Raw genomic sequence first — 112,711 nt, forward strand, 5'->3', positions numbered from 1 at the left:
TACGACCGCATCCAGGTGCGCCAGGAGCCGGAAACCTATACCTTCCGCGACACCGACTACCTGAACCTGTACCACCTGCAACCGCGCGATGCGCCGGATTACCGCGAGTCCGGCATCTTCATCGTCCGCTCCAAGCATTTCAATCCGGCCTGGCCGTGGACGCTGACGCTGCTGGTCAACAAGCTGGACGCCAAGGGCGCCAAGACCTTCGCCCACTACGACCAGCCATACTGGCTGCCGGCGCGCTATCTGGAAGGCGGTCATCCAAAGGTGGTGACGGCGCGTCCGGCGTGGCAGAACATCTGGCTGGACCGTATTCCGCAAATCAGCTTCTTCGTGCTGACGCTGCTGTGCACTGCCGTGCTGTATTCGCAGCGCGACCGGCTTGTACGCGCGTCCAACCGCAAGCACAAGCCCCTGATCAGCTGGCCACGGCTGGTGTTGTGGATCATCAGCGCCGGCTTCATTGGCTTCTACCTGAAGGCGCAGCCGAGCATCACACAGATCATGACGTGGCTGCATTCGCTGATCAACCAGTGGCGCTGGGAGCTGTTCCTGTCCGATCCGTTCATCTTCCTGTTCTGGTGGTTCATCATCATTACTGTGCTGATCTGGGGACGCGGCCTGTTCTGCGGCTGGCTGTGCCCGTTCGGTTCGCTGCAACACCTGATGCTGAAAATCGGCTCGGCGATCGGCCTGAAACGCTTCCAGAAGCTGCTGCCGAAGAAGCTGCACGACAAGCTGCGCTGGCTGAAGTACGCCATCTTCTTCGGGCTGATCGGCGTCTCGCTGTTCTCGATGGAGACGGCCGAGCACCTGGCGGAAATCGAACCGTTCAAGACCACCTTCCTGGTCGGCGTGTGGAACCGTACCTGGCCGTTCTGGCTGTTCATTGGCGCCATCCTGGGCCTGTCGATGTTCAGCGAGCGCCCGTACTGCAAATACCTGTGCCCGATGGGCGCCGGCCTGGCGCTGCCCGGCAAGTTCCGCCTGTTCGGCCTGAAGCGCAAGGCCGAATGCACCACCTGCCACGCCTGCGCCGCCGGCTGCGGCTCGCACGCCATCGACAGCGAAGGCAAGATCGACCAGATGGAATGCATGCTGTGCCTGGACTGCATGATCATGTACTACGACGATCACGCCTGCCCGCCGCTGGTCAAGGAACGCAAGCAGCGCGAAACCAAGGGCCAGGCGCTGACACGCATCGGCGCCGACGGCTACTTCCTGTCGCTGGACAGCCTGCGCGCGACGCTGCCATCCAAGGGCAAGGAGGACGCATGACCGGCGCTGCCCAGTATATCCATGCGCCGGCATGGCCTGCCACGCGCCGCGCCGTGCGGCCGGCATTGTCCGGCATGGCGCGCCCCGTGGCAGGCCATGCCGGACAATGCCGGCCGCTGATGCGCGCGCTGATGCAGGCCCTGATGCTGGCGCTGACACTTGCCGGCGCCGGTCCCGGCGTGGCCATGGCGGCCGTGCTGCAAGTGCAGCCCGGCACCTCCATCAACGCCGCCATCGCCCGCGCGCAAGCCGGCGACACCGTGCTGATTACCGCAGGCAGCTACAACGAACGCCTGCTGATCGACAAGCCGCTGACGCTGCAAGGCCAGGGCCATCCGACCATCAACGGACAGCGGCAAGGCGACACCATCCGCATCACCGCTCCCGACGTCAAACTCACCGGCCTGATCATCCGCGACAGCGGCGAAGACCTGACTGCGCAAAATGCCGGCATCACCATCCTGCCCGGCGCGCACCGCGTGGAGATCAGCGAATGCCAACTGGTGGCCAATCTGTTCGGCATCTGGCTGCAAGGTGCGGACGACGCGCGCCTGCTGAACAACATCATCACCGGCCGACGCGACCTGCAATCGGCGCAGCGCGGCAACGGCATCCAGGTGTACGACACGCGCGGCGTGCGCGTCATCGGCAACGAAATCAGCACCACGCGTGACGGCATCTATGTCGACGTCTCGCGCGACGCCGAGTTTCGCCACAACCGCATCCACCACGTGCGCTACGGCACGCACTACATGAATACCAACCACAGCACCTGGGAAGACAACGAGGTCTACCTCAGCCGCGCCGGCCTGGCGCTGATGGAAGTGCGCAGCCTGACCGTGCGCCGCAATATCTCGTGGGGCAATACCGACCACGGCATCATGCTGCGCACCATCCAGGACTCCATCATTGAAGACAATGTGGTCGCCGGCAATGACCGCGGCTTCTTCGTCTACGACGCCGAATACAACACGCTGCGCCACAACCTGGTGATCAACAACCGCACCGGCGTGCACCTGTCGGCCGGCTCGTCCAACAACGAAGTCGATGGCAATGACTTCATCGGCAACCGCGAGCAGGTGCGCTTCGTCGCCGCGCGCGACGTCGAGTGGGGCAAGAAGGAAGGCAACTACTGGAGCAACTACAGCGGCTGGGACCAGAACGCCGACGGCCTGGGCGACGTGTCCTACGAAGCCAACGACCTGGTCGACCGCCTGAACTGGCAATACCCGCTGCTCAAGCTGCTCAGCGCCAGCCCGGCACTGCAAACGCTGCGCTTTGCCGCGCGCCAGTTCCCGCTGCTGCGCGCACCAAGCGTGGTCGACCGCCATCCGCGCATGCGGCCGCTCTCACAGAACTGGAAGAAATGGAATGACATCGTCCCCCGCACCGACACCCACTGACGCCGCTGTCAGCCTGCGCGGCATCCAGCACCGCTATGGCGCTTTTGCCGTCCTCCAGGACGTCAGCTTCGACATCGCGCGCGGCGCCCTGTTCGGCCTGATCGGCCACAACGGCGCCGGCAAGAGCACGCTGTTCAAGCTGATGCTCGGCCTGATCACGCCATCGGCCGGCACGCTGCACGTGCTGGGCCAGAACGCCGCCGAAGCGGCCTTCCGCCAGACGCGCCGCCACATCGGCTACCTGCCGGAAAGCTTCGTCACCTATGACAATCTCAGCGGCCAGGAAGTGCTGCACTTCTTCGCTGACCTGAAGCGCATTCCACGCGCCGCCTGCCCGGCCCTGCTGGAACTGGTGGGCCTGACGCATGCTGCCGGCCGCCAGGTGCAGACTTACTCGAAAGGCATGCGCCAGCGCCTCGGCCTCGCCCAAGCCTTGCTGGGCGAGCCGGACATCATCTTCCTCGACGAGCCGACCAATGGGCTGGACCCGCAAGGCATTGCCGATTTCTACGCCATCCTGCGCGACGTGCAGGAGCGCGGCGCCACCATCGTCATCACCTCGCACATCCTGGCCGAGATCCAGCACCGGGTTGACCAGTTGTTGATCATGCAGGGCGGCCAGGTCGCCGCGCAGGGCACGCTGGCGCAACTGCGCGCCGGCATGGATGCGCCGCTGGCACTCACCATCGCCGCCATCGTCCCGCTGCACTTGCAGGCTGCCGCGCGCGTGGCGCTGGCCGCGCTGCCGCAGCCGCTGGAACTGGAAGCCCAGGGCGAGCAACTGCGCGTGCGCTGCGATAGCGCCGGCAAGATGGCCGTGCTGCGCGAACTGGCCGTCTGCGCCGAGGACATCGCGATGCAGGAATCGACATTGGAACAAGTATTTCTCGGCTACGGAGGCGCCCATGCACGCACGCATTGAATGGCGGCAGGTCGGCGTGCTGGCCGCCAAGGAATGGCGCGATCGCCTGCGCAACCGCTGGGTGCTGGCGGTGGCGCTGGTGTTTGCCGTGTTCGCGCTGGCCATCGCCTACTTCGGCGCGGCGCAGCAGGGACAGGTGGGCTTTCACAGCATCGACGCCACCATCGCCAGCCTGTCCAGCCTGGTCATCTACCTGGTGCCGCTGATCGCGCTGATACTCGGCTACGACGCCATCGTCGGTGAGCGCGAACGCGGTGCGCTGGAGCTGCTGCTGTCGATGCCGGTGACGCGGCTGGAAGTCCTGCTCGGCAAATACCTCGGCCTGGCGGGGGCGCTGACCAGCGCCACCGCCATCGGCTTCGGCGCCGGCCTGCTGCCGCTGTTTTCGCAGCTGACCGTGGCCGAGGGCTGGCGCTACACGCAATTCGTCGCCAGCGCCGTGCTGATGGGACTGGCCTTCCTCAGCATCGCCATGCTGGTCTCGGTCAGCACGCGCGACCGCATCCGCGCCAGCGGCATCGCGCTGACGCTGTGGTTCCTGTTCGTGCTGGTGTTTGACCTGCTGCTGATGGGCATCATGGTGCTTAGCCAGGGCAAGTTGAGCAGCGAGCTGTTCGCCGCCCTGCTGATGCTGAACCCGGCCGACGTGTTCCGCCTGCTGAACGTGTTCAGCTCCGACCAGGCCCAGGCCATGTACGGCCTGGCCACCGTCATGCCCGAAAGCTGGACCCATCCGGCCTTGCTGGCGGGTGTGATGCTGGCCTGGATCGTTTTACCGTTTTCTATCGCCCTCAGGAGATTTTCATGAAACCCACCCGCCTGCGCTGGAGCGGGCTGGCCATCACCCTCGTGCTGGCCGCCTGCACGCACTCGACCACCAGCCTGCCAGCCATCGATCCATCCGACGAAGCCGCCTGCGCGCTGGACGGCATGCTGCTGCGCGACTTCCCCGGCCCCAAGGCGCAGATCCGCTTCGTCGATGGCAAGACCGACTACTTCTGCGATGTGATGGAACTGCTGGGCGAAATGCTGGCGCCGGAACAGCATCGCGCCACCAGCAGCTTCTATGTGCAAGACATGGGCAAGGCCGACTGGCAGAAGCCGAAAGGCCACTGGATACCCGCACGCGACGCCTTGTATGTCATCGGCAGCAAGGCTCAGGGTTCGATGGGAGCGACCATCGCCTCCTTCGGCCAGCAGGCTGACGCCGAAGCGTTCGTGGAGAAGCAAGGCGGCAAGGTGCTGCGCTTCGACCAGATCACGCTGTCGATGTTGAACAGCACCAGCGGCGGCATGCCGGCGCACGGCATGGAGCACTAGACGGTTTGGACGTTGTCCTCGCAGGGAGCAACGATCCTTTTTTATCCCGGCGCTTTTGCCGGTTCACTTTGAAGAAAGATAGACTATGAAGAAGCTACTTGTACTGGCAGCCATGCTGGCCGCCGCCACGTCCGTCAGCGCCGCACCGGACGCCGCCAAGATCGAGAAAACCTACACCACCACCTGCGCGGCCTGCCACGGCGCCGGCATCATGGGCGCACCGAAGGTCGGCGACAAGGCCGCATGGAAACCGCGTATCGCCAAGGGCAAGCCAGCGCTGTACACCAGCGCCATCTCCGGCGTGAAAATGATGCCGCCACGCGGCGGCAATCCGGGCCTGAAGGACGATGAAATGAAGGCATTGGTCGACTATATGATCGCCAAGAGTAACTAAGGTAAATAAGGTAACCAAGACCGCTGGCCGCCGCCCGTGCGCGGTGGCCACATCCGGAGAAACACCATGTTCACCCGCGCCCTGCTGGCCTTCGTGCTATTCCTGACCGCCTGCTCCAGTGACGAGCGTCTCTACAAAACCGAGGGCCATGTGTTTGGCACCACGGTTTCCATCACCATCTACGGCGGATCGCAACAGCGCGCCGACCTGCTTGGAGATGAGGTGCTGCGCGAATTCGACCGCCTGCACCGCAAGTTCCACGCCTGGGAACCCAGCATGCTGACCGCACTCAACGATAGCATCGCCAACGGCCAGCCGTTCCGCGCCGACGCTGAAATGGTCGGCTTGCTCAAATCGGCCGAGAAGCTGTCGGTACGTTCCGGCCTGCTGTTCAATCCCACTATCGGCCACCTGATACGGCTGTGGGGCTTCCAGAAGAATGACATCGGCGCGCAAGGGCCGGACGATGCCGAGATCAAGCGCTGGGTGGATGCGCATCCTTCGCTGTCCGACCTGCGCTACAACGGCAACATCATCACCAGCGTCAACAGCGCTGTCATGATCGACCTGGGCGGCTATGCCAAAGGCTATGCGCTGGATCGCGCCGCCACGCTGCTGCGCGAGGCGCACGTCAAGGCGGCGCTGGTCAATATCGGCGGCAATGTCATCGCCATCGGCGAGCCGGGCGAACGGCCATGGCAAGTCGGTATCCGCGATCCGCGCGGCCAAGGCACGGTGGCGCAGATCGCCTTGCGCGACAACGAAGCCATCGGCACCAGCGGCGATTATGAGCGCTACTTCATGAAGGACGGCAAGCGCCGCCCGCACATCATCGATCCGCGCAGCGGCTATCCGATCGACCTGGTGGCGTCGGTGACCATCATCGCCAGTGGCGGCCGCGATCCCGGCCTGCGCTCGGACGGCCACTCCAAGCCGCTGTTCATCACCGGCCCCGAAGGCTGGCAAGCCATGGCCGACAAGCTCGACCTGAAAGAAGTGCTGATGGTCGACGCCCAACGCCAGGTCCACATGACGCCGGCCATGCGCGCCCGCATCGACGCTGCTAACGCTAAGCCTTGAGCCATTTGCGGATGCGCCCGCGCGCATTCGCATACGGCGAAGCGGTATTCAGCTGGATCATGCGCCCCTTGCTCCACTTGCCGTACCACGGGCAGCCATACAGTTCTGCATCCGTTCGGCTGGCAATGCTGTCGACCAGCCGCCCTTTGACGTCGATCAACGCCTCAAGCAATTGCGAATAACTTAGCTCGCGGTAGTCGTCATAGAACTTTTGCGCCAGCCTTCCCAGCGCATTCCACTTGAAGCCGGTCTCGGGGAAATCAACTGGCAACCCGCGATCATCGCGCTCCAGCCATGACAGGACCAGCGTATTCCAGCCCAGCAGATATGCCACCAGGTCGGCGGGGCTCATGCGGCTTGCTGCGGCGTGTCCATCCAGCGTGGCCTCGCGCGCTCGGTTGATCGGAACTTGCGCCAGGTCGGCGATCAGTCGGTTGAAATTGGTGGAGATTGCCTGCAGTAACTCCACCCGGGAAGTGGGAATGGCCATGCAAGCATCTTATCCGACGATAACTGCGCTGTCGCTGGCACGCGGTCAAGTTCTAGTTACTTTGACCTATCGACCGCTGCCGTATTTCATTTTTCATCAGCGGCGCGCGCAGCGAGGTGGGCGAAATCGGCAGGGACCAGGTGTCGTCGCTGGTCAACCGCCAGGAGATGCGCGAGTTCAATCGCGAGAATGTCGGCGATGCGCTGAACCTGCTGTCCGGCATTACGCTGTCGACCAATTCGCGCAATGAGAAAACGATTGCGGTGCGCGGTTTCGATTCACGCCAGGTGCCGCTGTATATCGACGGCATCCCGGTGTATGTGCCGTATGACGGCTATGTCGACTTCAACCGCTTCAGCACCGCCGACCTGGCCGGGATTCAGGTCGCCAAAGGTTTTAGTTCGATGTCGTATGGACCGAACGCGCTGGGCGGCGCCATCAACCTGGTGTCGCGCAAGCCGAAAGCAGCGCTGGAAGCGGACGCCATGCTGGGCTTCAGCAGCGGCAGCGGACGCATCGCCTCCACCAACGTCGGCACCAACCAGGGCCGGTGGTATATGCAGGCCGGTGCATCGTATGACCAGGCCGACACCTTCCCGCTCTCCTCCGACTTCAAGCCTACCGCCACCGAAGACGGCGGCTCGCGCAACAACGCCTATCGCCGCGACAGCAAGGTATCGCTGAAATTCGGCTGGACGCCGACCGGCAGCGACGAGTACGCGCTCAGTTACTACAAGCAGCACGGCGTCAAAGGCCAGCCGCCATCGACCGATCCAGGCACCGCGCGCTACTGGAAATGGCCGTACTGGGACAAGGAAAGCCTGTACTTCATCTCGCGCACTGCCTTGAGCGACAAGGAAACGCTGAAAGTGCGCGCCTACCACGACACTTACGGCAATGAAGTCGACAGCTATACCAATGGCAGCTACACCACCTTGAAAACCTCCGGCTCCGGCAGCGTCGGCACCGGCCGCAGCATCTACAAGGACTGGACCAATGGCGCTTCCATCGAACTGGAATCGCGCCGGCTCGACCAGCATACGCTGCGCCTGATTACCCACTACAAGCTGGACAAGCACGTCGAGACCGATGCCCTGGACGCCGTCATGTCCATCTTCAAGGATGAACTGACGTCGTATGCGCTGGAGGACAACGTGCAGCTGACGCCGGCCACCATGCTATCGCTGGGCGCCGGCATGCATCAGATGAAACCGAAGGACGTCTTCAGCAGCGGCAACGCCTACTCGCTGCCGGACAAGAAAACCGCGCATGACTGGCAGGCCGGCCTGTTCCACGACCTGACCAGCAACGACCGGCTGTACGCCACCATCGCGCAGAAATCGCGCCTGCCGACGCTGAAGGACCGCTACTCGCAGCGCCTCGGCACCTACATCGAAAATCCGGCGTTGCGTCAGGAACGCGCGCGCAACTACGAGATTGGCTATCAGGGCCAGCCATGGCAAGGCGGCCAGTTGCAAGCGGCGCTGTTCTATAGCGATGTGGACGACAAGATCCAGGCGGTCGCCAATGTCTCCGGCAACAAATCGCAGATGCGCAATATCGGCAAGGTGCGCACCTCCGGCTTTGAAGTGGATGCGCGCACGGCGCTGAACAAGTGGGCCGACATCGGCGCCGCCTACACTTACACCGAACTGAAAAACGTCAGCTCGCCGTCCACGCGTCTGACCGACGTGCCGAAGCAGAAGCTGACCGCGCAAGCGCTGCTGCATCCACGCGGCGACCTCGACGTAATCGCCTACGCGGAACACAACAGCAGCCGCTGGGCCTCGAACAGCGTCGAGCTGGCAGGCTTCACCACGCTGAACCTGAAGCTGGCCTATCGTCCGGTGAAGCAGGTGTCGGTGGAAGCTGGCATGACCAATCTGAACGACAAGAACTACGCGCTGGCAGACGGTTTCCCAAGCGCCGGCCGCCAATGGTTCGGCAACATCAACTACCGCTACTAAGGAGCGACCATGAAACTACACAAGATGCTGATGGCTGTCGCGCTATGCGCCAGCACGGCCTGGGCCCACCCGGACTTGAGCAACGCCAGCAAATACGTCACGACGGAACTGACCGTCAGCGGCGCGGTGGAACATCCGCTGAAGCTGGAGGTGAAAGACCTGCGTCAGTTCCCGCTGGAACAGCAGGACAACCGCAACGGTGTGACGCTGCGCGCGCTGCTGGACCGCGCCAAGGTCATCGCGGGCAACCACAACGACGTCAAGAAAATGGCCATCATCGCCACCGCCAGCGATGGCTATGCCGTGGTGTACTCGTGGTCCGAAGTATTCAACTCGCCGATCGGCGAAGGTGTGCTGATCTTCTTTGAAAAAGACGGCAAAGCCCTCGCCGACGACGAAGGCCGCATCGCCATGATCTCCACCAAAGACCTGCGCACCGGCCCGCGCCATGTGCGCTGGCTGAAGAGCATAGAAATCAAAAAGATCGTTGACTAAGCCTTGTCTGCCTCGCACTTTTCAACTGGTGTGAGGCGGGTGATTTATCAACACGAAGCGGGCCTCCAATTTATACAGCAAATCGAAAGTGTTCATCCATTGCACGCCGAAGACATCGCATACATTCGGAATGAGAAATTTCTTTGTCACATCGGCATGATGACGTTCGTGCGTGACGACTGTGCAGCCAGTCGTCATCGCTTTGGCAATAAGCCAGGGATCGGCTCCCGACAGAAAATCTTCGACCGCGCCTGTTTTCATTTTCGCCGAGTGGGTAACAACATATTCAGCGACTATCGCAAAGCACTGTTGTGTGGCTTCGTCATGTACTTCAAGAAACAACTCTGCGTGGTCTTTAGCCCATACCGCGAGTTCATCGTCTCCTTTCTTCAGTTCATCTCCAACCATGGAGATGCTTGCCACCTGATTCAACGTTCTTTGTTGCAAGATCCAACTCCAATAAGCAGGGCAAACCGTCATGTTGTAGTAACGGTTTTTGGCTTCCACAAATGTATTGGCATCAAGGAGATAGTTCACTCATCTATCTTTTCAGCATATGTGCGGACTTTGGCAGGCTGGATGCCTAGCAGCCTCCCCGCCTCTCTTAATAACAGCCTTCCACTCAAAGCTTCAGATAGCACGGCGCGGCTGAAACGCTTGCTGTTCTTGCTATCTGCTGTACGGTAGAAGCTACCGCCGTTACTCTTTTGCGCACGGTAGGCATTGAGCTCGGCCACATAGAATTCAGCGTAATCTTCGCGCGATAAAAGGCCGAGATCGCATGCCCTGCGCGCAACTACCAAGCGGCTGACGTGAAATGCAGCAGCCAGTTCTGGCAACCGCGCGTAACAGTCGTCAGTTTCGCGCCATAGCAATTTGAACTTCGCTGCCGGGACGAGGAACTCTCCAGCGACAGCGTTGCAGTATGCTTCTTCCTGACGATGAGCAACTAGTGCCGCATCGGAAATACCACTACTGCCGATCCAGATATGCGCCAACTCATGCAGCAAGGTAAATAACCGCGCCGCTGGTGCGTCCGCAATGTTGATGAAGACAACAGGAGCAAATTTGTCGCTGATTGCGAAGCCGCGAAACTCCCCGACATCCAGCTTACGATGCGTGTTGGAGCCCACCGTCCCGCTACGCATGACCAGGATTCCCGCAGCATCGGCTCCGGCAATCAGTGCACGCATATATTGATCGCCATTCGCCGGCACATCACGCACGCCGAGCACGGCGCGTATATCCGCCGCTACTTGTACTACTGGCGCGGCGGTAGAGAACTTGCCAACGAAAGACAAAGGCGCACGCTCCTGCTCCGCCAGGTATTCCAGATACCATTCCTGCTTACGCAGAACATCACGCACGGTATCCAGCAAATCCAGACTAGCCGGCTGTGGCTTGGCACTGCCGACAGTACGCAGATCTGGCAGCGGAAGCACTTCATGCGGCGGCTCGTTGAGGAACAGGAAGCCAAATGGAATATGCAAGCGATCTGCCCATTGTTGCGCCTGACGAAACGTCGGCTTGGCTTCACCGGCCTCCCACGCCCTCACCTTGTCTTCTTTGACGGTAATGCTTTCCGCCAGTTCGGCCGCACTCACGCCCGCGCGGCGGCGCGACCAGGTCATCAGTGCCGGATTGATCAGAGCTTGCGTCATGCTGCAAATATACGCCTAAAATTGAAAACGGCGCCAGAGGCGCCGTTTGCTTTTACAGCTGACCCAGCAGGGTTTCAGCGTTGGAGACTTCGAACTTGCCGCCCTGCTCGATGTTGAGCTGGGTGACCACACCGTCGACGGCCAGCAGCGAGTAGCGCTGCGAGCGGGTGCCCATGCCGAACTTGCTGAAGTCGGCATCCAGGCCCAGCGCTTTCGAGTAGGCGGCGTTGCCGTCGGCCATCATGCGGACGGTGCCGGTGGCTTTCTGGTCGCGGCCCCATGCGCCCATGACGAACGCATCGTTGACCGAGACGCACCAGATCTCATCCACGCCCTTGGCTTTCAGCTCGGCTGCCAGCTTGACGTAGCCTGGCACGTGCTGCGCCGAGCAGGTCGGGGTGTAGGCGCCTGGCAGGCCGAAGATGGCGATCTTCTTGCCCTTGACCAGATCCTGCACGTTGAAAGTGTTCGGGCCGAGCGCGCAGCCTTCGGTTTCGGTTTCGATGAATTCGGACAGCGTGCCTTCCGGCAGTTTGTCGCCGATCTTGATGGTCATGGATAACTCCTGTTTATAAATATAAAAAGAGCCGCACCAAGGTGCGGCTCTTTCCTTGGGTAGAACCCGAAGTATGCCTTAATCGGCCTGTTTGCGCAGGAAGGCTGGAATGTCGTAGGTCTCCATGCCGTTCTTCTCCATCGCGCGCACTTGCTCCGATGCCGACTCGCGACGCCATACCGCCGGCGCCTTCATGCCGTCGAACGCTGGTGCCGCGCCGCCGCCCATGCCGCCGGTGGCGCCCATCGACATGCCTTGCGCTGCCGCCGCCCCGCCCATCGCAGCCGATGGCATCATCGGGCTGTTGTGGGTGCCGGTGCGCAGCATTTGCTGCGGTACCAGTTGCACGTGTTTCTTGGCTTTGCCCAGGCCGGTGGCCACCACGGTCACGCGGATGCTGTCGCCCATCTCGTCGTCGTAGGCGATACCTTGTGCGATCGATGCGTCTGGCGCAGCGAAGGCGCGCACGGCAGCCATGACTTCCTTGATTTCTTTACCTTTCAGGCCACGCGATGCGGTGACGTTGACCAGCACGCCGCGTGCACCCGACAGGTCGACACCGTCCAGCAGCGGCGAAGCCACAGCTTGCTCGGCAGCGATGCGTGCACGGTCGACGCCAGCGGCGGTGGCGGTGCCCATCATCGCCTTGCCCTGCTCGCCCATGATGGTTTTCACGTCGTTGAAGTCGACGTTGATGTGGCCTGGCACGTTGATGATCTCGGCGATACCGGCAACGGCGTTGTTCAGCACATCGTCAGCGTGTTGCAGCCATTCGATCAGCGATTCGTCTTCGTAGATCTCTTCCAGCTTTTCGTTGAGGATGACGATCAGCGAGTCGACATTGGCCGACAGCTGCTCCAGGCCTTCGTCAGCGATGTCCATGCACTTCTGGCCTTCGTGCGAGAACGGCTTCGACACCACGGCCACGGTCAGCGCGCCCAGCGATTTCGCCACTTCCGCAACGATCGGCGCAGCGCCGGTGCCGGTGCCGCCGCCCATGCCGGCAGCGATGAAGACCATGTGCGCGCCGCGCAGCGAATCTTCGATGCGCTGGCGCGAATCTTCCGCCAGCTTGCGGCCGACATCCGGCTTCATGCCAGCGCCCAGGCCGGTGTCACCGATCTGGATGATGTTGTCGGCCTTGGAGGTCGACAGCGCCTGCGCGTCGGTATTCGCGGCGATGAATTCCACGCCGGACATGCCTTTGTTGATCATGTGCTGCACCGCATTGCCACCCGCACCGCCGACGCCGACGACCTTGATGACGGTGCCCAAAGCTGCGTTATCGACCATATCGAACTCCATGATGTAACTCCCTATCAGAATGCGGTTTTCAAGCGCCAGTCCTCATAATTGTAGGAGAACTGGAGATTGAAAACTGCGGTTTAATATAAAAAAATTTGCGTTTGTTCGTACTTCGTTGTTACGTACCTGCCTCAGAAATTCCCGAGGAACCATTCCTTCATGCGCTGCCAGACCGCCTTCACCGAACCATCCTGCCGCGTGACGATGTGCCCACGCAGGTACTGCTTTTTCGCTTCCTGTAGCAAGCCAAGCACGGTCGCGTAGCGCGGGCTGCGCACCACGTCGGCCAGCTGGCCACGGTAGTCCGGCGTGCCCAGGCGCGCCGGCTTGAGGAAAATGTCTTCTGCCATCTCGACCATGCCCGGCATGATCGAGGTGCCGCCGGTCAGCACGATGCCCGAGGACAGCACGCCTTCATAACCGGATTCGCGCACCACCTGGTGCACCATCGCGAACAGCTCTTCCACGCGCGGCTCAATCACCGCCGCCAGCGCCTGGCGCGACAGGTTGCGCGGACCGCGATCGCCCAGGCCCGGCACTTCCAGCGACTCGCCCGGATCGGCCAGCACCTGCTTGGCCACGCCGTAGCGGATCTTGATCTCTTCCGCTTCGCCGGTCGGCGTACGCAGCGCCATCGCGATGTCGTTGGTGATCTGGTCGCCGGCGATCGGGATCACCGCCGTGTGGCGGATGGCGCCATCCGAGAACACCGCCACGTCGGTGGTGCCGCCGCCGATGTCGATCAGCACCACGCCCAGTTCCTTCTCGTCGCCGGTCAGCACCGCGTCGGCCGAAGCCATCGGTTGCAGAATCAGGTCCGACACTTCCAGGCCGCAGCGGCGCACGCACTTGACGATGTTCTGCACCGCCGAAACGGCGCCGGTGACGATGTGCACTTTCACTTCCAGGCGGATACCGCTCATGCCGATCGGCTCGCGCACATCTTCCTGGCTGTCGACGATAAACTCCTGCGGTACGGTGTGCAGCAATTGCTGATCGGTCGGAATGTTAACCGCCTTTGCCGTTTCAATGACGCGCGCTACGTCGGTCGCCGTCACTTCCTTGTCCTTGATCGCCACCATGCCGCTCGAATTGAAGCTGCGGATATGGCTGCCGGCGATGCCCGCGTACACATTGCGGATCTTGCAGTCGGCCATCAGCTCCGCTTCTTCCAGCGCACGCTGGATCGATTCAACGGTCGCTTCGATGTTGACCACCACGCCCTTCTTCAGGCCTCGCGATTCGTGCTGGCCCAGGCCGATCACTTCGTGGCGTCCATCGCCCATCACCTCGGCCACCACCGCCACCACCTTGGAGGTGCCGATATCGAGGCCGACGATCAGGTTTTTCGCGTCTTTAGTCATTTCTTTTCTGCCTGCTAGTTATGCTTTGGTGTCGGTTTTTTTGCCAATGGTTTTGGTTTTGGTTTTGCGCCTTCCGCCGGAATCTTCAATCCTTGCGCGCTCAACGCCAAACCGTTCTGATACCGCATGTCTATCGTGTCTATATTCGGCAGATGTTCCACCAGTTGCGGATAAATCCCCACCAGGCGGTCCACCCTTTCCTTCAATGTGGCGCTGGTCTGTTCCCGCCCCAGCGCCACGCTCATTCCGCTATCCAGCGTCACCGTCCACGCATAGCGGCTGGACAGCGACAGCGTCTGCGGTATCAGCTTCAGCGGCGCAAACCAGCTGCGCAACTCGGCGTACCGCGACAGCACTTCCTTCTCACTTCCCTCCGGCCCGTCGAACGCCGGCAACGCATGGTCCTCTTCCGCCTCGGCCAGGTTGGCGGTGAACACATCGCCCTTGATCGACAACAGCCGGCCATCCTCGCCCCACGTACCCAGTGCCTCATGCTCTTCCAGCGCCACGATCAGCTGGTCCGGCCATTCGCGTCGCACCGTGGCGCGACGCACCCACGGCACCGACTCGAACGCCTGGCGCACTGCATCCAGGTTGGTGGTGAAGAAGTTGCCCTTGATGCGATTCAGCGCATTGTTACGCAACGTCAGGTGATTCACATGCCTCAAATCTTCGTTCGCAATATTCTCGATACGAATCGTGCGCAGGTTAAACATCGGTCGCTGCGACACCCACCACACGCCGGATGCTATGCATGCCAGGATCGTCAGCGCGAACAGGCCGCTGGCGGTAGCATTCAAAGCCTTCACGTCATGCCACATCTACTGCTTACCCCTTCATCTTCAGGCGTGCGCTGCGCAGGATTTCCACGCACAGGTCTTCATAGCTGATGCCTTCCGCGCGCGCCGCCATCGGTACCAGCGAGTGCGTGGTCATGCCTGGCGAGGTATTCACCTCCAGCAGGAATGGCTTGTGGTCGCGTTCACGCAACAGCACGTCGACGCGCCCCCAGCCCTCGCAGCCAAGTGTGCGGTAGGCTTCCACCGCGATACGTTGCATCTCCGCCGTCAGCGCGTCTGGCAGCGCGGCCGGGCAGTGGTACTTGGTGTCGTCGGTGAAGTACTTGTTCTGATAGTCGTAATTGCCTTCCGGCGCCACGATTTCCACGATCGGCAGCGCACGCGCGTTGGCGCCGCTGCCCAGGATGGCGACCGTGAACTCGCGACCGGTGACAAATTCTTCCGCCAACACCGAATCGTCCAGAGCTGCGGCGGTGTCGTAGGCAGCCTTGAACGCTGCGGCCTCACTCACCTTGGTGATGCCGATGGTCGAGCCTTCATGCGGCGGTTTGACGATCAGCGGCAGGCCCAGATCGGCAGTGGTGGCAGCCAGGTCGGACTGCGCGTTCAGCACCGCATAGCGCGGCGTCGGCAGGCCGGCGTTCAGCCACACGATCTTGGTGGTGATCTTGTCCATGCCGACCGAACTGGCCATCACGCCACTGCCGGTGTAAGGAATGCCCAGCAGTTCCAGCGCGCCTTGCAGGCTGCCGTCTTCGCCGTAGCGGCCGTGCAGCGCGATGAACACGCGGTCGAATTTTTCCGCCGCCAGTTCGGCCAGCGAGCGTTGGCCCGGATCGAACGGATGCGCGTCGATGCCTTTGCTTTGCAGCGCCGCCAGCACGCCGGCGCCGGACATATTCGACACTTCGCGTTCCGCCGAGCGGCCGCCAAACAGCACACCGACCTTGCCGAATGCTTTAGCGTCTTGGGGATTCAGGGTACTCACGATTCAGACCTTTGGATAATTAGTCAGTTTGGCCGGGACGCCGCTGATCGAGCCTGCGCCCATGGTCATGACGACATCGCCGTCACGCACCACGCCCATGATGGTCTCCGGCATATCGCCGATGGCCTCAACAAAAATTGGTTCCGTCTTGCCGCGTGCGCGCAATGCATGTGCCAGCGCGCGGCCGTCGGCAGCCACCACCGGCGCTTCGCCAGCGGCGTACACTTCGCCCAGCACCAGCACGTCCGGCGCGCCGAGGACTTTGACGAAGTCTTCGAACAGGTCACGCGTGCGGCTGTAACGGTGCGGCTGGAAGGCCAGCACCAGACGGCGGCCCGGATAGGCAGCGCGCGCGGCGGCCATGGTCACTTCCATTTCCAGCGGATGGTGGCCGAAGTCGTCCACCAGCGTGAACTTGCCGCCGGCGGGAATTGCAACATCGCCATACTTGGTGAAACGGCGGCCAACGCCCGCAAAGCCAGCCAGGCCAGCCTGCGTGGCGCTGTCCGGAATATTGATTTCACGCGCGATGGCGATGGCCGAGCAGGCATTCTGCACATTGTGCAGGCCAGGCTGGTTCAGCACCACGTCCAGGTCGGGATAGCCTTCCTGCTTGACGGTGAAGTGCATTTCCACGCCGACGGCGCGGGCGTTAACCGCGCGCACTTCGGCGTCTTCGGCGAAACCATAAGTGGTGACCGGCTTGGTCACGTGCGGCAGGATCGAGCGCACGTGCGGATCGTCGATGCACAGCATGGCGCGGCCGTAGAACGGCAGACGATGCGTGAAGTGGACGAAAGCCTGCTTGAGCTTTTCGAAGTCGTGCTCGTAGGTTTCCATGTGGTCGGCGTCGATGTTCGTAATGACTTCGATCATCGGCGTCAGGTTCAGGAACGAGGCGTCCGACTCATCGGCTTCCGCCACCAGGTATTCGCCGGTGCCCAGCTTGGCGTTGGCGCCAGCGCTGGTCAGGCGGCCGCCGATGACGAAGGTCGGATCAAGCCCACCCTGCGCCAGCACGGACGCCACCAGGCTGGTGGTGGTGGTCTTGCCGTGCGTGCCGGCGATGGCGATGCCGCGCTTCAGGCGCATCAGCTCGCCCAGCATTACTGCGCGCGGGACGATAGGAATCTTACGGCTGCGTGCCGCCACTACTTCAGGATTGTCCTGCTGTACAGCGGTCGAGGTCACGACAGCATCGGCCTTGCCGATGTTTTCCGTCGCGTGGCCCAGATACACGGTCGCGCCCATGTCGGCCAGGCGCTGGGTGACAGCGTTGCTGCCCAGGTCCGAGCCGGACACGTTGTAGCCCAGCGTGAGCAGCACTTCTGCAATGCCGCTCATGCCGCTGCCGCCGATGCCGACGAAGTGTATGTTCTGTACTTTGTGTTTCATGCTAACTGCTCCAATACCTGCGCAATCGAATCATTCGCATCACGCTTGCCGACTTCGCGCGCTGCCGTGGCCATTGCCAGGCAGGACGCGCGGGTCAGCGTTTCCAACAGCGTCGCAACGGATTGCGCGCTCAATTCCGTTTGCGGCATATGAATTGCCGCCTTCTGTTTCGCCATCCACTGCGCGTTGTCGCGCTGGTGGCTGGTGGTCGATGCTACGAAAGGCACCAGCACGCTGGCCACGCCAGCCGCCGTCAGCTCGGACACGGTGATGGCGCCGGCGCGGCAGATCACCAGGTCCGCAGCGCTGTAGGCGGCCGCCATGTCGTCGATGAAGTCGACCACATTGGCCGTCACGCCGGCCTGCTGATACGCCGCACGCAGCGCATCGATATTCTTCTTGCCCGACTGGTGCGTCACCAGCGGACGCTGTGCTTCCGGAATCAGCGCCAGTGCTGCCGGCAGCGCATCGTTCAGCGCTTTCGCACCCAGGCTGCCGCCCACCACCAGGATGCGCAGCTGGCCTTCACGGCCGGCGAAACGCTGTGCCGGCGGCGCCATGTCCAGGATCTCCTTGCGCACAGGATTGCCGGTGACTACCGCCTTGCCCGCCGCATTGCCGAATTCCGCCGGGAAGCCGAAGCACACGCGGCCGGCGAACGGCACCAGCGTTTTGTTCGACAGCAGCAGCGCCGCATCGGCATTCACCAGCACCAGCGGCGCACCGCGCATGCGCGACATCAGGCCGCCAGGCACGGTCACGTAACCGCCCATGCCCAGCACCACGTCCGGCTTGCGGCGGCCGATGAAGCCGAAGCAGTCGGCAAACGCCTTCACCATCCTCAGCGCGCCGCCCAGCGAATGCTTCAGGCCCTTGCCGCGCATGCCGGTGAAGTTGATGCTGTCCATCGCGATGCCATGCTTCGGCACCAGCTCCTGCTCCATGCCGGTGGACGTGCCCAGCCAGCTCACTTCCCAGCCGCGCGCGCGCATGGTTTGCGCGATCGCCAGGCCGGGGAAAATATGACCGCCAGTACCGGCCGCCATAATCATTAATCGTTTCATAGTCTGCCACCACGCATCAGGACCCGGTTCTCGTAGTCGATCCGGAGCAGGATCGCGAGTCCGATACAGTTAATTACAACGCCCGTGCCGCCGTAGCTCATCAGCGGCAGGGTCAAGCCCTTGGTTGGCAGTAAGCCCAGATTCACACCCATATTGATGAACGTCTGGACGCCGATCCAGATGCCGATGCCCTTGGCCGTCAGGCCGGCAAAGGTCTGGTCGATGGCGATGGCCTGGCGGCCGATGTCGAAGGCGCGCTTGATGATCCAGTAGAACAGCGCAATCACCACCAGCACCCCGGCCAGGCCCAGTTCTTCGCCGATCACGGCCAGCAGGAAGTCGGTGTGCGCTTCTGGCAGGTAGTGCAGTTTTTCCACGCTGCCGCCCAGACCAACGCCAAAAATTTCGCCGCGCCCGAAAGCGATCAGCGAGTGTGTCAGCTGGTATGCCTTGTTCAGCGCATTGTCTTCTTCCCACGGATTGAGGTAAGCGAAATAACGCTCGCGGCGGAACTTGGACAGCGCGATGATCGATACAAAGATTGTCACCAGCACGGCGCCGATACCGCCGAACCAGATGGCGTTGATCCCGCCCAGGAACAGGATGCCCATGGCGATGCAGACGATCACGCCAAAGGCGCCCAGGTCGGGCTCCAGCAGCAACAGCAGGCCGACGAAGCCGATCGCCGCCGCCATCGGCATGAAGCCCTTGGTCAGCTTGTGCATGTACTGCTGCTTGCGCACCGTGTAGTCGGCGGCGTACAGCACAGCCACAACTTTCATCAGTTCCGATGGCTGGATATTGAACACCTTCAGCGACAGCCAGCGGCGGCCGCCATTGACTACCACACCGATGCCGGGGATCAGCACCAGCACCAGCAGCACCAGTGTGCCGATGAACAGGTACGGTGCGGCCTTCTGCAGATCAGCGATACGGACACGGAACACGAACAGGCCAGCCATCAGCGAGACGGCGATGAACATGGCCTGGCGTTGCAGGAAGTAGGTGTTCTGCCATCGCACATAGTTGGCGAATTTCGGCGAGTCCGGCAGCGAGATCGAGGCCGAGTAGACCATCACCATCCCGAGCAGCATCAGCAGCAGCGTGACCCAGACCAGTGGCTGGTCGTATTCCATCATCTTGGACTGCCGCGCGCGACTCTCCATCGGCGTTTCAGCCGACTTGGAGCCAAAGCGGAATGGCAGTTGCAAGGGCATCAGATCTCCTGTCCAGCGTCAAGCGCGATGTCGCGCACGGTGTCGATGAACACCTGGGCGCGATGCGCGTAGTTCTTGAACATGTCCATGCTGGCGCACGCCGGCGACAGCAGCACGGCGTCGCCAGCGTGCGCCAGTTCGGCGGCGCGCTTGACTGCTTGCGGCAGGTCGGTGCCGCAGTCTTCCAGCGTGTATGGCAGTTCGGCGCCCTGCTCGCGGGCGGCCCGTTCCAGCGTGGCGCGGATTTGTACGGCGTCGCGGCCGATCAGCATGGCGGCGCGGGCGTACTGCGCCAGTGGCTCGGCCAGTGGCGCGAAGTCCTGTCCTTTGCCATCGCCACCGAGGATGACCAGCAGGCGCTGGCTGTCGCCGGTGAAGGCTTTGCCCAAGCCGTTCAGTGCTGCCACTGTGGCGCCGACGTTGGTGCCTTTGCTGTCGTCGTAGTATTCAACGTCGTTGATGGCGCTGACCAGTTCGACGCGATGCGGCTGGCCGCGATATTCGCGCAGACCATGCAGCAGCGGCGCCAATGGCAGGTCGATGGCGCGGCACAGGGCCAGCGCGGCCAGCGCGTTGGCGGCGTTGTGGACGCCACGGATTTGCAGCGCGTCGGCTGGCATCAGGTTCTTGACGATGCATTCCACCGGTGCTGGCGGTGGATCGTTCTTTTTGCGTTTCTTCGGTTCGCCCTCTTCTTCGGCCGGGATGGCGGTGGCGAGCCACAGCACGCCGCGTTCATTGTTCAGGCCAAGGTCGTCGCGCAGGGTTGGCGCGTCGGTGCCGAAGGTGACGTTGTGGCCGGTGGTGCTGGCCATGCGCATCGTCGTTGCGTCGTCGCGGTTCAGCACGCGCACGGTGTTGGCGGCGAAGATGCGGTGCTTGGCGGCGGCGTACGATGGCATGTCGCCGTGCCAGTCAAGGTGGTCCTGCGTCACGTTCAGCACAGTCGCCGCGTCGGCTTCGAGCGTGAAAGTCGTCTGCAATTGGAAGCTGGACAGCTCCAGCACCCAGATGTCCGGCAGCGACGCGGCGTCGGATGCAGAGGCGGCGGCTGGCGCGGCGTCGAGGACTTCGCGCAGGACGTCCAGCGCGGCGGGGCTGATGTTGCCGGCGACGCGCACCGTCTTGCCGGCACGTTCGCACAGTTGGCCGACCAGCGTGGTCACGGTCGTCTTGCCGTTGGTGCCGGTGATGGCGATGATTTTCGGTGCGTAAGCGCGCTCTGCCTTCAGCGCATCCAGCGCCTGCGCGAACAACTCGATTTCGCCCCACACTTCAATGCCGGCAGCAGCAGCGGCTGGCGCAATCTCTGCCAGCTCACGGTTCGGCGCCAGGCCAGGGCTAACGGTCACAAAGTCCACGCCCTCCAGCAGCGATGCGCCAAACGGACCAGCGACGAATTCGACATCAGGCACGGCCGAACGCAATGCTGGCAAACGCTCAGGTGACTCACGCGTATCGGCCACGCGCAAGCGCGCGCCGCTGCGGGCGAGCCACAGCGCCATCGCCAGGCCGGATTCCCCCAGCCCTAATACCAGTGCGTTTTTGCCTTCGTAAATCATCAGCGCAGTTTCAACGTCGAGAGTCCAACCAGTACCAGTATCATCGTGATAATCCAGAAGCGCACGACAACCTGGGTCTCTTTCCAGCCTTTTTGTTCAAAGTGGTGGTGCAGCGGCGCCATCAAAAACACGCGACGGCCAGTGCCATAGCGTTTCTTGGTGTACTTGAACCACATCACCTGAATCATCACCGACACCGTCTCCGCAACGAAGATACCGCCCATGATGAACAACACGATTTCCTGACGCACGATCACCGCGATGGTGCCCAGCGCGCCGCCCAGCGCCAACGCGCCCACGTCGCCCATGAATACCTGTGCCGGATGCGTGTTAAACCACAGGAAGGCCAGGCCAGCGCCAGCCAGCGCGCCGCAGAAGATAATCAGCTCGCCCGCGCCAGGAATGTGCGGAATGAACAGATACTTCGAATACGTCACGCTGCCGGTCAGGTAAGCAAACAGGCCCAGGGCCGAGCCAACCATAATGGTCGGCATGATCGCCAGGCCATCCAGGCCATCGGTGAAGTTAACGGCGTTGGACGAGCCCACGATGACACAGTAGGTCAGCGCAATGAAACCCCACACGCCCAGCGGATAGCTGATCGTTTTAAAGAACGGCACAATCAAGTCAGCCTTCGGCGGCAGGTCCATCGAGAAGCCCGACTGCACCCACGCAAAGAACAGCTCAAACACCTTGCTGGTGTTCGGCGCCGACACCGAGAACGCCAGGTACAGCGCGGCGGCAATGCCGACCAGCGACTGCCAGAAATACTTCTCGCGCGAGCGCATGCCTTCCGGGTCTTGGTACACCACCTTGCGATAGTCATCCACCCAGCCGACCGCGCCAAAGCCCAGCGTCACAATCAGCACCGGCCAGATCAGACGGTTCGACAGATCGCACCACAGCAGCGTGGAAATCGCGATCGACAACAGAATGAGCACGCCGCCCATGGTCGGCGTACCGTGTTTTTTCAGGTGCGTCTGCGGACCATCGGTACGCACCGCCTGGCCATACTTCATCGCGGTCAGCTTGCGGATTACGAACGGACCAGCGGCCAGGCCGATGAACAGCGCCGTCGCCGTCGCAAACACCGCGCGGAAGGTGATGAAATTGAAGACCCGGAGAAACCCGAGATCATCCTGGAAAAATTGTGCGAGCCAGAGCAGCATGATTAGTGACCTTCCTTGTTAGCTTGTTGCGACCCAATCAAATGCTGCACGACCCGCTCCATCTTCATGAAACGGGAGCCCTTGATTAATACAGTTGCATCAGGCGACACCGCTGCTTCAACAGCAGACAGCAAGTCGCCAAAGTTTTCAAAATGACGAACGTTGGCGCCTTTGATATACGCGGCCAGTTCGCCTGTTACCAGCACCGTCTCGATGCCCTTGTCTCGCGCGTAAGCGCCGATCTCTTCGTGGAATTCACGGCCTTGCGTGCCGACTTCGCCCATATCACCGAGCACCAGCACGCGCGGCGCGGCGGCTTTCGACAGCACATCGATGGCGGCGCGCACCGAATCCGGATTGGCGTTGTAGGTATCGTCGATCACCACCGCGCCATTGACTGCCTGCTTTTTCTGCAAACGGCCGCTGACCGGCGCAAAGGTGTCGAGGCCCCGCTTGATCTCTTCCAGCGACACGCCAGCGGCATAGGTGCACGCCACCGCAGCCAGCGCATTGCGCACATTATGTTCACCAGCCGCCTGCAGGCGCACGAAGAACTGACGCACATCGCCTTCGCTTTCGCTGATGGTGATGAACATCTCGCTCTCAAAATCGCTGGCGCGCCAGGTGCAGCTGACTTCCGCATCCTTGTGCAAACCAAAGCGCAGCATGCGGCGGCCGGCCGACAGTTCTTCCCAGATCGGCGTGAACTCGTCGCCATGTGGGAAGACGGCGACGCCATCCTTGGGCAGCGCCGTCAGCACCGAACCATTCTCACGCGCCACCGCTTCCACGGTGTGCATGAATTCCTGGTGCTCGCGCTGTGCGTTGTTGACCATGGCGATGTTCGCGCCGGCGATCAATGCCAGGCGGCCGATCTCGCCCGGATGGTTCATGCCCATCTCGATCACCGCGGCCTGCTGCTGCGCGTCCATGCGGAACAGCGTCAGCGGCACGCCGATTTCGTTATTCAGGTTGCCGCGCGTGGCCAGGCGGCCTTCTTCGCCATGGGCTGCCGCCAGGATCGCGGAGATCATTTCTTTCACCGTGGTCTTGCCGTTGCTGCCGGTGACGCCGATGACCGGCATGCTGAACTGCTTGCGCCACCAGTTGGCGATCTGCCCCAGCGCCACCAGCGTGTTGGGTACGACGACGGCTGCGATGTTGGTCGATTCGGTCCAGCCTTCCGGCAGTTCTTCCACGACCACTGCGGCGACGCCCTTCTCCACCACTTGCGGCAGGAAGTTGTGGGCGTCAAATACCTCACCGCGCAGGGCGACAAACAGCGCGCCTGCAGAAACGCTACGGCTGTCGGTCGACACGCCGTTGAATACAACATCGCCGGCGTTCACTAAGCGTGCGCCGGTCAGAGAAGGCAGAATTTGTGCGACTGCTGCACGCATTAATTCGTCCTCATCATGGTTAAACGCGCCGACAGCGCCAGTTGCGCATGATCGGCGTCCGAGAATGGCAGCTTCTTGCCCTTGATTTCCTGGTATGGCTCATGGCCTTTACCGGCCAGCAGGATCACGTCCGGCTTGCCGGCATGCTTGATCGCCGACAGGATGGCGGCCGCGCGGTCGTCCAGCGCCTGCACCGTCGATGCCGGATTGTTCTGGTCCATGCCCGCCAAAATCTGTTCGATGATCGAATGCGGTTCTTCGCTGCGAGGATTGTCGCTGGTGACCAGCACATGATCCGCCGCCTGCGCGATCTTGCCCATCTGCGGACGCTTGCCCGGATCGCGATCGCCGCCGCAGCCAAACACACACCACAGCTGGCCGCCACGGTCGTTCGCCACAGGACGCAACGCGGCCAGGGTTTTCTCCAGCGCGTCCGGCGTGTGCGCGTAGTCGATGACGATCAGCGGCGCATCGTGGCCGCCAACCTGCTGCATGCGGCCCGGCGCCGGCGCGAGTGCTTCCGCCGCCTCAATGGCGGCGCGCAGGCCCAGACCCTTGGCCAGCACCGCGCCGATGACGCCCAGTGCGTTGCTGATATTGAAGCCGCCCACCAGCTGCGTGCGCACCTGCGCCACGCCCAGCGGGCAATCCAGATGAAATTCGGTGCCGCCGCTGCGACCAGCGCGCAGCTGGCTGGCGCGCAGTATCATCACGCCTTCTATATCCGGACGCGCAGTGCTGTCGTGCAGCGTGTAGCCGATCAGCGGGATCTCGCCAGCCAGCGCCACTGGCTTCGCTTTCAGGTGATCGATGATGCGCACGCCGGCAGGATCGTCCAGATTGACGACAGCGGTTTTCAAACCCGGCCAGTCGAACAGCTTGACCTTGGCCGCCTCGTAGGCTTCCATCGTACCGTGATAGTCCAGGTGGTCGCGGGTCAGGTTGGTGAACAGCGCCACGTCGAAATGCATGCCCGATACGCGGCCTTGTTCCAGGCCGATCGACGACACTTCAATCGCCAGCGAAGCGGCGCCCTTCTCGCGCAGCTCGGCCAGCGAGCGCGCCAGCAGCACCGCGTCCGGCGTGGTGTAGCCGGTGACATCGTATTCCACTTCGCCGCGTGGCTTGAACACGCCCACGCCCAGCGTGCCGATAACAGCAGCCGGTTCGCCGCCGCGCGACAGCGCCTGGCCCAGCCACACGGCACTGGAAGTTTTGCCATTGGTGCCGGTGACGCCGACGGTGTACATGCCGGCATCCGGCTGATCGTAGAAGGCGTGCGCGATGGCGCCAGCGTTTTTCTTCAGGTTCTCGACCGTCAAATAAGGCACGATCCACTTGTCGTTCCAGGTAAACCCAGCAGGGTCGAGCACCACCAGCGCGGCACCCTGCTCGATGGCGCCGTCGATAAAGCTGCGCCCATCGCCGGCGTCGCCGGGATAAGCAAAAAACACATCGCCCAGCTTGATGCGACGCGAATCCGAAGCCAGGTTCGCCGTTGGCGCCAGCTTGCGGATCGCGGTAGCAACAGCGATAGGGTCGAAAGTAGAAGTCGTCACATGTTCCCCTGTGCTGCAGATTCAGGAATGATGATATGGGTCAGGTCCGAGTCGGGCGCCACGTTCTTGGCGCGCAGCGCTTGCGCCGCCAGCGCGGAAAATACCGGGCCGGCCACGTCGCCGCCATAAGTCACCGGACCGGCAGGCTCGTCGATCATGACCGCAATGATGAAGCGCGGGTCCGACATCGGCGCCATGCCGACGAAGTTACCGATATATTTGGTGTGCGAGTAGCGACCGCCGATGAACTTCTGCGCGGTGCCAGTCTTGCCTCCAACGCGGTAGCCAGGCACTTGCGCCTTGACTGCCGAACCGCCTGGCAGCGTCACCATCTCCAGCATTTCGCGCATCTCGGCGGCGGTTTTCGGGCTGATCACCTGCGTACCGTGTGGCGCCTCATGCACCTTCTGGAACGACAGCGGAATGATGTCGCCGTCACGCGCCAGCACCATGTAAGCGCGCGCCAGCTGGATCAGCGATACCGAGATACCCTGGCCGAAGCTCATATTCGCATGCTCGATCGGTCGCCACGATTTGTAAGGACGCACGCGGCCGGCCACTGCGCCAGGAAAGCCCCACTTCGGCTGCTGGCCGAAGCCCAGCTTGGTGAACATCTCCCACAGGTCCTGCGCCGGCATGCCGAAGGCAATCTTGGTGGTGCCGATGTTGGACGATTTCTGGATAATGGTCTGCACGTCGATCATATAATGGGCGTGCGTGTCATGGATCACGCGGTCGCCAATCACCATCGAGCCGTTACCGGTGTCAAACATGGTGTGCGGCGTGATCTTTTTCGCGTCCAGCGCCATCGCCACCGGGAACGGCTTCATTGACGATCCCGGCTCGAAGGTATCGGTCATCACGCGATTGCGCAGCTGTTCGCCGGTCAGCTTGGAGCGATCGTTCGGGTTATAGCTAGGCCAGTTGGCCAGCGCCAGCACTTCGCCGGTGTGGACGTCCAGCACCAGCGCGGCGCCAGCCTTGGCGCGGAATTTCTCGACTGCGTCCTTGATCTGGGTGAAGGCGATGTACTGGATCTTGCTGTCGATCGACAGCGTCAGGTCCTTGCCGTCGTGCGGCTCGCGGATCGATTCGATATCTTCCACGATGTGGCCCAGGCGGTCCTTGATGACACGGCGGCTGCCCGGCACGCCTTGCAAGGTTTTCTGCTGCGCCAGCTCCATCGATTCCTGGCCCTGGTCTTCCACGTTTGTGAAGCCAACCACGTGGGTGGTCACTTCGCCCTGCGGGTAGAAGCGCTTGTACTCCTTGCGGGTCTGGATGCCTTCGATACCCAGCTTGGTGATCTGGTCAGCCACATCCTGCTCCACCTGGCGTTTCAGGTAGACGAAGCTGCGGTCGGAGTCGAGTTTCTTTTTCAGGTCGGCGTCGCTCATGTCGAGCAGCCTGGCCAGCTGTTTCAGCTTGGCCGGCGGCGCTTCCTGCACATCGTCCGGGATCGCCCAGATGGCTTTGACCGGCACCGACGACGCCAGCACCTGGCCATCGCGGTCGGTGATCTTGCCACGCGTGGCCGGCAATTCCAGCGTGCGCGCGTAACGGATTTCACCCTGCTTTTGCAGGAACTGGGTCGACAGGCCTTGCAGCCACAGCGCGCGCGCGGCCAGCGCGGCGAAGGCGGCAAACAATACGAACAGCACAACGCGCGAGCGCCAGGTCGGCAGACGGACTGCCAATACAGGGCTCTTGGAGAAGGCCACGCCTTTCGAGGCGGCCACGCGCGAGGTGTTCACATTGCTGCCGCGGCTCATTTTGCGTGCTCCGGCGTCAGGTACTGCGTGCGCGCCGCAGTCAGCGGCGTCATGTTCAGATCGCGGCGTGCGATTTCCTCGATGCGGGCGTGCTTGCCCAGCGTCGATTGATCCAGCTGCAATTGCGCCCATTCGATATCCAGCTGGCGTGCCTGCGACTGCGTGCGTTCCAGTTCAATGAACAGATGGCGCGCCTGGTACTGCGCATTGACCAGCGACAGGCCGCAAGCGACCAGCAAGGCCGCCAGCACCAGGTTGATCTTGCCGCTCATGCCGACTCCGCAGGAATAGGCAGGCGGCGCGCCACGCGCATTACCGCCGAGCGGGAACGCGGATTGTCATCGATCTCCTGATCCGATGGCTTCATCTTGAACAGCAGCTTGAGTTCCGGCTGCGGCAGATCGACCGCGCGGATCGGCAGGCGGCGGTCCGGCTGCTCGACATTCGCCTTGGACGCGAAAAAGCGCTTCACCATGCGGTCTTCCAGCGAGTGGAAGCTGATGATGGCAATGATGCCGCCTGGCGCCAGGCTGTCGTAGGCATGGTTCAAACCGACTTCGAGGTCTTCAAGCTCTTTATTGATGAAAATCCGGATAGCCTGAAATGTGCGGGTTGCCGGATCCTTGCCCTTTTCCCGAGTCTTGACCGCGCCTGCCACGATGCCGGCAAGCTGTCGTGTGCTTGAAATTGGTTCGACTGCCCTGCGAGCAACAATCGCCTTTGCAATCTGAAAAGCAAACCGTTCTTCCCCATATTCCTTTATCACCTTTTCCAGTGTCTGTTCGTTTTCAGTGGCGAGCCACTCCGCCGCCGACATGCCGCGCGTGGTATCCATGCGCATGTCGAGCGGGCCATCGTTACGGAAACTGAAGCCGCGCGCGGCGTCATCCACCTGCGGCGACGAGATGCCCAGGTCGAGCAGAATGCCGTCGACCTGTTCCACGCCTTCGGCCGCCAGCGCTTCGCGCATGGTGGCAAAGCTGTCGTGGACGATGGCGAAACGTGGATCGTTGATTTGTTCAGCGGTGGCGATCGCTTGCGGGTCCTTGTCGAACGCGATCAGGCGCGCGCTGGCGCCCAGCTTCGACAGGATCAGACGCGAATGGCCGCCACGGCCGAACGTGCCGTCGACGAACACACCGTTGGCACGCGCGCCATCCAGCGCCAGCGCGTCAACCGCTTCGTCTAGCAGCACCGTGCGATGCTGGAATTCAGGCACCGTTGTCGTGGTCATGAAAGTGGGGCCTTAGAAGGAGAAATTGGCAAGTACATCAGGGGTGCCGGCCTCCAGGGCCTGCTGCTCTTTTTCCGCCATCTTGGCGGCGTCCCAGATCTCGAAGTGCGAGCCCATGCCCATCATCATCACCTCTTTGTCCAGGCCGACAGCGGCGCGGAGTTCGGGCGAGATCAGGATGCGGCCAGCGGTGTCCATTTCCACGTCGGTGGCGTAACCGAGGAAAATGCGTTGCCACGCGCGTGCCTGCAGCGGCCAGGTGGAGATCTGTTGACGGTGTTGTTCCCACACAGGACGGGGGAACAGCATGACGCAGCCGTCCGGATGGCGCGTCAGGGTGAGGCGGCCTTCGCACTGGATCGAGAGCGCGTCACGGTGCTTGGCAGGGATGGACATCCTGCCTTTGGCATCGAGATTGATTGCGGACGCGCCTTGAAACACGTGATTACCTTTTACCTCTGTATGGTTAGCGGAGCATGAAACCAGTTCTATTTGTTTTCATCTCCCCTGTCCGCTAAGTCAGGCAAAATTTCCCACAAAAAGACACTTTTTCACACAGGTGCCCACTTTAGAGGATGGCCGGATAGCGGTCAAGCGCTTTCAGCCAATCGAAACGACGATTTTATTAATAAAATTAAGGACTTAGCGCGATTCCTTGAAGCCAGCTCGAAACAAAATAATTCGATAAATTAAGTACTTAGCCAAGGTTGTGAAGGTGACACCTCATCTATACCCATGTGTTTTGACCGGAAAATGTCGCGTAAAAAAAATTGATTTAAATGCATAAAGTTGCAAACCGCCAACATTGCGGTAGCAAATAGACAACAGCGGCATCGATGGAGGAAATAGGCGGAAAGGCGACGAGAAGCGCATCGGCAGCGCCCTCACGTGGAATGAGGCAAGCTTGACAAAACACACAACACCAACTCAAATTTACCTGATAGCAACAACTCCAGGACAACTTGTCTATACAAATTCTACGCGACATCAAGCGCTATTATACAGCGCCCATTCTTTCGAACGATCGACGGCGCGCGACCATTTGGCCAGCAATTCGGTGCGACGGTCGGCGGACATCGCCGGTTCAAAGCGGCGTTCGCAAGCCCACTGGGCGGCGATTTCTTCCTGCGAATCCCAGAAGCCGACCGCCAGGCCAGCCAGGTAGGCGGCGCCGAGGGCGGTGGTTTCGGTCACCTTGGGACGAACCACCGGCACGCCCAGCAGGTCGGCCTGGAACTGCATCAGCAGGTCGTTGCGGGCGGCGCCGCCATCGGCGCGCACTTCACGCAGCGGTGTCGAAGCATCCTTCTGCATGGCGGCCATCAGCTCGGCGCTCTGGTAGGCGATGGCTTCCACCGCAGCGCGGGCGATGTGGGCACGGGTGCTGCCGCGACTCAGGCCAAACAGCGAACCGCGCGCATACGCATCCCAGTGCGGCGCGCCGAGGCCGACAAACGCCGGCACCATGAATACGCCATCGCTATCCGGCACGCTGGCCGCCAGCTGCTCCACTTCGGCTGAGGACTTGATGATGCCCAGCCCATCGCGCAGCCACTGCACTGTGGCGCCGCCCATGAAGACGCTACCCTCCAGCAGATAATCGGTGACGCCATCCAGCCGCCAGCCCACTGTCGTCAGCAGGCGGTTGTGCGACGCTACCGGATGCTGCCCCAGGTGCATCAACATGAAACATCCGGTGCCGTAGGTATTCTTGACCATGCCCGGCTGATGACAAGCCTGGCCGAAGGTCGCCGCCTGCTGGTCGCCGGCAATGCCGGCCACCGGAATCGCCGCGCCAAACAGGCTGTGATGGGTGTTGCCCACCTCCTCGCTGGACGAGACGATCTGCGGCAGCACTTCTTCGGGAATGCCGAACAGGTGCAGCAGGTCGTAATCCCAGCGCATCAGGTGGATATTGAACAGCATGGTGCGCGCCGCGTTGCTGACGTCGGTGACGTGCTGACCGGTCAGCTTGTACACCAGCCAGCTGTCGACCGTGCCGAACGCCAGTCCGCCCTGCTCCGCCCTGGCGCGCGCGCCAGGCACGTGATCCAGCAGCCATTTCAGCTTGGTGGCGGAGAAATAGGCGTCCAGCTCCAGGCCGGAGATATCGGTAATTTTTTTGGCCTTGCCGTCGGCGCGCAAGGCGTCGCAGATATCGGCCGTGCGGCGATCCTGCCAGACGATGGCCGGCGCGATCGGCTCGCCGGTCTTGCGGTCCCAGACCACGGTGGTTTCGCGCTGATTGGTGACGCCGATCGCCAGCACGTCATGTGCATCGACGTGATTGTCGGCCAAGACCTTGCGGGCGACCGCCAGCTGGCTATGCCAGATATCCATCGGGTCATGCTCGACCCAGCCGGGATGGGGGAAATGCTGAGGGAATTCCTGCGCCGCGCTGCCACAGATCTGGCCCTGGTGGTCAAACAGGATGGCGCGCGAGCTGGTCGTGCCCTGGTCGAGGGCGAGAATGAATTTTTTCATCTCGTATAATTAGTTGAAGCAAGCCGATAGGCCGGATTTTGTTACGGCGCAGGCGAACCTGCGCTATGACAGCCATTCCTCTAGGCGCTGGATTACTCCAGCGCTCAAGCTTCCTACCCGCACGCTCCGCGAGCAACATCATCGCGTGCCTATTTGGAATTGCACCAGGTGGAGGTTACCGCGTTTCACCGTAACTTAATACGCTCGTCTCTGTGGCCCTATTCCTCGCCTTATACCTCGGCTTGCGCTTCGGCTTTCAGCGGACGGCCGTTAACCGTCACCCCGCTCTATGGAGTCCGGACCTTCCTCCCGTCAGGCCTTACGCACTGACCAGCGGCTGTCTGGCTTGCTTCGGGCGCTATTGTACCAGTCCGCACCGGCAAATCTGAAATTTGGTGTCGCCATTCCAAAAGCCGGCCCCGCGCCGTCGCCGTAGAATGCTCTGATAATTCACCCACGAGGCCCACAACAATGACGCAACCATCCCGCTCCGGCGGCCAGATCCTGGTCGACGCCCTGAAGATCCACGGCGTGGACACCGCTTTCGGCGTACCCGGCGAAAGCTACCTGGACGTGCTCGACGCGCTGCACGATTCCGACATCCGCTTCATCATCAACCGCCAGGAAGGCGGCGCCGCGTTCATGGCCGACGCCTACGGCAAGATGACCGGCAAGCCGGGCATCTGCTTCGTCACCCGTGGCCCCGGCGCCACCAATGCCTCGATCGGCGTACACACGGCATTCCAGGACTCGACGCCGATGATTTTGTTCATCGGCCAGGTTGGTAGCGACTTCATCGACCGCGAAGCCTTCCAGGAAATCGACTACCGCCGCATGTACGGCCAGATGGCCAAGTGGGTGACGCAGATCGACCGCGCCGACCGCATGCCGGAATACATCGCGCGCGCCTTCCAGATCGCTACCAGCGGCCGGCCCGGCCCGGTGGTGCTGGCGCTGCCCGAGGACATGCTGACCACCAGGGCTGCCGTCACCGACACCCGCTGCTACCAGCCGGTGCAAGCCTCGCCGTCCGCCGCGCAGATCGACAGCGTGCGCGCCATGCTGGCATCAGCGAAAAAGCCGCTGCTCCTGCTGGGTGGCGGCGGCTGGAATGCGCAAGCCTGCGCCGACATCCAGCGCTTCGCCGAAGCCAACCAGTTGCCGGTATCGTGCGCCTTCCGCTTCCAGGACTTGCTGGACAATGAACACCCGCACTACATCGGCGATGTCGGCATCGGCATCAATCCGAAGCTGGCGGCGCGCGTGCGCGAGGCGGATGTGATCCTGGCGATCGGCCCGCGCCTCGGCGAGATGACCACCAGCGGCTACTCGATCCTGCAATCGCCGGTGCCGGCGCAGCGCCTGATCCACGTGCACGCGGATGCCGAGGAACTGGGCAGCGTCTACCAGGCTGAATTGATGATCAATAGCGGCATGCCGCAAGTGGCGGCGATGCTGGCGGCGATGCAGCCGGTTGATGCCTCCGCATGGAAGCACACCGTGGCCGAAGCGCGTGCGGAGTTGAAAGCGTGGCAGCAGCAGCCGGCGATTTTTCAGGACGGCAAAGCGCCGCTGGACCTGTGGCAAGTGGTGCAGCAGATCGATCAGCTGGCGCCGCACGACGTCATCATCACCAACGGTGCCGGCAACTACGCCACCTGGGCGCACCGTTTCCACAGCTACGGCGGCATGCGCACGCAGCTGGCGCCGACCAGCGGCGCGATGGGCTACAGCGTGCCGGCCGGCGTAGCTGCAAAGATCATTGATCCATCGCGCACGGTGATTACCTTTGCCGGCGACGGCGAGTACATGATGAACGGCCAGGAACTGGCGACAGCGGTGCAGTACCAGGCTGGCGTCATCATCATCGTGTTCAACAACGCGATGTTCGGCACCATCCGCATGCACCAGGAGCGTGAATATCCGGGCCGCGTGTCCGGCACCACGCTGCACAATCCGGACTTCGCCGCACTGGCGGTGGCTTACGGCGGCGCCGGCGAGGTGGTCACCGAAACCGCGCAGTTCGCGCCGGCGCTGCAGCGCGCGCTCAGCTACACGCGTGAGAACAAGCTGCCGGCCGTGATCGAACTGCGCTACGACGGCAACCTGATCACGCCGGGGGCGACGCTGGAAACCATCCGCAAGAATGCCGAGGCGGCGAAATCATAAGCCGGCGGTGGTGGTGGAGCCGCTATCCAGTACCGGCTTCTCCTCCTCGATTTCCTTCTTGATCTTCGGCACCGGGCAGGCGCGGCAGTTGCCGGCCTTGCGGCCGAAGTCCGTCACCAGCGGCAAGCGCATCGGCAGCGCTTCGTCGCCGCAATAGCCGCCATCGAGCACGATGGCCTTGCCGCCGTCCACCACCTTGGCATTGATGGTGCGCTCCGCTTCATCAGGCGGCTGCACCGTGAAATAAAACTGCTGGCCGCGCGGATCGATGGTCACGTCGCTGGCTACGGCCGGCCAGCTCAGGCCGCCTGCCGTGTATTCATATAAAACCGTGTCGACTTCGGCAAAGCGCTGCAGCGTGATGCGCTGGCCGCCGAATTCCCCGCTGTCCGGGTGGATGCATAAATCGGAATACACCAGCATGCCGTAACGCGGCAAGGCGCCGGGCTTCTTGCCGCCGCCCTTGGGCGCGGCCAGCACAGCGCAGGAAACCAGCAGGATGGCGCCGGCAAAAACGGCACGTCGTGTGATCTTCATCGTTACTGCTTTCACAAAAGAACAACGGCTGCACAGGGCAGCCGTTGTAGCATCTAAACCTGACTAGTCAGGAATTAGAACGAGTGTTTCAGGCCAACGTTGAAGGCTTTGTCACCCGAACCAGCTTCGGTGTTGTTACCAACGGTGTAGCCGGCGCCGTTTTTGTTTTTGATCTTAGCGTAAGCAACGTAGGTGCTGGTACGTTTCGACAGAGCGTAGCTGTAACCCAGGGCCCATTGCGAAGCGTCACGGTTAGCAACTTCTTTGTCGTCTTTGTCGATGTACGAAGCCATCAGGGTGCCCGATGCGCCCAGTGGTGCGGTCAGACCGATCAGCGCATCGCGGCTGTCTGCCGACTGTGCGAAGGTGTAGCCGAACGCGTTGGTGGTAGCGGTTGCGCTAGCTGCGCCGTTGATTGGTGCCGAACCCTGGCCCGAATCTTTGCTCCATGCGCCGAACACTTTGACGACTTTGAAGTCGTAGTTGGCAGCTACCAGGGTGTTGTGGCCAACACCAGCGGTTTTGGTGGTCAGGGTGTCGTTGTTTTTCATGTTGTAAGCAACAGCGACATTCAGAGGACCATTGCCGTATGCCAGCGAGCCGCCAACTTGACGGGTTGCGGTCGAATCACCAGCAACTTCGCCCAGGCTGTACGAAACCGAACCGGTGAAGCCGGCCAGGTTAGGGGTCTTGTACACAACAGCGTTCGAGTTGCGGGTCATGTACGAAGCAACTGGGAACAGGTTTTTAGCGGTACCGGCGTAGCCCATTGCGAATGGATCACCAACGTCGCGCAGGGTTTCGTAGTACGGGGTGTACTGACGGCCCAGGGTCACGGTGCCGGCGGTTTTCGACGACACGCCAACGTAGGCTTCACGGTTGAACAGGGTGCTGGTGGTGTTGTCCAGGGTGCCGTCGTCAACTTTCACGCCGGTTTCCAGTTTGAAGATCGCGCTCAGACCGCCACCCAGATCTTCGGTGCCTTTGAAACCGATACGGGAAGCCGAAGCCGCGCCGCTGGTTACTTTGCTGACGTTGCCATCTTTGCCGCCGCGTTCCGAGGTGATGCCTGCATCCACGATACCGTAGATGGTGACGTTCGATTGGGCGAATGCTGCGGAGCTGGTTGCTGCCAGTACGGCGATAGCGATAAGGGATTTTTTCATTACGTGTTTCCTTCAGTTGTGTTGCTGTAAAAATAAGCCAGTAGTACGGCGTGTTCGATGCTGCTCGGCTTGTGCCGTTGTGCGTGAGGGCAAACTCCCCAGCTGCCACTGTGCAGCCCGCAATGGGACTGCGTTCACTCAATGCGGCCGATGAATCTACGCCGGCTTGATCGCAGCGCCCTCATGGAGCGCCGGAGGCGGCAATGTACTGATGCCCGGAAATTCTGACAAGTGTAAAACTATTCATACTGAACAGTCTCGCATCTTGCCGGTTTTTCAAAGCAGCGGCATTTTACCGCATCACAATATTTCCTGCCGATCAAGCGAACTAGCAGTGTTTCCCGCACGATGAACACGGAGATAACCGCTTCTTCGTTGGACCAAGTAAAAATAGCTACATTGCTATTTCTGACGCCATTTTATACTGAACACGCCGCACACTCGCCTCTACCGAATGGTAATAAGCTAACAACTCCAGACTTTCTTCGGCGGTTTTATCCAGCGAAATAGCCCCGAAACCAACTTTGCTCCTAGTAGTACAGCTTTATTTGTGTAGTAAATTTTGTCAAAGCAGCTAGAAGTTGCATTACGTTACCGTTTTGTAAGAAATTGCTACCTGTTGTATGAAGGAGACAAAATAGTGCATTTTCTTGCATTGTTGCACTGCTTTGGTGCATGAAATTGATTCAACTGTGCGCACGGTGGCGTCGAACTGATAGTGCCCTGCAACAACAGCGGGCAATATTTTTTGATCGAAAAGAAAGAATTTTGTCCAAGACAAAAGCTATTTTAAAAAGCGTTTGAAGAAAATAGTTCTACATGCCAACCCTGTGTCTTGGACAAGCTCCTGCCGTGCAAGCGAAGCCGCGCACAACAGGCCTGATCGCCGATACTTTCAGGTCTAAAACAAATGTAGAATGCAGGGCGCTGTTCGTGCACCCAGACCCCGTGCCACCGCCTATTAGCCAATGACAAACACAGTTCCCTCACAAGCAGTGCCCAGCACCATCAGCGACGTCGAACGCGATACCGGCGTGGCCAAGGAGACGCTGCGCGTCTGGGAGCGCCGCTACGATTTTCCTCAGCCACTGCGCGATCCCAACGGCGAGCGCGTCTATCCCATCGAACAGGTCCACAAGCTGCGGCTGGTGAAGCGGCTGATTGACCTCGGCTTCCGTCCCGGCAAGGTGATCCAGTTCAGCGCTGACGAATTGCAGGCGCTGAGCGGCAAGGCGGCCGGCAAGGGCAACAGCCCGTCGGCGCCGGCGCCAGAACTGCAAACCTATCTCGACCTGTGCAAGAGCCACCAGATGGAAGCGCTGCGCCGCAAGCTGTCGCAGGCGCTGCTGATGATGGGGCTGAAGAGTTTCGTCATCGAACTGGTGGCGCCGCTGACCACGCTGGTCGGCGAGGCCTGGGCCAGCGGCCAGCTGGCCACGTTTGAAGAACACTTATATACCGAGTCACTGACGGTGGTGATGCGCAGTGCCATCTTTGCCATGCCGCAGGCAAATGGCAACCACGTCAGCGCGCCACGCGTCCTGCTGACCACACTGCCGCAGGAACGTCATGGCCTCGGGCTGCTGATGGCCGAAGCCATGTGCGTGGCCGAAGGCGCGCATTGCATTTCACTGGGCGTGCAGACGCCGCTGCTGGATATCGTCGAGGCGGCGCGCGCGCAGCGGGTGGACATTATCGCGTTGTCGTTCTCGGTGGCGATGAATCCGCGCCAGGCGCTGGACGGCCTGGCCGAGCTGCACACCCGGCTGGACGGCTGCGCCGAGCTGTGGGCTGGCGGCAGCAATGCCGCGCTGAAGCGCCGCCGCCCGCCATATGTGCGGACATTCGAACTGGCCGACCTGGCCGGCGCGATCAGCGAATGGCGCGCGCGCCACGCCGTCGTATCGGCCGGTTAGCACTCCGCACTTCACTCCCCGGGGGTGCGGGGGAGCGCTCTGGTAAAATAAGCAAACTTCGTGCTGGCCAGCACCCCCACATACATATCCATGTTTAGCTTCTTCAAGAAAAAACCTGTCGCTCCCGAAGCGCCTGCGGCGCCTGTCGTCGCCCCCACTCCCGTCGCCGCTCCCGCGCCTGCCGCCACCGATCTCCCCGACCTGCTGCCGATCGAAGAGCCGGCCGAGAAAAAACAATCGTGGATGGCACGGCTGAAAGCCGGCCTGTCGAAAACCTCGAACAACCTGTCGGTACTGTTCGTTGGCGCCAAGATCGACGACGATCTGTACGACGAACTGGAAGCCGCGCTGCTGATGTCCGACGCTGGCGTCGACGCCACCACCTATCTGCTCGACGAACTCAAACGCAAGGTCAAGGAAGACAAGCTGCTGGATGCCGCCGCCGTCAAGGTCGCGCTGAAACAGCTGCTAACCGATCTGCTGACGCCACTGCAGCAGCCCTTCGAACTGGGCCGTCACACGCCAACCGTGATGATGATCTCCGGCGTCAACGGCGCCGGCAAGACCACCACCATCGGCAAGCTGGCCAAGCACATGCAGACGCATGGGCAGTCGGTGCTGCTGGCCGCCGGCGACACCTTCCGCGCCGCCGCCCGCGAGCAGCTGATGGTCTGGGGCCAGCGCAACAACATCACCGTGATCTCGCAAGCATCCGGCGACCCGGCTGCCGTGTCGTTTGACGCCGTGCAGTCCGGCAAGGCCAAGGGCGTCGACGTCGTCATGATCGACACCGCCGGCCGTCTGCCGACCCAGCTGCACCTGATGGAAGAACTGAAAAAGGTCCAGCGCGTCATCGGCAAGGGCATGGAGGGCGCACCGCACGAAACTCTGCTGGTGATCGACGGCAATACCGGGCAAAATGCGCTGGCGCAAGTCAAAGCCTTCGATGACGCCCTCAAGCTGACCGGCCTGGTGATTACCAAGCTGGACGGCACCGCCAAGGGCGGCATCCTGGCGGCGATCGCGCGCGTGCGTCCGGTGCCGGTGTACTTCATCGGCGTCGGCGAAAAGATCGAAGACCTGCAGCCCTTCGTGGCTGCCGAATTTGTAGAAGCACTGCTTGGATAATATGATCGAATTCCGGAACGTCTCCAAACAATACTCATCCGATGTGACGGCGCTGCGCGACGTCTCCTTCACGATAGAAAAAGGCGAACTGGTTTTCCTCGCCGGCCCTTCCGGCGCCGGCAAATCCACCCTGATGAAAATGATCGCGGCCATGGAGCGCCCCAGCACCGGCCAGGTGATCGTCAACGGCCAGGATATTTCCCGCATCAAGCCGGTGGCCGTGCCTTTCCTGCGCCGCAACCTCGGTTTGATTTTCCAGCAACAGCGGCTGCTGACCGACCGCAGCGTACTGGCCAACGTCATGCTGCCGCTGCTGGTGACCGGCGCCTCCAAGACGCAGGCCGAACAGCGCGCCCGCGCCGCGCTGGACAAAGTCGGCCTCGGCGACCGCGCCAGCGCCCAGCCCTTGGCCCTGTCCGGCGGAGAGCAGCAGCGCGTGTCGATCGCGCGCGCCATCGTCAACCGGCCGCAAGTGATCCTGGCCGACGAGCCGACCGCCAACCTGGACCGCGCCAGCGCCAATAAAGTATTGGACGCCCTGAAAGCCTTCAACTCGGTCGGCGTCACCTGCCTGATTTCCAGTCACGATGAAGTGATGCTGGACGCCGCCGCGCGCGTCATCCATCTCAACCATGGCCAGCTGGAGGTGGCAGCATGACCCACTGGTTCCGTCAACACCGCTACGCGATGGCCGCCGCGCTGGTCCACCTGCGCCGTTCGCCCGGCGGCTTCCTGTTCAATATACTGGTGGTGGCGATTGCGCTGGCTCTGCCCTTCATGGGCGTGACCTTGCTGGACAATGTGCGGCCGATGTCGGAAACGCTGTCGGTCGATCCGGAAATCTCGGTGTTCCTGAAACAGGAGACGCCGCGCGAGCAGGCCGAGGCGCTGGCGGTGCAACTGCGCCAGACCGTGCACGACAAGCAGGCCAAGATCATCTTCACCCCGCGCGAAAAGGCGCTGGACAACCTGAAGGATAAAAACGGCCTGGCCGATGTGCTGGCCACGCTGGGCGACAACCCGCTGCCGGACAGCTATGTGCTGAAGCTGGACGCCTTCCGCAACGCCGAGGCCGGCGGCGACGTCGACCAACTGGCCGAGCAGATCCGCGCGCTGCCGGGCGTCGACACGGTGCAGGTCGATTCGGCCTGGGTCAAGCGGCTGGCGGCGCTGATCAACATCCTGCGCCTGGCGCTGCTGCTGCTGGCGGCGACCCTGGGCACGGTGGTGGTGGCGGTAATTTTCAACACCATCCGCCTGCAGGTGCTGACGCAGCGCGAAGAAATCCTGGTGTCCAAGCTGATCGGCGCCACCGACAGCTTCATCCACCGCCCCTTCTATTACACCGGCGCGCTGCTGGGCGTGTGCGCCGGCGGCCTGGCGCTGGGCGCGGTGACGCTGGCACTGGGTCCGCTGAACACTGCTATTGCTGAATTTGCAAGACTGTACGCCTCCGAATTCCACCTGACCCCGCTACAGCCGCTGATGATGCTGGCACTGCTGGCGCTGTCCGCCACACTTGGCCTGATCGGCGCCCGCCTGTCGGTCCGCCGCCATACCGCTCGCCTGAACTAATCCTGCTCCGTGCGTCCGCGCACGGAGTCGCTTCCCTCCCCGGCTTAGCATGGTTCCCTGCATTAAGCCGGTCCTAAGATCCATCGCGCATCCTAAACACATCGGAAGACCCGATAGTGTTTTTACTATCAGGCCCATAAATTTCGGACGATTGGCACTCAACGACAGAGAGTGCTAATATATGTTTGAAAGAGTACAAAAGTGCTCATAAGCAATCTCAAGCGAAGGAAACGAAAATGACTATGATGTCCGTGGTACCTGCGAATAACAGTGCTCTGGGACTCGGGTTTAGTGGCAACCTGGGTAACCTGGATGCCTACATTTCGGCCGTCAATCGCATGCCGATGCTGACGCACGACGAAGAAATCTCGCTGGCCAAGCGCCTCAAGGAACAAGCCGACCTCGGCGCCGCCGAGCGCCTGGTGACGTCCCACCTGCGCCTGGTGGTGTCGATCGCGCGTGGCTACCTGGGCTATGGCCTGCCGCATGGCGACCTGATCCAGGAAGGCAATATCGGCCTGATGAAGGCTGTCAAACGTTTCGACCCTGACCAGGGCGTGCGCCTGGTGTCCTATGCGATGCACTGGATCAAGGCCGAGATGCACGAATACATCCTGAAGAACTGGCGCCTGGTCAAAGTGGCCACCACCAAGGCCCAGCGCAAGCTGTTCTTCAACCTGCGCAGCCACAAGACCGGCCTGGACGCGATGACGCCTGCCCAGATCGACCAACTGGCGAAGACGCTGAACGTCAAGCGTGAGGAAGTGATCGAAATGGAAACGCGCCTGAGCGGCCGCGACATCGCGCTGGAATCGCCAACCGATGATGAAGATGACAAGTTTGCGCCGATCGCCTACCTGTCGTCGGAAGCGTCAGAGCCGACCCGCGTGCTGGAAGCCGAGCAGGTGACCCGCCTGCAATCGGAAGGCCTGGAAGAAGCGCTGGGCAAGCTGGACGCCCGTTCGCGCCGCATCATCGAATCGCGCTGGCTGGCCAACGATGACGGTTCGGGTGCCACGCTGCACACGCTGGCGGAAGAATTCGGCGTCTCGGCCGAGCGCATCCGCCAGATCGAGGCAGCTGCGCTGAAAAAAATGAAGGGCGCGCTGGCCGCCTACGTGTAAGCCATCACGCCCTTCCCGGAATGCCGCCGGCGCCCGCGCCGGCGGCATTTTTTTTTGCCCCTTCTTTGCGCTAACACTGACCACGCGCCGTTCGTGCGCCACACTCATGGTCTTTTTGTTAAGCTTGCCTTCAACTGAAGCAGAGGTTGAACATGAAAAAAACAATATTGCGGCAGCTCATCGTACTGCCCTTGCTGGTGGCCGTCATGGCCACGCTGTACGCCTGCGGTGCCGCCAAGGGCATCAGCCGCGCCACACCCGCCCCATTCACCAACATCTATGTGTTGACCCAGGGCGCCAGCGCCACCATCGGCGCTGCGGTTGTCACCGGCGTCGCCGCATCGGCGCCGGTGGTGCGACTGGAACGCGTCAACGACAGTCGTTGCCGCACCGGCATGGTGTGCGTCTGGGCCGGCTACATCAGCTTCAGCTTTACGCTGAAACAGCCGGATGGCAGCGTCAGCAACTTCGTGCTGTCGAATGATATGCCGGATGGCACGGCCAAAATCAGCCGCAACGGCCTGACCTTCACGCTGGATGGCTACGCCCCGCTGCCGGCGCCGGCGAAAGATGAAGTGCCGCCAAATTATCAGGTAAGCTTAAAGGTGAGCAACATTAACTCACCTTGAAGCTTGCCCACATGACCACCACCCGCACCGTCCTCGTCTCTTCCATTCTTCTTTCCCTGGCGCTGTCAGCCGCCGCAAAAACCCCGGTTGCCACCGGCACCGGCGGTGCGGTCGCCACCATCAGCGAGCCAGCCTCCAAAGCCGCCATCGCCATCCTCAACCAGGGCGGCAACGCGATTGATGCGGCGGTTGCGGCAGCGGCCACGCTGGGCGTTACCGATCCATTCAGCTGCGGCATCGGCGGCGGCGGCTTCATGGTGATCTACCTGGCCAAGGACAAGCGCGTGATTACCATCGACCACCGCGAAACCGCGCCGGCCAGCTTCACGCCCGGCGTATTCCTCAAGGATGGCAAGGAGCTGGACTTCGAGCAGGTGGTCGCCAGCGGCCGTTCGGTGGGCGTGCCCGGCACGGTGCGCGGCTGGCACGAGGCGCTGGACCGCTACGGTTCGATGTCGTTGCGGCAGGTGCTGGCGCCAGCCATCGGTGTCGCCAGCCAGGGCTTCAAGGTCAACGACAACTTTTCCCATCTGGTGCGCGAGAACGAAAGCAAGTTCGCCCGCTTCCCGGCCACCGCCGCGCTGTACCTGAAGGACGGCAAGGCCATCGCCGCCGGCAGCACCTTGCGCAATCCAGACCTGGCCAAGGCGTACCGCGAACTGGCGGCCGGCGGCGTCAAGATCTTCTACACCGGCAAAATGGCGCGCGCGGTGGTTGATGCGGTCAACCGCAACGGCGGCGCGATCACGCTGGCCGATTTGTCCAACTACGAAGCGCGCCTGCGCCAGCCGGTGCACAGCACCTATCGCGGCTACGATTTATACGGCATGCCGTTGCCGAGCAGCGGCGGCATCGCCGTCGCCCAGGCGCTGAACATCCTCGAAGGCTACGACCTCAAGGCGATGCCGCGCGCCAGGGCCGAACACCTGTACCTGGAAGCCAGCCGCCTGGCTTTCGCCGACCGCAATGCCTATCTGGCCGATCCCGAATACGTCGAAGCGCCGGTGGCTGGCCTGCTCAGCAAGGAATACGCAGCGCGCCGCCGTGAGCTGATCAATCCCGACCAGGCCAGTGTGCACGCACCAGCCGGCGATCCCTATCCGTTCCAGAACGACGTCAGCGTGCCGCTGCGCGCCAACGCCAACAAGCTGATCGCCGAAGGCGCGCACACCACGCACCTGACAGTGTCCGACAAGGACGGCAATATCGTCTCCTACACTTACACCATCGAGTCATGGGGCGGCAGCGGCATCGTGGTGCCGGGCTACGGCTTCCTGCTGAATAACGAGATGACCGACTTCGACTTCTCCGGCCCGGCGCCGAATGTGCCGGAAGCCGGCAAACGGCCGCGCAGCAGCATGTCGCCCACCATCGCCTTCAAGGATGGCAAGCCGGCGTTCTCGATCGGCAGCCCTGGCGGCGCCACCATCATCACCACGGTGCTGCAGACCATCTTCAACCACATCGACCTGGGCATGAGCATGCCGGATGCGCTGAACGCGCCACGCCTGTCGGAACGCAATGGCATGGCCACCGATGTGGAACCTGGTTTCCCCGGCAGCGCGCAAGCCAGGGCGCTGGAGAAAACCGGCCAGCACTGGAGCAAGCAGCCGGAGGAAATCGGCGCCGCCAACGCGCTGGTGTTCAATCCGGACGGCACGGTGACGGCGGTGAGCGAAGGCCAGCGCCATGGCGTCGGCAGCGCGCTGGTGCAAAAGAGCGCGCACTAGCCAGATAGCAGAGCATGGCTAAGCCGTGATTAAGAATCTGATCACAATATTAGCGCTCGCCATCAGGCGCGAAAATCACTCACTCGGGGGAAGACAATGAAGAACTGGCTGCGCGCCAATAAAGGCTTTGTGCTGTTCCTGGCGCTGTTCGGCATCTTCCGCACAGCAGTGGCGGACTGGAATCCTATCCCGTCGGCATCCATGCATCCCAACCTGCTGGAGGGCGATGTGGTGTTCGTCAATCGGCTGGCCTACAACGTCAAGGTGCCGCTGACCGACATCGTCATCAGCCCGACCGGCGAACCGCAGCGCGGCGACATCGTGACTTTCTCTTCGCCAGCAAATGGCACGCGGCTCATCAAGCGCATCATCGCCCTGCCCGGCGACCGCGTCGAGATGCGCAACGAAGAACTGAGCATCAACGGCCACCCGGCCGGCTACACCTCGCTCAGTCGCGGCATCGAAACCATACACGGCGTTGGCGACCTGGCTGCCGTGCGCGTCGATGAAACGCTGGGCGACACCCGCCACGCCGTCCAGTTCCTGCCGCAGTTGCAGGCACGCCGCAATTTCGCGCCGCTGGTTGTGCCGCCCGGCCAGTACATGATGTTGGGCGATAACCGCGACAACAGTGAAGACTCGCGCTACATCGGCCTGGTGCCGCGCGCGCTGCTGATCGGCCGCGCCGAGCGCGTGCTGGCGTCGGCCGACATCACCGGCAACTGGATGCCGCGCACCGAACGCTTCGGCATGAGCCTGCAGCGCAAGGAGTGAGCGTGACAGCGGTGTTATGATGGCATAGTAAATTCATAACGTTTCCGGTGTCCTCATGATCGAGTTTCAAGGCCTGGCCAAGGCGTATGGCAGTTTCAACGCAGTCAAGCCGCTGACACTGACGGTGCAGCACGGCGAGGTGTTCGGCTTCCTCGGTCCCAACGGCGCCGGCAAGACCACCACCATCCGCATGATGATGGGCATCCTGGTGCCCAGCGGTGGCCATGTGTTGATCGACGGCCTGGATTGCCATGCCGAGCCGGCCGAAGTCAAACGCCGCGTCGGCTACCTGCCCGATACGCCGATCTTCTACGACTACCTGCGCGGGCGCGAGATCCTGCAATTCGTCGGCGAGATGCATGGCTACCCGCGCGCCGAAGCCGCCGGGCGCAGCGCGCGGCTGCTGGCGGAATTTGGCTTGCAGGAAGCCGGCGAAGACTACGCGGTCAACTACTCGCTGGGCATGAAGAAGCGCCTCGGCCTGGCCTGTGCGCTGATCCACGATCCATCCGTGCTGATTCTCGACGAACCAATCAACGGCCTTGATCCACGCGCCTCGCGCGATGTCCAGGAACGCCTGCTGGCGGCCGCCGCGCGCGGCGTCACCATCTTTGTTTCGACGCACCTGCTGGACATGGCCGAGAAGCTGTGCGACCGCGTCGGCATCATCCATCGCGGCGAACTGGTGGCCACCGGCACGCTGGACGAAATCCGCGCCAAATCCTCGGCCAGCGGTTCACTGGAAGACGTGTTCCTGAAGATCACCGACGAAGCGGCGGAAGAGACAGCGCAATGACCGCGCTGCAAACCATCTGGCTGATGACGCGCATGCGCCTGACGCGCCAGCGCAATGTGCTGTTCAATAACCTGTTCCGCTTCAGGCAGAAAAAGCCACGTGACACCACCGGCGGCAAGCGCAGCAACCTGTGGATACTGACGCTGGTGATGATGGTGTTCATGTGCTTCTCCTTTGTCAGCATGGCCAACAACGCGGTGTTGAACATGCAGTGCCACCTCGACCCGGCCAGCGAATGCCGCTACACCGACAACCAGGGCGAGCACCACAACGACATGCACACGGCGGAGGAAGAACTGGCAACAGCGCCGTTTGCCGCGCCGCTGCTGCACGGGCTGACGATGGAGGTAAGCATCCTGTTCGTCATCGCCGTGCTGCTGCCGCTGGGCAGCAAGGAGATGGCGCAGCCGGACTGGGATCTGGAATGGCTGGTGACGCTGCCAGTGGAACGCGGCGTGCTGCTATGGGGCCGCGTGCTGGAACGCAGCGCCAGCAATATCGCCGGCTGGTTTGCGCTGGTGCCGGCCTACAGCGTGATCGCCTGGCACTCCGGCTACACGTGGAGCGCCTTGCCGATCGCCCTGCTGTCAGCCGTTGCGCTGTTGCCGCTGGCAGCGCTGCTGTACACGCTGGCCGACACCGGTCTGCGCATGTGGCTTCCCGCTTCGCAGCTGCGCAACCTGCAAGCAGTGACTGGCTTGCTCAACCTGCCGCTGATCTACTTCGTCATGGCCCTGGGCATGCCCGCAGCGAACGGCTTCGCGATGAACTGGGCGCGTGAGTTTCCATCGTGGGCCAGCTGGACGCCGCCCGGCCTGGTGCTGCAGGCGATACAGTCGCGCGACCTGGCGCAACTCGCCTCACTGTCAGCGCTGCTGCTGGCGCAGATCCTCTTGCTGATGTGGACAGGCATGGCGCTGTTGCGTCACCAGTTGCGCCACGGCGTCGTCAACTCCGGCGCCCGCGAGAGCGCGCGCAAGGCCGTGCCGGTCCGCACCAGCAGCGTGGGCGCGACGGCGGACGGCGGCCACGCTGTGGCGCGCGGCCCCTATGCGCTGCTGACCGCCGCAGCCGCCGCCATCCTGACGCCGCTGCAACGCCGCGAACTACGCCTGCTGAGCCGCGACCGCAATTTTCTGTTCCAGACGCTGCTGCTGCCCATCATTATCATCGTCAGCCAGATGGTCTTCAACGGCAAGCTGAATAGCCTGGAGGAGCTGGGCGAGCACCACACGCTGGCCGCCTCGATCGCTTTCGGCCTCGGCGTCTACGTGCTGATGCTGTCCGCCTTCCAGACGCTGAACAACGAAGGCAACGTCCTGTGGCTGCTGTACACCGTGCCGCGTTCCATCGAAAGCGCATTGAAGGAAAAGGCCCGGCTGTGGGGCGTGCTGACCATGGTCTATCCCGCCGTGGTGCTGGGCATCAGCGCGTGGTACACCGAACAGTTCGAATGGAATATGCTGGTGCTGCTTCTGCTGGTCGTCGCCGGCATCCCGATCTACTCGATGATCGCTGTCTCGCTCGGCGTATTCGCCTGCGATCCGCTGGCGGTGGATGCACGCACGCGCGTTCGGCCAAGCTACGTCTACCTGTACATGCTGCTGGCCAGCTTCTACACCTACTGCATCTACACCAGCGTGTGGTCGCAGAAGCTGGTGGTGTTGGTGCTGACCGCGTCGATGGCGCTGGCCCTGTGGCAGAAGGCGCGCGACGCCCTGCCCTACCTGCTCGACCCGGCCGCCGCGCCACCGGCGCGCGTGTCGACGGCGGATGGCCTGATCGCCGCCACCGCCTTCTTCATCGTGCAAGGCATCGTGCTGATTTTCGCCCGCAAGCTGACCATGCAAAGCATTACCATCGCCTTCGGCATCGCCGGCATCACCGTGTACCTGTTGATGCGGCTGACTTACTGGCGCAGCAAGGCCGCTGGCGTGCCGGTGATCCTGCGTGGCGCGGACATCGGACTGTCGCTGCGCACGGCGGCCATCGCTGCCGCCGTAGCCTGCGCCTACGGCGTGGTCTACCTGATCGCCTTGCAGCATTCACCACTGTGGGCAGACCTGCTCAAATCGGCACCTGCATTGCAGGGCGGCCGCATATGGATCTACGCATTGGCGGTGGTGGCGGCGCCACTGTGCGAGGAATTCATCTTCCGTGGCCTGATCTACGGCGGTCTGCGGCGCTCGATGAACGCACCGCAGGCGATGCTGATGAGCGCCGCCATCTTCGCCGTAGTGCACCCGCCGGTATCGATGCTGCCGGTGTTCATCCTCGGCCTGTGCGCTGCGTGGACCTATGAGCGCAGCAAAACCCTGCTGGCGCCAATGCTGGTCCACGCCATCTACAACGCCATGGTGTTGTCGATGCAGTATTTTGCTAGCCAGCTTTGGCAATCACCTTGATTTCGAAGTCAAAACCATACAGCCAGGTGACACCAACGCCGGTCAGCGTCGGATGTGGCGCCTCGCCCCAGAACTCCTGCACAATCGGCCACACCCGCTCGAAAGTGGATGCCGGATCGACCATGAACACGGTCACGTCGATCACATCGTCAAAGGTCAGGCCGGCCTCCGCCAGGATCGCGTTCAGGTTCTTGAACGCCAGCCGCACCTGCGCCTCCAGTTCCGGCTCCGGCGCGCCGTCCGGCCGGCTGCCGACCTGCCCCGAGACGAACAGCAGCCCATTCGAGCGGATCGCCGGCGAATAGCGGTTACGCTCATACAGCGCTTGGCGGCCAGGCGGGAAAACAACGTCGCGTACAGTCATGGTGAACTCCTCGTTAAGTGATGCCGCCACTTTAAAAGGCACGCCCCATCCGATCTACGCGCAAGACGTACAATGACTGTTTGCCATTTCCACACAATCCCATGGACAGATTCGACACCCTGCTGGCCTTTGTGCGCGTGGTGGAAGCCGGCAGCTTCACCAAGGCCGCGCAGACGCTCCACATGAGCAAGACCACCGTATCGCAACTGGTGCAGCAACTGGAAGCGCGGCTGCAAGTGAAGCTGCTCAACCGCACCACCCGGCAGGTCAACGTTACACCGGAGGGCGCGGCCTACTACGAACGCGTGGCGCGGCTGCTGGGCGACCTGCAGGATGCCGACGACGTGCTGGCCGGCGACCTGGCGGCGCCGCGCGGACGCTTGCGCATCGACGTACCCAGTCCGTTCGCGCGGCTGATCCTGATGCCGGCCCTGCCTGATTTCCACCGGCGCTATCCGGAAATCCAGGTCGTCATGGGCGTCAGCGACCGCAATGTGGATGTCATCGGCGAGAACGTCGATTGCGTGATACGTGGCGGCGACATCACCGTGCCGTCGCTGGTGGCACGCCGCGTGGCCGACCTTCAGCTGGGCGTCTATGCCTCGCCGGCGTATCTGAGCGAAACCGGAACGCCGGCGCATCCGGGCGAACTGGATGAAGAACCGCATCGCATGGTCGGCTACCTGCGCTCCAGCAGCGGCACCATCGCGGAGGCGCGCCTGAGGCTGGGCGATGAAGAGGTGGTCGTCAAAGGCCGTTACGTCGTCGCGGCGGACGATGGCAATGCCTACGTGGCTGCCGGCGTGGCCGGCATGGGTGTGCTGTGCGTGCCGCGCTACATGGCGCAGCCGCATGTAAAAAAGGGCGAGCTGACTCCCCTGTTCGAGGAGTGGCAACTCGCCCCCATGCCTTTATATCTCGCCTATCCGCACAACCGTCACGTCAGCGCCAGGCTGCGCGTGTTCATGCAGTGGATAGACGAACTGGCGTCTCAGTCCTTGTAGCGTACCTCGGCCAGCGCAAACGCGCCGCCGTGATAGGTGACGGACGCATTCTGGTCCGGATACTCGCCGCTGTCCGGGAACAGGCCATCGAACTGCGACGAGCTGTCCTTCGGCTTGTAGCCCAGGTGCGAGGCCTTGCTGTTGTCCCACCAGGCCACTTCGTTGTCGGACATGCCGAACAGCACGGTGAAGCCGACGCGCGTGGCAAACAGCGAGCGGCGCAGCGCTTCCACCAGGTCGTCGTAGCTCAGCCACGTCACCATCATGCGGCGGTCCTTCGGCTCAGGGAAGGAGGAGCCGATGCGCAGGCTGACGGTTTCCAGGCCGGTGCGGTCCCAGTAGTAGCTGGCCAGCTGTTCGCCGAAGCACTTGCTGACGCCGTAGAACGAATCCGGACGGGTCGGCGCGGTGGCGTCGATGTAGTCGGTATTGCGGTAGAAGCCCACCGTGTGATTCGAGCTGGCGAAGATGATGCGCTTGACGCCTTGCTTGTGCGCCGCCTCGTAGATGTTGGCGGTGCCCAGGATATTGGCGTGCATGATGTTCTCGAAGGTGTTCTCGGTCGAGATGCCGCCAAAGTGCAGCACCGCGTCCACGCCTTCCATCATCTTCATGACGGCTGCTTTATCGGCCAGGTCGCACTGGACGATTTCCTCGCCCTCGCGCGCTTCGCCCATGTCGGCGATATCCGACAGCACCACCACATCCGCCCAAGGCTTGATGCGGTCGCGCAGGACTTTGCCCAGGCCGCCGGCAGCACCGGTCAGCAGCAGTCGTTTGAATGGCTTGCTCATGTTGTCTCCGTTGTTTGAATTTTGAAGATTACGTCACTGGGGCCGGATTGAACAGGACAAGCGCGTTGTGCAGCTTCCATTTCTCCGCCCAGGTCTCCTTGCCGCTGGCGACATCAAGCAGCATCTGGAACATCTCCCAGCCGACGTCGGCGATGGTGGCCTCGCCGCTGGCGATGCGGCCGGCGTTGATGTCCATCAGGTCATGCCAGCGGTTGGCCAGGTCGTTGCGGGTGGCGACTTTAATCACCGGCACCTCGGCCAGACCGTAAGGCGTGCCGCGGCCGGTGGTGAAGATGTGCACATTCATGCCGGCCGCCAGTTGCAGCGTGCCGCAAATGAAATCGCTGGCCGGGGTGGCGGCGTAGATCAGGCCTTTCTGCGTCAGCTTCTCGCCGGGCGACAGCACGCCGGAGATCGGTGCGCTGCCCGACTTGACGATCGAGCCCATGGCCTTCTCGACGATGTTGGACAGGCCGCCCTTCTTGTTGCCCGGCGTGGTGTTGGCGCTGCGGTCAACGCCGCCACGGGTCAGGTATTCATCGTACCAGGCCATCTCGCGGATCATGGCGTCGGCCACTTCCGGCGTGGTGGCGCGCGAGGTCAGCTGGTCGATGCCGTCACGCACCTCGGTCACTTCCGAGAACATCACGGTGGCGCCGGCGCGCACCAGCAGGTCGGTGGCAAAGCCCACCGCCGGATTCGCGGTGACGCCGGAGAAGGCGTCACTGCCGCCACATTGCACGCCCACCACCAGCTCGGAAGCCGGCACGGTTTCACGCTGGCGCTTGTTCAGCTCCGCCAGATTGACTTCGGCCTGCTTCATGATCGAATCGATCATCGACATGAAGCCGACGTGCTGCGCATCCTGCAAACAGACCAGGCCAGGATCGGCGCCACCGGCGTTCTGGATCGGGATCGAGCCTTTCGGGAACAAACGCGTCGGCTGCAGCTTTTCGCAGCCCAGGCTGACCACCATGGCCTGGCCGCCGAAATTCGGATTCAGCGCGATATTGCGGATGGTGCGGATCGGGATCGGCGCACCCGGCGCTTCAATCGCCACGCCGCAGCCGTAGGTGTGCTCCAGGCCCACCACGTCGTCGACATTGGGGTATTTCGGCAGCAGTTCTTTCTTGATGCGCTCGACGGCGAATTCCACCACGCCTGACACGCACTGCACGGTGGTGGTGATGGCCAAAATGTTACGCGTGCCGACACTGCCGTCCGGATTGCGGAAGCCCTGGAAGGTGTAGCCTTCCAGCGGCTCCATCGGCGGCGGCTTGATGGTGGCGATCGGCAGGCCTTCCAGTTCGCGCGCTGCGGGCATCTCGACATTGTGCTCGGCCAGCCAGCTGCCGGCCGGCAGGTCTTTCATCGCAAAACCGATGGTCACGTTGTAACGGATGACACGGTCGCCGGACTTCAGGTCGCGCAGCGCCACCTTGTGGCCTTGCGGGACCGCTTCCAGCAGCGTCAAACCATTCGGGAACACGGCGCCGGCAGGCAGGCCGCCGTCGTTGACGACAATCGCGACGTTATCGTTGTCGTGCATGAGGATATAGCGCGGCGTATTGTTGGCGCTCGTCGGAGTTGTCATCTAGAATTCCTACGTTGTTTTTTGGTCTCTGAAAGTGGTCTGACCACTTCTATTATTGGTCGGCCAACTCAGGGTTGTGGCCTGCAAGCCACAGTCTGAATACCGCATGTTTCCTAGAGGTTATACCTTGTAAACATCGGGGCCAGGGGGCTGCTCCATGAATTGAGTATGCCAGTTTAAAATTAATTTGGCTAGTCCACATTGCGTATTTGGTCTGACCACCTTAGAATGGTCTGACCAGATGGCAAATAAATAAGCCACGGAAATTATACGAGACATCATGCTGAAAAAAACCGCCCCTTTCACCGGGGATACCGCACACGAACCGCGCCTCTACCGCGTTGTGGCGGACCGCATCCAGGAACTCATCCGCAACGAAAACATCGCCTCCGGCGAGCGTCTGCCATCGGAGCGCGACCTTGCCACCAAGCTCAGTGTCAGCCGCGCCTCGCTGCGCGAAGCACTGATCGCGCTGGAGCTGGGCGGGGTAATCGAAGTGCGCGGCGGTTCGGGCGTATATGTCAGCGAAGTGCCGGAACCGGCGGTGGCCGATTTGCCGGAAGCCGGTCCGGGTCCGTTTGAAGTGCTGTCCGCGCGCCGCCTGATCGAATCCGAGATCGCCGCGATTGCCGCCCGTGTGGCAACCGACAGCGCCATCGACGCCATCCTGCAAGCGGTGGTCGAGATGGAAAAGAGCCACGCCAATTATTCCAGCAACGAGCAAGCCGACCGCAACTTCCACCTGGCCATCGCGCGCGCCACCGGCAACAGCGCGCTGGTCGGATCGCTGAACTATCTGTGGGACCAGCGCGGCCGCCTGTGGCACAAGCTGAAAGAACACTTCCAGACCGAGGAACTGCGTCAGGAAACGCTGAAGGACCACCGCCGCATCCTGGAGGCGATTGCCGCCCACGATCCGGCGGCGGCGCGCAAAGCCATGCGCGGCCACCTGGAACGCGTGACCCGTACTTTCTCGCGCGGATAAGCAGTATCTGTAACAGCGCAGGACCGGCCTCGATGCCGGCCGCGTATAAAAAGCAATCAAGTTATTGACCGGCCCGACCTCGGCACTGTGCTCCGCGCACAGCTGCCTTCGTCGCGGCGGCACGGAGTACGCGAGGTGCTCCACTCACGCAGGCGCTTGCCAGCGCTGCGTATAACTTTATTCAAGAGACGAAGGAGACCCACATGAAGTCCCAGCAATCGGTCATGAACCGTTCCGCACAACCACGCCTGCTGCTGTCGGCAATCAGCCTGGCTGTGATGGCTCTGACCAACCAGGCATCCGCGCAATCCGACGATGCCAATATGACCCGGGTGGAAGTTACCGGTTCCAGCATCAAGCGCGTCGCCAATGAAGCATCCCTGCCAGTCACCAGCGTCAAGGCTGAAGACATGGTCAAACAGGGCATGACCACCCTCGCCGACTTCATGATGGCGTTGCCACAATCGGCCTCGCTGGCGCCATCCAACGCCGGCTCCGGCACCAACATCAATCTGCGCGGCCTTGGTGTGAACCGCACCCTGGTGCTGCTGAATGGCCGCCGCCTGGCCAACGAGGCGATCGCCGACGGCTACGCCAACCTGGACGTGATTCCGATGAGCGCCATTGCGCGCGTTGAAGTGCTGCGTGACGGCGCTTCCTCGATCTACGGCTCCGACGCCATCGGCGGCGTGGTCAACTTCATCACCAAGACCCAATTCGAAGGCCTGCAACTGACCGCGCAAGCGGTGCAGCCGGAGAAAAAAGGCGGCGGCGACGAACAGCGCCTGACCGCGACCTGGGGCAAGGGCAATCTGCAAACCGACGGCTGGAACGTCTATGCCACCGTGGACGCCCACCAGCGCACACGCCTGAATGCATCCGACCGCGCCTATCTCAGTTCGGCGGAAAAGCTGACCGAACTGGGTCGCGCGCCATCGCTGGGCACCGGCGGCAACGCCACTCCGGCCAACTTCACCACGCCGACCAACAAGACCGCACAGAACCCGTACGGCCGCACCGGCTGCCTGGCGCCTTACTCGATCGCCGGCCAGAACGGCACCTGCGTGATCGACAACAATGAATACGGCACCGCGCTGTACGCCAACCAGCAGGTCACCTTCTACGCACGTGGCTCGTTGAAGCTGAGTGAAGACCATATCGTCAGCATCGACTACTCGCGCGGCGAGGAATTCATCAAGGCGACCCGCAACCCGACCAATGCGCTGGCCGTCAAAGGCGTGGCGCCGACCATCTCGTCGACCAGCAAATGGTATCCGGGCGGTAGCGGCGGCGTACCTGCCGTGGCGGGCCTGAACAATGCACCGTTGACCGTGACCTGGGCGGTGGCCGACCTGGGCGCGGCAACCACCAAGGACGTGCAGCTGAACCAGCGTATCGCTGTCACCGATGAAGGCATTATCGGCGGCTGGGACTACAAGGCTGGCCTGGTGGTTGGTATCTCCGAGCGTGACAACTACTATTACTCCGGCTATGTCACCGGCCAGGGCCTGATCGACGGCCTGAAAAACGGCAAGCTGAATCCATTCGGCCTGCAGGACACCGACGGCAAAGCTTACCTGGCGTCGATCAGCGTCGACGGCGCCAAGAACCGCACCTCGAAATCGACCTTCACCGGCGTCGATTTCACCGCCAGCAAAGCGCTGATGGAACTGCCGGGCGGCTCGCTGGCACTGGCAGTGGGCGCCGACCTGCACCGCGACACCACCGAAGACACCAAGCTGGCCATCGTCTCGGACGTCACCTACGCCAATACCAGCCCATCGCATGGCGAAGGCCAGCGTAACGTCGCCGCGCTGTTCGCCGAGATCAACGCACCCATCACCAAGACGCTGGAGCTGAACGGCGCAGTGCGTGCCGACCATTTCAACGACTTCGGCACCACCGTCAATCCGAAACTCAGCTTCCGCTGGGAACCGATGAAACAGCTGATGTTCCGCGGCTCGGCCAACACCGGCTTCCGCGCGCCAACGCTGTTTGACGCCTACGGCTACCGTCTGCCAGGCGCCACCGGCCTGACCGCCGCCAAGTGGGACGATCCGGTACTGTGCCCAGGCGGCACGCCAGGCGTGGCCGGCACCGGCAAGCCGATCGCCGGCCAGGTGGCGGCCAATGTGTGTAATGTCCAGCTGCCCAAGCAGACCGGCTCCAACGCCGGCCTGAGGCCGGAAAAATCGAAGGGCTTCACGCTGGGCGTGGTGATGGAACCGTTCAAGGACGCCACGCTGTCGCTGGACTACTGGAACATCCGCATGACCGACATGCTGGCCAACCTGCCGGAGCAGGTGTACTTCCTGGACCCGGCCAAGTACGCCGCTTACTTCGTGCGTAACACCGATGGCACCATCAACTACATCAACAACACCACGATGAACCTGGGTGGCCAGAAGGCTGGCGGTATCGACGTTTCGGGTTCGTACACCTTCCCGAAAACCTCGTTCGGCACCTTCCGCGTGAACCTGGACGGCACCTACCTGACGCAGTTCGACAACCAGCTGTTTGACGGTAGCCCGTTCGTCTCCAACATCGGCCAGTTCGGCCTGGCCAGCAACGGCACTACGTCGAGCTTCCCGATCATCACCTATCGCTGGAAGCACACGCTGCGACTGAACTGGGCTTCGGGTAACTGGAACAGCACGCTGACCCAGAACTACAACTCGAAGTACACCGACCAGAACCTGGTGGCCAAGCAGTACTGGCGCGACATCAACTCGTACAAGCTGTGGAACCTGACCACCACGTACAGCGGATTCAAGAACATCCAGATCACTGCCGGCATCACCAATCTGTTCAACGCAGAACCACCGGCAACCAACAGCAGCCTGTATAGCTTTGGTTACCTGAGCAGCGCAGCCAGCCCGATCGGCCGCGCTTACAACGTCCGTGCCACCTACACTTTCTGATGAAAGCGTGGCTGCATAAACTGAGTCACTCCGCCTGAGGTTGGGCGCCGGACCGCATGGCGGCCGGCGCCTTTTTTTTAGGATCGTTCGATGAAATACCTGATTTCCTGCGCCGCCGCCCTGGCGCTGTTTACCGGCAGCGCTAACGCGGCCGACGCCGCACCGGCAAAGCCGGTACGCTTTATCCTGGTCGGTGATTCGACCATGGCCAGCAACAGCGGCTACGGCGACGCCTTCTGCGCGCGCATCAACCGCGCCAACACCTGCATCAATCTGGCCAAGGGTGGCCGCAGCTCCGGCAGCTTCCGCGCCGAAGGTCGCTGGAACGAAGTCGAAGGCCTGCTGCGCGGCGCCGACGCCTACAGCAAGACCTATGTGCTGATCCAGTTCGGCCACAACGACCAGCCGGGCAAGCCTGGCCGCTCAACCGACCTGAAAACCGAATTCCCCGTCAACATGACACGCTACGCGCAGGAAGTGAAAGCGCTGGGTGGCGTGCCGGTACTGGTCACGCCGCTGACCCGCCGCACCTTCAAGGACGGCGAGCTGGAAAATAATCTCGGCCCGTGGGCGGACGTGATCCGCGCCACCGCCGCCACGCAACAAGCACCACTGCTGGACCTCAACGCGGAAAGCTACGCCGCCGTGCGGGCCATGGGGCAGGATGAAGCGGACACGCTGGCCATGGTGCCCCGCCCTGCCGACTACGGCGTCGCGCCGGCAGCCGGCAAAGTGGAAGTGGCTGGCGCAGCCAAGTCAGCCTTCGACCGCACGCACGTTGGCGCCAAAGGCGCAGCCTTCTTCTCGCGCATGGTGATGGAAGAGCTCAAGCACGCAGTGCCGGAAACCGCAAGCCACTTCAAGCCTGAGAGTGAACAGCAATGAAGCAACAATACGCTATAGCCCTGGCGCTGCTGCTGGGCGCTGGCGCGGCACAGGGCAACCCGGCACGCCCGCAACTCACGCCCGAACAGGCGAAACAGTTCTCGTATGAAGAAGTGCTGAAGTACGTTGGCGAAGCTGGCAAGGAGAAAATCGATCCGTGGGACCCGCTTGCCGATCCGCTGGCCAAGGGCGCGGCATTCACGCCGGACTATATTGTCGACAAGGCCGCCAGGGCCGATGGCGCGCGCATCTTCAATACGGTGCAGGAAGCCGTCAGCCGCGCGGTGCTGGACAGCGCCGCGCGTCCGGACAAGCGGCGATACCTGCTGCTGAAGCCTGGCGTTTATCCGGAGCTGGTCTACATTCCCGCCGAAGCGGCGCCGCTCACGCTGTACGGAGAAGGCAAGGATGCGGCAGCCACGCGCATCACCGCCAAACTGGAAGCATCAATGACCGGTGCAGCCTATGACGCCGCGCATGGCGCGCAATTCGCCAAGGCGCCGCAGCCGGTCCAGGCCATGTACGCCAGCATCAAGGATCGCCCGCAGATTGGCACCTTCGGCACGCAAACCGTCTGGGCCAAGAACAACGGCTTCCAGGCGCGTAACCTGACCTTTGAAAACGGCTACAACAAGGACACCGGCAACGCCCGCGCCGAAGCGCTCCCCAACATCAACAACATCCACCATCAGGCGCTGGCGCTGAGCGTTGATGGCGTCGACAAGGCGCAGTTCGAGAATATCCGGCTGATCGGCTTCCAGGACACGCTGTTCCTCAAGTCGCCGCAGGTCGGCAGCACGGTGCGCAGCTTCTTCAACAAGAGCTATATCGAGGGCGATGTCGATTTCATCTTCGGCGACAGTACCGCCTACTTCTACCAGAGCGAAGTGCGCACGCTGGGCGACCGTGGCACCTCCTACACCGCAGCGCCGAACACGCACGTCAAGACCAGGTACGGCTTCGTCTTCGACAATGTACGCTTCACGCACGAAGGCAAGAAGGATGGCGACTTCTTCCTGCTGCGCCAATGGTTCGCCGGTTCGCGCTGTACGCCCTACGCGCCGATGCCGGTGGAGGGCTACAGCTGCACCTATGGCGCCGTCAATCTCTACAAGGCGCCCATCGGCACCATCGCGCGCAGTTCGCTGGAAGCGGTCGGCAAGATGGTGGTGCTGAACTCCCGCATCGGCGCACATATCAACCGCCAGCAACCATGGCATGACTGGAATAAGAAAGGCACCATCTCCTATCGTCCGGCGCAGTTCACCTCGGACGACCACTGGAAAAACCTTGTCGCCGCCGGCATCGATCCCGTCAAGGATCTCGGCTACACGCAACCACCTTCACCTGCCGACATCTTCCTCGGTGAATTTAATAATTCGGACGAATAAGGAATACAGCATGATCTTCAATACCCAGCGCCGCAACCTGATGAAAGCCCTGCCAGCGGCAGGCGTCTCGCTCAGTCTTCCCGCGATGGCCGCCACCGCGCCAGATCCATGGCTGCAGGCGCAGGCCATCATCGATCACGTCTCCAAGCCGCTGAAGTTCCGCAAGGAAGATTTCAATATCACCGCCTTCGGCGCCAAGCCGGCCAAGCTGACCAAGGCCAAGGCCTGGATCTCGCATGAAGAGCAGGACGACATCAGCACGCCAGCCCCCGGCTCGTTTGATAACTATGCCGCCATCAAGGCCGCGATCAAGGCCTGCCACGATGCCGGCGGTGGCCGCGTCGTCATCCCTGCGGGTGACTGGTTCGTTGCCGGCCCTATCGTGCTGCTGTCGAACGTACACGTGCACCTGGCGAAGAACGCACATGTGTACTTCTCGCACAACCCGGCCGACTACGCCAAGTATGGCGATATCGACTGCGGCAAGCATGGCAAGCTGACCATCTCGCGCTGGCAGAGCAACGACTGTCTGAACTACTCGCCGATGGTCTACGCGTATGGCCAGAACAATATCGCGCTGACCGGTGAAGACTGGACCGCCACGCTGGACGGCCAGGGCGGCCTGCCGTTCAACGACCAGGGCGACTGCTGGTGGACCTGGAAAGGTAAACAGAAAACGATCAACTCCATCGGCCAGGGCACCACGCCCAACTTCAAGGCTGGCAAGATGTCGGAGAACACGGTCAATCCACTGAATGCGGTGTCCTTGTCGACCGTGGCGCCCGCGCTGACGGAAGCGGAACGCATTCTGATCCAGGGCGAAGGTGATCGCTGGCGCTCGGACGCGCAGTACCTGCCGGCGCTGTCGGAAGCCGGTGTGGCGCTGTCCAGGCGCGTGTTCGGCGTCGGCCACTACCTGCGCCCGCCGATGATCCAGATTATCGGCTGCACCAATGTGCTGCTGGAAGGCTACCATGTGATCCAGACGCCATTCTGGATGCACCACCCGGTCCACTGCCGCAACATCGTCATCCGCAACGTGCATGCGCACAGCCATGGCCCGAACAGCGACGGCTTCGATCCGGAAGCCTGCGACCACGTGCTGGTGGAAGGCTGCACCTTCGATACCGGCGACGATTGCATCGCCATCAAGGCCGGCAAGGATCTGGACACGCAGTACGGTCCATCGCAGAACATCGTCATCCAGAACTGCATCATGCACAGTGGTCACGGCGGCGTGACGCTGGGCAGCGAGATGGCCGGCGGCATCCAGAACGTGTTCGCGCAAAAGCTGGTGTTTGAAAACGCCAACTGGAAGACCAATCCGCTCAACACCGCGATCCGCATGAAGACCAACCTGAATCGTGGCGGCTATCTGCGCAACTTCTACGTCCGCGATTGCACCGTGCCGAATGGCGTGCAAACCTCGCCGTCGTTCTACGCATCGTTGCCAGGTTCGCCGATCCAGTCGAAGACCGTGGCGACCGCCGCCGGCGCCATCGTCACCTTCGATTGCGACTACACGCCGATCAGCGACAACGTGCGTACCCGCCCGCCGGTGGTCAGCAACATCCAGATCTCCAACATCAAGACCGGCAATGTGAAGACCAAGGACGGCAAGCTGGCCTCCTGCTACCAGGCGATTGTGATCCTCGGCCCGGTGGCGTCCGACTACAACGGCGCGGGACCGATGCCGCCGGTGGTGCCGGTCACCGATGTGACCATCACCGACTGCGATTTCGGCACGCCGGTGAACACGGCGGCGCCATGGTTCCTCTACAACGTCAAAGGCCTGACGCTGAAGAATGTGACCATCGGTGACAAGGTACATAACACCACGCTGTCGGCCTGAGGAGAGCCACGATGAGCGCGCGCCTGCTGTACACCGCCATCCTCGCCGCCGGCATCGTGGCGGTGGCGCCAGCGGGCGCGGCGCCCGCCGTGGCCAGCCTGCTGCCAGCCGACGGCGCGCAGCAGGTCAATCCGGATACGCAGCTGGTGCTGCGTTTCGACCAGCCGCCAGTGCTGGGCAAGTCTGGCCTGATTCGTATCTACGATGCGGTCAGCGGGCGGCTGGTGGATACGCTGGACCTGAGCATTCCGTCCGGTCCGACCGAGCGCACCAGGCTGCCGCAGGCGCCGTATCTGGCAACGCCTTATGTGTACGCCAATGGTCCGCGCGCGACCAACGCCAATACCAGGGCTGGCACGCCTTCCGCCGGCGCCGAGCCGGGCGATACGCGCTACCAGCTGACCATCATCGGCGGCTTTACAGATGGCTTCCATTTTCATCCGGTGATTGTGCGCGACAAGCGCGCGACGATTTATCCTCACCATAACCTGCTGGAATACGGCAAGCGCTATCGGGTGCAGGTCGATGCAGCGGTGTTTGGCGAGGCATTGCAGTGGCAGTTCAGCACCAAGACGCGTGGGCCGCGCGCCGATGCGGAGCGCGTGGTGGTCAGCGCCGACGGCACGGCCGATTTCAGCACCGTCCAAGGTGCGCTGGATTATGTGCCGGACCATCCGGCAAAGCGCGTGACCATCTTCGTGCGCAACGGCGATTATGAGGAGCTGGTCTACTTCCGCAACAAGTCCAACATCAAGGTACAGGGCGAGCAACGCGACAAGGTGCGCATTCACTATGCGAACAATGAGGTCTTCAATCCGCATCCGCCCAACATCAGCACCAACGAGGCGCCGGGCACGTTCCCGTCACGCCGCGCGGCGTTTGCGGCGGATAACGTCAACCGCGTGCACCTGCGCGACCTGACGCTGGAGACGACGCTGAAAGGCCAAGCGGAGGGCTTGCTGATCACTGGGTCGGAGAACATCATCGCCAACACCACCATCATCGGCTCGGGCGACGCCTTACAGGTGAACGGCAGCACCTACCTGGCGGACGTGAGGATAGTCGGCGATGGCGACACCATCCTCGGACGCGGGCCGGCGTTCTTCGAGCGTTGCGACATCCAGTCGAAGCATGCGTTCATGTGGATACGGAATACGGCGGCCAACCACGGCAATGTGTTCCTGAACTGCCGCTTCACCACGCTGGATGGCGGGCAGACCGAGCTTGCGCGTTCGCCTGTCAACAAGGGCAAGCCGTATCCCCATGCGGAGGCGGTGCTGATCAACGCCACGCTCAGCGGCATCAGTCCCGCTGGCTGGGGACAGATCGACGGCGATACTTCTCAGCTGCGCTTCTGGGAATTCAACAGCCGCCATGTGGATGGCACGCCAGTCGATGTCAGCCAGCGCCATCCAGCTTCGCGCCAGCTGACCATGGAACGGGATGCACCGACCATCCGCAACTACAGCGATCCGGCATGGGTACTGGGCTGGACGCCGCCGCGCTGATCCGCGCCGCCCGTCGCGTCGGCGCAACCTCGCGGCTTGTGTCGCTACCAGAAATTTCTATACTCAGCGGCCCAGAAAACGCCCCCTCCGGAAGCGTCGCATAACGTTCATCGGCTGGAGTATTCATATTCCCCTCACCACGCCACGAGCCTGAAGCGTATTGTCGGGCATACGCTGGACAAATCCAATCGATGAGCCGTCGTTCCTCTGCGTCTCGTCGAAAGCAATTTTTAACAAGGCAAACGCGCGCAGCATCGCTTCCGCTTTGGTGATGCCCCGGGCGCAGGCGATCATGGTTAAGGTATCGTCTATTTCCTGGGACATTGTTACCGTCATGCTAGTTTTCATGGCACACCTCCGCATGGTGAGGGACCATTTTACTGCGAGCGTGGAGCGTGTCCGATTGATTTAGGGCAAACGGATTAGGGGGTGACGCGGAAGTAGTCGATGTCGGCGTGGCCGCCGGTGCCAGCGCTGAACAGGCCCATTTGCGCGCCTACCCAGCGGCCCATCTTGGCGGTGAACTGGGCGCCGATCGGCGTGTAGTTGGCGCCATCCGTGCTGTACGAGAATTGCGTGACGCCGCCCGCTAGCACCTGCATGCGCAGCCACACTTGCGGCGACGGCAGGTCGACGCCCGCCTCCTGCTGCTCATGGCAATTCGCTTCCGCCTTGTAGCAGCTGACCAGCGCCAGCGTGGTACGGCCATCACTGCGGCGCGTGCCCAGCCAGGAGTAGTCGAAGCCGTACATCACCAGTCCGGCAACGCCACCATCCGCAAGGCCGGAGGCATCCAGCCTGGTGGTCACCGTGAACGACTCTGCCGGCAGCTTTTGCAGCAGCAGCGACGGCACGTCCCACAAATTGGTCGCGCGCGGCTGACCGAACAGGCGCAGCTTGCCGTCGTTCAGCGCGTACCACGAAGGCTGCCAGTTGGCATTCCACTGCCATTGCAGGCCAAGTGCGGCGCCGTTGAATTCATCGCTGGTCGGCGGTGCGGCGGCAGCCTGTCCGGCCACCGGCAGGCGATAGCGCGCCACCGGCTCACCGGCGCTACCGCCAACGTCTTTGCCGATCAGCGGCCAGCCATCCCGCCATTGCATCGGTTGCAGATGCACGATGCGGCCATACGCGCGCTTGTCCTGGAAGTGGATGAACCAGTCGGCGCCCTGCGGCGTCTGCACCCACGCGCCCTGATGCGGGCCGTTCACCGGCGAGCTGCCCTGCGCCAGCACGATGCGGTCCTCATATGGCCCGTTGATGCTGCGCGAACGGAACACCGACTGCCAGCCGAATTCCACGCCGCCGGCCGGTGCGAACACATAGTAGTAGCCATCCCGCTTGTAGAACTTCGGCCCTTCCAGCGTGGTGTACTTCGGCAGCTTGTTACCGTCGATGATGACCGAGCCCTTGTCATCCAGCAGGCGGCTGCCGTCCGGCGCCATGCGGCGCAAGGTCAGCACGTTGGCGAAGCCGGCGCGGCTCTTGGCCCACGCGTGCAGCAAATAAGCCTGGCCATCGTCATCCCACAGCGGCGTCGGATCGATCAGCCCTTTGCCAGCCGCCAGCAGATGCGGTGCGCTCCATGGACCGGCAAAGTCCTTGGCGGTCATCACGTAAATGCCGAAATCGGGATCGGGATAGAAAATCCAGAACTTGCCATCGTGGTAGCGCAGGCACGGCGCCCACACGCCTTTGCCATGCTGTGGCTTGGCGAAGACTTCCGCCGGCACCAGCTGCGGCAGCGCATGGCCCACCAGCGTCCAGTTGACCATGTCCGGCGACTGCAGCAGCGGCAGTCCAGGCGCATTGCTGAAGCTGGAGGAAACCAGGTAATACGTTTCGCCAACGCGGATCACATCCGGGTCCGAATAGTCAGCGTGAAGAATGGGATTGGTGTATTCGCGCGGCCCCGTCGCGCATGCGGCCAGCAAGGCCGCAAAGAAAAGGGGCAGACACCTCAGAAGTATCCGCCCCATGATCATGCTCCAAACGGCGTTTCAGCAACGCCTTTAACGCCTGGCCGCAGCAGCACGACCGCCCCGCCCCACTCCGCATCTTCCGGCTTGCCGGAGACGATGGAAGTGACCAGCAGCGTATCCAGATCCTTGCCGCCGAACGCGCACATGGATGGCTTCAGCATCGGTACATCGATCCGGCGATCCAGCTTGCCGTCCGGCGTAAAGCGCAGCAGGCAGCCGCCGTCGTTACCGGCGATCCAGTAGCAGCCCTCGGCATCCACTGCGGCGCCGTCAGGACGGCCGGTGTAGGTCGTCATGTCGGCAAACACGCGGCGCTTGCTCGGCACGCCATCGTCGATGTCGTAATCGAACGCCCACACCATGCGGCGCTGCGGATGCGAATCCGACAGATACATGGTGCGGCCGTCCGGCGAAAACGCCGTGCCGTTCTGCGTCAGCAGCTCGGACACGAACGGCGCTGAAATGCCGCGTCCCGCATCGTAGCGATACAACTGGCCCACAGCCTTGGCGGCGCTCATGTCCATGAACATGGTGCCGGCCCAGAAGCGGCCCTGACGGTCGCAACGGCCATCATTGAAACGCATGCCTTCGCCCAGGCCCGCAGCCGGCGTCGCCAGCTTCAATGCGGTCGCGGTTTGATCCGCGCCCAGCTCCAGGCTGAAGATGCCGGTTTCCATGCCCGCGATCAGGCCACCGCCAGCCTTGGCCGCCACGCAGGCGACCATTTCGGCGTTGTCCCAAAAGCGGGTGGCGCCGCTGGCACCATCCATGCGCCACACACGCCTGGCCGGGATATCAACCCAGAACCAGGCATTGTCCGCCGCACTCCAGGTTGGGCTTTCGCCCACCGTGCAGCTAACGCCGCTTACGCGTTCCATACCAGATCGCCGTTGACTACGCGCGGGATCTTCTGTGGGTTGGCATCTTGCAGCGACTCAGGCAGCAGATAAGCAGGCACGTCCTGGTAGGACACCGGACGCAGGAAGCGGTCGATTGCCGATGCGCCCACCGAGGTGCTGCGGCTGTCCGACGTCGACGGGAACGGGCCGCCGTGGACCATGGCATGCGCCACTTCCACACCGGTGCCGAAACCGTTGAACAGGATGCGGCCGACTTTGCGCTCCAGCACCGGCAGCAGCTTGGTGGCCAGTGCCTTGTCGTCAGCGGTGGCGTGCACGGCGCCGGTCAGCTGGCCTTCCAGGTGCTCGGCCACAGCCAGCAGTTCTTCTTCGTTTTCAGCCACCACCAGCAGCGATGCCGGGCCAAAGATTTCGCCTTCCAGCGCTGGGTCGGTCAGGAAGCGCTTGGCGTCCACCTGGTAGAGGAACGCTTGCGCGCCGCATGGCAGTTCGCCAGCCTGGCCGATGGCGACTTGCGTCACGCCTTCCACGCCAGCCAGACCTTTGACGCCGCCGGTGTAGGCTTTGTGGATGCCTGGGGTCAGCATGGTCTGTGCCGGCTTGGCGCCGATGGTGCCGGCGGCGGCAGCCACGAAGGCTTGCAGCTTGTCCGATTTCAGCGCGATCAGCAGGCCAGGGTTGGTGCAGAACTGGCCAGCGCCCAGCGTCAGCGAATCCGCAAACGCCTGTGGCAGCTTAGGATTGTCCAGCGCGCCTGGCAGCAGGAACACAGGGTTGATCGAGCTCATCTCTGCGTACACAGGGATAGGTTCTTTACGTGCAGCAGCGGTGTGCATCAGCGCCACGCCACCAGCGCGCGAGCCGGTGAAGCCGACCGCCTTGATGAACGGATGCGCCACCAGGTTCTGGCCGATGGTCTGGCCCGAGCCGATCAGCATCGAGAACACGCCTTCCGGCAGGCCGCACTCTTCGACGGCTTTAGCAACAGCCTTGCCAACCAGTTCCGAGGTGCCCAGGTGAGCCGAGTGGGCTTTCACGATGACCGGGCAGCCGGCTGCCAGTGCCGAGGCGGTATCGCCACCAGCCACCGAGAATGCCAGCGGGAAATTCGAAGCGCCGAACACGGCGACCGGGCCCAGGCCGATCTTGCGCAGGCGCAGGTCTGGACGTGGCGCCGGTGCGCGATCAGGCAGCGCGCTGTCCAGCGTGGCGGTCTGGAAGCGGCCGTCGCGCACCACTTTCGCGAACAGGCGCAGCTGGCCGACGGTACGGCCGCGCTCGCCTTCCAGGCGGGCTTGCGGCAGGCCGGTTTCCTGCATCGCGCGTTCGATCAGGGTCGGGCCCAGATCCAGAATGCGGTCAGCGACGGTTTCCAGGAATTTGGCGCGCGCTTCCAGGCTGGTTTCGCGGTACACATCGAAAGCGGCGTTGGCCAGCTCGACAGCGCGTTGCAGGTCAGCAGCGCCGGCCAGGCCGAATGCTGGCTCGATTTCGACGTTGCGGGATGGGTCGACAGCCTTGACGCTGCCCTCTTTGCCCAGGACCGCGCTGCGGCCGATGATCATTTCGCCTGCTACTTGCATATTGACTCCTTAATGTGTGAAAAGCGCGGACGAAGCCGCGCTTTGATTTTGCTTACCCGATAGCTTATACGATTACTGGGCGCCTTGCTTGAGCATCAGTTTGTGCAGCATGTCGATTTCTTCTGCATTCAGGTCGGTCAGCGGAGCGCGCACTGGACCGGCATCGTAGCCAGCCAGTTTGGCGCCGGCCTTGACGATCGACACAGCGTAGCCGGCTTTACGGTTACGGATGTCCAGGTATGGCAGGAAGAATTCGTCAATCATGCGGTTCTGTTCGGCGTGGTTGTCCGAAGCGACAGCGTGGTAGAAGTCCATCGCCAGTTTCGGCATGAAGTTGAACACGGCCGACGAGTACACCGGGGTGCCCAGCGCCTTGTAGGCAGCTGCATACACTTCTGCGGTTGGCAGGCCGCCCAGGTAGCTGAAGCGGTCGCCCAGCTTGCGCCAGATCGACACCATCAGTTCGATGTCGCCGATGCCGTCCTTGAAGCCGATCAGGTTAGGGCAACGGTCGGCCAGGATCGCCAGCGAGGTTGGGCTCAGGCGGCAGTTGGCGCGGTTGTACACCACAACGCCCAGGTTGGTGGCCTTGCAGACCTCGGCAACGTGTTCGATCAGGCCGTCCTGCGACGCTTCGGTCAGGTAGTGCGGCAGCAGCAGCAGGCCTTGCGCGCCAGCTTTTTCTGCTTCTTTAGCGTAAGCAGCGGCAACGCGGGTAGGACCGCCAACGCCAGCCAGGATCGGCACTTGACCACGGCAGGTATCCACTGCGGTCTTGATGATTTCCGGGTATTCCTGTGGCGTCAGCGAGAAGAACTCGCCGGTGCCGCCAGCAGCGAACAGCGCGCTCGCGCCGTACGGCGACAGCCATTCCAGACGTTCAATGTAGGTCGACTTGCGGAAGTTGCCTTCGGCGTCGAAGTCGGTGATCGGGAAGGACAGCAGGCCGGAGGAAAGGATTTTTTTCAGGTCATTCGGTTGCATTACAGTCTCCAAATATTGACGTCTAGTGGGGTGAGGGATAGCGCTCTTGCGCCGTGTTGTATGACATCGTACAACTAGATCTGTGTGGAAGCAAGCGATTTAACGTAAACCGTCAAACCGCCCTGCCGGTTGTTGTTAAGTGCTCACCTCTTGCTGGGCGCGGCGCAGGCGCTCGCGGCTGTTGCTCAGGTGGGTGCGCATGGCGGCGCGCGCCGCCTCGGCATCCTTGCGCAGGATGGCGTGGTAAATATCGTCATGCTCGCGGTTGACGCGCTCCTGGTAGGCTTTCGGCTCGTCGTGCACCAGGTGTTCCGAATCAAGGCGCGCGCGCGGGATGATGGTGTTGCCCAGGTCGCTGAGGATGTCGACAAAATAACGGTTGCCGGTGGCCTGGGCGATCAGCAGGTGGAAGGCCTTGTCGGACTCCACCGCCACCGCGCGATTGGGCGCGGCGACAATGCGCTGCAGCGCGGCTTCCATTGCCGTCACCTGCTCGTCGCTGCGGCGGGTGGCGGCCAGCCAGGCGGCCTCCGTCTCCAGGCTGATGCGCAACTCCAGGATCGACAGCACATCGCCGATGGTGCGGATGGTATCGGCGGCAAAGATATTCGCCGGTTGCGGCTCCAGCACAAAAGTGCCGATGCCGTGGCGCGTCTGCACCAGGCCGGCGGCCTGCAAGTGCGAGATCGCCTCGCGCACCACGGTGCGGCTGACGCCGTGCATTTCCATGATGACCGACTCGGTCGGCAGTTTCTCGCCCGGCTTCAGCGTGCCGGCCTGGATGCTACTGGTGAAGCTCTCCACCACGCCCTGGGCGAGATTGCGGTGCTTCTTCTTGGGCACAGGTGCAGGCGCGGCAGCGGCGACGGAAACTGAGACGGTCTGATTCATGGCTTTTTAGCTGTTGTATGACGACTATTAGGATACACGCATTGCTGCGTAAAACGATGCGCATCTTGCCAGACTTGTGGCATCTGGTGTGTCTTTAACATCAAAATTGCCACAAATAGTGTGCTTACACCAGCAAGGCGGCACTCATCGAAGCTGCTTCGTCGGCCGATTCGCGCAGAATGCGCTCCAGCAGCGCGTTGTCATCGATGAAGCCTTCCAGCGACGGGCTGCCCTGCACTGTCGCGAACGGCGACTGCACCGGCGCCAGGCGCTTGGCGATCAACAGCGTGTCGCGCAGGCCCAGCGGCGGCGGCGTCAGCGTGGCGCCGCGCAGCGAGACGATGGCCTGGCTGACCGGTTCGGGGATGCACAGCTTGCGCATCATTTCGCGCGAGATGATTTCCTGCGCCGCGCCCATCCACTCGGCCGGGTCGTCCAGCAGGCCGGGGATCTCGTCGGCGCGCGACAGCAGGTAAAAGCCGCCCGCCTCGTGCACGATGCCGGCAAACAGCGCGGTGTCGGGATCGGAAGCGGTCAGCGTGCGGCCGATGACATGCGCCAGCGCCGCCACGTGCGCCGTGTGGCGCCACAGCTGGTCGGCCTGGCCGCGCAGCCGTGCATTCTGGATGCGCGCGCCGAACTGGCGCACCACCATCGCAGCCGCCATCGTGTACAGGTTGCGGTAGCCAACCCGCTGCACCGCCGAGCGCACGCTGGTGACCGGCGTGCCGCTGCGGTTGAACACTGCCGCGTTGGCCAGCGCCACCGTGCGCGCCGCCAGTTGCGGCTCGCCCAGCACCTTGCGGATCACATCGTCCATCTCGCAATCGGGATCGGCCAGCGCCAACTGCAGACGCAACGCCGCATTCACACTGGTCGGGAAGACCAGCTCGCCGCGTGAAGCCTGGGCGACGATTTGCGAGAAGTCTTTGAGTTTTTCCATAGCAACATTATAGCCTTTAACTGCGGGCGCCCTTTGCAACTTGTTCGCCGGCGCTGCGGCTCAGGCGCAACGCATCCGCCAGGCCGAGCAGACTGACCAGCGCCACCAGCACAAAGGCCAGGCGGTAATCGATGGCCGCCCAGTCGCCGATGCCAAGCTGCTGCGCGCTCCAGTGACCGAGCCGCACACCGCTGGCGCCAAGCGCCACGCCGAGCCCCATCGCCACCTGGAACGCGGTGCTGAACAAGGTGTTGGCGGCAGCCATGCGCTGCTGCGGCACATCGGCAAAGGCGATCGTGTTGAGCGCGGTGAACTGCATCGAGCGCGTCATGCCGCCGACAAACAGCACGGCGGCGATCAGCCATACCGGTGTGGTCGGCGTCAGCAAGGCGCAGGCTGCCAGTGTGATGACATTGGCCGCGCCGTTCACCAGCAGCACCGGGCGGAAGCCGAAGCGGCGCAGGATGGGCGTGGTCACCGTCTTCATCATCAGGTTGCCGGCAAACACCGCCATCACCAGCAGGCCGGCATGAAAGGCATCCAGGCCGAAGCCCAGCTGGAACATCAGCGGCAGCAGGAAAGGCACGGCACCCACGGCCATGCGGAACAGCGAGCCACCGATGATCGTGATCGAGAAAGTCGGTATCGCCAGCGACGACAGGTCGATCAGCGGATGCGCGGCGCGCTTCAGGTGCCAGGCCAGCGCTGCCAGCAGCAGCGTACCGAGCGCGATGCAGGCGCCCGTCTCACGCCAGTCCGGCGCCGGGCCGCTGAGCGTTTCCGCGCCCCAGGTCAGCAGCAGCAAGGCGCTGCCGCTGAGCACAAAGCCGGGCCAGTCAAAGGGACGGCGCTCGGCCGCGCGCTGATCCGGTATCAGCCACCACGCCGCCACCAATGCCACCAGGCCCAACGGCAGGTTCAGGTAAAAGATCCAGCGCCATGAAGCGTAGCTGGTGATGAAGCCGCCGACCGCCGGGCCGATCACCGGCGCCACCAGCGCCGGCCAGGTCAGCGTCGCGATCACTGAAATCAGCTTGTCCTTCGGCGTGCTGTTCAGCACCACCAGCCGTCCGACCGGCACCATCATCGCCCCGCCCGCGCCTTGCAGCACGCGCAGCCAGACAAATTCTCCCAGGCTGGTGGCCATGCCGCACAACACCGATGCCAGCGTGAAGATCGCCAACGCCGCCGCGAACACGCGCCGCGCGCCAAAGCGCTGCGCCACCCAGCCGCTGATCGGAATGAACACGCCCAGCGTCAGCAGGTAGGCGCTGACGCCGATGTTGAGCGCCAATGGTGCGACGCCGAAAGATTGCGCGATATCCGGCACCGCCGTGGTGATCACCGTGCCGTCCAGGTTCTCCATGAAAAAGGCGCCAGCCACCAGCAACGCCAGCCACTTGCTGTTGGTCGGAGAGGATGTGCTGCCGTGCATAAGCGTCCCTGCGGATTGTTCAGCGCACCATTCTGCCGCAGGCGGGAAATTTACGCACGCTGGCTTGCAAAAACGAAGCTTGCGTTGCGTTTTGCAAGTGTGTTGTACAAGCCACGAAATATAAGAACACTCGTGCCATTTTTTCTCAACTGCTATAGAGTCGAGCTACCGAGTACAACCAAAAATATCGGAGACAAACCACATGAAGAGAACCGCCGCATCCGCAGCGTGCCTGACCGCGCTCGCCCTGTTCGCCGGCCACGCCGCCGCCCAATCCTCCGTCACCATTTACGGCACTTTAGATGTCGGCCTGGACCGCGTCGACAAGGGCCAGGGCAATGTGCAGGGCACCGTGTTTGGCGTCAGCGGCACCACGCCGGTGCCGAACAGCATCGCCGCGCCGAAGACCGTCTCGACCCGCCTGACGCCATCGCATACGCGCCAGAGCAATATCGGCTTCAAGGGCGTGGAAGACCTCGGCGGCGGCTGGCGCGGCCTGTTCGTGCTGGAGGGCGGCGTCACCATCGACAACGGCGGTCTCGCCAACGACAACCGCCTGTTCGGCCGTCAGGCTTATGTGGGCCTGACCACACCGGTAGGTGAAATCAAGGCCGGCCGCCAGGCCAGCCCGATGCTGATCTCCTACTACCTGGTGACGCCGGAAGCGCTGGGCTCGACCGACCTGTTCGGCGCCGGCCTGGTGGTCAACACCGTGCAGACCTGGCAGGACAACCAGATCAGCTACGCCATCAAGCAAGGCCCGATCACCGCCATCGTCTCATACGCCACCAACGCCGGCATCGGCAGCGGCGTCAGCGCGGCGCGCTCGGTGGCCACCTCGTCGACGCCGGTTGCCACCGGCACCACCGGCCAGATCGTCGGCGGCCTGACAGCTGGTGCGGAAACCGCCAGCGGGCGTGGCAAGGCGGCCGGCGCCATGTTGGCCTACCGCACTGAATCATTGGTGGCGCTGGCGTCCTACCACCGCAACAACTTCGACAATGTGCCGATCGGCGTGGTGTCGGGCACCACGCTGGTGCCGCTGTTCTTCGGCGAGAAATTCACCTCCTACATGGGCGCGGTGAAATACACCTTCCCTGGCGTCGGCACGTCGATCGCCGTGGCCGGCCACAACGCCAAGTTCGCACTGCGCGGCAACACCGATCCGGAAGTTCGCACCTGGACCGCGACGCTGAAGCACCCGATCGGCGCCTTCGACCTGACCGCGATCTTCCTCGACACCCGCTTCACCAATTACACCGAGGGCAAGGATCGTGGCTTGATGTTTGGCGTCGACTACAACTTCTCCAAGCGCAGCGCGCTGTATGTGCGTGCCGGCGGCATCAAGGATAGCCGTGGCAAGACGGTGGTATCGAGCGCCACGCCGCTGCCGCTGGCAGGCGGTCCTGGCGCCATCCTGATCCCGCTGGGCACGCAGGAAGTGCCGCTGTTCTCCGGCGCCGGCCAGAACATCGACGCCCGCACCACCATGCTCAGCATCGGCCTGCGCCACTCGTTCTAAATAAAAAAAGGCGGAGCACTGCCGGTACAGTGCTCCGCCAAAGACTACAGCCGAAACTTATAAGAATTTAGAGATGGGTCGCGATCTGCGGCAGCAGGTCGTCAAACGTGCGGCCATTGCCGTTCTCGCCGATGGCGTGCATCTTCCACTCGCCGTTGTGGCGGTAAAGCTTAGCCATGATCTGCGCCGAGTGCGGTCCTTGTACCGACAGGTTGAAACGCGCTACTTCCCGTCCATTTGCCGCATCGAGCAAGCGGCAATACGCATTCTCCACCTGCGCGAACGTCTGGCCGGTGAAGCTGTTCACCGTGAACACCAGGCTCTTGATGTGCGACGGCACGGCGCTCAGATCGACATTGATCTGCTCATCATCGCCATCGCCGGCGCCGGTGCGGTTGTCGCCGGTGTGTACCACGCTGCCGTCCTTGCTCTTCAGCTGACGGAAGAAGATCACATCCACCGGACGGTGGCCCTCGTCGAACAGCACGCACGAAGCGTCCAGGTCGACCGATTCGGTCTTGGCGCCAAAACCAAGGAAACCCTTGCTCTTGATGGCATCCCAGCCCAGACCCATGGTGACGCGCCCAAGCGCGCCGCCGGCTTCCTTCTCCAGAGAGATCTTCTGGCCCTTGCTCAAATTGACTGACATAGTTATTCCTTTACTTTACTGTGCGGGTTGACGCATCAAAAACGATTGCAGCGCCGCGCTGTTGCGCGAGCAGATCAGCACCTTGCCCCGGCCCGAAAACCGCAGCACCATGCCTTCGCCGCTGGTCTGGCTGTTGACCAGGTTGCTGAGGAAGCCGCCGCCACCGCCGGTGGTCATCGAGATCTCGTACTGCAGCCGGCTATCCCAGGCCACCACGTGCGCGTTGTCGATGATGACGTCGCGGCCCGGCTCCACGTCCAGTTCCGATATCCCGCCAAAGCCGGACACCGCCACCTGGCCGACGCCGCTGGTCTCGGTGATGAAGAAGCCGCCGCTTTGCGCAAACAGCGCATTGCCGACGCCCTGCGTGCGCACCTTCAGCTCGACGCTGTCGCTGGCGGCAACGAAGCAACCGTCGCTCAGCATGTACTGGTGATTGCCGACGTCGAGAATCTGCAGCGCACCAGGCAGCGTTGGCGCCAGCAGGCAATCGCCATCGCCACGCACCGCCTCGATGTGCTGCTGGAAGAAGGACTCGCCGTTGGCAAAGCGCCGCATGATCGCAGCGCCGATGCCGCCGGTCATCTTGCCCTTCAGGTCAAGCGCCGCTTCCATCATCACCATCGCGTTCGATTCGCAGTAGATTTTTTCTCCCTGGCGCATCGACACATGCAGGAATGGATCGAAGTCGCCGGTGATCGTAAATACAGGCATGATGCACGAGTCCTTTGCTGTGAATTAAACGCCGACGCCGAACGAGCCAGCCAGCGGACCAAGGCCGCCCTTGAAGCCCTGGCCGACCGCCTTGAACTTCCAGTCGCCACCATTGCGATACACCTCGCCGAAGATCATGGCCGACTCGGTCGAGCTGTCTTCCGACAGGTCGTAGCGGGCGATCTCGGTGTTGCTGCCGCCGTTGACCGTGCGGATGAACGCCTTCTGCACCATGCCGAAGTTCTGGCGGCGTGCGTCGCCTTCGTGGATGGTGGCGCAGATGGCGATACGATCGACATCGGCCGGCACCTTGGTCAGGTCGATGGTGACGGTTTCGTCGTCGCCAGCGCCGTCGCCGGTGCGGTTGTCGCCCGAGTGCGTGACCGACTGGTCGGACGATTTCAGGTTGTTGTAGAAGATGAAGTCGCTGTCATTGCGCACCTTGCCATCCACTTTCAACAGGAAGGCCGAGCCGTCCAGGTCGAACGGGCTACCGTCGGTGCTGCGTACGTCCCAGCCCAGGCCCACCACGATTTTGGTCAGGCCAGGAGCTTCCTTGCTCAGATTGACGTTGCCACCTTTTTGCAGACTGATTGCCATTTGTATTGCTCCTAAAATGAAAACCGGACTTGGTACTGCCAGCGGCGAGCCGTTGTCCGTATTGAACGGCCCGCCGAATTCTTTAAGCCGCGATGGCCAGTGCTTCCTGCTTGCGGCGGTGGCGCACAGAGGACCACACCGAAGCCGCGATGAAGGCCACACCTATCAGGCCGGTGAAGATCTCGGGCACATGGAACTTCATGCTGGCCAACATGATCGCGGCCAGGATACCGATCGCGTAGTGGGCGCCGTGCTCCAGGTACAGGAACTTGTCCAGCGTGCCTTTCTTCACCAGGTAAATCGTCATCGAGCGGACAAACATCGCGCCAATCGCCAGGCCCAGCATGATGATCACGACGTCGGTGGTGATCGCAAACGCGCCGATCACACCATCGAAGCTGAACGATGCATCCAGCACTTCCAGATACAGGAAACCACCGATACCGCCCTTCTTGACCATGTCGCCGACATTGCCGCCGCCTTCTTCTTCCTTCTCCAGCAGGCTGCTGATCGAATCGACGCCGACGTAGACCAGGATGCCCCACAGGCCGGAAATCAGCACCACCAGCTTCTGCGCCTCGGTCACCAGGCCCATGCAGCCCAGCAGCACGCCGATGGCGATCATCACCGAGATCGACGAGACCTTGCCGAGCGCGCCGAGTTTCTTCTCAAAGTTGCCCAGCCAGTGGGTCTCCTTCTCATCGTCCAGCAGGAAATTGAGGAACACCAGCAGCAGGAACATGCCGCCAAATGCTGCCACTTCAGCGTGGTGATTGGTCAGGTGCGTCGAATAGGTTTTCGGATCGTTGAGCGCCAGCGTCCACACCTCGGCAATACTCAGATCCGCAGCCACCGCCACAATCACCAGCGGAAACACCAGGCGCATGCCGAACACCGCGATGATGATGCCGACGCCGAGGAACAGCTTCTGCCAGTAGTCATCCCAGTTCTTCAGCACGGAGGCGTTCACCACCGCATTGTCGAACGACAGCGATACCTCCATGGCCGACAAAATCAGTGCAATACCAAACGCGGACAAAGCGCCGCCCCACCCTGCCAGCTCATAGCCCCACCAGCCCGCGAGGGCCAGGCAAACCAGGCTGACGAGAAAAGAAATCCTGAAGTGCTGCATCGAATGCTTTCGTAGTTATTAATCGATGGCAGCCAGTGTAAAGAAAACCGGTGTTTTGAAAAATAGAAGATAATTGAAGTATTACTTCGTAAAAACAGAACCATGAAAACCAGCGGACTCAACTTCAGGCATTTGTATTTCTTCTGGATGGTGGCAAAAGAAGGCGGCGTCACGCGCGCCGCCGAGCGACTCGGGCTGGCGGTGCAGACCATCAGCATGCAGATTGCCTCGCTGGAAAAAACCATCGGCAAACAGCTGCTGGAGCCACAGGGGCGGCGCCTGGTGCCAACCGAAGCGGGTCGCCTGGCGCTCAGCTATTGCGAGCAGATCTTCGCGCTGGGCGAGCAGTTGCGGGAAGCGCTGGATGAAGCGGAAACCGGAAAAATGCGGCTGGCGGTCGGCATCTCCGATTCGCTGCCGAAGCTGATCGCCTTCCGCCTGCTGCAGGCGACGCAGCAGATGGACACGCGCGTCCACCTGGTCTGCATGGAAGATGAATTTGAAAACCTGCTGGCCGATCTCGCACTGGGCAAGCTGGACGTGGTGCTGACCGACCGCACCGTGCGCGCCGGCGGCAGCCTGAAAGTGTTCAGCCACCTGCTGGGCGAAAGCGACATGAAACTGTTTGGCACGCCGAAGCTGGCGCGCAAATACCGCCGCAATTTCCCCCACAGCCTGCAAGGTGCGCCGCTGCTGCTACCGACCCGCAACAACGCGCTGCGCGGCCGCATCGACGCCTGGCTGCTGGAGCGCAAGGTGCGGCCTGAAGTCGTCGCCGAGTTTGAAGACAACGCCATGCTCAACACCTTCGGCCGCAACGGCCTCGGCCTGTTCTTCGCGCCATCGGCGCTGGCGGAAGATATCGAAGACCAGTTCGGCGCCGTGTTGGTGGGCGACGCCCCCGAATTGCGCGAGCACTTTTACGCCATCTCGAACGCCCGCAAGATCACCCACCCCGCCATCGAGGCCATCATCAACGAAGTGCACAGCGGCCTGCTGGCCACTTAAGTTTCACTCTGGAAAAATATCGATTTTGCGCTGCTTAGACGCTCAGTCGTTTAAGATGGTGGTTTCAACTACGGAAATCTGCCGCTCGGCCCCTATGCAAAATGTCCTGCTTGTCGTTCTCGCCCTGTTTTTGGTTGCTTTGAACGGTTTCTTCGTCGCTGCTGAATTCGGCATCGTCACTCTGCGAAAAACGCGTGTCCGCGCCATCGCCAAGACGCAGGGATTAAAGGGGCGCATCCTCGGCAAGGTCCACGGCGAGCTGGACGCCTACCTGTCCGCTTGCCAGCTGGGGATCACGCTGGCCTCGCTGGGCCTGGGCTGGGTCGGTGAGCCGGCCTTTGCCAGCCTGCTGGAGCCGCTGCTGCACGCCATCGGCGTCACCTCGCCGGAATTGATCCACGGCATCGCTTTCATCTTTGCCTTCGGCGTGATTTCCTTCCTGCACATCGTGGTCGGCGAGCTGGCGCCGAAGTCGCTGGCGATCCGCATGCCGGAAGTGGTGGGCCTGTGGAGCGCGCTGCCGCTGTACGGCTTCTACTGGGCCATGTACCCGTTCATCTACCTGCTGAACGCCAGCGCCAACCTGGTGCTGCGCGCGGCAGGCCTGGCCGGCAAGGGCGGCCACGACAGCCACTATTCGGTGGAAGAACTTAAACTGATTTTACGCACCAGCCAGCCGGGTGAAAAATTCAACCAGGACGAACGCAACATCCTGGCGCACTCGCTGGATTTCAGCGACCTGTCGGTTTCCGACCTGATGCGCCCGATTAACGAAGTCATCAGCCTGCACGCCGCCCGCTCGCTGAACGACAATCTCGACACCATGCTGCGCAACCGCTTCAGCCGCTATCCCTACTACGACAAGGATGGCGAAACGGTGCTCGGCGTGGTGCACCTGAAAGACCTGTTCTTCGCCATGCAGTCCGGCCGCCCGATTACCGACCTGACGCCGTTCCTGCGCCCGGTCGAGACGATTTCCGCCCGCACAGCGGCACTGGAGCAGTTCCGCCGCTTCCGCGACGGCGCGCCGCATTTCGCGCTGATCGGTGAAAAAGGCAAACGCCCGGTCGGCTTCATCACGCTGGACAACCTGCTGGGCGCGATGGTTGGCGAAATCCATGACGAATTCCGCCTCAACGAGAACGACTGGCTGAAGCAGGCGGACGGCACGCTGATCGGCAAGGCCAGCCTGCCGATCTTCTCGCTGGAGCGCACGCTGGGCATCGATATAGAAAATGAGGAACTCGGCCTGGAAGAGGTAGAATCGGTGGGCGGCCTGATTATGCTGAAACTGGGCGACATCCCGAAACAGGGCCAGCGCATCAGTTTCCGCAGTTTCGATATCGTCGCCAAGAAAATGAACGGACCGCGCATCCTGCTGGTCAAGATCATCCCCAAGGATGACACCGAGGATAACGCCGACCAAGACTGACAGGCGCCCTCCTGCGGCGCCAGGGGGAGACATGTTAGCCCGGATCATCTTCAGCGCCGCCCTGCTGTGTTTGGCGGCACCGGCCCGTGCCGATCACCTCGGCGACTGTGGCCGCCTGCGCAGCGCCTTCTACGAGTACGGCGCGCTGTACTACAAAACCAGCTACGGCAGCTGGACCGGCATCGACAAGGATGTGGTCGACGAAGTGGCGCGCCGCATGGGTTGCACCATCGAGCCGTCGACCGATTCGCGCGTGCGCATCTGGGCCGGCCTCAGCGGCGGCAGCATCGATATGTCGGTCTCGGCCGTCTCGACGCCGGAGCGCGAGAAAATCGGCCATGTGATCCCCTACCTTTCTGAACGCAACTATGTGCTGCTGCACAAGGATGTCCAAGCGCGCAGCATGGACGAGTTCCTGGCCGATGTTCACATCAAGATCGGCGTCATCAAATCTTTTCGCCACGGCAAGGCCTACGATGCCTGGCTGGACAAGCTGCGCGCGCAGGGGCGGGTGTACGAGGCGCCGGACTACGAGGCGCTGCTGCGGCTGTTCAAGCTGAAACGAGTGCAGGCGGTGATGGCGATCAGCTCCGGCTGGTACCCGCTGGTCAAGCACGCGCAGATGAGCGGCAGCTACCGCATCATGGACTGGGCGCCGTCCAGGGATGCGGTGGTGGGCGGCCTGATCCTGTCACGCCAGCACGTCGATGATGCGCTGGCGGCGCGCTTCAGCCAGACCATCGGCGCCATGCGCGAGGATGGCACGCTGAAGCGCATCTTCGAGCGTCACCTGAACGCCGAACTGGCGGCCAGGCTGCTTAACTTCTAAGTTCGTCGCCGGTCCACTTGCGCAGCAGGCCAAGGCCGACCGCCAGCAGCGTCGGGCCGATGAACAGGCCGACAAAGCCGAACGCCAGCACGCCGCCCATCACGCCCAGCAGCACCAGCGCAAACGGCAGGCTGCTGCCACGCGAGATCAGCAGCGGCTTGATGACGTTGTCGACGCCGCTGATGACAAACATGCCCCAGACGAACATGAAGATGGCCCAGCCGGTATCGCCATGGTTGAACAGCCAGATGGTGGCCGCGCCCCAGATCAGCGGCGGGCCGACCGGAATCAGCGAGAACAGGAAGGTGGCGACCGACATCAGCGTCACCGCCGGCACGCCGGCAATCAAAAAGCCGACCGCCGCCACCGCCGCCTGCGCCAGCGCGGTGCCGAGGATGCCGTACATCACGCCGCGCACGGTGCGGCTGACCGTGTCGGCAACGATGACGCTTTGTTCGCCGATCAGCTTGTCCATGCCGGAGGCCAGCGCGTAGATGATGGCATGGCCGTCGCGGTACAGGAAGAAGCTGACGAATACCGCCAGGCTGACCTGCGCCACGCCGGAGCCCAGCACCATGCCGCCGCCCAGCAGCAGCCGGCGTGCCGGTTCCAGCAGGTTGCGCGCCGCTTCCAGCAGTTCTTCGCGGCTGTGCAGCAGTGTGTTGATGTAGCTGTCGATCGCCTCGCCGACCAGCGGGATGTCCTTGATCCAGGCCGGCGCGTTCAGCGTGCCGCTGCCGAGGCTGGCCTTGATCTGGTCATAGTAGGAAGTGGCGTTGTCGGCGATATTCCAGGTCACCAGCGTCAGCGGCACGATGATCAGCAGCGTCAGGCCAACGCTCATCACCAGCGCGGCAATGGTGCGGCGGTTCTTCAGTTTTGCCAGCAGGCGCAGGTATAACGGCCAGCTGGAGATGGTGATGGCAGCGGCAAACAGGATCGCCGCCAGGAAAGGCCGCAGCACGATCAGGCAGCCAATCACCAGCAGGATGACGGCAGCCAGGCGGGTGTAGGGCTGGAAGCGCTGCTTCATGCGGCCTCCGCCGGATCAGGACAGCAGCAGCTTGATGTCGTGCACGGCCGGGCCGGTGCCCTGGCCCGGACGCAGCAGCAGGCGCAGCTTGCCGTCCTTGTCGAATACGTAGCTGGCGGCGGTGTGGTCGATTGAATAGCTTTCCTTGGTGCTGCCTGGGACCTTGTTGTACACCACCTTGAATTCCTTGCCGACGGCGGCGGTCTGTTCAGGCGTGCCCCACAGGCCGAGGAAGCGCTTGTCGAAGGCTGGCACGTATTCGGCCAGCAACTGCTGGGTATCGCGCTCCGGATCGACGGTGACGAACAGCACCTGCACCTGCTCGGCTTGCGGGCCGAGCTGCTTCATTACTTCGGACATTTCTGCCATCGTGGTCGGGCAGACGTCCGGGCATTGGGTATAGCCGAAGAACATGACCACCACCTTGCCCTTGAAATCAGCCATGGTGCGCGGCTTGCCGTTGTGGTCGGTCAGCGAGAAGTCCTTGGCGAAGGATGCGCCAGTCAGGTCGGTGCTCTGGAACGCCAGCTTGGGCGCCTCCGCCTTCTTCTCGCCGCAGGCGGCCAGCAGGGAAACGGCGATCAGCGCGAGCGCAAGAACTTTTTTCATCGAGAAGTCTTTCAGTTGAACTTGTTGTGGCTCACGCCGGTCTAAACCGCATGATGCCATTATCAATGCTTAAATACTGCTTAAGAGGCAATCATGAACCAAAGTGATTCCAAAGAAAAGATTCGTGCCGCGATCCGCCGATCAAAAGAGGTTTGGTGGACAGCCACTGACCTTGCGAAAGAGACAGGCATCCCGTTGGAGACCACATTAAGTCTGCTTGAAACAAGTGGCACCTTTCTTCGGGCATATCATACCAACCCTCTAGGACAATCGGTCTTCACCACCCGGGAAAAATACCTCGCAGATCTACCGTGGCCGCGTCGATTGCTGGATTTGCTGGCTAATAAGGTCGGGGTGTGACATGGCGCCCATTGAGCCTATGACCACTATACAGTTGGTCGCAATTGCCGGTCTCGGTGGCTTTGTGTGGAACATGATGGACTTGTGGGAAGATGGCAAAAAGCCGCCAGACAAGCGCGTCCCAAAAGATTGGCGATATTGGATTTTCTTCGCTTTTTGGCCCTGCGCGGGAGCCGCGCTAGCCCGGCTATATATTCTCGATGGCTCGACACTTCGCCCATTGCTTGCGTTCTCCGTCGGATTGAGCATCTCCTCTACGCTACAGGCCATGGTAGCAAAAGCTACGACGGCCCCCTCACCGCCGTCGAACGACGTGCCTGAATGATGCTATTAGATCTTGATGTAGTGGTCGACCAGCAGGGCGAGGAACAGCAGGCCGAGGTACATGATGGACCAGGCGAAGGCTTTGCGGGCGATCAGGTCGGTGTAGTGGCGGTAGATTTTCCACGAGTGGTGCAGGAATACGGCGTTCAGGATCACCGCGCTGACCAGATAGATCAGGCCGCTCATCTGCACCGCATACGGCAGCAGCGCGGTGGCCGCCAGCGCGATCGAATACAGCCAGACGTGGAACTGTGTGAACTGCATGCCGTGCGTGACAGGCAGCATCGGCAGGCCGGAGCGGGCGTAGTCGTCGCGGCGATACAGCGCCAGCGCCCAGAAATGCGGCGGCGTCCAGACGAAGATAATCATCACCAGCAGCCATGCTTCCATCGGCACATCGTTGGCCACCGCCGCCCAGCCCAGCGCCGGCGGCATTGCGCCCGACAGCCCGCCAATGACGATATTCTGCGGCGTGGCCGGCTTCAGTATCATCGTGTAGATAATCGCGTAACCCAGGAAGGTCACAAAGGTCAGCCACATGGTCAGCGGATTGACCAGCGTGTACAGCACCCACATGCCGGCGCCGCCGATAACCAGCGCAAAGACCACCGTCTGCCACACCGTGATGTCGCCCAGCGCCATCGGCCGGCGCGCCGTACGCGCCATGCGCGCATCGATCTCACGCTCGGCCAGGCAGTTGACCGCGAACGCCGCCCCCGTCAGCAGCCAGATGCCCACCGTTGCATACAGCACCAGCTCCAGCGACGGCAAACCATCGGGCGTGCCAAGGAACATGCCGATGATGGCGACGAACACCGCCATCATCGTGACGCGCGGTTTGGTCAGCGCCCAAAATTGCAGGGCGCGGGTCTGGTGTTTGGTGCTTACGGTTTGCGTGGTCATGGGAGCAACTTAATCAATGCCGTACCGTCGACGCCGGAGGATATGCAGCGCCTGAAGCTGCTTTTTTGGCAATGTCGTACTGGTACTTAGCCTTGTAGTTTAACATGGTCAGCAACAGCACGAGCAGCGCCGCACCGGCGTTATGCAACACGGCAATGGTCAGCGGGAAGCTCAGATAGATGGTTGCCAGGCCGGTCAGGATCTGCGCGCCCAGCACCAGCGCGATATTGCGCGCGGTCTTATGCAGCGCGTCATGCCCCCAGGCGCGCCATACGGCATAGCCGGCGACCATCGTCACCAGCAAGCCGAAGTTGCGGTGCACCCAGTGGATGGCTGTCAGCGCCGAGAACGGCAGGTAGTGGCCGGCGGCAGTCTTGCCCAGCTCGCGCCACAGCGTGAAGCCGTGCTCGAAGTCCATCTCCGGGATCACCTTGCCGTTACACAGCGGGAAATCGGTGCAGGCCAGCGTCGCGTAATTGGTGCTGACCCAGCCGCCCAGCGCCAGCTGCACCAGCAGGATCGCCGCCGCCACCGCCGACAGGATGCGGATATTGCGCATCGCCGGCGGCGAGGCGCTGACCACCGTACGCGGCGAAATCAGATGGTTCTGGCGGCCGCCGTACCACACCAGCATCGCCAGCAGGCCCATGCCCAGCAGCAGGTGGATGGTGACGATGATCGGCTGCAACTTCAGCGTCACGGTCCAGGCGCCAAACGCGCCCTGCACGCACACTGCGACAAACAGCGCGGTCGGCATCCACGGCGCATACTCGGCGCGCGTGCCCTTCGACTTGCGCCACTGATACCAGGCCTGCGCCATCATCGCCACGATCAGCACGCCGATGGTCATCGCCAGGTAGCGGTGGATCATCTCGATCCACGCCTTGACCACCGTTACCGGGCCGTGCGGCATCAAGGTTTCCGCCGCCACAATCTGCTCATGCGCGATGAAGGGATTGGCAGCGCCATAGCAGCCCGGCCAGTCCGGACAGCCGAGGCCGGAATCGGTCAGCCGCGTGAAGGCGCCAAACACGATCAGGTCGAAAGTGATGAACACGCAGACCCACACCAGCTTGCGGTACTTGCTGGCGTCCGACGAAGTCCAGACGATGGCGGCCGGCAGCAGCGCGATCAGCAGCGCCGTGACAGCCATTTGGGCGAGAGTGAGATGCATGATTCTTAACCTATGGCCGAAGCCTTCAACAATTTCGCGATGTCCTTGTGGACCCGCTTGACCTTCTCGACATCGCTGGACACCGCCCCTTTCGGGAAGCGCATCATCAGGTTGCCCAGCGGATCGATCAGATACACATGGTCGGCCGCGCGGTCCGCCGCGCCCTCCTCCAGTGGCAGCCATTTCTGCAGCGTGGCGGCCGGCGCACGCAGCATGTGGGTGCCGTCGTTCACCCGCAGCAGCATGGTTTCCAGCGGCTGATCATCGGTAATCATCCACACCCGCTCGATGCGGTCGGCCTCTTTGCCCTGCATGGTGCGCAGCTGACGCATGGCGAACAGCTGGTCCTGGCAATCGGCGCCGCAATCGGACGGACCGACTTTCAGCATGATCCATTTGCCCTTGTAATCCTCCAGCCGCGCCGGCTTGCCGTCCAGCGTGGTGCTGGCCATGGCCGGGATCGGGTAGGCGCGCGGATCGATCAGCGCGCCGTAATTGGTCTGCCCGCCTTTCGGCTTGATGACGTAATAGGTGAAGTATGACGCAATCAGCGGCGCTGCGCAGACCGCCAGCACGCCCAGCAGTTTCCAGCGTCCGCGCCCCGGTTTATTTGGTTTTTCCACGTCTGAATCCGTTCACGACAAAAAAGATAAGCGCCATCGCCGACAGTGCATACCACTGGAAGGCATAGCCTTGATGTTTTTCCACGCCCAGCGACGGCGCCGGCCAGTCGCGCACCATCTGCGCATCGTCACCGGACGGCTGCGCCGGCGCCCCCTGCTCCAGCACGAACGGCTGCATGCTCAGGCCGCTGTCCTTGGCCAGTTGCAGCGGATCGGCGTTTTGCACGATGGCGTTCGGCGCCAGCGGTGGCGCCGTGCCCAGTTCCATCACGTGGCCGGCATTGTGGCGGGCGATGCCCTGCAGCGTCACCATGCCGTCCGGCGTGGCGTAGGCCGGCAGCTTGTCGCGCACCTGCGGGTCACGCGGCAGCCAGCCGCGTGCCACCAGCACGTGCATCGACGATCCGCTTATTTTAAACGGCATCAGCAGATAGAATCCGGCCCGGCCCTGGTACGGGCGATTGTCCAGATACACCGGCCAGCCGCGCACGAATTCGCCGCTGACAGTCACGCGGCGCCAGGCGACAGTGTCCGCCGCCAGCGGCGCGCCGTCCAGCACTAACGGTGCCTGGCGCGCGCCCTGGGACAATTTGTCCTGCAGCGCAGTCTTCTGTTCGGCACGGCGCGACTGCCAGTTGCCGAGTTGTACACCCAGGGCCACCACCAGCACGGTGGCGACGAAAGGAATCAATTTAAAGCGGAACGCCATTACAATGGAACCTCGATCAAATCGCCACTCCCACATGACATGAAAATTGCCGTTGCCATCGCGTTCATCCTGATCATCGGCAGCCTGGGGGCGGCATTCTTCTTCCTGATGCGCGACAAGGGCCGCAGCAACAACACGGTGCGGGCGCTGGCAGTGCGCGTGGCGCTGTCGATCACCCTGTTCCTGCTGATACTGCTGGCTTACAAGCTAGGGTACATCCAGCCGACCGGCATCCGCAACGGATAAAAAAAAGCCGCACCGGAGTGCGGCCTTTGCAGCGGCGTACCTTACATCCAGTACACCACGACGTACAAGCCCAGCCAGACCACGTCGACAAAGTGCCAGTACCAGGCCGCGCCCTCGAAGGCGAAGTGGTGATCGGGCGTGAAGTGCCCCTTCAGCAAGCGGTACAGCACCACCGACAGCATGATTGCGCCCATCGTCACGTGGAAGCCGTGGAAGCCGGTCAGCATGAAGAAGGTGGAACCGTAGATGCCCGAAGTCAGTTTCAGGTTCAGCTCGGTGTAGGCATGATAATACTCATAGCCCTGGAAGCCCATGAACGTGGCGCCCAGCAGCACCGTGGCGAACAGCCAGAACGCCGTCTGCGCACGGTGGCCGGCGCGCAGCGCGTGGTGCGAGATGGTCAGCGTCACGCCCGAGGTCAGCAGCAGCGCGGTGTTGATGGTCGGAATCGGGAACGGCCCCATGGTGCGGAACTCTTCGACCGTGCCGGCCGGGCTGGCGCCGGCCCATTGCGCGGCAAAGTCCGGCCAGATGAATTTATGGTCCAGATCACCCAGCCATGGCAGCGTGATGGTGCGCGCATAGAACAGCGCACCGAAGAAGGCGCCGAAGAACATCACCTCGGAGAAGATGAACCAGCCCATCGACCAGCGATAGGAATGGTCGATGCGCTGGCTGTACAAGCCGCCTTCGGATTCCTTGATGGCGTCGCCGAACCAGAAGTACAGCACGGTCAGCGTGCCAACGATGCCGATCAGATTGGCAGCCGGCCCCCACGACACATCATTGACCCACGCCGACGCGCCGATCATGGTCACCAGCAGCGACAAGCCAGCCAGCAGCGGCCAGCGGGATGGGCCTGGCACGAAGTAATACGGCGCCGCGCCGCCATGCGATCCTGTTGAACTCATCTTCATCTCCCTATTCACTATTTTGCTACGACGAATTTGACGATTGTTATCAGTAATCCTATGAACACCGCCACCGCCAGCAAGGCGGCGATGATGACGTGGAACGGGTTGAAGCCCTGCTGGTCGTCGGCGTCGAAATCGCGCTTGCGGCGCAATCCCACAAACGACCACAGCACCGCCTTCAGCGAATACAGGAAGCCGGGCTTGTCCGCCATCACTGCACCCCTGCCGTCTTCACCAGGCCGCCGCCCACCTCAAAGAAGGTGTACGACAGCGTGATGGTCTTCACCTCCTTCGGCAACTTCGGATCGATGTAGAACACCACCGGCATCTGCCGCGCCTCGCTCGGCTTCAGGGTTTGCTGCTTGAAGCAGAAACACTCCACTTTCATAAAGTACGGCGTCGCGTTCTGCGGCGCGTAACTCGGTATCGCCTGCGCGTTCATCTCGCGCTTCTGCGTGTTGACCACTTCGTACATCACCGTGTTCAGCTCGCCGGGATGGACCGTCATGCTGGCCTGGGTCGGGCGAAATCGCCATGGTCCCTGTGCATTGCCGTCGAACTCGATGGTGACGCTGCGGTTCTTGTCCACCTGCGTGTTCTTGTCGTATTCGACGACGCCGTCCTTTTGCGTCAGCACGTTCAGTCCCAGTGCTTCGCAGATCTGGCGGTAGAACGGGTTGAGCGCGTAGGCAAAGCCAAACATCAGCACCGCGAACACGGCCAGTTTCATGAGCAGCGTGCGGTTGGTCATGTCAGCTCAGCCAGAGGCGCTTGACGAACACAGAAGCAAAGAAGAACACCACCAGCCCGCCCAGGATCAGGGCGGTGCGCAGGTTGTTGGGCTTGTTTTGACCGCTCATGATTATTTGAACTGCGGTGGCGTTTCAAACGTGTGGAACGGCGCCGGCGACGGCACGGTCCACTCCAGGCCTTCAGCACCTTCCCATGGCTTGGCTTCCGCCTTCTTGCCGCCACGGATAGTCGGCAGGATCACGAAGAACAGGAAGAACACTTGCGACAGGCCGAAACCGAAGGCGCCGATCGAGGCGATCATATTGAAGTCGGTGAACTGCGCCGAGTAGTCGGCGTAGCGGCGCGGCATGCCGGCCAGGCCCAGGAAGTGCATCGGGAAGAAGGTGACGTTGAAGGTGATCAGCGACAGCCAGAAGTGGGTCTTGCCGAGGAATTCGTTGTACATATGGCCGGTCCACTTTGGCACCCAGTAGTAGAAGCCGGCAAACAGCGCGAACAGCGAGCCGGCCACCAGCACGTAGTGGAAGTGCGCCACCACGTAGTAGGTGTCCTGCAGCTGGATGTCGATCGGCGTCACCGCCAGGATCAGGCCGGTGAAGCCGCCGATGGTGAACACGAAGATGAAGCCGACCGAGAACAGCATCGGGGTTTCAAAGGTCATCGAGCCGCGCCACATGGTGGCGATCCAGTTGAACACTTTGACGCCGGTGGGCACCGCGATCAGCATGGTGGCGTACATGAAGAACAGCTGCGAGGTGACCGGCATGCCGGTGGTGAACATATGGTGGGCCCAGACGATGAACGACAGGATGGCGATCGAGGCGGTCGCATACACCATTGAGGCGTAGCCGAACAGCTGCTTGCGGGCGAAGGCCGGCAGGATCTGCGAGACGATGCCGAACGCCGGCAGGATCATGATGTACACCTCCGGGTGGCCGAAGAACCAGAAAATGTGCTGGTACATCACCGGGTCGCCGCCGGCAGCCGCATTGAAGAAGGTGGTGCCGAAGTGGCGGTCGGTCAGCGTCATGGTGATGGCGCCGGCCAGCACCGGCATCACGGCGATCAGCAGGTAGGCGGTGATCAGCCAGGTCCAGCAGAACATCGGCATCTTCATCAAGGTCATGCCAGGCGCGCGCATATTGAGGATGGTGACGATGATGTTGATCGAGCCCATGATCGACGAGGCGCCCATCAGGTGCATGGCAAAGATGGCCATGTCCATGCCAGGGCCCATTTGCGTCGACAGCGGCGCGTACAGCGTCCAGCCGGCGGCGGTGGCGCCACCAGGCACCAGGAACGAGGTGGCCAGCAGGATCGCAGCTGGTGGCAGCAGCCAGAACGAGAAGTTGTTCATGCGGGCGAACGCCATGTCGGAGGCGCCGATCTGCAGCGGGATCATCCAGTTGGCGAAGCCGACGAAGGCCGGCATGATGGCGCCGAACACCATCACCAGGCCGTGCATGGTGGTCAGCTGGTTGAAGAATTCAGGCTGGAAGAATTGCAGGCCCGGCTTGAACAGCTCGGTGCGTATCATCAGCGCCAGCACGCCGCCGGACAGCAGCATGATGAACGAGAACCACAGGTACAGCGTGCCGATGTCCTTGTGGTTGGTGGCGAACAGCCAGCGCGCCGGGCCGTGCGGATGGTCGTGGTGCGCGTGGTCTTCGCCGGGCGCGTGATCGTGGCCGTGATCCAAAGTAGTAGTGCTCATCTGTAACGCTCCTGATTACTTACGTGCAGCCACGATTTCGGCTGGTTGAACGATGTTTTCCTCGGCTTTGTTCGTCCAGCTATTGCGGGTATAAGTAATGACAGCCGCGATATCCGTATCCGACAATTGTTTCCAGCCAGGCATCTCGGTAGGATATTTCCCACTCTTCTTACCGTGCAACAGCACGTTGATCTGTTCCGCTTTCGGGCCATTCACCACCGGCGAGGCGTCCAGCGCGGCAAACATGCCTGGCGTGCCGCGGCCATTGGCCTGGTGGCAGGCGACGCAGTTGGTGTTGTAGACTTTTTCGCCTTTGGTCTTCAGCTCGTCGATGGTCCAGGTCTTGGTTGGATCATCGGCCAGCGCGGCCATTTCTTTTTTCTTGGTGTCGACCCAGGCCTTGTACTCGTCATCGGTGACGACGCGCACCACGATCGGCATGAAGGCGTGTTCCTTGCCGCACAGTTCCGAGCAATAGCCGCGGAAGGTGCCGGTGTGCTCCGACTTGAACCAGGCATCGCGCACGAAGCCGGGAATCGCATCCTGCTTGACGGCAAAGGCCGGAATCGACCAGGAGTGGATGACGTCGTTGGCGGTGGTGATCAGGCGGATCTTGCGCTTGACCGGCACCACCACCTCGTTATCGACTTCCATCAGGTAGTTGTCGCCGCGCGCCTCGGTCGGCTGGAAGCCCGGCGCGCCCACTTGCGCACGCGGCGTCGACAGGTTGGACAGGAAGCTGATGCCCTCGCCTTCGCCCTTCAGGTAATCGTAGCCCCACTTCCACTGCATGCCGGTGACCTTGATGGTGATGTCGGCATTGGAGGTGTCCTTCATGCCGACCACGGTGCGGGTGGCGGGCAGCGCCATGCCGATGACGATCAGGAAGGGCACGATGGTCCAGGCCACCTCGACGGCGGTGGATTCGTGGAAGGTGGCCGGCTTGTGGCCCAGCGACTTGCGGTGCTTGAAGATGGAATAGAACATCACGCCAAACACGGCGATGAAGATGACCAGACAGACCGCCATCATCCAGTTGTGCAGGTCGTAGACTTGGGAGGCGATCTCGGTTGCGGGAGGTTGCAGGTTTAATGCACGGTCGGTAGGTCCCCCGGTACCGCCTGTCGCGGCGGTGTAGGTGCCTGTTGCGGTGTCAGCTGCCCACGCTGGCATGCCGGCTGCCAGCATGGCCAGCCCCAGCACCAACGCTTGAAGTCGCTTCGCATATGTCATGTTTTCCCCAACTGCCCAAGAAATTAAAAATATATTTTTTTAACGTCTTACCGGCTATCGGTGAACTGAACCGGCGACGCTCCTTAAACAACATCGCATGGGCTGGGATAACCTGGCCGATGCGCGATTCTGCTTAATGCAACTGCTCGTTCGTACTCGATGTAACCTGTGTTTGCCATGGTGGCAAAGTTAGTGATTGATTATATAGAACAAAAACGTGGCACATCAAGCAATAAACTATTGTTGTTGCCACATGGCTTTACGCCGCATGGCAACATGAAATCCGCATTCAGCGCGGCTTGCGCGGCGGATCGAAACGAATGATCGCTTCGCCCTTGGAAGTGACCTTGGGCGCCGGACGGAAGGCGTGACCGTAGATAACTTCAAAGGTCAGCCCCAGTTTGCCATCGCTGCGGCGGCCACGTTCCAGCGTGTCCAGCATGCGTTGCCAGGCCGCCTTGCCCATCATGCTGCGGCGCAACGTGGTGAGCGGATTCCCGCCCAGCGCGCGCACATCGGACAACAACGCCTGCGGCGTTTCATAGGTCACGGTGATGGTTTCCATGTCCAGTACCGGGGTCGAAAAACCGGCTTCGACCAGTTGATCGCCAAAATCGTGCATGTCGACGAAGGGCAACACGTGCGGCGCCAGGTCGGCTTCGGCAAACGCGGTGCGCAGTTCGCGCAGCGAATCCGGGCCGAAGCAGGAAAACATCAGCAGGCTGTTTACCCGCAGTACGCGGCGCCATTCGGCAAACACGCGGTCCGGCTGCGGATGCCAGTGCAGCGCCAGGTTGGACCAGACCAGGTCCAGCGAATTCGGCCCCAGCGGCAAATCGGCAAAATCGCCGCACAGCAGGTCGACCCCGCTTTTCGACGGCAGCAGCTTGCTCAGCAGCTGGTTCAGCGACGATGGTCTGGCGCCCGGCCCGTGGGCGGCATGCAACATGGCTTCGGCGGCATCCAGCCCCACGATCTGGGCGGCTGGATATGATTTTTGCAACAGAGGTAAGTCGGCGCCGCTTCCGCAACCTGCGTCCAAAACGCGCGAAGGCGCTATTTTAATCAATTCCAGCCGATCAAACATGCGCGATGATACTTCCCGGCGCAGAAAATCGGCGGCGGCGATACGCTCAGGGCGGGAAAACAGCTTGCGGACGCGCTCCAGATCGATCGGCGCGCTGAGTTTCGGGGGATTGGCAGGGACTTGCATGAAGATAGGTCGTCGTAGTGCGATAATGTCGGCAGTGTACATGGTTGCACGCACTCGCGACGGAGACCGGACAGGTTTTCACAGGGGAAGCGTGGCATGAATGGCAAGATCATCGCGATTCGCTGGGGCCGTGCGCTGCTGGACCGGCTGTTGCCCAACGCCTGCGCGCTGTGCGGCGCCGACAGCGACGATGCGCTGTGCCCCGGCTGCGAGGCACAGTTCTTCGGCCCCGCTGCCGCCGTTGCCCGCTGCGTCTGCTGTGCCAATCCGCTGGCCAGTGCCGCCCGCGTCGGCGAGGTGCCGGTCAGCACGACGCGTGTCGGCCCGACAGCGCTGGACATTGCGTCGCCGGGCGGCGGCAAGGCGCTGGATCGCACGGCGCTGGACATTGCGTCGCCGGGCGACGGCGAGGCGCTGGATCGCACGGCGCTGGACATTGCGTCGCCGGGCGACGGCGAGGCGCTGGATCGCACGGCGGCGGCGGGCGACGGCGAGGCGCTGGCTCACACGGCGACAGCTGGGCTGGTATGCGGCGTCTGCCTACGGAGCCCGCCGGCGTTTGACTGCACGCTGGTCGCCGCCGACTATGTGCTGCCGGTCGACCAGCTGGTGCTGCAACTGAAATTCGGCCACCGCCTGGCGCTGGCGCCGCTGTGCGCCCGGCTATTGCGCGACGCCGTGCTGCGCCAGGATGACATCGCGCTGCCCGCCCTGCTCTGCCCGGTGCCGCTGGGACCGCGCCGGCTGGCCGAGCGCGGCTACAACCAGGCGCTGGAAATCGCCCGGCCGCTGGCACGCAGCATGGGTGTCGCGCTGGAAGCCAGGCTGCTGCAGCGCGTACACGAAACCGCCGCCCAGAGCAGCGTCGCACCCGCCGAGCGCCAGGCCAATATCGCTGGCGCCTTCGCGGTGCCGGACGCCACCCTGGTGGCAGGCCGCCACATCGGCGTCGTCGACGACGTCATGACCAGCGGCCGCACATTGAACGAACTGGCGGCAACACTGAAGCGCCACGGCGCCGCGCGGGTCAGCAACTTCGTGTTCGCCCGCACGCCGCCACATTGAATTTTAAGAAGGAAGAAAAATGTTCCACGTCGTCTTGGTCCACCCAGAAATCCCGCCGAACACCGGCAATGTCATCCGCCTGTGCGCCAATACCGGCGCGCAGCTGCATCTGATCGAACCGCTGGGCTTTCCGCTGGAGGATTCCAAGCTCAAGCGCGCCGGCCTCGACTATCACGAATACGCGCGCATGAAAGTCCACAAGGACTGGGACGCCTTCCTGGCAGACACGCGGCCCGACCCGGCGCGCATGTATGCGATGACCACGCACGGCTCCTCGCCGTTCGCGCAAGCCGCCTTCCAGACGGGCGACGTGTTCGTGTTCGGCTCCGAAACCGCCGGCCTGCCGGTGGCGCTGCGCGAAAGCTTCCCGCCGGCGCAGCGCATTCGCCTGCCGATGCGCCCGGACAACCGCAGCATGAATTTGTCCAACACTGTCGCTGTGGTGGTATTTGAAGCCTGGCGCCAGAACGGCTACGCCGGCGGCGCCTGAAGCGCTGCGGCTGGCGGGCGGGCATGCCGCCACACCGAGCCTGCCACGCCGGCGATCAGCAGCACAATGGCCGCCAGTTCCAACGGACGCGGTGTCTGGCGCAGGTAGATAAAGCCGTACAACAGGCCGAACAGGATTTCGAACAGCAGCAACTGGCCGGACAGCGTCACCGGCACGCGCCGGCAGGCGATGTTCCACAGCTGGTTGCCGACCACCGATGCGCCCAGTGCGACCATCGTAACCACGCCCCAGAAATGCCACCAGTCACGCGCCAGGCCGTCGCGGCCCGCGCCGCCCACGCCGCCACAGGCGTAGACCACGACCGCCAGTGCCAGCGCCACCACACCGGTGCTGAGTCCATACAAGCCCGACCATTCGGCGCCGCTGTAGTGCGGATTACGCTTGAGGAAGCGCGCATTATCGACGGCGTACCAGGTCCAGCACAGCAGCGCGCCGAAGGCGCACAGCATGCCCAGCGCCACGATCGGCCAAGGCTGGCCGCTGCCGTTGGCGTGCGTGAACACGTCGATGTTGATGCAGGCGATGCCCGCCACCACCAGCGCCAGCGGCCAGGCCAGATGGCGCAGCGGCAAAGCGCCGTGATCGCGTCGCCCGAGCAGGGTGACGCTCAGCGGCAGCAGGCCGATGATCAATGATGCTGCCGCCACGCCCGCCAGTTGCACGCCGGTCGACAACAGCAGGTAGTAGACGATATTGCCGGCCAGCGCGTGGCGTAGCAGCACCTTGCAATCATCGCGCGTGAGCCGGCCCAGCAAGCCGTTGAGCCGTGGCGCCAGCAATAGCAAGGTAATCAAGCCATACGCCAGGTAGCGGCCCAGCGCCAGCTCCATCGGTGAGAACTCCGCCAGCCAGCGCGGCATCACAAAGATCGTGCCCCAGAATGCTCCGGCCAGCAGGCCGCATAAAATGCCATACCACATAGACGCTCCTTTCGAGGCCCATTGTGGCGCGGCGCGCGGTGCGGGGATTGTGCCGGACTAGCGGATTTTTGTCTGGTTCTGCTGTCGATAGGCCAGCGGTGTGATGTCCATCGCGCGGCGCATCGCGTGCGTCAGCGCGCTTTGATCGGCATAGCCGGCCAGCGTGGCCAGTTGCGCGATCGGCAGCGACGATTCCACCAGTTGGCGGCAGACATAACGTAGCCGCATGGCGTTCAGCCAGGCTTGCGGCGTGGTGTCCAGTTCCTCGCGGAACACCCGGTGCAGGCGGCTGACGCTGAGGCAGGCCACTTCAGCCATGCGCCCGGTATTCCATGGATGGCCGGGCTGCGCTTCAAAGCGCGTCAACGCCGCCTGCAGGCGCGAGGCCGGCCGCAGCGGCTGGCTGGTCAGCGATTCCAGCAACAGCGGCGTCCAGTTGGCCAGCACGGCAGTGCTGGCGGCGCCCTGCTCTTGCAGCATGCCCATGAAGTCGATCAGCTTGGAGGTGGCGGCGCTGACGGGGGCGAACGGCCGCTGCGCCAGCAGGCCGGCGGTTTCCGGCGAGACGGCGGCCAGGTCAAAGTCCAGTATCAGCGACGCATTGGGTGCGTCGGAGAATTGCGTATGCACCAGCCCCGGCGCGATGAAGGCCGCTCGCAACGGATGCAGCAGCGCACCGTGGCCGTTGATATCCAGGGTCAGCTTGCCGCGCAGCGGCAGCACCATCTGGGCGAAATCGTGCGCGTCCGAGAACGGAACGTCATAGCTGCGCAGGTCGATTTCGGTGGGCGTCATGCCACCAGTGTACCGCCAAAGCAGAGCCCGTGTACGTTTGGCAGAACTGACCCCGGCGTGTTAGCGGCGGGCGCCCCAGATGGCCAGCAGGACCAGCAGACCGGCACCCAGCAGGCCGACCAGGATGGTGCAGCCGGCCATGATGGCGGCCGGATTCGGCATGCCGTGCACTTCGGCGGCGAAGGCCAGCACCACGGCGGCCAGCAGCTGCGCCGGCAGCACGAAGCGCAAATTGCGGAAGGCCCAGGGATTGCCGCGCAGCCAGTAGTGGCGCGCCACCATCAGCGGCGGCCCCCACAGCGCCAGCACAAAGGCCAGCACCGCCACCAGGATCAGGATGATCCTCATTTGAAGGAGCGCACCCTGGTCAGCAGCTTGGTGGTCGAACGGTCGTGCGCGAAGTCGATGGCAACCGCCTGGCCGCCGTAGGCAATCACCGCCTGGCCTTCGGGGATGGCGTCCATCTGGTAATCGCCGCCCTTGGCGTAGATTTCCGGGCGCGCCTGCTGCACCACTTCCAGCGCCGTGTCTTCGTCAAAGTCGACCACCAGGCTGACCGACTCCAGCGCCGCCAGCACCGCCATGCGGTCGCCACAGTTATTCAATGGCCGGTCGTCGCCCTTGCCCAGCCGTTTGACCGAGGCGTCGGTATTCGCCGCCACCACCAGCGAGGCGCCCAGCGCACGGGCCTGCGCCAGGTAGGTGACATGGCCGCGGTGCAGGATGTCGAACACGCCGTTGGTCAGCACCACCGGCTTCGGCAATGCGGCGACGCGTGCCGCCAGTTGTTCTCGGGTGCAGATCTTGTCTTCAAATTCAGGCATGGCTTCTTAAGTGTCAGGTTTTTCGTCGGGTGTTTCTTCTTCAATGCTGAGCGCGCCAAAGGCGCTGCCTTCGCTCGGCTCGCCGCGCGCGCTGTGCAGCTTGATCTGCAAACGCAGGCCATTGGCCGAGTCGGCATTGCGCAGCGCGTCGTCGTAGCCAATATAACCTTTATTATAAAGTTCATGCAGCGCCTGGTCGAACGTGCACATGCCCAGCTCGCGCGATTTGTGCATGATCTCCTTGATGCTCTGGAAATTCCCCTTGAGGATCATCTCGGCAATGGTCGGCGTGTTGAGCAGGATTTCGATGGCGGCCTTGCGGCCCTTGCCGTCCTCGGTGCGGACCAGCCGCTGCGATACGATCGCGCGCAGATTGGACGACAAGTCCATCAGCAGCTGGTTGCGCCGCTCCTCCGGGAAGAAGTTGATGATGCGGTCCATGGTCTGGTTGGCATTGTTGGCGTGCAGCGTGCCCAGGCACAGGTGGCCGGTCTCGGCGAAGGCGATCGCGTGCTCCATGGTTTCGGTATCGCGGATCTCGCCGATCAGGATCACATCCGGCGCCTGGCGCAAGGTGTTCTTCAGCGCGTTGTGCCAGGACAGCGTGTCAACGCCTACTTCGCGGTGCGTGATCAGGCAGCCCTTGTTCTTGTGCACATACTCGACCGGGTCCTCCACCGTGATAATGTGGCCGGCAGAGCTGGCGTTGCGGTGATCAATCATCGCTGCCAGCGTGGTCGACTTGCCGGAACCGGTGCCGCCCACCACCAGCACCAGGCCGCGCTTGGTCATGATGATGTCCTTCAGCACCTCCGGCAGCGCCAGCTTTTCCAGCGACGGGATCTCTGAGGCGATGGTGCGTATCACCATCGCCACATTCTGCTGCTGCACGAAGACGTTGACGCGGAAGCGGCATACTTCCGGCAATGAGATAGCAAAATTACATTCCAGCTCGGCCTCGAACTCCCGCTGCTGCTTGTCGTTCATGATCGCCAGCGCCAGCGCGCGCGTGACGCTGCCGGTCAGTTTTTGCTGGCTTAGCGGCTTCATCGCGCCCTGCGCTTTGATACTGGGCGGGAAATCCGCAGAAATGAACAAATCCGAACCGCCGCTGTGGTGCATCACTTTCAACAGCTTGTGCAGATAGGCTTGCGCTTCTTCAGGACCGAATGTGGCGGAGGACATACATTCCCTTTCGAGTTACGCTGCGTCATGTTCGGCTACAATAGCTCAACTTGGCGTTCAATTATTGCATCCCCGCATCGCCTGTGTTCAAATACATTCATGACACTGACCGAACTGAAATACATTGTCGCCGTTGCAAGAGCGAAGCACTTCGGACATGCGGCGGAGGCTTGTTACGTCGCACAGCCGACGCTGTCGGTCGCCATCAAGAAACTGGAAGATGAACTGGGCGTGGTCCTGTTTGAACGGGGCGGCGCCGAAATCTCCGTCACGCCGCTGGGCGCGCAGATCGTTGCCCAGGCCGAACGCGTGCTCGAACAAACCGCCGCCATCAAGGAACTCGCCAAGCAGAACAAGGATCCGCTGGCCGGCCCGCTGCGCCTGGGCGTGATCTACACCATCGGTCCCTATCTGCTGCCGCCGCTGGTCAAGGGCATGATAGACAAAGTGCCGCAGATGCCCCTGATCCTGCAGGAGAACTTTACCGTCAAACTGCTGGAGATGCTGCGCCAGGGCGAACTGGACGCGGCCATCATGGCGCTGCCGCTGCCGGAACATGGTATGGCCATGCAAGTGTTGTATGACGAACCCTTTGTCGTTGCGATGCCATCGGCCCACCCATGGACCAAGCGCAAATCGATCCCTGCCGACGACCTCAAGACCGAAAACATGCTGTTGCTGGGTAACGGCCACTGCTTCCGCGACCAGGTGCTGGAAGTCTGTCCCGAGATGGCGCGCTTCTCCACGCCGGGCAACGGCATGCAGCGCACCTTCGAAGGTTCGTCACTGGAAACCATCCGTCACATGGTGGCCAGCGGCATCGGCCTGACCGTGCTGCCGCGCGCCTCGGTGCCGGACATGGACACCAAGGATGGCATGCTGCAATTCCGTCACTTCGAGGCGCCGGCGCCGTCGCGCCGCGTGGTCATCGTGTGGCGTAAAAGCTTCACCCGCAAGGCAGCCATCGATGCCGTATGCGATGTGGTGGCATCCTGCAACCTGCCAGGCATCACCACCCTCTGCGCCGCCGAATGACGTCCGGCACCGGGATTTGCGATAATCTCCGCTTTCCTGTTCTCCGAAGTGACTTATGACCAAGCTGGCGCTCTACCTCCGTCTGATCCGCATGGACAAGCCGATCGGCACCGTGCTGCTGCTGTGGCCGACCCTGAGCGCGATGTGGATCGCCGCCGGCGGCGTGCCGGACTGGCAGTTGCTGGTCATCTTCATCCTCGGCACCTTCCTGATGCGCTCGGCCGGCTGCGCCATCAACGACTACGCTGACCAGGACATCGACAAATTCGTCAAGCGCACCGCCGAGCGGCCGATCACCAGCGGCCGCGTCAGCGGCAAGGAAGCGGTGGCAATTGCCGTGGTGCTGACGCTGCTGGCCTTCTGCCTGATCCTGCCGCTGAACACGCTGACCAAGCAGTTGTCGGTGGCGGCGGTGATCCTGGCCGGCACTTACCCGTACACCAAGCGCTTCTTCGCCATTCCGCAAGCCTACCTCGGCATCGCCTTCGGCTTCGGCATCCCGATGGCGTTTGCCGCCATCCAGAACCATGTGCCGGCGGTGGCCTGGCTGCTGCTGATCGCCAATGTCTTCTGGACGCTGGCCTACGACACCGAATACGCGATGTGCGACCGCGACGACGACCTCAAGCTCGGCATTCGCACCTCGGCCATCACCTTCGGCCGCTACGACGTCGCCATCATCATGTTCTGCTACGCCATGCACTTGGCGATCCTGCTGGTATGCGGCTGGCAGCTGGGCTTGCGCCTGTGGTTTGTCGCCGGGCTGGCGGTGGCTGCCGGCCTGGCGGGCTATCACTACACGCTGATACGCCACCGCGAAAGGACGGCCTGCCTGTACGCCTTCCGCCATAACAACTGGCTGGGTGGAGCAGTATTTGCGGGCGTAGCGCTGGACTACGCGCTGCGTTAAATCAACTAAACGCAATTGCGCGCCAAAAAAATGGCAACTTCGTCGATACTGCTACTTCAACCGACAAATACAGACGAGGTCACCATGAGCCAAACCGATATTGCCGACACCCAGGCCGCCATTGCCAACACCCGTGACAAACTGGTCGACGGCCTGCGCAGCTCCATCAACGACGCCGAGAAATGGCTGGAAGAAAGCGCCGACGACGTCAGCGAAGCCGCCTCCGAAGCGCGGGCCCGCTTCGACGACACGCTGCGCACCGCCGTCAGCGACCTGCGCAAGCTGGAAGACAGCATCCTGGCCCACAGCCGCGAAGCCGTCGAGAGCGTCGACAGCTATGTCCATGACAATCCATGGAAAGCCATCACCATCGGCGCCACCGTCGGCCTGCTGCTGGGCGTGCTGATCTCCCGCAAGTAACCGGACTAGCCGGCGCGGACTAGCCGGCGGCGCCCAGTTCGTCGCCGAGTTCCTTGCCGCGTGCGGCGGCCGCTTTCATCGCGGTGATGATGGCGGCCTTGACGTTGCTGGACTCCATGCTGGTCAGCGCCGCGTACGTGGTGCCGCCCTTGGAGGTGACGCGCTCGCGCAGCAGCGCTACCGGATCGCTCGACTGCTGCGCCAGTTGCGCCGCGCCGGTGAAGGTCGCCAGCGCCAGCTGCTTGCCCTGCTCCGCGCTCAGCCCCATTTCCTCGGCCGCCTGCTGCATCGCCTCGATGAAGTAAAACACATAGGCCGGGCCGCTGCCCGATACCGCCGTCACCGCATCGATCTTGTTCTCGTCATCCAGCCACACGGTCGGGCCGACCGCGCGCAGGATATCGTCGGCTGCCTTGACCTGCGCTTCGCTGACGCCCGGCATCGCCACCATGCCGGTAATGCCCTGACCGATCAGCGCCGGCGTGTTCGGCATGCAGCGCACGATGGCGCCGTGGCCGCCGAGCCAGCGCGACAGGTCGGCGCCGCGGATGCCGGCGGCGATCGAGACCATCAGCGGCGGCTGCGCCGCATCGATCAACGGCAACAACTGCGCCGCCACTTCACGCATGCTCTGCGGCTTGACCGCCAGCACGATGACGTCGGCGGCACCGACTGTGGCATCGGCTGCGGGCGCCGTGCTCACGCCATATTGCTGATGCAGCCGCGCCAGGCCGTCGACGTTGGGATCGACCACGTGGATGTTGGCGCCAGCAGTCAGCTTGTTGGCCAGGCCGGCGATCAGGGCGTTGGCCATGTTGCCGCCGCCGATAAATACGATTTTCATTGTTCAAGCCTTGTTGTAGTGACGCGCGCCAAAAATCGCGCTGCCGACGCGCACGATGGTTGCGCCTTCGAAGATCGCCGCCCGCATGTCGGCCGACATGCCCATCGACAGCGTATCCAGCGCCAGTCCATCAGCACGCAGTTGCTCATATACAGCGCGCAGGCGGGCAAAGGCCGCGCGCTGCTGCTCAAACTCCACGGCCGGCTCGGGGATCGCCATCAGGCCGCGCAAGGTCAGATTCGGCAGCGAGGCGACCTTGTGGGCCAGCCCTGCCACTTCCTCCGGGGCGACGCCGCTCTTGCTGGCCTCGCCGCTGATATTCACTTGCAGACAAATCTGTAGCGGCGCCAGACCTGCCGGCCGCTGTTCGGACAGCCGCTGCGCGATCTTTTCGCGCTCGACTGTATGTACCCAGGCGAAATGCTCGGCGATCGGGCGCGTCTTGTTGCTCTGGATCGGGCCGATGAAGTGCCATTCGAGGTCCGCCGCTCCGCCCTCCTGCACCACGCGGATCTTGTCCAATCCCTCCTGCAGATAGTTCTCGCCAAACGCGCGCTGGCCGGCCGCGACCGCCTCCAGCACCGCCTCGGGGCCGAAGGTCTTGGACACGGCCAGCAGCTGCACCGAGGCCGGAGGCCGGCCCGATTCTTGGGTTGCGGCAACAATTGTCGCCGCGATGTCTTGCAAGTTCTGGCGGATCAGGGACATAATCAATGAGTAAAAAGCGTTAAACCGGCCAAGTGCGGCAATCGACAGCAGGGATTATAAATGGACATTTCCGAACTACTCGCATTCTCGGTCAAGAACAAGGCCTCGGACCTGCACTTGTCGGCCGGCTTGCCGCCGATGATACGGGTGCATGGCGACGTGCGCCGCATCAACCTGCCGCCGCTGGAGCACAAGGATGTGCACAGCATGATCTATGACATCATGAACGACGGCCAGCGCAAGGTGTACGAGGAAATGCTGGAGATCGACTTCTCATTTGCGATCCCCGGCCTGGCGCGTTTCCGCGTCAACGCTTACAACCAGGAGCGCGGCGCCTCGGCGGTGCTGCGGACGATTCCGTCGAAAATCCTCAGCCTGGAAGAACTGAACGCACCGAAAATCTTTGCCGACTTCGCGCTGAAACCGCGCGGCCTGGTGCTGGTGACCGGCCCGACCGGCTCCGGCAAATCGACCACGCTGGCGGCGATGGTCAACCACCTCAACGAAAACGAGTACGGCCACATCCTGACGATTGAAGACCCGATCGAGTTCGTGCACGAATCGAAGAAATGCCTGATCAACCAGCGCGAGGTTGGCCCGCACACGCTGTCGTTCAACAACGCGCTGCGTTCGGCGCTGCGCGAAGACCCGGACGCCATCCTGGTCGGCGAGCTGCGCGACCTGGAGACCATCCGCCTGGCGTTGTCGGCAGCAGAGACCGGCCACCTGGTCTTCGGCACGCTGCACACCTCATCGGCGGCCAAGACCATCGATCGCATCGTCGACGTCTTCCCGGCCGATGAAAAGGAAATGGTGCGCGCCATGCTGTCCGAATCGCTGCAAGCGGTGATCTCGCAGACTTTGCTGAAGACCAAGGATGGCGCCGGCCGCGTGGCCGCGCACGAAATCATGGTGGCAACGCCAGCGATCCGCAACCTGATCCGCGAAGCGAAGGTAGCGCAGATGTACTCGGCGATCCAGACCGGCAGCAACGTCGGCATGCAGACGCTGGACCAGAACCTGACCGACCTGGTCCGCCGCAACATCATCAGCGCCGCCGCCGCCCGCAGCGCCGCCAAATCGCCCGAGAACTTCCCCGGCTAAAAACCGGGGTCAAAAACCGGGGTCAGTTCTGCCAAACGTACACGAGCTCATGTACATTTGGCAGAACTGACCCCGAATATAGAATATAGACCCCGAATATAAGGAATCAGTATGGAACGCGATCAGGCTTCTAAATTCATGTTCGACTTGCTGCGCCTGATGCTGGCCAAGAGGGGGTCGGACTTGTTCATTACCGCTGGCTTTCCGCCGGCGATCAAGATCGATGGCAAGATGACGCCGGTGTCGTCGCAAATCCTCACCGCCGCGCATACGCTGGACCTGGCGCGCTCGATCATGAGCGACAAGCAGGCCGCCGGCTTCGAGCTGACCAAGGAAGCCAACTTCGCCATCAGCCCCGGCGATATCGGCCGCTTCCGCGTCTCGGCTTTTGTGCAGATGAGCTCGGTCGGCATGGTGCTGCGCACCATCACCTCGGAAATCCCCAAGCTGGAAGACCTCGGCCTGCCCGAGGTGTTGAAGGATGTGGTGATGGCCAAACGCGGCCTGGTCATCATGGTCGGCGCCACCGGTTCCGGCAAGTCGACCACGCTGGCGGCCATGGTCGGCTACCGCAATGAAAACAGCTACGGCCATATCATCACCATCGAGGACCCGGTCGAATATGTCCATCCGCACAAGAACTGCATCGTCACCCAGCGCGAGGTCGGCGTCGATACCGACGACTGGGCAGTGGCGCTGAAAAATACGCTGCGCCAGGCGCCGGACGTGATCCAGATCGGCGAGATCCGCGACCGCGAAACCATGGACCACGCGATCGCCTTCGCAGAGACCGGTCATCTTTGCCTGGCCACGCTGCACGCCAACAGCGCCAACCAGGCGCTCGACCGCATCATCAACTTCTTCCCCGAAGAGCGCCGCCAGCAGTTGCTGATGGACCTGTCGCTCAACCTGAAGGGCATGATTTCGCAACGCCTGATCCCGAAGAAAGAGGAAAAAGGCCGCGCCGTGGCCATCGAAATCCTGCTGAACTCGCCGCTGATCGCCGACCTGATCTTCAAGGGCCAGGTACACGAGATCAAGGAGCTGATGAAGAAATCGCGCGAACTGGGCATGCAAACCTTCGACCAGTCGCTGTTCGACCTACACGAAGCCGACCTGATTACCTACGAGGACGCGCTACGCAACGCCGACTCGGTGAACGACCTGCGCCTGGCCATCAAGCTGGAGGGTAAGGCCGCGAAAAACCGCGACCTGTCCGCCGGCACCGAACATTTGGGAATCATTTAATGAACACACTCTTCGATATCACCGCCAACGGCCTCGACGGCCAGCCGGTCAACCTGTCCCAGTACAAAGGCAAGGTGCTGCTGATCGTCAACACCGCCAGCAAGTGCGGCTTCACACCGCAGTACAAGGGCCTGGAAGCCGTCTACCAGCAATTCAAGGATCGCGGCGTGGAAGTGCTGGGCTTCCCGTGCAACCAGTTCGGCGCGCAGGAGCCGGGCGATGCCGACGCAATCGGCGCCTTCTGCGAGAAAAACTACGGTGTCACTTTCCCGCTGTTCGCCAAGATCGATGTCAACGGCGAGCACGCCCATCCGCTGTTCCAGAAACTCAAGAAGGACGCGCCCGGCATCCTCGGCACCGAAGGCATCAAGTGGAATTTTACAAAGTTTCTGATCCGCAAGGACGGCACGGTCTACAACCGCTACGCCCCTGCGACCAAGCCGGAAGAGTTGATTTCCGATATAGAAAAGCTACTGGCTGAGTGATTTCGACAACAAAATGTCCACTACAAAAGTTAAATATTGAAAACGTTTTCCAAAAATCGTATCGGTGCTTAACTTTTCGGTAATAATGGATTAGTCGTTTCCTGTCGTTTCAGTCGCTATGTCCTTAATGGGAAAAATTCTGTCGCCTTGGCTGCGGATGGGAATGTACTCCAGGTTGTTTGTGCCCATCTTCGTAATTATCGCGATGGTGGTGGGTGTGCGCTATCACCTGATGCTGGAGTCCGAGACCGCCTATGCCAACGCCCGCTATCAGCACGATGCCGGTGAACTGGCTGCGCATTTGCGCAAGACCTTGTTGCCGTTGCTGGCCGCGCCGGACCGCGCCGGCCTGGACGCCGCCTTGTCCGGCGCGCTGCTGCTCAATACCGACCTGAGCGCCGCACGCGTCGATTACGCCGGCGGCCATCTGGAAGCGCTGCGCGGCGAGCGCATCGAACCGCAATATCCGGCATGGTTCCCGCACCTGGCGCCGATCGCCAGCATGCAGCGCACCCTCACCATCGACAACGCCAGGCTGGCGCTCAGCTTCGAGCCTGTGCAAGCGCTGAATGGCGTGTGGCGCAATGTCCATCAACAGGCGGTGATCTCGGCGGTCAACGTCAGCATCATTTATGGGCTGCTCGGCCTGATCATCTTCGCCAACAAGCGCATGCTGCGCCGCCTGGCCGACGCCACCAACCGATTCCAGGGCGGCGAGCATGACGTGCGCTTGCCGCTCAGCGGCACGCTGGAGGCGCGCATGTTGGCCTCCACCTTCAACAACATGGCGCAGCGCGTGCAGGCGCTGGTGCACAAGCTGCAGCAAAGCCAGAACGACCTGAGCGCGCAGCTGGCGCGCACGCTGCTGGCGCAGCAGCAGCTGCAAGTGGAGAAGGACCGCATCGAAGTCACGCTGGCCTCGATCGGCGACGCTGTCATCACCACCGATTTGAACGGCAAGATCGACACCATCAACGAAGTGGCGCAAGCGCTGACCGGCTGGCCGGAATCGCGCGCGCGCGGCATGCAGCTGCACCAGGTGTTTGTGCTGGCAAATAACTTCGGCCAGCACTCGCTGCTGAAAGCGATGAAGCAGATTTACGCCGGTGGTGAGGTGGTCAAGGTCGGCAACCAGAACCTGCGCAACCGCATCGGCCAGACCTGCACCGTGGAATACACCGCCAACGCGATCCGCACGCCGCAGGGCGAGGTTCAGGGCTCGGTGCTGGTGTTCCGCGATGTGACCGAACGCCGCCAGCTGATGCAGCAGATTTCATGGCAGAGCAATCACGATATTCTGACCGGCCTGCCCAACCGCGCGGCGCTGGCGCTGCGCTTTGAACAGGAAGTGCAACGGGCGCGCGAACATAATCACCTGCTGGCGGTATGCCTGTTCGACCTGGATCACTTCCAGCATGTGAACCAGGCGCTGGGCCAGGCGGTGGGCGACGAAATCCTCAAACAGGCGGCCAGCCGCCTGCACGACTTTGCCGGTCAGCGACATTATGTGGCGCGCCTGGGCGGTGACGAATTCGTGCTGCTGCTGCCGGAACTGAACGACCGCGCCGCCATCGAATACGCGATGGGCAAGCTGATGGCCGCGCTGGCGCGCGACTACCTGTGCGACGGCAAGGCGGTCAGCATGTCGGCCAGCGTCGGCATCGCCGTCTATACCGGCAACGACATCAGCGCCGACAGCCTGCTGCGTCATGCGGACCAGGCGCTATACCAGGCCAAGATCACCGGACGCAATCGCCACCACTTCTTTGACGCCGACCTCGATGAGCAGGTGCGCACCCACCATAACCGCCGCACCGAGGTGCGCAACGCGGTGCGTGCGAATGAGCTGGTGCTGTACTACCAGCCCAAGCTGGACATGCGCCAGGGCCGCATCGTCGGCATGGAAGCGCTGCTGCGCTGGGACCATCCGACGCGCGGCGTGGTGGGGCCGATGGATTTCCTGCCCATCGTCGAGCATACCGATGTGATTGTGGATATCGGCGAATGGGTGCTGCGCGAGGCATTGCGGCAGCTGGAATCCTGGCGCGCCTTCGATGCGGACTGGGTCATCAGCGTGAACATCGCGGCGCGCCATTTCCAGCGCCATGATTTTGTCGAGCGGCTGACGGCGATCCTGGCCGAATTCCCGGACGTGCCGCCGCACATGCTGGAACTGGAGATACTGGAATCGTCGGCGCTCAGCGATATCAACCACGTGCGCAGCGTCATGCTCGATTGCCAGGCGCTGGGCATCAGCTTTGCGCTGGACGATTTCGGCACCGGCTACTCGTCGATGTCCTACCTGAAGCGCTTGCCGGCGGATGTGCTCAAGATCGACCAGAGCTTCGTGCGCAATATGCTGGTGGACCGCGACGACCTGCACCTGGTCAGCGCGGTGATCGGTCTGGCGCGCTCGTTCGGCCTGGGCGTTATCGCCGAAGGCGTGGAGACCATCGAACATGGCGCGATGCTGATGCGCCTGGGCTGCGACCGCGTGCAAGGTTACGGCATCGCGCGGCCGATGCCGGCCGATGACATCCTGGCGTGGGTAGCGGGTTTTGATACCGCGCCTGTATGGCAATCCGCTGCCACGCTGCCGCCGATCATCAGCCTGCACGGCGAACCGGCCGGTGGCACCTCGCAAATGGCCTTAATTTAAGGCGCGATCAATCAGTTCTATCCAGTGCCGCACCGGCGTTTCGGTACCGGATTGCAGATGTGCGGCGCAGCCGACATTGGCCGAGACGATAGTGTGTGCGCCGGTATCGTGCAGATTCTCCAGCTTGCGGTCGCGCAGTTGCAGCGACAACTCCGGTTGCAGCAGCGAGTAACTGCCGGCCGAGCCGCAGCATAAATGGCTGTCCGCGCACAACACCACGTCGATGCCGACTGCGCGCAACACGCCTTCCACCTTGCCGCGTATCTGCTGGCCGTGTTGCAGCGTGCAGGGCGGATGGTAGGCAACTCGCCCCGTGCCTCCGCCTTTGCTCGCACGCCGCGCCAGCTCCGGCTCGAACTGCGGCATGATCTCGCTCAGGTCACGCGTCAACGCCGAGATGCGCGCGGCTTTGGCGGCATATGCCGGATCATACGCCAGCAGGTGGCCATACTCCTTTACCGTCGCGCCGCAGCCGGACGCGGTCATGACGATCGCCTCAACTGCCACGCTGTCGGCCTCGCTGCCGACATAGGGCCACCACGCATCGATGTTGCGGCGCATATCATCCAGCGCCGCCTCCTGCTCATTCATGTGATGCCGCAGCGCGCCGCAGCAACCTGCTTTCGGTGCGACGATCAGTTGCACGCTTAAGGCATCCAGCACGCGCGCGGTGGCGGCGTTGATATCCGGCGCCATGGCCGGCTGCGCGCAGCCATCCAGCACCAGCATCTTGCGCGCATGCTCGCGCGTGGGCCAGACACCAGCGCGCTGGCGCTGCGGTATCTTGTCCTGCAAGGCGGGCGACAGCAAGGGCCGAAAAATCTGCCCTGCGCGCAGCGCGACGCCAAACACAGTTTTGCGCGTCAATCCCTCGATCAGCACCTTGCGCTTGATGCGCTCTCCCAGTGGCCGGCCCACGCGCTCCTCCACCACCTTGCGGCCAATGTCCACCAGCCGCCCATACTTAACACCCGATGGACAGGTGGTTTCGCAGTTGCGGCAGGTCAGGCAACGGTCCAGGTGCAGCTGCGTGCTGGCAGTAACCGGCGCACCTTCCAGCACCTGCTTGATGAGGTAGATGCGCCCGCGCGGGCCATCCAGTTCGTCGCCCAGCAATTGATAGGTCGGGCAGGTCGCAGTGCAGAAGCCGCAATGCACGCAGGCGCGCAGGATCGCCTCGGCCTCTTCGCCTTCGCGCGTATGCTTGATGAAGTCGGCCAGATTAGTCTGCATACATGCGCCCCGGATTGAAGATCCCGGCGGGATCAAACGATTGCTTCAACCGCTCGTGGATCTTCGCCACCGCCGGCGCCAGGGGATGGAATACGCCAACGCGCTTGTCGCCGCCCCGGAACAAGGTCGCATGGCCGCCACACGCCGCCACTGTGCGGCGGATGCTGTCCGCCTGTGCCGCATCATCCGCTTTCAGCCAGCGCTGCGCTCCGCCCCACTCGATCAGTTGCTCGCCCCGCAAGATGATCGCGCTGGCATGCGACGGCACCGACATGCGCCACAAGCTGCCGCCTTCAAAATACGCGGGCCGCTGGTCACGCAGCGACTCCCACAGCGCAGCATCGCCTGGCTCGCCGCCCAGTCGGCGCTGCGCCGCCTCCACCGCCGCATCCGCGCCCGAAAGGCGCAGCGACAGCACACCCTGATGCCAGCAGCTCGCGGATATCGGCAGCGGCTGGCCAGCCCATTCGTTCAGCCGCGCCAGCGCATCGATCTCGCTCATCTCAAACCGCAGGCTGGCTTCGCGCAGCGGCACCGGCAGCACTTTCAAAGACACTTCCAGGATCAGCCCCAGCGTGCCGAGCGAGCCGGCCAGCAGGCGAGAGACGTCGTAGCCGGCCACGTTCTTCATCACCTGGCCGCCAAAACGCAGTATCTCGCCACGGCCATCCATCAGTACCGCGCCCAGCACGAAGTCGCGCACCGCACCCGCACTGGCGCGACGTGGACCGGAAAGCGCTGCGGCAACCACGCCGCCTATCGTCGTCCCCGCAAAGCGCGGCGGCTCGAAAGCCAGCATCTGCTGATGCTGCGCCAGCAAGGCTTCGATTTCCGCCAGCGGCGTGCCGCAGCGCGCGGTAATCACCAGCTCCGTCGGCTCATAGGAAATGACGCCGCTGTAGGCGCGCGTATCCAGCACCTCGCCGTGCAGCGCCTGGCCGTACCAGTCCTTGGTGCCGCCGCCGCGCAAGCGCAATGGCGTTCCCGTGGCGGTGGCGGCGCGGATGCGGTCAGAAAAATCGGCGGTGGAAGTCATCGTCAAAAACGCTCAAGGTGGGCAAACGGCAAGACGCCGCCGCTGACGCGCATTTTGCCAAATTCGGCGCAGCGGTGCAGCGTGGGAATCGCCTTGTCCGGATTCAGCAAGCCGTGTGGATCGAAGCTGCGCTTCACCGAGAAGAATGCCTCCAGCTCCGCCGGTGCAAACTGCACGCACATCGAATCGATCTTCTCGATGCCGACACCGTGCTCGCCGGTGATGGTGCCGCCGACTTCCACACACAGCGCCAGGATCTCCGCACCGAAGGCTTCGGCGCGCTGGAACTCGTCTGGAATGTTTGCGTTGAACAGGATCAGCGGATGCAGGTTGCCGTCGCCGGCATGGAACACATTGGCGCAACGCAGGCCATACTTGCTCTCCATCGCCGCAATACCAGCCAACACCTGCCCCAGGCGCTTGCGTGGGATCGTGCCGTCCATGCAGTAGTAATCCGGCGAGATGCGGCCCGCCGCCGGAAAGGCGTTCTTGCGGCCGGACCAGAACTTCAGGCGTTCCGCTTCCGACTGCGACACCGCAATCGCAATTGCTCCGGCCGTGTTCAGCACCGCCGTCATGCGTGCGATTTCCTCTTCCACTTCCTCGATGGTGCCATCAGCTTCGCACAGCAGGATCGCTGCGGCATCGGTGTCATAACCCGCTTTGACGAAGGGTTCCACCATGCGCGAGGAAGTCTGGTCCATCATCTCCAGGCCGGCCGGGATGATGCCGGCGGCGATCAGCGCGGCCACCGCATGACAGCCCTTCACCACTTCATCGAACGAGGCCATGATGACGCGCGCCATGGCAGGCTTGGGCACCAGCTTCACCGTCACTTCGGTGACGATGCCCAGCATGCCTTCGGAACCGATGAACACCGACAGCAGGTCCAGGCCAGGCGCGTCCAGCGCTTCGCTGCCCAGTTCCACCACATCGCCATCAATGGTCGCAACACGTACGCGCAACACGTTATGCACGGTCAGGCCGTATTTCAGGCAATGCACGCCGCCCGAATTCTCCGCCACATTGCCGCCGATGGTGCAGGCAATCTGCGAAGACGGATCGGGAGCATAGTACAGGCCATGCTGCGCCGCCGCTTCCGAGATCGCCAGGTTGCGCACGCCCGGCTGCACCACTGCCGTACGCGAATAGGCATCCATGCGAACGATGCGGTTCAGGCGCGCGGTCGACAGCACCACGCCGTCCGCGATCGGCATCGCACCGCCGGACAGGCCGGTGCCGGCGCCGCGCGGCACGATGGGCACGCCCAGCTCGCGGCACACTTTCAGCACCGCCACCACCTGCGCCTCGCTATCCGGCAACACGACGATCATCGGCAGCTGGCGATACGCGGCCAGGCCGTCGCATTCATATGGCCTGGTATCCTCCGGTGCGGACAGCACGGCGCGCGCCGGCAGCACATGCTGCAGCGCCGCAGCCACCTGCGCGCGTCGCGAAACAAGATCGGAGATGTTGTTCATCGGGCCATTGTAAGCACAAACGCCGCGCCAAGGCGAAATCCGCCCCTGATTTGTTGTATTCTTCTGAGCGCAGCTACATCAATCACTGGAACGGAATATGGAAAAAGAGTTTGAGAGGGAGTGGCTCCTGGCGCTGGAAAAGCGCTTTGGTGTCGAGGCGACGATTGCACAAGTGACGCTGGACGATCGTCCGCGTATGCTGATCTATTATTTCAAGGATTTTCCGGAAAATGGCATGCTGACCGCCGTTACCGCCGGCCTGTCCAACGCTAGCCATCCGGACTGGATACACGGCAAGCCGGAACTGAGCTTTGCGCTGCGCACCGAGGACAGCAAATGGGGCGCCTCCGCCGCTTTCCTGGCACAGGCCTTCTTCGATCAAAAGCCGTTCCGCTACGAGTCCTCGTTCGCGATCGACCGCCCGATGTCGGGCGACAGCGCGATGAACGCCTGCTTCGTCTACAGCCCGCCATTCCTGAACAGCGACCAGATCAAGTTCGAACTGTCCGACCGCACCATCTTCCTGGCTGGCCTTTTCCCAATGTATGAAGAAGAAATCGCTGTGTACGAATCCAAGGGCTTCCTGGAATTCTGCCGCACCCCAGGTTTCGATCCCTACAATCCACGCCGCGCAAACCTGGCAGTTCAAGGATAAGACATGGGCAACCGACTTTCGAAAATCGCCACCCGCACTGGCGATGGCGGCACTACCGGCCTCGGTGACGGCAGCCGCACCGACAAGGATAGCGTGCGCATCATCGCCATTGGCGAGGTGGATGAGCTGAATTCGCATCTGGGCCTGCTGTTGTGCGAAGGCATGCCGGCCGACCTGCGCGAGGAACTGGTCACCATCCAGCACGACCTGTTCGACCTGGGCGGAGAACTGTGCATCCCCGGCTACCAGATGATCAAGGAAGCGCACGTCGAGCGGCTGGACGAACTGCTGGCCAAGTACAACGCCACGCTGCCGCCGCTGACGGAATTCATCCTGCCAGCAGGCTCACGCGCGGCGGCGCAAGCACATGTCTGCCGCACGGTATGCCGCCGTGCGGAGCGCAGCATCGTCACGCTGGGCAAGGCGGAAACCATCCACGAACATCCACGCCAGTATGTGAACCGCCTGTCGGATCTGCTGTTTGTGTTGTCGCGCGTGCTGAACCGCCATGGCGGCGGCAGCGATGTGCTGTGGCAGCACGAACGCAAGCGCGGTTAGTAATCGAACAGCCGCGCCATCACAATATCCAGCGGCACAGCGGGCAGGCGGTTCACCAGCATCGCCTCGGAGAAGGTTTCGCGATGATGCCGGCCACCGTGCAGCGGTTGCGGCTGGCCGTGCCATTGCGGCAGCACGCGTGTCAGCGTTCCGTCGTCGAGCAGGTCCTGCACCAGCCATAGCGGGGCGGGCCAGGTCTTGCGGCTGCCGGAGTTTGCCGTGCGTGCGCAGCCAGGCTGGTGATGCGACCAACTGGCGTGGCGACGTGCCTGCCAGCCGTGCGATGGCGTCGGGCGGCGGCAAGTCAACCAGTGGATCAGGGAAAGCAAGGAGTTCGACGCGGTGGTCGATATGGATATGCTGCTGCGCGACCCGGAACAGTCGTCACGCATGCAGCCACGCTACGACAGCGGCGACCACCTGCATCCCGGCGACGCGGGATACGAGGCGATGGCCGCCGAAGCTGCGCGCGTTCTTAGCCGTTATTGACGACCAGGCGTGGCTCGTCGCTGAGGTAACGCTGTTTGATGGACGCCGTGATGCCAGCGGCATCCAGGCCAACGCCAGCCAGCAGCTTGGCCGGATCGCCATGGTCAATAAACTTGTCCGGCAAGCCAAGCATCAGCATAGGCTTGACGATGCCTTCCGCCGCCAGCGCTTCCGCCACGGCAGCACCGGCGCCACCCATGATGCAGCCCTCTTCCACCGTCACGAAGTAATCGTGATCGGCGGCCAGTTGCTTCACCAGCGCCACATCCAGCGGCTTGACGAAGCGCATATTGGCCACGGTCGCGTTCAGCGTTTCACCAGCGGCCAGCGAAGGCGCCACCATCGAGCCGAAGGCCAGGATGGCGATCTTCTGGCCCTGGCGCTTGATCTCGCCCTTGCCGATTTCAATCGTGGTCAGTTCCGGCTTGATCGCCGCGCCAATGCCGGCGCCGCGCGGATAGCGGACCGCCGCAGGGCCGTTGTAGTGGTAGCCAGTGGTCAGCATCTGGCGGCATTCGTTTTCGTCCGATGCAGCCATCACCACCATGTTCGGAATGCAGCGCAGGTAAGCCAGATCGTAATTGCCGGCGTGGGTAGCGCCATCAGCGCCCACCAGGCCCGCGCGGTCCAGCGCGAAGGTCACGTCCAGGTTTTGCAGCGCGACGTCGTGAATCAGCTGATCGTAGGCGCGCTGCAGGAAGGTCGAGTAAATCGCCACCACCGGCTTCAAGCCCTCGCAGGCCAGGCCTGCGCCAAACGTCACCGCGTGCTGCTCGGCGATGCCGACGTCGAAGTAACGGTCAGGATATTCCTGGTCGAAGCGTACCATGCCCGAACCTTCGCGCATGGCCGGCGTGATGCCGACCAGCTTCTTGTCCGCAGCCGCCATGTCGCACAGCCAGTCGCCGAATACTTCGGTATAGGTTTTCTTGGAAGGCGCGGCGGCTGGCTTGATGCCCTCGGCCGGATTGAATTTGCCGGTGCCGTGATACAGGATAGGCTCGGCCTCGGCCAGCTTGTAGCCCTGCCCCTTCTTGGTCACCACGTGCAGGAACTGCGGGCCTTTCAGGTTCTTGATGTTTTGCAGTGTCGGGATCAGCGAATCCAGGTCATGGCCATCGATCGGGCCGATGTAGTTGAAGCCGAATTCCTCGAACATCGTGGCCGGGACCACCATGCCCTTCGCGTGTTCTTCCAGCTTCTTCGCCAGTTCCAGCACAGGCCCCGGCAGCACCGACTTGCCGACGTTCTTGGCAGCCGCGTAGAACTGCCCCGACATCAGGCGCGCCAGGTAGCGATTCAGCGCGCCTACCGGCGGCGAGATCGACATATCGTTATCGTTGAGGATCACCAGCAGGTTCACATCATCCTGCACGCCGGCGTTGTTCAGCGCCTCGAACGCCATGCCGGCGGTCATCGAGCCGTCGCCGATAACGGCGATGGCGTGACGGTGCTCGCCCTTGATCTTGGCCGCCTGCGCCATGCCCAGCGCCGCCGAGATCGAGGTCGACGAGTGCGCGGTGCCAAAGGTGTCGTATTCCGATTCGTCGCGTTTCGGGAAGCCCGAGATGCCGCCCAGCTGACGCAGTGTATGCATGCGGTCGCGGCGACCGGTCAGAATCTTGTGCGAGTAAGTCTGATGGCCCACGTCCCAGACGATGCGGTCGTGCGGCGTGTTGAACACGTAGTGCAGCGCCAGCGTCAGTTCCACCGTGCCCAGATTGGACGACAGGTGACCGCCGGTCTTGGACACGGAATCGAGCAGATAGGAGCGCAGTTCATGCGCCAGCGGCGTCAGTTGGCTGTACGACAGCTTGCGTACATCGGCCGGGGAATGTATTTTTTCGAGCAAGTTCATTTATGCCTTCCGCTGCACGATCAGGTCCGCGAGTTCGCGTAATCGCAGAGCTTTATCTCCAAACGGCGCAAGCGCTGCGTGCGCTTCGAGCCGCAATTTTTCCGCCAGTGCGCGCGACGGTTCCAGACCCAGGATGGATACATAGGTCGGCTTGTTATCGGCAGCGTCCTTGCCGGCGGTTTTGCCCAGCGTGGCCGAATCGGCCGTCGCGTCGAGCACATCGTCCACCACCTGGAATGCCAGGCCGATGGCGCGCGCATACACATTCAGCGCGCGCAATTCTTCGTCGCTCAGTTCCTTGCCGGCCAGCGCGCCCAGCACCACGGACGCGCGCAGCAGCGCGCCGGTCTTCAGCTGGTGCATCTGTTCCAGCTGGGCCAAGGTCAGGCTGATGCCGACGCTATCCAGGTCGATCGCCTGGCCGCCACACATGCCGGCCGAGCCGGACGCGGTGGCCAGCAAACGCACCATCGCCAGCACGCGGGCCGGCGGCACATCGGAAGCTGCCGACAGCACCACGAAGGCCTGCGATTGCAGCGCGTCGCCGACCAGCAGTGCGGTCGCTTCATCATAGGCGACGTGCACAGTCGGTTTGCCGCGACGCAGTGCGTCGTCGTCCATGCACGGCATGTCGTCGTGCACCAGCGAATAGGCATGGATCATTTCAACAGCGGCGGCGGCGCGGCTCAGCGTGGCCGCATCGGCGCCGAACAGTGCACCGGCCGCGTACACCAGCAGCGGACGCACGCGCTTGCCACCGCCCAGCAGCGCATAGCGCATGGCTTGGTGCAGCTTGGTCGGGATCACATCGGCAGCAGGCAGGAAAGCGGATAAATCGTTTTCAGATCCGGCCTGCACGGTTTTCATCCAGTCGTCGAACGCGGCGTTCATTGTTCGCCCTCGCCGGTGGCAACGAAGGGCTTGAGCATCTCGCCTTCCAGCACCTTGACCTGGGATTCGACTTTTTCCAGCTGGGCGGCGCAGAACTTCACCAGCTCCGAACCACGCGCATAGGCGGCCACCGACGCTTCCAGCGGCAGTTGGCCTGCTTCCATTTGCGCGACCAGTTGTGCCAGTTCCGCCATCGCTTCTTCAAACGAAGCGGGAGCGAGGGCGGCGGCGGTCGCGTCGGCAGTTAATTTCTTTGACATAATCACTTGGTTATCTTTGGCACAACAATGCCTGCGCAGTGTAGCCCGGTATTTTAGAGCAAACCACCTTATCCCGTGGAACATTAGCGGCCAAGTCTGGATTTTAGCGCAATCGCCCCCATTTGCCGTACAAGCATGCAGGAATTGCAAGTTTTTGCACAAAAAACGGGCAAGCCGGGCTGTCTGTAGAGCGTAAAACACGGTATAATCGCCGGTTCTGTCCTAAATACCACCTCAACGCATTCAAGTTATGCGGGTCGTCTTTACGGATTCTGTCTCTTCTTGGTTTGAATTTTTAATTAAGGGGGGTTTGGATGTCCGATCTGGGTACCCACGCCAAGCTAGCGCGCCCAACCGCGCAACTTCCGGTTAACGTCTATTTTGACGAAACGCTACTGCAGCGTGAAATGCAGCAACTTTTTAAAGCCGGTCCGCGCTACGTCGGGCACGAGCTGATGGTGCCGAATGTCGGCGATTATGCGACCCTCGCCTCCGAGAACGAAGGCCGCATGCTGGTACGTAACGCGCAGGGCGTGGAGCTGGTCTCCAACGTCTGCCGTCACCGCCAGGCGCTGATGCTCAACGGCCGTGGCAATACGAACAACATCGTCTGCCCATTGCACCGCTGGACTTATGACCTGAAAGGTGAACTGATCGGCGCGCCGCACTTCCCTGAAACGCCATGTCTTAATCTGCCGAAGGTCGCGCTGCAAAACTGGAACGGCCTGCTGTTCGAGCAGAACGGCTACAACGTCATGGAAACGCTGAAGGAGCTGTCGGTCACCAGAGACCTGGATTTCAGCGGCTATATGCTGGACCACGTGGAAGTGCACCACTGCGACTACAACTGGAAGACCTTCATCGAGGTCTACCTGGAGGATTACCACGTCGAGCCGTTCCACCCTGGCCTGGGCAACTTCGTCAGCTGTGACGACCTGCGCTGGGAATTCGGCAAGGAATACAGCGTGCAGACGGTGGGCGTGCACAAGGGCCTGCAAAAGTCCGGCTCGGAAATCTACCAGCGCTGGCAAGAGCA

110 protein-coding genes and 1 other RNA gene (2 of these 111 running past the window's edge) are annotated in these 112,711 nt (G+C 62.3%); 46 read left to right on the forward strand and 65 right to left on the reverse strand.

What is annotated here, in order from left to right; genetic code table 11:
- The 7 genes from BLS51_RS18845 to BLS51_RS18875 form a co-directional block, all read left to right on the forward strand.
- On the forward strand, positions 1-1,281 hold the 3' portion of the coding sequence (locus BLS51_RS18845; protein WP_090186348.1) for a NosR/NirI family protein. Its footprint begins 888 nt before the window's first position; the window shows 1,281 of its 2,169 coding nt (coding positions 889-2,169); its start codon lies off the left edge, out of view; its stop codon occupies positions 1,279-1,281.
- Between the two features lie 119 nt (positions 1,282-1,400).
- Complete coding sequence (locus tag BLS51_RS18850; protein WP_090187260.1) at positions 1,401-2,684, forward strand: nitrous oxide reductase family maturation protein NosD; 1,284 nt, start codon at positions 1,401-1,403, stop codon at positions 2,682-2,684.
- Positions 2,653-3,606, forward strand: coding sequence for an ABC transporter ATP-binding protein (locus tag BLS51_RS18855; protein WP_090186352.1), 954 nt, complete (start codon positions 2,653-2,655; stop codon positions 3,604-3,606). Before BLS51_RS18850 ends, BLS51_RS18855 begins: the two co-directional genes overlap by 32 nt.
- Positions 3,590-4,414, forward strand: a complete 825-nt coding sequence (locus BLS51_RS18860) for an ABC transporter permease (RefSeq protein WP_217636464.1) — start codon at positions 3,590-3,592, stop codon at positions 4,412-4,414. The genes BLS51_RS18855 and BLS51_RS18860 overlap by 17 nt, the downstream gene beginning before the upstream one ends.
- Positions 4,411-4,926, forward strand: a complete 516-nt coding sequence (locus tag BLS51_RS18865) for a nitrous oxide reductase accessory protein NosL (protein WP_090186355.1) — start codon at positions 4,411-4,413, stop codon at positions 4,924-4,926. The genes BLS51_RS18860 and BLS51_RS18865 overlap by 4 nt, the downstream gene beginning before the upstream one ends.
- 85 nt (positions 4,927-5,011) lie before the next feature.
- Positions 5,012-5,320, forward strand: a complete 309-nt coding sequence (locus tag BLS51_RS18870) for a c-type cytochrome (RefSeq protein ID WP_090186359.1) — start codon at positions 5,012-5,014, stop codon at positions 5,318-5,320.
- Positions 5,321-5,386: 66 nt separating this feature from the next.
- The gene (locus tag BLS51_RS18875) at positions 5,387-6,400 is read left to right on the forward strand and encodes an FAD:protein FMN transferase (protein ID WP_090186363.1); all 1,014 of its coding nucleotides are present in this window, start codon (positions 5,387-5,389) and stop codon (positions 6,398-6,400) included.
- Here BLS51_RS18875 and BLS51_RS18880 read toward each other — a convergent pair.
- Positions 6,390-6,890: a ClbS/DfsB family four-helix bundle protein gene (locus BLS51_RS18880; RefSeq protein ID WP_090186367.1), complete on the reverse strand. Its 501-nt coding sequence runs from the start codon at positions 6,888-6,890 to the stop codon at positions 6,390-6,392. The two genes, BLS51_RS18875 and BLS51_RS18880, sit on opposite strands and share 11 nt — an antisense overlap.
- A 116-nt stretch (positions 6,891-7,006) precedes the next feature.
- On the opposite strand from BLS51_RS18880, the gene BLS51_RS18885 reads away from it, so the two are divergent.
- Positions 7,007-8,857, forward strand: coding sequence for a TonB-dependent receptor plug domain-containing protein (locus BLS51_RS18885; protein WP_229207644.1), 1,851 nt, complete (start codon positions 7,007-7,009; stop codon positions 8,855-8,857).
- A gap of 9 nt (positions 8,858-8,866) precedes the next feature.
- On the forward strand, positions 8,867-9,352 hold the full coding sequence (locus BLS51_RS18890; protein WP_090186371.1) for a sulfite oxidase-like oxidoreductase: 486 nt from the start codon (positions 8,867-8,869) through the stop codon (positions 9,350-9,352).
- 21 nt (positions 9,353-9,373) lie between these two features.
- Here BLS51_RS18890 and BLS51_RS18895 read toward each other — a convergent pair whose 3' ends face one another.
- The 20 genes from BLS51_RS18895 to rnpB form a co-directional block, all read right to left on the reverse strand.
- A complete protein-coding gene (locus tag BLS51_RS18895) occupies positions 9,374-9,889 on the reverse strand; it encodes a DUF4411 family protein (protein ID WP_090186374.1) in 516 nt (171 codons plus the stop codon).
- Positions 9,886-11,013, reverse strand: a complete 1,128-nt coding sequence (locus BLS51_RS18900) for an XRE family transcriptional regulator (protein WP_090186378.1) — start codon at positions 11,011-11,013, stop codon at positions 9,886-9,888. Before BLS51_RS18900 ends, BLS51_RS18895 begins: the two co-directional genes overlap by 4 nt.
- A 52-nt stretch (positions 11,014-11,065) precedes the next feature.
- On the reverse strand, positions 11,066-11,569 hold the full coding sequence (locus BLS51_RS18905; RefSeq protein ID WP_090186383.1) for a peroxiredoxin: 504 nt from the start codon (positions 11,567-11,569) through the stop codon (positions 11,066-11,068).
- A gap of 78 nt (positions 11,570-11,647) precedes the next feature.
- Complete coding sequence (gene ftsZ, locus BLS51_RS18910) at positions 11,648-12,874, reverse strand: cell division protein FtsZ (RefSeq protein ID WP_090186387.1); 1,227 nt, start codon at positions 12,872-12,874, stop codon at positions 11,648-11,650.
- A 131-nt stretch (positions 12,875-13,005) separates the two neighbouring features.
- Complete coding sequence (gene ftsA / locus BLS51_RS18915; RefSeq protein WP_090186391.1) at positions 13,006-14,238, reverse strand: cell division protein FtsA; 1,233 nt, start codon at positions 14,236-14,238, stop codon at positions 13,006-13,008.
- A 14-nt stretch (positions 14,239-14,252) separates the two neighbouring features.
- Entirely contained in the window at positions 14,253-15,059 is an 807-nt protein-coding gene (locus tag BLS51_RS18920; protein WP_090186395.1) for a cell division protein FtsQ/DivIB, read from the reverse strand.
- Between the two features lie 7 nt (positions 15,060-15,066).
- Positions 15,067-16,026, reverse strand: a complete 960-nt coding sequence (locus BLS51_RS18925) for a D-alanine--D-alanine ligase (RefSeq protein WP_090186398.1) — start codon at positions 16,024-16,026, stop codon at positions 15,067-15,069.
- A gap of 3 nt (positions 16,027-16,029) precedes the next feature.
- The gene (murC, locus tag BLS51_RS18930) at positions 16,030-17,421 is read right to left on the reverse strand and encodes a UDP-N-acetylmuramate--L-alanine ligase (RefSeq protein ID WP_090186403.1); all 1,392 of its coding nucleotides are present in this window, start codon (positions 17,419-17,421) and stop codon (positions 16,030-16,032) included.
- Positions 17,418-18,485: an undecaprenyldiphospho-muramoylpentapeptide beta-N-acetylglucosaminyltransferase gene (gene murG / locus BLS51_RS18935; RefSeq protein WP_090186408.1), complete on the reverse strand. Its 1,068-nt coding sequence runs from the start codon at positions 18,483-18,485 to the stop codon at positions 17,418-17,420. The genes murC and murG overlap by 4 nt, the downstream gene beginning before the upstream one ends.
- Positions 18,482-19,702, reverse strand: coding sequence for a putative lipid II flippase FtsW (gene ftsW / locus BLS51_RS18940; RefSeq protein ID WP_090186412.1), 1,221 nt, complete (start codon positions 19,700-19,702; stop codon positions 18,482-18,484). Before ftsW ends, murG begins: the two co-directional genes overlap by 4 nt.
- Complete coding sequence (gene murD / locus BLS51_RS18945; protein ID WP_090186416.1) at positions 19,702-21,264, reverse strand: UDP-N-acetylmuramoyl-L-alanine--D-glutamate ligase; 1,563 nt, start codon at positions 21,262-21,264, stop codon at positions 19,702-19,704. Before murD ends, ftsW begins: the two co-directional genes overlap by 1 nt.
- Complete coding sequence (gene mraY / locus BLS51_RS18950) at positions 21,264-22,433, reverse strand: phospho-N-acetylmuramoyl-pentapeptide-transferase (protein ID WP_090186420.1); 1,170 nt, start codon at positions 22,431-22,433, stop codon at positions 21,264-21,266. The genes murD and mraY overlap by 1 nt, the downstream gene beginning before the upstream one ends.
- Before the next feature lie 2 nt (positions 22,434-22,435).
- Entirely contained in the window at positions 22,436-23,833 is a 1,398-nt protein-coding gene (murF, locus tag BLS51_RS18955) for a UDP-N-acetylmuramoyl-tripeptide--D-alanyl-D-alanine ligase (RefSeq protein WP_090186425.1), read from the reverse strand.
- Positions 23,833-25,392, reverse strand: coding sequence for a UDP-N-acetylmuramoyl-L-alanyl-D-glutamate--2,6-diaminopimelate ligase (locus tag BLS51_RS18960; RefSeq protein ID WP_090186429.1), 1,560 nt, complete (start codon positions 25,390-25,392; stop codon positions 23,833-23,835). Before BLS51_RS18960 ends, murF begins: the two co-directional genes overlap by 1 nt.
- On the reverse strand, positions 25,389-27,164 hold the full coding sequence (locus BLS51_RS18965) for a peptidoglycan D,D-transpeptidase FtsI family protein (RefSeq protein ID WP_090186433.1): 1,776 nt from the start codon (positions 27,162-27,164) through the stop codon (positions 25,389-25,391). Before BLS51_RS18965 ends, BLS51_RS18960 begins: the two co-directional genes overlap by 4 nt.
- A complete protein-coding gene (gene ftsL / locus BLS51_RS18970) occupies positions 27,161-27,436 on the reverse strand; it encodes a cell division protein FtsL (RefSeq protein ID WP_090186438.1) in 276 nt (91 codons plus the stop codon). Before ftsL ends, BLS51_RS18965 begins: the two co-directional genes overlap by 4 nt.
- Complete coding sequence (gene rsmH, locus BLS51_RS18975; RefSeq protein ID WP_090186441.1) at positions 27,433-28,398, reverse strand: 16S rRNA (cytosine(1402)-N(4))-methyltransferase RsmH; 966 nt, start codon at positions 28,396-28,398, stop codon at positions 27,433-27,435. Before rsmH ends, ftsL begins: the two co-directional genes overlap by 4 nt.
- Positions 28,399-28,410: 12 nt before the next feature.
- Positions 28,411-28,839 carry a division/cell wall cluster transcriptional repressor MraZ gene (gene mraZ, locus BLS51_RS18980; protein WP_090186444.1) on the reverse strand — a complete coding sequence of 143 codons (429 nt, stop codon included), beginning with the start codon at positions 28,837-28,839 and terminating at the stop codon, positions 28,411-28,413.
- A gap of 546 nt (positions 28,840-29,385) precedes the next feature.
- Complete coding sequence (gene glpK / locus BLS51_RS18985) at positions 29,386-30,882, reverse strand: glycerol kinase GlpK (protein ID WP_090186447.1); 1,497 nt, start codon at positions 30,880-30,882, stop codon at positions 29,386-29,388.
- Positions 30,883-30,893: 11 nt separating this feature from the next.
- Positions 30,894-31,235, reverse strand: an RNA gene (gene rnpB / locus BLS51_RS18990) — RNase P RNA component class A.
- A 118-nt stretch (positions 31,236-31,353) separates the two neighbouring features.
- On the opposite strand from rnpB, the gene BLS51_RS18995 reads away from it, so the two are divergent.
- The gene (locus tag BLS51_RS18995; protein WP_090186454.1) at positions 31,354-33,051 is read left to right on the forward strand and encodes a thiamine pyrophosphate-binding protein; all 1,698 of its coding nucleotides are present in this window, start codon (positions 31,354-31,356) and stop codon (positions 33,049-33,051) included.
- Here the strand turns inward: BLS51_RS18995 and BLS51_RS19000 are convergent.
- Complete coding sequence (locus BLS51_RS19000) at positions 33,046-33,588, reverse strand: hypothetical protein (RefSeq protein ID WP_090186458.1); 543 nt, start codon at positions 33,586-33,588, stop codon at positions 33,046-33,048. The two genes, BLS51_RS18995 and BLS51_RS19000, sit on opposite strands and share 6 nt — an antisense overlap.
- A gap of 74 nt (positions 33,589-33,662) precedes the next feature.
- Positions 33,663-34,754, reverse strand: a complete 1,092-nt coding sequence (locus BLS51_RS19005) for a porin (RefSeq protein ID WP_090186462.1) — start codon at positions 34,752-34,754, stop codon at positions 33,663-33,665.
- 968 nt (positions 34,755-35,722) lie between these two features.
- Between BLS51_RS19005 and BLS51_RS19010 the strand changes: the two genes are divergently transcribed.
- The 10 genes from BLS51_RS19010 to BLS51_RS19055 all read left to right on the forward strand — a co-directional run bounded on the left by BLS51_RS19010 (position 35,723) and on the right by BLS51_RS19055 (position 46,831).
- Positions 35,723-36,670 (forward strand): MerR family transcriptional regulator, encoded by a 948-nt coding sequence (locus BLS51_RS19010; protein ID WP_090186468.1) that lies wholly within the window; start codon positions 35,723-35,725, stop codon positions 36,668-36,670.
- Between the two features lie 90 nt (positions 36,671-36,760).
- Positions 36,761-37,798, forward strand: coding sequence for a signal recognition particle-docking protein FtsY (ftsY, locus tag BLS51_RS19015; protein WP_090186476.1), 1,038 nt, complete (start codon positions 36,761-36,763; stop codon positions 37,796-37,798).
- Between the two features lies 1 nt (position 37,799).
- Complete coding sequence (gene ftsE / locus BLS51_RS19020; RefSeq protein WP_090186480.1) at positions 37,800-38,456, forward strand: cell division ATP-binding protein FtsE; 657 nt, start codon at positions 37,800-37,802, stop codon at positions 38,454-38,456.
- Positions 38,453-39,373 carry a permease-like cell division protein FtsX gene (gene ftsX / locus BLS51_RS19025; RefSeq protein WP_090186484.1) on the forward strand — a complete coding sequence of 307 codons (921 nt, stop codon included), beginning with the start codon at positions 38,453-38,455 and terminating at the stop codon, positions 39,371-39,373. Before ftsE ends, ftsX begins: the two co-directional genes overlap by 4 nt.
- A gap of 236 nt (positions 39,374-39,609) precedes the next feature.
- Complete coding sequence (gene rpoH / locus BLS51_RS19030) at positions 39,610-40,497, forward strand: RNA polymerase sigma factor RpoH (RefSeq protein WP_373994340.1); 888 nt, start codon at positions 39,610-39,612, stop codon at positions 40,495-40,497.
- Between the two features lie 152 nt (positions 40,498-40,649).
- Positions 40,650-41,126, forward strand: coding sequence for a hypothetical protein (locus tag BLS51_RS19035; protein ID WP_090186489.1), 477 nt, complete (start codon positions 40,650-40,652; stop codon positions 41,124-41,126).
- An 11-nt stretch (positions 41,127-41,137) separates the two neighbouring features.
- Positions 41,138-42,856 carry a gamma-glutamyltransferase gene (gene ggt / locus BLS51_RS19040; protein WP_090186493.1) on the forward strand — a complete coding sequence of 573 codons (1,719 nt, stop codon included), beginning with the start codon at positions 41,138-41,140 and terminating at the stop codon, positions 42,854-42,856.
- Between the two features lie 96 nt (positions 42,857-42,952).
- Positions 42,953-43,630, forward strand: a complete 678-nt coding sequence (gene lepB / locus BLS51_RS19045) for a signal peptidase I (RefSeq protein ID WP_090186500.1) — start codon at positions 42,953-42,955, stop codon at positions 43,628-43,630.
- Between the two features lie 55 nt (positions 43,631-43,685).
- Complete coding sequence (locus tag BLS51_RS19050) at positions 43,686-44,426, forward strand: ABC transporter ATP-binding protein (RefSeq protein ID WP_090186503.1); 741 nt, start codon at positions 43,686-43,688, stop codon at positions 44,424-44,426.
- Positions 44,423-46,831, forward strand: a complete 2,409-nt coding sequence (locus BLS51_RS19055) for a CPBP family intramembrane glutamic endopeptidase (RefSeq protein ID WP_090186506.1) — start codon at positions 44,423-44,425, stop codon at positions 46,829-46,831. The genes BLS51_RS19050 and BLS51_RS19055 overlap by 4 nt, the downstream gene beginning before the upstream one ends.
- Here the strand turns inward: BLS51_RS19055 and BLS51_RS19060 are convergent.
- Positions 46,806-47,195 (reverse strand): RidA family protein, encoded by a 390-nt coding sequence (locus BLS51_RS19060; RefSeq protein WP_090186508.1) that lies wholly within the window; start codon positions 47,193-47,195, stop codon positions 46,806-46,808. The two genes, BLS51_RS19055 and BLS51_RS19060, sit on opposite strands and share 26 nt — an antisense overlap.
- 101 nt (positions 47,196-47,296) lie before the next feature.
- Between BLS51_RS19060 and BLS51_RS19065 the strand changes: the two genes are divergently transcribed.
- On the forward strand, positions 47,297-48,199 hold the full coding sequence (locus tag BLS51_RS19065; RefSeq protein WP_090186511.1) for a LysR family transcriptional regulator: 903 nt from the start codon (positions 47,297-47,299) through the stop codon (positions 48,197-48,199).
- Here BLS51_RS19065 and BLS51_RS19070 read toward each other — a convergent pair.
- Together BLS51_RS19070 and garD are read right to left on the reverse strand one after the other, a co-directional pair.
- Positions 48,187-48,993 carry an NAD-dependent epimerase/dehydratase family protein gene (locus tag BLS51_RS19070; protein ID WP_090186514.1) on the reverse strand — a complete coding sequence of 269 codons (807 nt, stop codon included), beginning with the start codon at positions 48,991-48,993 and terminating at the stop codon, positions 48,187-48,189. The two genes, BLS51_RS19065 and BLS51_RS19070, sit on opposite strands and share 13 nt — an antisense overlap.
- A 28-nt stretch (positions 48,994-49,021) precedes the next feature.
- Positions 49,022-50,587: a galactarate dehydratase gene (garD, locus tag BLS51_RS19075; protein ID WP_090186518.1), complete on the reverse strand. Its 1,566-nt coding sequence runs from the start codon at positions 50,585-50,587 to the stop codon at positions 49,022-49,024.
- A gap of 280 nt (positions 50,588-50,867) precedes the next feature.
- Between garD and BLS51_RS19080 the strand changes: the two genes are divergently transcribed.
- The 6 genes from BLS51_RS19080 (at position 50,868) to BLS51_RS19105 (ending at position 60,129) form a co-directional block, all read left to right on the forward strand.
- A complete protein-coding gene (locus BLS51_RS19080) occupies positions 50,868-51,572 on the forward strand; it encodes a FadR/GntR family transcriptional regulator (RefSeq protein WP_090186522.1) in 705 nt (234 codons plus the stop codon).
- 203 nt (positions 51,573-51,775) lie between these two features.
- Positions 51,776-54,493: a TonB-dependent receptor plug domain-containing protein gene (locus BLS51_RS19085; protein ID WP_090186525.1), complete on the forward strand. Its 2,718-nt coding sequence runs from the start codon at positions 51,776-51,778 to the stop codon at positions 54,491-54,493.
- A 90-nt stretch (positions 54,494-54,583) separates the two neighbouring features.
- Positions 54,584-55,378, forward strand: a complete 795-nt coding sequence (locus tag BLS51_RS19090; protein WP_090186528.1) for a rhamnogalacturonan acetylesterase — start codon at positions 54,584-54,586, stop codon at positions 55,376-55,378.
- On the forward strand, positions 55,375-56,769 hold the full coding sequence (locus BLS51_RS19095) for a pectinesterase family protein (RefSeq protein WP_090186531.1): 1,395 nt from the start codon (positions 55,375-55,377) through the stop codon (positions 56,767-56,769). Before BLS51_RS19090 ends, BLS51_RS19095 begins: the two co-directional genes overlap by 4 nt.
- Positions 56,770-56,779: 10 nt before the next feature.
- Positions 56,780-58,621, forward strand: a complete 1,842-nt coding sequence (locus BLS51_RS19100; RefSeq protein WP_090186534.1) for a glycoside hydrolase family 28 protein — start codon at positions 56,780-56,782, stop codon at positions 58,619-58,621.
- Between the two features lie 11 nt (positions 58,622-58,632).
- A complete protein-coding gene (locus BLS51_RS19105) occupies positions 58,633-60,129 on the forward strand; it encodes a pectinesterase family protein (RefSeq protein WP_090186537.1) in 1,497 nt (498 codons plus the stop codon).
- A gap of 123 nt (positions 60,130-60,252) precedes the next feature.
- On the opposite strand, the gene BLS51_RS19110 is transcribed toward BLS51_RS19105, so the two are convergent.
- The 8 genes from BLS51_RS19110 to BLS51_RS19145 all read right to left on the reverse strand — a co-directional run bounded on the left by BLS51_RS19110 (position 60,253) and on the right by BLS51_RS19145 (position 68,807).
- Positions 60,253-60,477, reverse strand: a complete 225-nt coding sequence (locus BLS51_RS19110; protein ID WP_139168734.1) for a hypothetical protein — start codon at positions 60,475-60,477, stop codon at positions 60,253-60,255.
- Between the two features lie 74 nt (positions 60,478-60,551).
- A complete protein-coding gene (locus BLS51_RS19115; RefSeq protein WP_090186544.1) occupies positions 60,552-62,108 on the reverse strand; it encodes a glycoside hydrolase family 43 protein in 1,557 nt (518 codons plus the stop codon).
- Between the two features lie 2 nt (positions 62,109-62,110).
- Positions 62,111-62,989, reverse strand: a complete 879-nt coding sequence (locus BLS51_RS19120; RefSeq protein ID WP_090186547.1) for an SMP-30/gluconolactonase/LRE family protein — start codon at positions 62,987-62,989, stop codon at positions 62,111-62,113.
- Complete coding sequence (locus BLS51_RS19125) at positions 62,977-64,554, reverse strand: aldehyde dehydrogenase (NADP(+)) (RefSeq protein ID WP_090186551.1); 1,578 nt, start codon at positions 64,552-64,554, stop codon at positions 62,977-62,979. Before BLS51_RS19125 ends, BLS51_RS19120 begins: the two co-directional genes overlap by 13 nt.
- A gap of 72 nt (positions 64,555-64,626) precedes the next feature.
- Positions 64,627-65,538 carry a 5-dehydro-4-deoxyglucarate dehydratase gene (gene kdgD / locus BLS51_RS19130; protein ID WP_090186555.1) on the reverse strand — a complete coding sequence of 304 codons (912 nt, stop codon included), beginning with the start codon at positions 65,536-65,538 and terminating at the stop codon, positions 64,627-64,629.
- Between the two features lie 135 nt (positions 65,539-65,673).
- A complete protein-coding gene (locus BLS51_RS19135; RefSeq protein ID WP_090186560.1) occupies positions 65,674-66,429 on the reverse strand; it encodes a FadR/GntR family transcriptional regulator in 756 nt (251 codons plus the stop codon).
- Positions 66,430-66,553: 124 nt separating this feature from the next.
- Positions 66,554-67,372 (reverse strand): HDOD domain-containing protein, encoded by an 819-nt coding sequence (locus tag BLS51_RS19140; RefSeq protein ID WP_090186565.1) that lies wholly within the window; start codon positions 67,370-67,372, stop codon positions 66,554-66,556.
- Between the two features lie 16 nt (positions 67,373-67,388).
- Positions 67,389-68,807 (reverse strand): MFS transporter, encoded by a 1,419-nt coding sequence (locus BLS51_RS19145; RefSeq protein WP_090186570.1) that lies wholly within the window; start codon positions 68,805-68,807, stop codon positions 67,389-67,391.
- Between the two features lie 202 nt (positions 68,808-69,009).
- Between BLS51_RS19145 and BLS51_RS19150 the strand changes: the two genes are divergently transcribed.
- A complete protein-coding gene (locus BLS51_RS19150; RefSeq protein ID WP_090186573.1) occupies positions 69,010-70,329 on the forward strand; it encodes a porin in 1,320 nt (439 codons plus the stop codon).
- Between the two features lie 67 nt (positions 70,330-70,396).
- On the opposite strand, the gene BLS51_RS19155 is transcribed toward BLS51_RS19150, so the two are convergent.
- The 4 genes from BLS51_RS19155 to BLS51_RS19170 all read right to left on the reverse strand — a co-directional run bounded on the left by BLS51_RS19155 (position 70,397) and on the right by BLS51_RS19170 (position 73,424).
- Complete coding sequence (locus BLS51_RS19155) at positions 70,397-70,978, reverse strand: TerD family protein (RefSeq protein WP_090186576.1); 582 nt, start codon at positions 70,976-70,978, stop codon at positions 70,397-70,399.
- A gap of 15 nt (positions 70,979-70,993) precedes the next feature.
- Positions 70,994-71,692 carry a TIGR00266 family protein gene (locus tag BLS51_RS19160; RefSeq protein WP_090186579.1) on the reverse strand — a complete coding sequence of 233 codons (699 nt, stop codon included), beginning with the start codon at positions 71,690-71,692 and terminating at the stop codon, positions 70,994-70,996.
- 24 nt (positions 71,693-71,716) lie between these two features.
- A complete protein-coding gene (locus BLS51_RS19165) occupies positions 71,717-72,292 on the reverse strand; it encodes a TerD family protein (protein ID WP_090186582.1) in 576 nt (191 codons plus the stop codon).
- An 82-nt stretch (positions 72,293-72,374) separates the two neighbouring features.
- Positions 72,375-73,424, reverse strand: coding sequence for a DUF475 domain-containing protein (locus tag BLS51_RS19170; RefSeq protein ID WP_090186585.1), 1,050 nt, complete (start codon positions 73,422-73,424; stop codon positions 72,375-72,377).
- A gap of 102 nt (positions 73,425-73,526) precedes the next feature.
- Here BLS51_RS19170 and nhaR point away from each other — a divergent pair, with 102 nt between their 5' ends.
- From nhaR to BLS51_RS19185, 3 genes are all read left to right on the forward strand, one after another.
- Positions 73,527-74,432 carry a transcriptional activator NhaR gene (nhaR, locus tag BLS51_RS19175; protein WP_090186589.1) on the forward strand — a complete coding sequence of 302 codons (906 nt, stop codon included), beginning with the start codon at positions 73,527-73,529 and terminating at the stop codon, positions 74,430-74,432.
- Between the two features lie 94 nt (positions 74,433-74,526).
- Positions 74,527-75,864 (forward strand): hemolysin family protein, encoded by a 1,338-nt coding sequence (locus BLS51_RS19180; protein ID WP_090186591.1) that lies wholly within the window; start codon positions 74,527-74,529, stop codon positions 75,862-75,864.
- A gap of 31 nt (positions 75,865-75,895) precedes the next feature.
- Positions 75,896-76,693, forward strand: coding sequence for a substrate-binding periplasmic protein (locus tag BLS51_RS19185; protein WP_090186595.1), 798 nt, complete (start codon positions 75,896-75,898; stop codon positions 76,691-76,693).
- Here the strand turns inward: BLS51_RS19185 and BLS51_RS19190 are convergent.
- Entirely contained in the window at positions 76,683-77,726 is a 1,044-nt protein-coding gene (locus tag BLS51_RS19190) for an AI-2E family transporter (RefSeq protein ID WP_090186598.1), read from the reverse strand. The two genes, BLS51_RS19185 and BLS51_RS19190, sit on opposite strands and share 11 nt — an antisense overlap.
- A gap of 15 nt (positions 77,727-77,741) precedes the next feature.
- Positions 77,742-78,335, reverse strand: coding sequence for an SCO family protein (locus BLS51_RS19195; protein WP_090186601.1), 594 nt, complete (start codon positions 78,333-78,335; stop codon positions 77,742-77,744).
- Positions 78,336-78,428: 93 nt separating this feature from the next.
- Here BLS51_RS19195 and BLS51_RS29495 point away from each other — a divergent pair, with 93 nt between their 5' ends.
- The gene (locus BLS51_RS29495) at positions 78,429-78,695 is read left to right on the forward strand and encodes a hypothetical protein (RefSeq protein WP_139168735.1); all 267 of its coding nucleotides are present in this window, start codon (positions 78,429-78,431) and stop codon (positions 78,693-78,695) included.
- Positions 78,696-79,025: 330 nt separating this feature from the next.
- On the opposite strand, the gene cyoE is transcribed toward BLS51_RS29495, so the two are convergent.
- The 4 genes from cyoE to BLS51_RS19220 are packed head-to-tail and all read right to left on the reverse strand — an operon-like array spanning position 79,026 to position 82,434.
- Positions 79,026-79,922: a heme o synthase gene (gene cyoE, locus BLS51_RS19205; RefSeq protein ID WP_090186609.1), complete on the reverse strand. Its 897-nt coding sequence runs from the start codon at positions 79,920-79,922 to the stop codon at positions 79,026-79,028.
- A 13-nt stretch (positions 79,923-79,935) separates the two neighbouring features.
- Entirely contained in the window at positions 79,936-81,096 is a 1,161-nt protein-coding gene (locus BLS51_RS19210; protein ID WP_229207645.1) for a COX15/CtaA family protein, read from the reverse strand.
- Positions 81,097-81,101: 5 nt separating this feature from the next.
- Positions 81,102-81,719, reverse strand: coding sequence for an SCO family protein (locus tag BLS51_RS19215; protein ID WP_217636466.1), 618 nt, complete (start codon positions 81,717-81,719; stop codon positions 81,102-81,104).
- Entirely contained in the window at positions 81,703-82,434 is a 732-nt protein-coding gene (locus BLS51_RS19220; RefSeq protein WP_090187274.1) for an SURF1 family protein, read from the reverse strand. Before BLS51_RS19220 ends, BLS51_RS19215 begins: the two co-directional genes overlap by 17 nt.
- 33 nt (positions 82,435-82,467) lie before the next feature.
- Between BLS51_RS19220 and BLS51_RS19225 the strand changes: the two genes are divergently transcribed.
- The gene (locus tag BLS51_RS19225; RefSeq protein ID WP_090186616.1) at positions 82,468-82,674 is read left to right on the forward strand and encodes a twin transmembrane helix small protein; all 207 of its coding nucleotides are present in this window, start codon (positions 82,468-82,470) and stop codon (positions 82,672-82,674) included.
- A gap of 41 nt (positions 82,675-82,715) precedes the next feature.
- On the opposite strand, the gene BLS51_RS19230 is transcribed toward BLS51_RS19225, so the two are convergent.
- The 7 genes from BLS51_RS19230 to BLS51_RS19255 all read right to left on the reverse strand — a co-directional run bounded on the left by BLS51_RS19230 (position 82,716) and on the right by BLS51_RS19255 (position 88,501).
- Positions 82,716-83,591, reverse strand: a complete 876-nt coding sequence (locus BLS51_RS19230; RefSeq protein ID WP_175472628.1) for a cytochrome c oxidase subunit 3 — start codon at positions 83,589-83,591, stop codon at positions 82,716-82,718.
- A gap of 11 nt (positions 83,592-83,602) precedes the next feature.
- Positions 83,603-83,800 carry a DUF2970 domain-containing protein gene (locus BLS51_RS19235; protein WP_090186620.1) on the reverse strand — a complete coding sequence of 66 codons (198 nt, stop codon included), beginning with the start codon at positions 83,798-83,800 and terminating at the stop codon, positions 83,603-83,605.
- Complete coding sequence (locus BLS51_RS19240) at positions 83,800-84,339, reverse strand: cytochrome c oxidase assembly protein (RefSeq protein ID WP_090186626.1); 540 nt, start codon at positions 84,337-84,339, stop codon at positions 83,800-83,802. Before BLS51_RS19240 ends, BLS51_RS19235 begins: the two co-directional genes overlap by 1 nt.
- Before the next feature lies 1 nt (position 84,340).
- Entirely contained in the window at positions 84,341-84,448 is a 108-nt protein-coding gene (locus tag BLS51_RS30005) for a cytochrome oxidase small assembly protein (protein ID WP_217636467.1), read from the reverse strand.
- Positions 84,449-84,450: 2 nt separating this feature from the next.
- The gene (gene ctaD, locus BLS51_RS19245; protein WP_090186629.1) at positions 84,451-86,055 is read right to left on the reverse strand and encodes a cytochrome c oxidase subunit I; all 1,605 of its coding nucleotides are present in this window, start codon (positions 86,053-86,055) and stop codon (positions 84,451-84,453) included.
- Between the two features lie 15 nt (positions 86,056-86,070).
- Positions 86,071-87,288: a cytochrome c oxidase subunit II gene (gene coxB / locus BLS51_RS19250; RefSeq protein WP_090186632.1), complete on the reverse strand. Its 1,218-nt coding sequence runs from the start codon at positions 87,286-87,288 to the stop codon at positions 86,071-86,073.
- 289 nt (positions 87,289-87,577) lie between these two features.
- The gene (locus BLS51_RS19255; protein ID WP_090186638.1) at positions 87,578-88,501 is read right to left on the reverse strand and encodes a methyltransferase domain-containing protein; all 924 of its coding nucleotides are present in this window, start codon (positions 88,499-88,501) and stop codon (positions 87,578-87,580) included.
- 96 nt (positions 88,502-88,597) lie between these two features.
- On the opposite strand from BLS51_RS19255, the gene BLS51_RS30575 reads away from it, so the two are divergent.
- Both BLS51_RS30575 and trmL read left to right on the forward strand, forming a co-directional pair.
- Positions 88,598-89,566 carry a ComFC family protein gene (locus BLS51_RS30575; protein ID WP_307188157.1) on the forward strand — a complete coding sequence of 323 codons (969 nt, stop codon included), beginning with the start codon at positions 88,598-88,600 and terminating at the stop codon, positions 89,564-89,566.
- 19 nt (positions 89,567-89,585) lie between these two features.
- Entirely contained in the window at positions 89,586-90,056 is a 471-nt protein-coding gene (gene trmL / locus BLS51_RS19265) for a tRNA (uridine(34)/cytosine(34)/5-carboxymethylaminomethyluridine(34)-2'-O)-methyltransferase TrmL (protein WP_090186643.1), read from the forward strand.
- Here trmL and BLS51_RS19270 read toward each other — a convergent pair.
- From BLS51_RS19270 to BLS51_RS19290, 5 genes are read right to left on the reverse strand one after another with little or no spacing between them, the layout of a single operon-like run.
- Complete coding sequence (locus BLS51_RS19270) at positions 90,038-90,997, reverse strand: DMT family transporter (RefSeq protein ID WP_090186647.1); 960 nt, start codon at positions 90,995-90,997, stop codon at positions 90,038-90,040. The genes trmL and BLS51_RS19270 overlap by 19 nt on opposite strands.
- A gap of 57 nt (positions 90,998-91,054) precedes the next feature.
- The gene (locus BLS51_RS19275) at positions 91,055-91,792 is read right to left on the reverse strand and encodes an AraC family transcriptional regulator (protein WP_090186651.1); all 738 of its coding nucleotides are present in this window, start codon (positions 91,790-91,792) and stop codon (positions 91,055-91,057) included.
- A gap of 60 nt (positions 91,793-91,852) precedes the next feature.
- Positions 91,853-92,140: a hypothetical protein gene (locus BLS51_RS19280; protein ID WP_090186655.1), complete on the reverse strand. Its 288-nt coding sequence runs from the start codon at positions 92,138-92,140 to the stop codon at positions 91,853-91,855.
- Positions 92,137-92,616: a D-glycero-beta-D-manno-heptose 1-phosphate adenylyltransferase gene (rfaE2, locus tag BLS51_RS19285; RefSeq protein WP_090186658.1), complete on the reverse strand. Its 480-nt coding sequence runs from the start codon at positions 92,614-92,616 to the stop codon at positions 92,137-92,139. The genes BLS51_RS19280 and rfaE2 overlap by 4 nt, the downstream gene beginning before the upstream one ends.
- Positions 92,617-92,622: 6 nt before the next feature.
- Positions 92,623-93,801: a PilT/PilU family type 4a pilus ATPase gene (locus BLS51_RS19290; protein ID WP_090186662.1), complete on the reverse strand. Its 1,179-nt coding sequence runs from the start codon at positions 93,799-93,801 to the stop codon at positions 92,623-92,625.
- Positions 93,802-93,900: 99 nt separating this feature from the next.
- Here BLS51_RS19290 and BLS51_RS19295 point away from each other — a divergent pair, with 99 nt between their 5' ends.
- From BLS51_RS19295 to BLS51_RS19305, 3 genes are all read left to right on the forward strand, one after another.
- Entirely contained in the window at positions 93,901-94,836 is a 936-nt protein-coding gene (locus BLS51_RS19295; protein ID WP_090186666.1) for a hydrogen peroxide-inducible genes activator, read from the forward strand.
- A gap of 55 nt (positions 94,837-94,891) precedes the next feature.
- Positions 94,892-95,746: a 4-hydroxybenzoate octaprenyltransferase gene (gene ubiA / locus BLS51_RS19300; protein WP_090186669.1), complete on the forward strand. Its 855-nt coding sequence runs from the start codon at positions 94,892-94,894 to the stop codon at positions 95,744-95,746.
- Positions 95,747-95,830: 84 nt separating this feature from the next.
- Positions 95,831-96,166, forward strand: coding sequence for an ElaB/YgaM/YqjD family protein (locus BLS51_RS19305; RefSeq protein ID WP_090186673.1), 336 nt, complete (start codon positions 95,831-95,833; stop codon positions 96,164-96,166).
- A gap of 19 nt (positions 96,167-96,185) precedes the next feature.
- Here the strand turns inward: BLS51_RS19305 and proC are convergent, their stop codons facing one another.
- Positions 96,186-97,010, reverse strand: coding sequence for a pyrroline-5-carboxylate reductase (proC, locus tag BLS51_RS19310; RefSeq protein ID WP_090186678.1), 825 nt, complete (start codon positions 97,008-97,010; stop codon positions 96,186-96,188).
- Positions 97,011-97,013: 3 nt separating this feature from the next.
- Positions 97,014-97,718 (reverse strand): YggS family pyridoxal phosphate-dependent enzyme, encoded by a 705-nt coding sequence (locus tag BLS51_RS19315; RefSeq protein ID WP_090186681.1) that lies wholly within the window; start codon positions 97,716-97,718, stop codon positions 97,014-97,016.
- Positions 97,719-97,778: 60 nt separating this feature from the next.
- On the opposite strand from BLS51_RS19315, the gene BLS51_RS19320 reads away from it, so the two are divergent.
- The 4 genes from BLS51_RS19320 to BLS51_RS19335 all read left to right on the forward strand — a co-directional run bounded on the left by BLS51_RS19320 (position 97,779) and on the right by BLS51_RS19335 (position 103,214).
- The gene (locus BLS51_RS19320; protein WP_090186685.1) at positions 97,779-98,822 is read left to right on the forward strand and encodes a type IV pilus twitching motility protein PilT; all 1,044 of its coding nucleotides are present in this window, start codon (positions 97,779-97,781) and stop codon (positions 98,820-98,822) included.
- Between the two features lie 111 nt (positions 98,823-98,933).
- The gene (locus BLS51_RS19325) at positions 98,934-100,070 is read left to right on the forward strand and encodes a PilT/PilU family type 4a pilus ATPase (protein WP_090186689.1); all 1,137 of its coding nucleotides are present in this window, start codon (positions 98,934-98,936) and stop codon (positions 100,068-100,070) included.
- A complete protein-coding gene (locus BLS51_RS19330; RefSeq protein ID WP_090186693.1) occupies positions 100,070-100,555 on the forward strand; it encodes a glutathione peroxidase in 486 nt (161 codons plus the stop codon). The genes BLS51_RS19325 and BLS51_RS19330 overlap by 1 nt, the downstream gene beginning before the upstream one ends.
- Before the next feature lie 181 nt (positions 100,556-100,736).
- On the forward strand, positions 100,737-103,214 hold the full coding sequence (locus tag BLS51_RS19335; protein WP_229207646.1) for a putative bifunctional diguanylate cyclase/phosphodiesterase: 2,478 nt from the start codon (positions 100,737-100,739) through the stop codon (positions 103,212-103,214).
- Here BLS51_RS19335 and glcF read toward each other — a convergent pair.
- The 3 genes from glcF to BLS51_RS19350 are packed head-to-tail and all read right to left on the reverse strand — an operon-like array spanning position 103,206 to position 106,964.
- Positions 103,206-104,447: a glycolate oxidase subunit GlcF gene (gene glcF / locus BLS51_RS19340; RefSeq protein ID WP_090186700.1), complete on the reverse strand. Its 1,242-nt coding sequence runs from the start codon at positions 104,445-104,447 to the stop codon at positions 103,206-103,208. The two genes, BLS51_RS19335 and glcF, sit on opposite strands and share 9 nt — an antisense overlap.
- Positions 104,437-105,483: a glycolate oxidase subunit GlcE gene (glcE, locus tag BLS51_RS19345; RefSeq protein ID WP_090186705.1), complete on the reverse strand. Its 1,047-nt coding sequence runs from the start codon at positions 105,481-105,483 to the stop codon at positions 104,437-104,439. Before glcE ends, glcF begins: the two co-directional genes overlap by 11 nt.
- Positions 105,484-105,485: 2 nt before the next feature.
- The gene (locus BLS51_RS19350) at positions 105,486-106,964 is read right to left on the reverse strand and encodes an FAD-linked oxidase C-terminal domain-containing protein (RefSeq protein ID WP_090186709.1); all 1,479 of its coding nucleotides are present in this window, start codon (positions 106,962-106,964) and stop codon (positions 105,486-105,488) included.
- Positions 106,965-107,061: 97 nt separating this feature from the next.
- Here BLS51_RS19350 and BLS51_RS19355 point away from each other — a divergent pair, with 97 nt between their 5' ends.
- A complete protein-coding gene (locus tag BLS51_RS19355; RefSeq protein ID WP_090186714.1) occupies positions 107,062-107,619 on the forward strand; it encodes a suppressor of fused domain protein in 558 nt (185 codons plus the stop codon).
- 3 nt (positions 107,620-107,622) lie between these two features.
- Positions 107,623-108,177, forward strand: coding sequence for a cob(I)yrinic acid a,c-diamide adenosyltransferase (locus BLS51_RS19360; RefSeq protein WP_090186719.1), 555 nt, complete (start codon positions 107,623-107,625; stop codon positions 108,175-108,177).
- Here BLS51_RS19360 and BLS51_RS30580 read toward each other — a convergent pair.
- Positions 108,174-108,506 carry a type 2 periplasmic-binding domain-containing protein gene (locus BLS51_RS30580; protein ID WP_139168736.1) on the reverse strand — a complete coding sequence of 111 codons (333 nt, stop codon included), beginning with the start codon at positions 108,504-108,506 and terminating at the stop codon, positions 108,174-108,176. The genes BLS51_RS19360 and BLS51_RS30580 overlap by 4 nt on opposite strands.
- A gap of 22 nt (positions 108,507-108,528) precedes the next feature.
- On the opposite strand from BLS51_RS30580, the gene BLS51_RS29755 reads away from it, so the two are divergent.
- The gene (locus tag BLS51_RS29755; RefSeq protein ID WP_373994342.1) at positions 108,529-108,666 is read left to right on the forward strand and encodes a hypothetical protein; all 138 of its coding nucleotides are present in this window, start codon (positions 108,529-108,531) and stop codon (positions 108,664-108,666) included.
- Here BLS51_RS29755 and dxs read toward each other — a convergent pair.
- The 3 genes from dxs to BLS51_RS19380 are packed head-to-tail and all read right to left on the reverse strand — an operon-like array spanning position 108,653 to position 111,675.
- Positions 108,653-110,524, reverse strand: a complete 1,872-nt coding sequence (gene dxs / locus BLS51_RS19370; RefSeq protein WP_090186731.1) for a 1-deoxy-D-xylulose-5-phosphate synthase — start codon at positions 110,522-110,524, stop codon at positions 108,653-108,655. The genes BLS51_RS29755 and dxs overlap by 14 nt on opposite strands.
- On the reverse strand, positions 110,525-111,415 hold the full coding sequence (locus BLS51_RS19375; RefSeq protein WP_090186735.1) for a polyprenyl synthetase family protein: 891 nt from the start codon (positions 111,413-111,415) through the stop codon (positions 110,525-110,527).
- Positions 111,412-111,675: an exodeoxyribonuclease VII small subunit gene (locus BLS51_RS19380; protein WP_090186740.1), complete on the reverse strand. Its 264-nt coding sequence runs from the start codon at positions 111,673-111,675 to the stop codon at positions 111,412-111,414. Before BLS51_RS19380 ends, BLS51_RS19375 begins: the two co-directional genes overlap by 4 nt.
- A gap of 314 nt (positions 111,676-111,989) precedes the next feature.
- Between BLS51_RS19380 and BLS51_RS19385 the strand changes: the two genes are divergently transcribed.
- On the forward strand, positions 111,990-112,711 hold the 5' portion of the coding sequence (locus BLS51_RS19385) for an aromatic ring-hydroxylating oxygenase subunit alpha (protein WP_090186744.1). 376 nt of this gene lie beyond the right edge of the window; the window shows 722 of its 1,098 coding nt (coding positions 1-722); its start codon is at positions 111,990-111,992; its stop codon lies off the right edge, out of view.

The sequence above is a fragment of the Duganella sp. OV510 genome (assembly GCF_900100205.1).
Classification (GTDB): Bacteria; Pseudomonadota; Gammaproteobacteria; order Burkholderiales; family Burkholderiaceae_D; genus Rugamonas.

What these genes read in the sequence shown, in the direction of transcription:
- BLS51_RS18850 (WP_090187260.1), top strand. Translation starts at nt 1,401, where the DNA reads ATGCGCGCGCTGATGCAGGCCCTGATGCTGGCGCTGACACTTGCCGGC.
- BLS51_RS18855 (WP_090186352.1), top strand. Translation starts at nt 2,653, where the DNA reads ATGACATCGTCCCCCGCACCGACACCCACTGACGCCGCTGTCAGCCTG.
- BLS51_RS18860 (WP_217636464.1), top strand. Translation starts at nt 3,590, where the DNA reads ATGCACGCACGCATTGAATGGCGGCAGGTCGGCGTGCTGGCCGCCAAG.
- BLS51_RS18865 (WP_090186355.1), top strand. Translation starts at nt 4,411, where the DNA reads ATGAAACCCACCCGCCTGCGCTGGAGCGGGCTGGCCATCACCCTCGTG.
- BLS51_RS18870 (WP_090186359.1), top strand. Translation starts at nt 5,012, where the DNA reads ATGAAGAAGCTACTTGTACTGGCAGCCATGCTGGCCGCCGCCACGTCC.
- BLS51_RS18875 (WP_090186363.1), top strand. Translation starts at nt 5,387, where the DNA reads ATGTTCACCCGCGCCCTGCTGGCCTTCGTGCTATTCCTGACCGCCTGC.
- BLS51_RS18880 (WP_090186367.1), bottom strand. Translation starts at nt 6,890, where the DNA reads ATGGCCATTCCCACTTCCCGGGTGGAGTTACTGCAGGCAATCTCCACC.
- BLS51_RS18890 (WP_090186371.1), top strand. Translation starts at nt 8,867, where the DNA reads ATGAAACTACACAAGATGCTGATGGCTGTCGCGCTATGCGCCAGCACG.
- BLS51_RS18900 (WP_090186378.1), bottom strand. Translation starts at nt 11,013, where the DNA reads ATGACGCAAGCTCTGATCAATCCGGCACTGATGACCTGGTCGCGCCGC.
- BLS51_RS18905 (WP_090186383.1), bottom strand. Translation starts at nt 11,569, where the DNA reads ATGACCATCAAGATCGGCGACAAACTGCCGGAAGGCACGCTGTCCGAA.
- ftsZ (WP_090186387.1), bottom strand. Translation starts at nt 12,874, where the DNA reads ATGGAGTTCGATATGGTCGATAACGCAGCTTTGGGCACCGTCATCAAG.
- ftsA (WP_090186391.1), bottom strand. Translation starts at nt 14,238, where the DNA reads ATGACTAAAGACGCGAAAAACCTGATCGTCGGCCTCGATATCGGCACC.
- BLS51_RS18920 (WP_090186395.1), bottom strand. Translation starts at nt 15,059, where the DNA reads ATGTGGCATGACGTGAAGGCTTTGAATGCTACCGCCAGCGGCCTGTTC.
- murC (WP_090186403.1), bottom strand. Translation starts at nt 17,421, where the DNA reads ATGAAACACAAAGTACAGAACATACACTTCGTCGGCATCGGCGGCAGC.
- murG (WP_090186408.1), bottom strand. Translation starts at nt 18,485, where the DNA reads ATGAAACGATTAATGATTATGGCGGCCGGTACTGGCGGTCATATTTTC.
- ftsW (WP_090186412.1), bottom strand. Translation starts at nt 19,702, where the DNA reads ATGCCCTTGCAACTGCCATTCCGCTTTGGCTCCAAGTCGGCTGAAACG.
- murD (WP_090186416.1), bottom strand. Translation starts at nt 21,264, where the DNA reads ATGATTTACGAAGGCAAAAACGCACTGGTATTAGGGCTGGGGGAATCC.
- mraY (WP_090186420.1), bottom strand. Translation starts at nt 22,433, where the DNA reads ATGCTGCTCTGGCTCGCACAATTTTTCCAGGATGATCTCGGGTTTCTC.
- murF (WP_090186425.1), bottom strand. Translation starts at nt 23,833, where the DNA reads ATGCGTGCAGCAGTCGCACAAATTCTGCCTTCTCTGACCGGCGCACGC.
- BLS51_RS18965 (WP_090186433.1), bottom strand. Translation starts at nt 27,164, where the DNA reads ATGAGCCGCGGCAGCAATGTGAACACCTCGCGCGTGGCCGCCTCGAAA.
- ftsL (WP_090186438.1), bottom strand. Translation starts at nt 27,436, where the DNA reads ATGAGCGGCAAGATCAACCTGGTGCTGGCGGCCTTGCTGGTCGCTTGC.
- rsmH (WP_090186441.1), bottom strand. Translation starts at nt 28,398, where the DNA reads ATGACCACGACAACGGTGCCTGAATTCCAGCATCGCACGGTGCTGCTA.
- glpK (WP_090186447.1), bottom strand. Translation starts at nt 30,882, where the DNA reads ATGAAAAAATTCATTCTCGCCCTCGACCAGGGCACGACCAGCTCGCGC.
- BLS51_RS18995 (WP_090186454.1), top strand. Translation starts at nt 31,354, where the DNA reads ATGACGCAACCATCCCGCTCCGGCGGCCAGATCCTGGTCGACGCCCTG.
- BLS51_RS19000 (WP_090186458.1), bottom strand. Translation starts at nt 33,588, where the DNA reads ATGAAGATCACACGACGTGCCGTTTTTGCCGGCGCCATCCTGCTGGTT.
- BLS51_RS19005 (WP_090186462.1), bottom strand. Translation starts at nt 34,754, where the DNA reads ATGAAAAAATCCCTTATCGCTATCGCCGTACTGGCAGCAACCAGCTCC.
- BLS51_RS19010 (WP_090186468.1), top strand. Translation starts at nt 35,723, where the DNA reads ATGACAAACACAGTTCCCTCACAAGCAGTGCCCAGCACCATCAGCGAC.
- ftsY (WP_090186476.1), top strand. Translation starts at nt 36,761, where the DNA reads ATGTTTAGCTTCTTCAAGAAAAAACCTGTCGCTCCCGAAGCGCCTGCG.
- ftsE (WP_090186480.1), top strand. Translation starts at nt 37,800, where the DNA reads ATGATCGAATTCCGGAACGTCTCCAAACAATACTCATCCGATGTGACG.
- ftsX (WP_090186484.1), top strand. Translation starts at nt 38,453, where the DNA reads ATGACCCACTGGTTCCGTCAACACCGCTACGCGATGGCCGCCGCGCTG.
- rpoH (WP_373994340.1), top strand. Translation starts at nt 39,610, where the DNA reads ATGACTATGATGTCCGTGGTACCTGCGAATAACAGTGCTCTGGGACTC.
- BLS51_RS19035 (WP_090186489.1), top strand. Translation starts at nt 40,650, where the DNA reads ATGAAAAAAACAATATTGCGGCAGCTCATCGTACTGCCCTTGCTGGTG.
- ggt (WP_090186493.1), top strand. Translation starts at nt 41,138, where the DNA reads ATGACCACCACCCGCACCGTCCTCGTCTCTTCCATTCTTCTTTCCCTG.
- lepB (WP_090186500.1), top strand. Translation starts at nt 42,953, where the DNA reads ATGAAGAACTGGCTGCGCGCCAATAAAGGCTTTGTGCTGTTCCTGGCG.
- BLS51_RS19050 (WP_090186503.1), top strand. Translation starts at nt 43,686, where the DNA reads ATGATCGAGTTTCAAGGCCTGGCCAAGGCGTATGGCAGTTTCAACGCA.
- BLS51_RS19055 (WP_090186506.1), top strand. Translation starts at nt 44,423, where the DNA reads ATGACCGCGCTGCAAACCATCTGGCTGATGACGCGCATGCGCCTGACG.
- BLS51_RS19060 (WP_090186508.1), bottom strand. Translation starts at nt 47,195, where the DNA reads ATGACTGTACGCGACGTTGTTTTCCCGCCTGGCCGCCAAGCGCTGTAT.
- BLS51_RS19065 (WP_090186511.1), top strand. Translation starts at nt 47,297, where the DNA reads ATGGACAGATTCGACACCCTGCTGGCCTTTGTGCGCGTGGTGGAAGCC.
- BLS51_RS19070 (WP_090186514.1), bottom strand. Translation starts at nt 48,993, where the DNA reads ATGAGCAAGCCATTCAAACGACTGCTGCTGACCGGTGCTGCCGGCGGC.
- garD (WP_090186518.1), bottom strand. Translation starts at nt 50,587, where the DNA reads ATGACAACTCCGACGAGCGCCAACAATACGCCGCGCTATATCCTCATG.
- BLS51_RS19080 (WP_090186522.1), top strand. Translation starts at nt 50,868, where the DNA reads ATGCTGAAAAAAACCGCCCCTTTCACCGGGGATACCGCACACGAACCG.
- BLS51_RS19085 (WP_090186525.1), top strand. Translation starts at nt 51,776, where the DNA reads ATGAAGTCCCAGCAATCGGTCATGAACCGTTCCGCACAACCACGCCTG.
- BLS51_RS19090 (WP_090186528.1), top strand. Translation starts at nt 54,584, where the DNA reads ATGAAATACCTGATTTCCTGCGCCGCCGCCCTGGCGCTGTTTACCGGC.
- BLS51_RS19095 (WP_090186531.1), top strand. Translation starts at nt 55,375, where the DNA reads ATGAAGCAACAATACGCTATAGCCCTGGCGCTGCTGCTGGGCGCTGGC.
- BLS51_RS19100 (WP_090186534.1), top strand. Translation starts at nt 56,780, where the DNA reads ATGATCTTCAATACCCAGCGCCGCAACCTGATGAAAGCCCTGCCAGCG.
- BLS51_RS19105 (WP_090186537.1), top strand. Translation starts at nt 58,633, where the DNA reads ATGAGCGCGCGCCTGCTGTACACCGCCATCCTCGCCGCCGGCATCGTG.
- BLS51_RS19110 (WP_139168734.1), bottom strand. Translation starts at nt 60,477, where the DNA reads ATGAAAACTAGCATGACGGTAACAATGTCCCAGGAAATAGACGATACC.
- BLS51_RS19115 (WP_090186544.1), bottom strand. Translation starts at nt 62,108, where the DNA reads ATGGGGCGGATACTTCTGAGGTGTCTGCCCCTTTTCTTTGCGGCCTTG.
- BLS51_RS19120 (WP_090186547.1), bottom strand. Translation starts at nt 62,989, where the DNA reads ATGGAACGCGTAAGCGGCGTTAGCTGCACGGTGGGCGAAAGCCCAACC.
- BLS51_RS19125 (WP_090186551.1), bottom strand. Translation starts at nt 64,554, where the DNA reads ATGCAAGTAGCAGGCGAAATGATCATCGGCCGCAGCGCGGTCCTGGGC.
- kdgD (WP_090186555.1), bottom strand. Translation starts at nt 65,538, where the DNA reads ATGCAACCGAATGACCTGAAAAAAATCCTTTCCTCCGGCCTGCTGTCC.
- BLS51_RS19135 (WP_090186560.1), bottom strand. Translation starts at nt 66,429, where the DNA reads ATGAATCAGACCGTCTCAGTTTCCGTCGCCGCTGCCGCGCCTGCACCT.
- BLS51_RS19140 (WP_090186565.1), bottom strand. Translation starts at nt 67,372, where the DNA reads ATGGAAAAACTCAAAGACTTCTCGCAAATCGTCGCCCAGGCTTCACGC.
- BLS51_RS19145 (WP_090186570.1), bottom strand. Translation starts at nt 68,807, where the DNA reads ATGCACGGCAGCACATCCTCTCCGACCAACAGCAAGTGGCTGGCGTTG.
- BLS51_RS19150 (WP_090186573.1), top strand. Translation starts at nt 69,010, where the DNA reads ATGAAGAGAACCGCCGCATCCGCAGCGTGCCTGACCGCGCTCGCCCTG.
- BLS51_RS19155 (WP_090186576.1), bottom strand. Translation starts at nt 70,978, where the DNA reads ATGTCAGTCAATTTGAGCAAGGGCCAGAAGATCTCTCTGGAGAAGGAA.
- BLS51_RS19160 (WP_090186579.1), bottom strand. Translation starts at nt 71,692, where the DNA reads ATGCCTGTATTTACGATCACCGGCGACTTCGATCCATTCCTGCATGTG.
- BLS51_RS19165 (WP_090186582.1), bottom strand. Translation starts at nt 72,292, where the DNA reads ATGGCAATCAGTCTGCAAAAAGGTGGCAACGTCAATCTGAGCAAGGAA.
- BLS51_RS19170 (WP_090186585.1), bottom strand. Translation starts at nt 73,424, where the DNA reads ATGCAGCACTTCAGGATTTCTTTTCTCGTCAGCCTGGTTTGCCTGGCC.
- nhaR (WP_090186589.1), top strand. Translation starts at nt 73,527, where the DNA reads ATGAAAACCAGCGGACTCAACTTCAGGCATTTGTATTTCTTCTGGATG.
- BLS51_RS19180 (WP_090186591.1), top strand. Translation starts at nt 74,527, where the DNA reads ATGCAAAATGTCCTGCTTGTCGTTCTCGCCCTGTTTTTGGTTGCTTTG.
- BLS51_RS19185 (WP_090186595.1), top strand. Translation starts at nt 75,896, where the DNA reads ATGTTAGCCCGGATCATCTTCAGCGCCGCCCTGCTGTGTTTGGCGGCA.
- BLS51_RS19190 (WP_090186598.1), bottom strand. Translation starts at nt 77,726, where the DNA reads ATGAAGCAGCGCTTCCAGCCCTACACCCGCCTGGCTGCCGTCATCCTG.
- BLS51_RS19195 (WP_090186601.1), bottom strand. Translation starts at nt 78,335, where the DNA reads ATGAAAAAAGTTCTTGCGCTCGCGCTGATCGCCGTTTCCCTGCTGGCC.
- BLS51_RS29495 (WP_139168735.1), top strand. Translation starts at nt 78,429, where the DNA reads ATGAACCAAAGTGATTCCAAAGAAAAGATTCGTGCCGCGATCCGCCGA.
- cyoE (WP_090186609.1), bottom strand. Translation starts at nt 79,922, where the DNA reads ATGACCACGCAAACCGTAAGCACCAAACACCAGACCCGCGCCCTGCAA.
- BLS51_RS19210 (WP_229207645.1), bottom strand. Translation starts at nt 81,096, where the DNA reads ATGCATCTCACTCTCGCCCAAATGGCTGTCACGGCGCTGCTGATCGCG.
- BLS51_RS19225 (WP_090186616.1), top strand. Translation starts at nt 82,468, where the DNA reads ATGAAAATTGCCGTTGCCATCGCGTTCATCCTGATCATCGGCAGCCTG.
- BLS51_RS19230 (WP_175472628.1), bottom strand. Translation starts at nt 83,591, where the DNA reads ATGAAGATGAGTTCAACAGGATCGCATGGCGGCGCGGCGCCGTATTAC.
- BLS51_RS19235 (WP_090186620.1), bottom strand. Translation starts at nt 83,800, where the DNA reads ATGGCGGACAAGCCCGGCTTCCTGTATTCGCTGAAGGCGGTGCTGTGG.
- BLS51_RS19240 (WP_090186626.1), bottom strand. Translation starts at nt 84,339, where the DNA reads ATGACCAACCGCACGCTGCTCATGAAACTGGCCGTGTTCGCGGTGCTG.
- BLS51_RS30005 (WP_217636467.1), bottom strand. Translation starts at nt 84,448, where the DNA reads ATGAGCGGTCAAAACAAGCCCAACAACCTGCGCACCGCCCTGATCCTG.
- ctaD (WP_090186629.1), bottom strand. Translation starts at nt 86,055, where the DNA reads ATGAGCACTACTACTTTGGATCACGGCCACGATCACGCGCCCGGCGAA.
- coxB (WP_090186632.1), bottom strand. Translation starts at nt 87,288, where the DNA reads ATGACATATGCGAAGCGACTTCAAGCGTTGGTGCTGGGGCTGGCCATG.
- BLS51_RS19255 (WP_090186638.1), bottom strand. Translation starts at nt 88,501, where the DNA reads ATGCAAGTCCCTGCCAATCCCCCGAAACTCAGCGCGCCGATCGATCTG.
- BLS51_RS30575 (WP_307188157.1), top strand. Translation starts at nt 88,598, where the DNA reads ATGAATGGCAAGATCATCGCGATTCGCTGGGGCCGTGCGCTGCTGGAC.
- trmL (WP_090186643.1), top strand. Translation starts at nt 89,586, where the DNA reads ATGTTCCACGTCGTCTTGGTCCACCCAGAAATCCCGCCGAACACCGGC.
- BLS51_RS19270 (WP_090186647.1), bottom strand. Translation starts at nt 90,997, where the DNA reads ATGTGGTATGGCATTTTATGCGGCCTGCTGGCCGGAGCATTCTGGGGC.
- BLS51_RS19275 (WP_090186651.1), bottom strand. Translation starts at nt 91,792, where the DNA reads ATGACGCCCACCGAAATCGACCTGCGCAGCTATGACGTTCCGTTCTCG.
- BLS51_RS19280 (WP_090186655.1), bottom strand. Translation starts at nt 92,140, where the DNA reads ATGAGGATCATCCTGATCCTGGTGGCGGTGCTGGCCTTTGTGCTGGCG.
- rfaE2 (WP_090186658.1), bottom strand. Translation starts at nt 92,616, where the DNA reads ATGCCTGAATTTGAAGACAAGATCTGCACCCGAGAACAACTGGCGGCA.
- BLS51_RS19290 (WP_090186662.1), bottom strand. Translation starts at nt 93,801, where the DNA reads ATGTCCTCCGCCACATTCGGTCCTGAAGAAGCGCAAGCCTATCTGCAC.
- BLS51_RS19295 (WP_090186666.1), top strand. Translation starts at nt 93,901, where the DNA reads ATGACACTGACCGAACTGAAATACATTGTCGCCGTTGCAAGAGCGAAG.
- ubiA (WP_090186669.1), top strand. Translation starts at nt 94,892, where the DNA reads ATGACCAAGCTGGCGCTCTACCTCCGTCTGATCCGCATGGACAAGCCG.
- BLS51_RS19305 (WP_090186673.1), top strand. Translation starts at nt 95,831, where the DNA reads ATGAGCCAAACCGATATTGCCGACACCCAGGCCGCCATTGCCAACACC.
- proC (WP_090186678.1), bottom strand. Translation starts at nt 97,010, where the DNA reads ATGAAAATCGTATTTATCGGCGGCGGCAACATGGCCAACGCCCTGATC.
- BLS51_RS19315 (WP_090186681.1), bottom strand. Translation starts at nt 97,718, where the DNA reads ATGTCCCTGATCCGCCAGAACTTGCAAGACATCGCGGCGACAATTGTT.
- BLS51_RS19320 (WP_090186685.1), top strand. Translation starts at nt 97,779, where the DNA reads ATGGACATTTCCGAACTACTCGCATTCTCGGTCAAGAACAAGGCCTCG.
- BLS51_RS19325 (WP_090186689.1), top strand. Translation starts at nt 98,934, where the DNA reads ATGGAACGCGATCAGGCTTCTAAATTCATGTTCGACTTGCTGCGCCTG.
- BLS51_RS19330 (WP_090186693.1), top strand. Translation starts at nt 100,070, where the DNA reads ATGAACACACTCTTCGATATCACCGCCAACGGCCTCGACGGCCAGCCG.
- glcF (WP_090186700.1), bottom strand. Translation starts at nt 104,447, where the DNA reads ATGCAGACTAATCTGGCCGACTTCATCAAGCATACGCGCGAAGGCGAA.
- glcE (WP_090186705.1), bottom strand. Translation starts at nt 105,483, where the DNA reads ATGACTTCCACCGCCGATTTTTCTGACCGCATCCGCGCCGCCACCGCC.
- BLS51_RS19350 (WP_090186709.1), bottom strand. Translation starts at nt 106,964, where the DNA reads ATGAACAACATCTCCGATCTTGTTTCGCGACGCGCGCAGGTGGCTGCG.
- BLS51_RS19355 (WP_090186714.1), top strand. Translation starts at nt 107,062, where the DNA reads ATGGAAAAAGAGTTTGAGAGGGAGTGGCTCCTGGCGCTGGAAAAGCGC.
- BLS51_RS19360 (WP_090186719.1), top strand. Translation starts at nt 107,623, where the DNA reads ATGGGCAACCGACTTTCGAAAATCGCCACCCGCACTGGCGATGGCGGC.
- BLS51_RS29755 (WP_373994342.1), top strand. Translation starts at nt 108,529, where the DNA reads ATGGATATGCTGCTGCGCGACCCGGAACAGTCGTCACGCATGCAGCCA.
- dxs (WP_090186731.1), bottom strand. Translation starts at nt 110,524, where the DNA reads ATGAACTTGCTCGAAAAAATACATTCCCCGGCCGATGTACGCAAGCTG.
- BLS51_RS19375 (WP_090186735.1), bottom strand. Translation starts at nt 111,415, where the DNA reads ATGAACGCCGCGTTCGACGACTGGATGAAAACCGTGCAGGCCGGATCT.
- BLS51_RS19380 (WP_090186740.1), bottom strand. Translation starts at nt 111,675, where the DNA reads ATGTCAAAGAAATTAACTGCCGACGCGACCGCCGCCGCCCTCGCTCCC.